Here is a 114,882-nt window from a genome sequence, read left to right as displayed (position 1 = left end):
CGCCGGGACCGTCCGTCGTCGCAGGTCAGGACCTCGGGGACGCGAGCTGGTACAGGCGGGGAAGGCCGGGCGTGCTGCACGGCGACCGCCGGACGGAGGAGGAGCGCAGTGACGGACTCAGGGGACGCGTCCCAGCCCGAGAAGGACCTGGCGACGATCCACACGCTCCCGGACGGAGCGCCGGGGTCGGACGGCCTCACGGCGCGCCAGCGGCTCGTGCTGGACACCATCCGGTCGTCGGTGGAGTCCCGCGGCTACCCGCCAAGCATGCGGGAGATCGGCGAGGCCGTCGGTCTCACCAGCCCGTCCAGCGTCAAGCACCAGCTCATGGCGCTCGAGCGCAAGGGGTACCTCCGCCGCGACCCCAATCGGCCTCGCGCCATCGAGGTCGTGCACGCGGACGACTCGCGCGGCGTCGGCACCTGGACGGCTCCCGACGGCAGCCGCTCCACGTTCCCGGACCAGGGCGACGGCGAGCGACTGCCCGCACCCTCCTACGTCCCGGTCGTCGGCCGGATCGCCGCCGGAGGACCGATCCTCGCGGAGCAGGTGGTCGAGGACGTCTTCCCCCTCCCCCGCCAGCTCGTGGGCGACGGTGACCTCTTCCTGCTCAAGGTGATCGGCGACTCCATGATCGACGCCGCCATCTGCGACGGCGACTGGGTCGTCGTCCGGCGTCAGCCGGTCGCCGAGAACGGCGAGATCGTCGCGGCGATGATCGACGGCGAGGCCACGGTCAAGACCCTCAAGCGCATCGACGGCCACGTGTGGCTCATGCCCCACAACCCGGCGTACTCGCCGATCCCGGGCGACGAGTCGACGATCCTCGGGCGCGTGGTGAGCGTCCTGCGCAGCCTCTGACGTGCTGTCGTCGGGCCGCACCCTGGTCGGGGTGCGGCCCGACGCGCGTCAGAAGCCGAACTGGCGCGCCACCGAACGGACCGCGTCCGCGGAGGCGCGCAGCCCCGCCAGCTCCGCGTCCGACAACGGGACCGGCAACCTCTCGCCGACGCCGTGCGCACCCACGATCGCGGGCACCGACAGGCACACGTCGCTGATGCCGTAGAAGTCGTCGAGCAGCGACGAGACCGGCAGCACGCGCTGCTCGTCCTTCAGGACCGCCTCGATGATCCGGGAGCCGGCCAGGGCGACCGCGTAGTTCGTCGCCCCCTTGCCCTCGATGATGCGGTAGGCGGAGTCGACCACCTCGTGCGCGATCCGCTCACGCACCTCCTCGGTCAGGGGACCCCTGCCGCCCGAGCCCGTCCACTCGAGCAGCGGGACCGAGCCGATGCTCGCCGAACCCCACAGCGGCAGCTCGGTGTCACCGTGCTCACCGGCGATGTACGCGTGCACGTTCTGCACCGCGACCCCGGTGTGCTGCGAGATGAGGTAGCGCAGCCGGGACGAGTCCAGGACCGTGCCGGACCCGAACAGCTGCGACGGGGGCAGGCCGGAGATCTGCAGCGCGGCGTAGGTGACCACGTCGACAGGGTTGGTCACCATCACGTAGACGGCGTCCGGGGCGACCTCCACGAGGGCCGGCAGGACCGCGCGGACCAGCCCGATGGTGGCCTCCGCGAGATCGAGCCGCGACTGGCCGGGCTTCTGCTTGGCTCCGGCCGTGAACATCACGACGTCCGCGTCCGCACAGACCGCGATGTCGTCGGACCCGACGACCTCGGCCATCGGCATGAACTGGATGCCGTGCCCGAGGTCCAGCGCCTCGGCCTCGACCTTCGCCGCGTTGATGTCGTAGAGCGCGACGGACCGGGCTGCACCGCGCAGGAGCGCCGCGTACGCCATGGTCGACCCGACGGCCCCCGCACCGACGATCGCGAGCTTCGACGTGCGTCGGCCGCTGCGGAACGGGGGCAGGCCGACGTCTTCCAGATCCAGGCTCTCGGTCATGACACCCGAGGCTAGTCGGCCGCGGAGAGACGCTGCAGCGCGGAGAGGGCGACCGCGCGGTCCGTCGTGCGCCAGAAGGGAGGGAGCGAGCGCGTCAGGAAGCCGCTGTACCCCGCCGTCGCGAGCCGGGGGTCGAGCACGGCGACCACGCCCCGGTCCTCGCTGGTGCGGATCAGCCGACCCGCGCCCTGTGCGAGGAGCAGGGCGGCGTGCGTGGCGGACACCGCCAGGAAGCCGTTGCCGCCCGCCTTCTCGATGGCGTCGGACCGCGCGGAGCTCACCGGGTCGTCCGGCCGGGGGAACGGGATCCGGTCGATGATCACCAGTCGGCAGGTCGCGCCCGGGACGTCGACGCCCTGCCAGAGCGACAGCGTGCCGAACAGGCACGTCGCCTCGTCGGCGATGAACCGGGACACGAGGGTGGGCAGCTGGTCGTCGCCCTGCGCGAGGATCGGCACGTCGAGCCGCTCGCGCATGGCGGCCGCCACCGCGTTGGCCGCGCGCCGCGACGAGAACAGCCCGAGCGTCCGCCCGCCTGCGGCGGTGATGAGGTCCGCGATCTCGTCGAGCTGCGCGTCGGTCGCCGGCTCACGACCCGGCTTCGGCAGGTGCCGCGCGAGGTAGAGGATCCCCTGCCGCGGGTAGTCGAACGGGCTGCCGACGTCCAGCCCACGCCACGGCACCCCCGCCGGCGCTGTGGGCGTCTCCCCCGCCAGGGAGGTCGGCCCGACGGGTTCGGCGTCGGGCCGGACCTCGAGGCCGACCGCCCGGGCGATCGGGTCGAACGAGCCGCCGAGCTCGAGCGTCGCGGAGGTGAGCACGCCGGAGCGCCCGGCGAGCAGGTTGGTACGGATGAGGCCGTTGACGGCGAGCGGTGCCGCGTAGAGGCGGGTGAGCACGGAGCCGCGCCGGTCCTCGCTGCGGCTGCACCACAGCACGGTGTGCCGGTGGTCCTCGGCGTCGGCCGCCATCCGGTCCGCGACCTCGTACAGCGCGAGCATCGTGGCCTGCGCGACCTTGCGTCCACCCTCCGGGGGCACGTTCGGGCCGGTCTCCGGCTTGAGCACCGTGAGCAGCGCACGGGTCGCGTCGCGCACGCTCGCGACCGCGTCCCGGGCGGCCGGGGGCAACCCGTCGCGGAACCGTGTCTCGGGCAGCCCGACCAGCACGGACGCCAGAGCCTGGCTGGCCGAGTCGAGGTCCGTCGTCGGGACGCCCCCGTGCCGACGCGCGAGCCGGGCGGCGTGCTCGATGGTGGCCACGGACAGCTCGGACGTCGCCTGCGCGGTCACGCGGTCCGTCAGCTCGTGCGCCTCGTCGACGATGACCACCTGGTGGTCCGGCAGCACACCGGGCGACCCGGAGGCGGCGATGCCGAGCATCGCGTGGTTGGTGACGACGACGTCGGCCTCCCGCGACGCCGCCTTCGCCTTCTCCGGGAAGCACTCCGCGAGCATCGGGCACTTGCCGCCCAGGCACTCCAACGACGTGACGGACACCTGCCGCCAGGCACGGTCGGTGACACCCGGCACCAGGTCGTCACGGTCGCCCGTGCCGGTCTCGTCGGCCCACTCGCGCAGCCTCAGGACCTGCTCGCCCAGGCTCTCCGACAGCGTCGACGCCCCCGTCCGCGCCGGGGCGGGGTGCTCGGCCGCGCCGGCGTGCTCCCCCAGGTCGAAGAGCGTCCCCGTGTCGTCGTCGGGATACCCGCCGGCGACCTTGTGCACGCACACGTAGTTGTGCCAGCCCTTGAGCAGGGCGATGGCGGGCGTGCGCGGCAGGTGCGGCTCCAGGGCCTTCGCGACGAGCGGGAGGTCACGCGTGATGATCTGCCGCTGCAGCGCGAGCGTCGCCGTGGAGACGACGACGTGCTCGTTCTCGAGCACCGCGTGCCGCAGCGCGGGCACCAGGTAGCCGAGCGACTTTCCCGTGCCCGTCCCGGCCTGGACGAGCAGGTGCTCGCCCTTGTCGATCGTCTCCGCGACGGCGACGGCCATCTGGTGCTGGCCGTCGCGACGGACCCCGCCGAGCGCCTGGACCGCGACGTCGAGGAGCGTCTCGACGGAGGGGTCGGCGTCTGGCACCGCGTCAGCCTAGTGCGACGCGCAGACGCTCACGGACGAGGCTGTGCAACGGCTTCCAGCTCCGCGGCGAGGCCTGCGTCGACCCGTGCCCGGATCGCCGTGCCGTCCGCCGTGTGCTCCTCGGACTGGATGTCGCCGTGCTCGTGCACGCGGCTCACCAGGTCCCCGCGGTCGTACGGGACGACCAGGTCGACGCTGACGCCGGGCCGCGGCAGCTGGTCGGCGACGAGCGCCTGCAGCTCCTCGATGCCCTCCCCGCTGTGCGCGGAGACGACGATCGAGTGCACCTCGCGCGAGCGCAGGCGGGCGATCGCCTCGGGCGTCGCGAGGTCGGCCTTGTTCAGCACGATGATCTCGGGGACGTCCATGGCGCCGGGGATGTCCGCGAACACGTGCCGGACCGCCGCGATCTGCCCCTCGGGGTCGGGGTGGGACGCGTCCACGACGTGCAGGATCAGGTCCGCGTCCGCGACCTCCTCCAGCGTCGAGCGGAACGCCTCGACCAGCTGGTGCGGCAGCGCGCGGACGAAGCCGACGGTGTCCGCGAGCGTGTAGACGCGGCCGTCGACTGTCTCGGCGCGACGGACGGTCGGGTCGAGCGTCGCGAACAGCGCGTTCTCGACGAGCACCCCCGCGTGCGTCAGCCGGTTGAGCAGCGAGGACTTGCCCGCGTTGGTGTAGCCCGCGATGGCGACCGACGGGATCGCGTGCTTCTTGCGCGACGCGCGCTTCGTCACACGACCCGGCTCCATCGCAGCGATCTCGCGGCGCAGCTTGGCCATGCGGTTGCGGATGCGCCGACGGTCGAGCTCGATCTTGGTCTCACCGGGACCACGCGACCCCATCCCGGCGGCGGCGCCGCCGACCTGGCCACCGGCCTGCCGGGACATCGAGTCGCCCCAGCCGCGCAGGCGCGGGAGCAGGTACTCCAGCTGCGCCAGCTCGACCTGCGCCTTGCCCTCCCGGGACTTGGCGTGCTGGGCGAAGATGTCGAGGATCAGGGCGGTGCGGTCGATGACCTTGACGCGGACGATGTCCTCCAGCGCGCGGCGCTGGGACGGTGCCAGGTCGCCGTCGACGACGACCGTGTCCGCGCCGACCGCGGCGACGAGCGTGGCCAGCTCGGCGGCCTTGCCCGACCCGAGGTACGTGCCCGGGTCCGGCTTCTGGCGTCGCTGGAGCAGGCCGTCGAGCACCTGCGACCCCGCGGTCTCGGCGAGCTGCGCGAGCTCGCGCAGCGAGATCTCGGCGTCGGTCACGGTGCCGGAGCCCCAGACCCCGACGAGGACGACCTTCTCCAGCCGCAGCTGGCGGTACTCGACCTCGGTGACGTCCTCGAGCTCGGTGGACAGCCCCGCGACCCGGCGCAGCGACGTGCGCTCCTCGAGCTCGAGCTGGTCCCCGTCGTACGACGAGTGCACCGTGGCGCCGGCGTGCAGCGTGGCCCCTGCCCTGGCGAGCACACGGGCCACGACATCGTCGGCCACCTCCTGCGCGGAGCGCGTGGGCGGGACGTCCTGCGTCTGGCTGGTGGTGTGCTGCGGGTCGGTCAAGGTGTTCCTCGTCTCGTGGGGTGCCTCCAGGGTCGCACGCGGCGCCGAGACCGCACGAGGTATTTCGCTGCGGGCCGAGCCGGTCGGCGTGGGTATCGTCGGCGCCGTGAGCGAGCAGGACCACTACTTCACGGCGCAGCCGGCCTCCCCCGACGAGCGCCGGCTGCTGCGCGTCCACCTGGCGGGCCGGGACGTCGAGGTCGAGACGGCCGGCGGGATCTTCTCCCCGGACCACGTCGACCTCGGCACCCGGGTGCTGCTCGACCACGTCCCTGCGCCCCCGGCGACCGGGGACCTGCTCGACCTCGGCTGCGGGTGGGGGCCGATCGCGCTCACGCTGGCGCTGGGGTCTCCGGCCGCACGCGTCTGGGCGGTCGACGTCAACGAGCGCGCGCTCGACCTGACCCGGCGCAACGCCGAACGCCTCGGTGTGCCGAACCTGCGCGCCGTGCGGCCCGACGAGGTCCCCGAGGACGTGCACTTCGCGGCGATCTGGTCCAACCCGCCGATCCGCGTCGGGAAGGTCGCGCTGCACGCCATGCTGACGCACTGGCTCGGTCGCCGGGCTCCCGGCGGCGAGGCCCACCTGGTCGTCGGCAAGAACCTCGGCGCCGACTCGTTGCAGCGGTGGATCGCCACCGAGCTCGGCGTCGCCGTGGACCGGACCGCGAGCGCCAAGGGGTTCCGCGTGCTCGCCGTGCACGACCGATGAGCGACTGGCGCGACCTGCGCACCACCACCTGGAGCATGGTCGCTCTCATCTTCATGGTCGCGTTCGAGTCGCTGGCCGTCACGACCGTCATGCCGACGGTGTCCGACGCGCTCGACGGCGCCTCCCTGTACGCGTTCGCGTTCGCGGGTCCGCTCGCGACCGGCGTCGTCGGCATGGTCCTGGCCGGTCCGTGGAGCGACCGCAGCGGACCCCGGACGCCCCTGCTGGTAGCCGTCGGGCTGTTCACGGCAGGCATCCTCGTCGCGGGTGCGGCGCCGTCGATGGAGCTGCTCGTCGCCGGTCGGCTGCTCCAGGGGTTCGGCGGCGGCGCGATGACGGTCGCGCTGTACGTGGTCGTGGCCCGGCTGTACCCGGCGATGATGCACCCGCGGGTGTTCGCGTGGTTCGCGGCCGCGTGGATCATCCCGTCGCTCGTCGGTCCGGCGGGTGCGGGTGCGGTCGCGCAGCACCTCGGCTGGCGATGGGTGTTCCTCGGGGTCGCGCTGCTCGTGGTCCCGACGACGCTCGTGCTGGTCCCGGCGCTGCGCCGGATCGGGCCGCCCGAGGCCGCCGGGGAGGCGGCACCGCGTGGCCGGCTCGCCTGGGCAGCGCTCGCCGCCGCGGCCGTCCTCGGGCTCAACCTCGCCGCGCAGGTCACTCTGCCGTGGTCGGTGCTCGTGGCCGTCGGCACCGGGGTGGTCGCCCTCGTCGCGCTGCGTGCGGTGGTGCCGACGGGCACGATGCGGGCGGCGCGCGGGCTGCCGAGCGTCATCGCGACCCGTGGACTGGTGTCGGGGGCGTTCCTGGGCGCCGAGGTGTACCTGCCGTACCTCCTCACGGAGCGGTACGCGTTCTCGCCGACGACCGCGGGGATCGCGCTGACGTTCGCGGGTGTCGCCTGGGCGGCGACGTCGTGGCTGCAGGGGCGGCTCGGGGACCGGTTGCCGTCCCGCACGGCGGTGGTCGTCGGATCGGCCCTGGTCGTCGTCTCGGTCTCGGGGGTGCTGCTCACCGCAGCGGCCCACCTCCCGCCGGCGGTCGCGATCGCGTCCTGGACGCTGGCCGGTGCCGGGATGGGCCTCGTCTACTCCCGCCTGACCGTCCTCGTGCTCTCCTACTCCGCCCCGGGGACGCAGGGGGTGAACAGCTCGGCCCTCTCGATCGCGGACTCCATCGGCGCTGCTCTCGCCCTGGCGCTCACGGGCCTCGCGTTCGCCGCCGTGGACCGCTCCCCGGACGCCCCGTTCACCGCCGCACTGGCGGTCGCCGCCGTCTTCGCCGTCGGCGCCGCGCTGGTGGGCCCGCGCGTGGGGTCCGGCCGCCGTCAGGCCGAGGACTCGACCGACGACGCCGAGTCGAGCGCGCTGCGCAGCTGAGCGAGCGTCGGCACCCCCGTGGCGCGACGGACGACGTCACCGCGGGCGTCCAGCACGAGGACCGTCGGCGTGACGTCGATGGCGAGCCGCTCGCCGAGCGCCAGGTGGTCGGCGATGTCGAGGTCGGCGTACGCGACGCCGTCCGCCGTCGCCACGGCACGCTCGACGACGTAGCGGGTCGAGCGGCACGGCGCGCAGAACGTGCTCGAGAACTGGACCACGGTCGCGCGCTCGCCGAGCGGCACGCCGAGGTCCGCCGGGTTCAGGCGCACGACCGTCAGCGTCCGGCGACCAGGGCAGCGAGGTCGACGTCGGCGGCGGCCACGAGCACGGCGGGCCCGGCGAGCTCGACGTGCCCGTCCGGCAGGACGCTGACGCGGACCGTGCCACCGGGCACGTCGACCAGCCAGACGTCGGGTGCGCCCGCCCCGGCCCAGGTCCGGACCGCCAGGGCCGCTGCACACGCCCCGGTCCCGCAGGACCGGGTCTCCCCGACGCCCCGCTCGTGCACGCGCATCCGGACGCGACCGACGAGCGACCCGTCGGGCGCCTCGTGCTCGCCCAGCGGGACGACGAGCTCGACGTTGGTGCCGTTCGGCGGCACCGGCGTGACCTCGGGCGCGCGCGTGAGGTCGGCTGCGGTCAGCTCGTCCTCGTCCCCGAGCGCCAGCACCACGTGCGGGTTCCCGACGTCCACGCTCAGCCCGGCGCGAGCGACCTCGAGCCCGGCGACTGCCACCTCGGCGTCGGCGCCGGCGCGCACCGCGTCGGCGCCGCCAGGCAGGTGCCAGGAGCCCATGTCGACGGCGTACCAGGTGTCGTCGCCGATCCCTGCCGGGACCGGGACGCGCCGGACGCGTCGCACCCCGGCACGCGTACCGAGTGCGAGCTCGCCAGCTCCGTCCCAGAGCCCGAGACGCTCGAGGTAGGCCGCGAAGACCCGGACCCCGTTGCCGCACATCTCCGCGACCGAACCGTCCGCGTTGCGGTAGTCCATGAACCAGCGGGCCTCGGGGTCCTCGGCCAGCGCTGCGACCCCCTCGGGCACGTGCTCACCGGCGACGACCCGGATGACGCCGTCGCCGCCGACCCCGGCGCGGCGGTCCGCGAGACCGCGGACCAGGACGGCCGAGAGGTCGACGAGCCCGTCACGGTCGTCGAGCAGCACGAAGTCGTTCTGGGTGCCGTGACCCTTGGTCACGTGCAGCGTCGGGGTGGCCACCACGGTCATGAGCCCAGGCTACGTCGTGGGGCCGGGTCGTCCGTGGCGAGTCCGAGGTCACCGGCGTCGGCGGCGGCGACGAGCGCGAGCGCCCGCTCGACGAGGTCCGGGTCCTGCGCGTCCAGCCAGTGCACCCGTGGGTCCCGGCCGAACCAGCCCATCTGCTTGCGTGCGAGCCGACGGGTCCCGGCGGCGACCGCGGCCCGGGCCTCGTCCTGCGTGAGCTCACCCCGGAACAGGGCGAGTACCTCGGCGTACCCGACAGCTCGCGACGCGGTACGACCGAGCCCGTGCGCGCTGAGGTGCTCGACCTCGGCGACGAGACCCCTCGCCCACATCCGCTCCACACGTTCCGTGATCCGTGCGTCCAGGACGGCCCGGTCGCAGTCCAGGCCGATCTGGACGGCCGGGACCTCGTAGACGTGCTGCGGGAGGCTCGCGGAGTACGGCCGGCCGGTGATCTCGATGACCTCCAGCGCGCGCACGATCCGGCGGGCGTTGCGCGGACCGATCCCGTCGGCGGCCACCGGGTCCGCCGCCGCGAGCTCGGCGTGCAGCGCCCGGGCGCCCTCGGCCTCGACGCGGTCCTCCAGCCTGGCCCGGACCTCGGCGTCGGTGCCGGGGAACTCCATGTGGTCGAGCAGCGCCCGGACGTAGAGGCCGGAGCCGCCGACCGCCACGGACCGGTGGCCGCGACCCTCGATCTCGCGGAACGCCGTCCGGGCGCGTGCCTGGTAGTCGGCCACCGAGGCGTCCTCGTGCACGTCCAGGACGTCCAGGAGGTGGTGCGGGACGCCTTGCCGCTCGTCGGGCGTGAGCTTGGCGGTGCCGATGTCCATGCCGCGGTACAGCTGCATGGCGTCGGCGTTCACCACCTCGCCGCCCAGGGCGTGCGCGAGCGCGAGCCCCAGGTCGGACTTCCCCGTCGCCGTCGGCCCGACGAGAGCGACCACGAGGGCCATCGGAGTCAGTCGAGCGTCGGGCGGGCGGGGTCGGTGTACGCGACCGGTGCCTCGGGCGGCGGCGGGGGCGCGGGGACGGTCAGGACCGCGTCCGGGTACTTCTCCTCGAGTCCGGCGAAGAACCGCAGCGCGCTCGCGATGCCGATGGTCAGGTGCAGGTCGAGCTGCTCGTCGGTGAGCCCGTGCTCGTAGTCGACGGTGTGGTCGGTGTAGACGGCCACCTGCTCGGCCTCGATGCGCACGAAGATCTTCGGCCACACCATCGACTCGGACCAGGCGTTCGCCCCGAGGAGCACGTTGCCGAACTCGGTCGCCGGGACCTGGCGCGCCCACCGGCCACGGACCTGCAGGTACTCCTTCGTCTGGCCCAGCGTGACGAACCAGAACGGGTGACCGTCCCAGCGGCCCACGAGGTCCCCGTCCTTGTCGGTCCCGTAGACCGACCGGCGCGCGTCGAGCCGCTCGGCTATCCGTGCGGTCGTCAGGGGCGGCAGGACGATGGGCTCGTGCTCGGCGGATGACATCGGGACCTCGGCGTGTCGGGGACGGACAGCGAGAGACCCTACCGGGCGTCCCAGACGAGGACCGCGTGGTGCGCTCCGAGGTCGGTCGACTCGGCCAGCAGCCGCGACCGGACCGGGCGGCGACCGGCCGCACCGAGGAGCACCTGCCACGGCGCCCACCCCCGGACCGCCAGGTCACGTGCGAGGTCGGCGTCGTCCTCCGCGAGCCTCGCGCGCGCGTCGGGTCCGGCGTCGACGAGGTCAGCCAGCACGCGCGCGTCGTGCTCGGGTGCTCGGGGATCGTCGGCGAGAGGTCCGTCCGGTCCGTGCCGGCCGCTCCCCGAGCCCACGACGACCAGCCCGGTCGGCTCGTCGTCGACCAGCTCGCGCCCGAGGGACGTCAGCTCCTCGGAGCTCTGCCGCCCGGTCACCTCGACCACCCGCACCCCGCTGCGGCGTCGCGACCGCAGGAGCAGGTGCAGACCGACGGCACTGGGGACCGCCGGGACGTCTCGACCGTCTCCCGGCAGCGTCACCGGATGGTCGGGCCACCACAGGAGATCGTCAGGCACCCCCGCGGCACCGAGGGACGGCCGGACGACCCCGGCGAGCTCGCGCGGGACCGGTCCCGGCGCGACGACGACGACGGTGGCGACCTCGGCAGCGACCACCTCGGCGACCGCCGCGACGGCCGCCGTCCGCAGTCCGCGGAGCAGGTCGGCGTCGCCGGCCGCACCAGGAACGAGGAGCGCTGTCTCCGGGACGAGGGCGGCGACGACGAGCATGCCCCGAACCTACGCCGAGACCGCCGCCACCCGAATGACGGCACCCCCGTGTGGCCGACCGCCGGTACTGTCGTGCGCATGGGGTCGCTCGGGGATCGTGCACGGCGCTGGTGGCAGGGGCGTCCGCGGCCCGCGGCTGCCTCGGACGCAGGCTCCGGGCTCGAGCCCGCGGACGACGAGCTGCACGACCGCGTGGCGGAGCTGCTGGCCCGCGAGCTGGGCATCGCCGAACCGGCTGCGGACCTCCCGTCGGACGTGACACCCGCCCGGATCGCGGCGTGGATGACGAACAACCAGTTCAGCTACTTCGTCGACAACGACGGCGACCTGGGCGGTCTGTGGCGTGGCCGGCTCTTCTACTTCTTCCTGTTCGGGGAGAAGTCGGAGATCCTCCAGGTGCGCGGCCAGTGGCACCGGGAGGTGGCGATCGAGCGGCTCGAGGAGGTGCTCGACGTCTGCAACGAGTGGAACGCGGACCGGATCTGGCCCAAGGCCTACGTCCGCGTCCGGGACAACGGTCGTGTGCACGTCGTCTCCGAGGTGGCGACCGACCTCGAGCACGGCGCCACGGACGCCCAGCTGAGCCAGATGCTCTTCTGCGGCCTGTCCACCGGCAGCATGTTCTTCGACGCGCTCGACGAGCGGTACCCCGACCCGGCAGGAGTGGCACCGTGAGCGGGCCCGGCTGGCTGCTGCGGGTGCTCGGCGGGCTGCCCAAGCCGACCAAGCGACCCACGCCCGACGACGAGCCGCCCGGTCCCCTGACCCGCGAGCGGATCGCGGACTACCTCGTCGCCCGCGGGTACCGCTTCGTGGTCGACGACGACGGCGACCTCACCGGCACCTGGGACGGGAGCCGCTTCTGGTTCCTGCTGCTCGGCGAGCAGCAGGAGATCCTCCAGGTCCGCGGCCGCTGGCACCGGAGCCTGCAGCTCGACCAGCGGGAGGTCGCGTCGCTGGCGGTCAACGACTGGAACCGTGAGCGCATCTGGCCCAAGGCGTACCTGCGCGAGGAGGAGGGCGTGCTCGCCCTCTACAGCGAGGTGTCCGCCGACTTCGAGCCCGGCGTGACCGAGCCGCAGCTCGCGCAGCTGCTGGCGTGCGGGCTGGGCACCGGGGTGCAGATGTTCTCGGCGCTCGAGGCGGTCCTCCCCCGCGACGACGTGCCGCCGCCGGACGTGCCGGACAACTGAGCGGTCAGCGTCGGGCGAACGTCGGCAGTCCGAGGACGACGGGTCCGGCCGGGCCCCCTGTGCCGCAGGCATCGCCCGCGCCACCGTGGCTGTGCTCGTCCTGGCCGCTCTGGCGCCGGTCCCACGCGTCGCCCGCGGCCGTGCGTCGCACGGCGAACGTGCCGCCCGTCAGCGCGGAGTCGGCCACGAGGTGGTATGGCGCGGCGTGCGTGACGGTCACCGACACCAGGTCGCCCGGGCGGGGGACGTCGACGTCCCCGTCGGGCAGGGCGAGGTGCACCAGACGGTTGTCGGCGGCGCGCCCGGTGACGCGGTGCGTCGCGTCGTCCTTGCGACCCTCCGCCTCGGCCACCAGCACCTCCACGGTCCGGCCGACCTGCGCCTGGTTCTCCTCGTGCGCGATGCGGTCCTGCAGGGCGGTGAGCCGCAGGAAGCGCTCCTGGACCACCGCCTTGGGGATCTCGTCGGTGAGGTCGAACGCCGGGGTGCCCGGGCGGGGCGAGTACTGGAACGTGAACGCGGAGGAGAACCGCGAGGCCTCGACGACGCGCAGGGTCTCGGCGAAGTCCTCCTCGGTCTCCCCGGGGAAGCCCACGATGATGTCGGTGGTGATCGCCGCGTCGGGCATCGCGGCCCGCACGCGGTCGAGGATGCCGAGGAACCTGTCCGAGCGGTACGAGCGGCGCATCGCCCGCAGGATGCGGTCGGAGCCCGACTGCAGCGGCATGTGCAGCTGCGGCATGACCGTCGGCGTCTGCGCCATCGCCTCGATGACGTCGTCGGTGAACGCGGCCGGGTGCGGCGACGTGAAGCGCACGCGCTCGAGGCCCTCGATCGCGCCCGTGGCACGCAGGAGCCGGGCGAACGCGCCGCGGTCCCCGAACTCGACGCCGTAGGAGTTCACGTTCTGCCCCAGCAGCGTGACCTCGATCGCGCCCTGGGACACGAGCGCCTCGACCTCCGCGAGGATCTCTCCCGGCCGGCGGTCACGCTCCTTGCCGCGCAGGTGCGGGACGATGCAGAAGGTGCACGTGTTGTTGCAGCCGACGCTGATGGACACCCAGCCCGCGTAGACCGACTCGCGGCGCGTCGGCAGCGTGCTGGGGAAGACCTTGAGCGACTCCTCGATCTCCACCTGTGCCGCGGCGTTGTGGCGGGCGCGCTCCAGCAGGACCGGAAGGACGTCGAGGTTGTGGGTGCCGAACACGACGTCGACCCACGGCGCCCGGTCGACGATGCCCGCGCGGTCCTTCTGCGCGAGGCACCCCCCGACGGCGATCTGCATGCCGGGCCGTGCCCGCTTGGAGGCGGCGAGCCGGCCGAGGTTCCCGTAGAGCTTGTCAGCCGCGTTCTCCCGGACCGCGCACGTGTTGATCACGATGACGTCCGCGTCCTCCGCGGCTGCCTGCACCGGGCTCGCCGCGACGTACCCGGCCTGCTCCAGCATCCCCGCCATGTGCTCGGAGTCGTGCACGTTCATCTGGCACCCGAGGGTCTTGACCAGGTACGTGCGCGCGACGTCGCCACGCTCGGGGGCGAGAGCGTCGGGCAGGGGGGCAGGCAGGGTCGTCGACATCACCGACAAGGGTACGGCTGCACGCCGTGAGCCCCTCACCTGGGGTCTTGCTTGACGGGTACGTTGCCGAACCGTGACCGTCTTCGCTCGCCAGATCGGGCAAACCCACCGTAGGTTCATCCAATGGTGGACACCTCAGCCGCACCGCCCGCCCCGACCGACAAGACGTCCGACGCCCTCGTCGAGCTCCGCGGCGTCGACAAGCACTTCGGAGCGCTGCACGTGCTCCAGAACATCGACCTGACCGTGAACCGCGGCGAGGTCGTCGTCATCATCGGGCCGTCCGGCAGCGGGAAGTCGACGCTCTGCCGCACGATCAACCGGCTGGAGACCATCGACTCGGGCACCATCGTCCTCGACGGCGTGCCGCTGCCGGCCGAGGGCCGCGCGCTCGCCCGCCTGCGGGCCGACGTCGGGATGGTCTTCCAGTCGTTCAACCTCTTCGCGCACAAGACGGTCCTCGAGAACGTCACGCTGGGTCAGATCAAGGCCAAGGGCGTCAAGTCGTCGACGGCCAAGCAGATCGCCCTCGACCTGCTCGACCGCGTCGGCGTCCGGAACCAGGCCGACAAGCTCCCCGCGCAGCTCTCCGGCGGTCAGCAGCAGCGCGTCGCCATCGCCCGCGCCCTCGCGATGCAGCCGAAGATCATGCTCTTCGACGAGCCGACGTCCGCACTGGACCCCGAGATGATCAACGAGGTGCTCGACGTCATGGTCGGTCTCGCCCGTGACGGCATGACGATGATCGTCGTGACCCACGAGATGGGCTTCGCCCGCAAGGCTGCGAACCGCGTGGTGTTCATGGACGGCGGCCAGATCGTCGAGGAAGCCGACCCCGAGACGTTCTTCACCGCACCGAAGAGCGACCGCGCCAAGGACTTCCTGTCGAAGATCCTCACGCACTGAGGCCGCACCCCGCTGGCCACACTCAGACCGAACCGACACTGCACACCACACGAAGGGGACACACGATGCGTAGAGGACGACTGGTACTGGCTCTCGCGGCCGCAGCCACGCTGACGCTCGCCGGCTGTTCGAGCGGCGACGGCGGAGACGACGCCGACGCCGGCTCGACGAGCGAGGCGACGGAGGAGACCGGCGGCGCCGAGGGCACCATCAAGATCGGCATCAAGTTCGACCAGCCCGGCCTGGGCTACCAGGACGGCAGCGAGTACACGGGGTTCGACGTCGACGTCGCGAAGTTCGTGGCCGGCGAGCTCGGCTATGGCGAGGACCAGATCGAGTGGGTCCAGGCGCCGTCCGCCCAGCGCGAGACGCTGCTCCAGAACGGCCAGGTCGACATGATCTTCGCGACCTACTCGATCACCGACAAGCGCAAGGAGGTCGTCTCCTTCGGCGGCCCCTACTTCGTCGCCGGTCAGGACCTCCTGGTCGCCGCGGACGACGACTCGATCAGCGGCCCGGAGGACCTCGAGGGCAAGAACCTCTGCTCCGTCACGGGGTCCACGTCCGCGCAGCGCATCAAGGACGAGTACGCCGCCGGCACCAACCTGCTCGAGCAGCCCGGGTACGCCGAGTGCGTCACCGCACTGACGGCCGGGACGGTCGACGCGGTCACGACGGACGACATCATCCTGGCCGGCCTCGCCGCCGTTCCCGCGAACGAGGGCAAGGTCAAGGTCGTCGGCAACCCGTTCTCCGAGGAGAACTACGGCGTCGGCATCGCCAAGGACAGCGAGAACTGCGAGGCCATCAACGAGGCCATCACCAAGATGATCGACGACGGCACGTGGCAGGAGCTGCTCGACAAGAACGTCGGCGCCTCCGGCTACAAGGCCAACGAGGAGCTCAACCCTCCGACGCCCGACGCCTGCGCCTGACCTGACTCCCGGGGGCTCGCGCCAGCACAGCGCGAGCCCCCGGCTCACCCCCGAGAGCAAGGAGCGTCGGTGGACGACGGCTTTCTCCAGCAGTTCACCTCGCTGTTCAGCGAGTTCGACGTCCTCGCCGCGTTCTGGGTCAACATCCAGCTGACGTTCTACTCAGCGATCCTCGCGCTGATCATCGGCACCCTCTTGGCGACCATGCGGATCTCCCCCGTGCCGAGCCTGCGCTGGGCCGGCTCGACCTACGTCACGCTCCTGCGCAACACCCCGCTGACGATCATCATGGTGTTCTCCGTGCTCGGGCTCTGGGGGCAGCTCGGCATCACGCTCTCCCCCGACTTCACGACGAACTTCTTCCGCCTCGCCGTGCTCGCACTCTCCGTCTACCACGCCGCGTTCGTGTGCGAGGCTCTGCGGTCCGGCGTGAACACGGTTCCCGTGGGCCAGGCCGAGGCGGCCCGCGCGATCGGGCTGTCGTTCTGGCCCGCGGCGCGGCTGATCATCCTGCCGCAGGCGTTCCGTGGCTCCGTCGCCCCGCTCGGCAACGTGCTCATCGCGCTCACCAAGAACTCGACCGTCGCGTCGGCCGCGGGCGTCGCCGAGGCGTCCGGCCTCATGAAGACCATGATCGAGTTCCGCCCCGACGTGATCCTCGCGATCTTCCTCACGTTCGCCCTCGGCTTCGTCATCATCGTCGTGCCCGTCGGCCTGGCGACCACCTCGCTCTCCCGACGACTGGCGGTGGCCCGATGAGCACCCTCTTCGACGTCCCCGGCCCGGTCGCCCGGCGCCGCATGGTGTGGGCCAACATCGGCGCGACCATCGTCGTGATCGGCATCGGCGTGTGGGTGCTCGCGCGCCTCGGCGCCAAGGGCCAGCTCGACCCCGACCTCTGGACGCCGTTCCTCACGGCCAACCCGTGGACCAACTACCTCATCCCAGGCCTGATCGACACCCTGACGGCCGCCGGCATCTCGATCGTCACGGCAGCCGTCTTCGGCTTCGTCTTCGGGCTCGGTCGGCTCTCCGCGTCGAAGGCCGTCCGGTGGATCAGCGGCACGATCGTCGAGTTCTTCCGCGCCGTCCCCGTGCTGCTCATGATGATCTTCTTCTACCTCGGCCTCGGGCAGATGCGCATTCTCGAGCCGTCCGACGTGCCCCTCGTCGCCGTCGTCCTGGGGCTGACGTTCTACAACGGGTCGGTGTTCGCCGAGCTCGTCCGCTCCGGCGTGCACGGCCTGCCGCGCGGGCAACGCGAGGCCGCGCTGGCCGTCGGGCTGCGGGACGGGCAGTCGCTGCGGCTCGTCGAGGTCCCGCAGGCGCTCATCGCGATGCTGCCGGCGATCGCCAGCCAGCTCGTCGTCATCCTCAAGGACACCGCGCTGGGAGTCATCATCACCTACCCCGAGCTGCTGGACGCGGCCCGGCGGTTCGGCTCCGGGAACGGCAACATCCTGCAGGCGCTGGTGGTCGCAGCGCTGATCTTCATCGTCATCAACTACGGGCTGACCCGGTTGGCCGACGCGCTCGCCGGACGCGTCGGCAAGCGCACCGCCGGCAAGCCTCGAGCCGAGGCGCCGAGCCTGGTCGTCGCGACCGGGAACGACTAGTCAGCCGGCGGTCGCGCTCGCGCGCATCTCCCGGACGACCGTCACGGTGATCTCGCCCGGGTACGCCAGGTCGGCCTCGATGTGACGCGCGATCGCGACTGCCAGCTGCGGAAGCGCGTAGTCGTCGACCTCGGACGGCTCCACGATCACGCGGACCTCGCGTCCCGCCGACATGGCCAGCGCACGCCGGACCCCGGCGTGCGCGGCCACGAGCTGCTCGAGCTTGTCGATGCGTTCCACGTACTGCCCGAGCTCCTCGCGGCGCGCCCCGGGCCGTGACGCCGAGATGGCGTCGGCGACCTGCACGAGCACCGCCTCGACGGTCTCCGGTGGCACCTCGTCGTGGTGCGCGGCGATGGCGTTGACGATCGCCGCGGACTCGCCGTGCCGACGCGCAAGGTCCGCGCCGAGCGTCGCGTGCGTGCCGGGCAGCTCAGCGGTCAGGGCCTTGCCGACGTCGTGCAGGAACGCTCCCCGACGGGTGACCTCGACGTCCGCGCCGAGCTCCGCGGCGAGGGCACCGGCGAGCTGTGCGGTCTCCACGAGGTGCTCCAGCACGTTCTGCCCGTACGACGTGCGCAGGCGCAGCCGCCCCAGCGTGCGGACCAGCGTCGGGTGCAGACCGCTCACCCCGGCGCGCTCGGCGGCGTCGTGCCCGGCGGAGTCGGTGCGCTCGTCGGCGCCGGCGAGAGCCTCGGCGTAGGCCTGCTCGATCCGTTGGGGGTGGATCCGACCGTCGGCCATGAGCGCCTCGAGGGCGACCTGCGCGACCTCACGACGCTCGGTGTCGAAGCACGAGAGGACCACCGCGTCAGGCTGGTCGTCGACGAGGACGTTCACGCCGGTCAGCGCCTCGAAGGACCGGATGTTCCGGCCCTCCTTGCCGATGATCCGACCCTTCATCTCGTCCGACGGGAGCGGCAGGACCGTGAGCGGTGACTGCGTGCTCGTCGGGACGGCGAGCCGTTGGACGGCCGTGGTGACGATCCGCCGCGCCCGGGCGTCCGCGGTCCGGCGGGCCTGGGCCTCCGCCCGTCGGACCTGCGCCGCCGCGTCGTTCTGCGCCTGCTCGACGATCCGGCGGGTCAGCTCGGCGCGGGCGTCGTCCGCGGTGAGGCCCGTGACCGACTCGAGCTCGGCGAGGGCCGCCTTCTCCGCAGCCGCTGCCTTCGCTGCTGCCGCGCGCTCCGACTCCTCCAGGACGCGCGCGCTCGCACGGCGCGCCTCGGCGGCCGCCTCGGTCTCGGCGCGCACCCGGCGTTCGAGCTCGTCGACCTCGACCCGGTCCGTCGCGACGGACTGCTCGCGCTCGCTCAGCCGCTTCTCGCGCCGCTCGACGTCCTCGCGCATCGCGCGTGCCGCGTCCTTGATCGAGGCGACGTCGGCCTCCGCGCGGGCGCGCTGCATGCCGGCCTCGCGACGTGCCACCAGGACGAGCACGAGTGCCACGAGGCAGGCGCCGAGCAGCCCGACGATCGTGCCGGTGGCGCCTGCGTCCACAACGTCCTCCTGGTCCGGCCGCCCGTCGCGCAGCGGTTGCGGTGCGCGGGTAGCGGCCATTGTCGCGCACACCGTGCGCCGTTCGGGTACTCGGCCGCCCGAGTCGCGACCGGTGTGTCCCGGGCCGCCCGAAAGGTCGTCGCGGTGCCCCGAACCCGCTCTGGTCACGGCAGCCCGTCGAAACGACACAGCAGCGCATCCGAAGCCGTCAGGTCACAGCAGCGCCCCGGACCGGTCCGGGTCACTGCACGCCGTCGAACCCGTCCAGGTCGCTGTCGTCCGCCGAGCCCTGCGCGGCGAGCTCCTCGCGCACGAGCCTCGCGACGAGGCCCGGTGGGTATCCCCTGCGCCCGAGCGCCGCGAACGTCCGGCGCGAGCGGGTCTGCGGGTCCAGTCCCGAGGTGGAGGCGAGCTTGCGCCGGACCAGCCGCCGTGCGGCCGACTCCTCGTCGTCCTCGTCGACCTGCTCGAGCGCGTCACCGGCGACCTCGTCGTCGATCCCGCGGCGCCGGAGCTCGACGGCGATCGCGCGACGCGAGAGCCCACGCTCTGCGTGCCGCGTCCGGACGACCATCCGGGCGTACTCGGTGTCGTCGATCAGCCCGACCTCGGTGAACCGGTCGAGCACGCGCTCCGCCACGTCGTCGGGAACGTCCTTGCGCGCCATCGCCTCCGCCAGCTGGGCCCGGCTGCGCGGCGAGGAGGTCAGGAGCCGCAGCGCGATCGCGCGCGCCACGGACTCCTGGTCCGGCTCGGCGTCCTGTGCGGCGGCGCCCGTCGAGGGCGGTTCGGTGCCGAACCGCCCTCGACGTCGGGTACCGCTGGTCATCCGACTGCTCAGAAGTCCACGGCCGGCATGACGTCCGCCGGTGCGTCGACCCGCGCTCCGATGCCGAGCTTCTCCTTGATCTTCTTGTCCAGCTCGATGGCCAGGTCCGGGTTGTCCCGCAGGAAGCCACGGGCGTTCTCCTTGCCCTGGCCCAGCTGGTCGCCCTCGTACGTGTACCAGGCACCGGACTTGCGCACGAAGCCGTGCTCCACGCCCATGTCGATCAGGCTGCCCTCGCGGGAGATGCCGACGCCGTAGAGGATGTCGAACTCCGCCTGCTTGAAGGGCGGGGCCATCTTGTTCTTGACGATCTTCACGCGGGTCCGGTTGCCGACGGCCTCCGTGCCCTCCTTGAGCGTCTCGATGCGGCGGATGTCCAGGCGCACCGACGCGTAGAACTTGAGCGCCTTGCCACCCGTGGTGGTCTCGGGCGACCCGAACATCACGCCGATCTTTTCGCGCAGCTGGTTGATGAAGATGGCCGTCGTACCGGACGAGTTGAGCGCGCCGGTGATCTTGCGCAGCGCCTGGGACATGAGCCGGGCCTGGAGGCCGACATGGCTGTCCCCCATCTCGCCCTCGATCTCGGCCTTGGGCACGAGCGCGGCGACCGAGTCGACGACGATGACGTCGATGGCGCCGGAGCGGATCAGCATGTCCATGATCTCGAGCGCCTGCTCACCGGTATCCGGCTGGGAGACGAGGAGCGCGTCGGTGTCGACGCCGAGCTTCTTGGCGTACTCGGGGTCCAGCGCGTGCTCGGCGTCGATGAAGGCGGCGATGCCGCCGGCCTTCTGCGCGTTGGCGACCGCGTGCAGCGCGAGCGTGGTCTTGCCGGAGGACTCCGGGCCGTAGATCTCCACGACCCTGCCGCGCGGCAGCCCGCCGATGCCGAGAGCGACGTCCAGGGCGATGGAGCCGGTGGGGATGACCTCGACCGGCGCGCGGCCGTCGTCCCCGAGCCGCATGATCGACCCCTTGCCGAACTGGCGGTCGATCTGGCTGAGCGCGGCCTCGAGGGCCTTCTCGCGATCCTTCGGTGCGGGCATGTCGACCTCGTCTGTCTCGAGCAGCGTCTGCTGCGGTACGGGGGCTGGTCTTGTTGCGAGCGACGCTATGTCCGACCACCGACATCCCGGCCGCACCGCCCTGGTCCCCGGGATCCGGCAGGTACCGGCAGGGGCTGTGGGCGGGTCGGTCGTGCACCCGCATCCGTCAGCCTAGACGAACAGGTGTTCGATGTCGCCGACACGCCGTCAGCGTGTCGGCATCAGCTCGATCTGCTCCCCCGGCTCCACCACGTGCACCTGCACGGACGGCGCGACCCGTGCGGCGGCGTGCGCGAACGCCGGGCCCGCGCGGTCCATCCAGCCCGGTGGCAGCCGTCGCGACACCGGGGCGTGCAGCGTCCCCCAGTGCACCGGGACGGCGGCGCGCGCGCCCACGACGGCACAGGCGCGCGCGGCCTGCACCGCGTCCATGTGCCCGCCGGACAGCCGCGGACCCCACCCGCCCACGGGGACCAGCGCGAGGTCGATCGGACCGCCCGCGAGCGCCGGGAGGTCCGCCATCGCCGCGAACGGCGCCGTGTCCCCGGCGAACCAGACCCGGAACGACTCCGTCGCGACCACGAACCCGTGCGTCGCGTTCGGTCGGTGCGGCATGGGCCGGTGCACGTGCACGGCGGGGACCAGCCGCAGCCGCACGCCGGAACCCGGGACCTGCCACCACTGCGTGTCCCCGAGGCCGACCGCCGCACCGATGCCGCGGCCGCGCAGCCACCGGGCGTTCGCCGGGGCGCTCAGCACGGGGACGTCGTCGAGCAGGCGCAGCGAGCCGAGCTCGGCGTGGTCGTGGTGCAGGTGGGACAGCAGGACCGCCCGGGCGCCCTGCCAGTCGGCGGGACGAGGGGCAGCACCTCGGCGACGCAGGAGGCCTGCGTGCCGGAGCAGCAGCGGGTCGGTGAGTAGGCGGACGCCGTCGACGTCGAGCACGGTGCTCGCGTGGCCCAGCCAGCGCAGCCGCAGGGTCATGGCCGCAGGCCGGCGGCGTCCGCCCAGCGGACCAGCTGCTCGTGCACCGTCTCGGCGCCCACCAGGATCTCGTCGTCACCGACGGGCTCACGCAGCTCGTCGGCCATCGCCCACCGCGTCGGGTGCAGCAGGAACGCGTGGTTCTGCGCGCCCCCGATGCCGCCGTGGGACCCGACCTGACCCTCGAACGCGTGCACGTGGCCGCGGTCGGTGACGGTCGAGATCAGGAGCAGGTCGCCGGTGTGCGGGAGCCGCGCCGCACGCACCAGGTCGGCGTGCCCGCGCGGGCCGTACGGCAGCAGGGGGTCCTCGCCCTCGGGCTCCGCGCCGTCCTGCTCCAGCAGGACCAGCCCGCGTGGACCGATCGCGACGAGGCCCTGCTCCTCGGTGTCGACCACGACGACCCCGACCCCCGGTCGAGCGGCGAGACCGGTCACGAGCCCGGGCCAGCGCTCCTGGAAGTCCTCGAGCGTCAGTCTCTTCGGCACCTGCGGGAACCAGACGAGGCCCAGGTTCCCGGAGCCGACGGTGACCACGTCGGGCAGGTCGCCTGCGGCGGCGGGCTGCTTGGGGCGACCCTGGTCGGGGCCGAGGACCGTCGACCCGCGGGAGAGGTTCAGCGCGCTGTTCACGAGCGCGTTGAGCAGTCCCCAGTCCTCGCCGGTGTCGCTCTCGACGCCGTCGGCGGCCGGTTCGGCCATGAGAGCGCGCACCGAGTCGAGCAGCGTCTCGCCGCCGAGCTGCTCGTAGGTGGCGCCGAGCGCCTGGCCGTGGTCGGAGACCACGACGATCTCGTAGTCCCGCGGGGCGACCGCGACGACGCGTTCGAGCGTGCCGAGCACGCGGTCGAGGCCCTCGAGCGACCGCAGCGACTCGGGGCGCGTCGGTCCCGCGTGGTGGGCGATCTCGTCGTAGTCCACGAGGTCGACGTAGATGGTGGGGGCACCGCGCAGCAGCGCCTCGGCCACCAGGGAGGTGTTCAGGTCCCGCAGCAGCACGTTGGTGATCCCCCGGAGCACGACGTACCAGCCGGCGCGGGAGATGCGCGGCTGCACGTCGCGGATCCGCTGGCGGTGCGCCTGGTAGAGCTCCTTGAGCATCTCGCCCGCGGACACGCTCACGGCGCGGGCCAGCACGAACGGGCTGGCGAAGAAGCGCACGTACGCCGGACCCGGTCCGAGACCACCGTCGGGCCCCTTGGTCCGCGACCGGCTCATGACCACGAAGCTGGTCGCGGCGTCGCCCGAGAACATGGTCGAGACGGCCGTGCCGCCGCCCGCGAGCAGTCCCTTGCCGGTGGTCAGGCGCTGCTCGACCAGCGCGGCGTCCTCGGGATGGTTGGTCACGACGAGCCGGCCGAGGTCCCGGTCCCACCAGCGGAACGCGGGGATCTGCGACGAGTCGCCGTGCAGCAGTCCCGCCTGGCTCGCGGGCGTCGTCGACGGGATCCGGGCCCACCAGTCCTCGAGCGTGTGGCTGCCCGTGCTGAGCCACCGCTGGATGTTCGGCGCCAGCCCCGCCTCGATGGCCTCGCGGAGGACCGGCCCGGCGACCCCGTCCAGCTGCACGACGAGCATCCCCGCAGGTCGCGGCTCACCTGCCGACGGTGGCCGGACACCCTCACGTCGCGCCTGGCGGCGTGCGCGCCGCACCAGGTCGGAGACCACGTAGTCGCTGTTGCTCGCGCCGATCACCCACCGGCCCACCGCCATGACGATCGCGGTGAGCACGAGGACACCCAGCACGGACCAGAGGTTGTCCGCACCGATGCCGGGGACGAGCGACAGCGCCAGCCACAGCACCGCCACCTGCGCCAGCAGGCCGAGACCGAGGGCGAGCGCGGCGCTCCCCCGACGCGCGAGGAACCGCAGCGGGGCACGCAGCAGCAGGTCACCGGCCGCGACCACGGCGGCGGCGAGCACGATCGCCCCCGGGGTGTCGGCCCGGACGCCGTCGATGAGCGCGACGGCGACCGCGAGGCCGACGGTCGTGGTCAGGAGCGTCAGCACCGCCTCGCCGATGTCCCGCACCGTGGGCAGCCAGGAGGGTGTGCGCAGTCCGCTCGACGAGGTCATCGGTCCTCTTTCCTAGGCCCGCGGTGGCGCGGGGCGGCGGGCATCGGCACCCCAGCGTGCGTTCTCCGGGATCTCGAGCTCGTCGCAGAGGGCGTGCCACACCGTCCGCGGCTCGACGTTGTCGTCCAGCGCCTGCATGGCGGTGCGCTGGTCGAGCCCTCGGAGCACGAGCTCACGGGTGAGCTCCCTGCCGTGCGCGCTGCCGAGGACCTCGTCCACCAGCAGCCAGAACTCTCGTAACCTCACGGACGACAGCCTGCCACCCGCTGGGCGCGCGCGGGTGTGGGTGGGTGCCGACACAATGACCGGGTGGTGCTCGACCGCTTCTCCGACCCGACCAGGACCTGGTTCACGGGTGCGTTCGCCGAGCCCACGGCCGCGCAGCTCGGGGCGTGGACCGCGATCTCGGGAGGTCAGCACGCGCTCGTCGTCGCCCCCACCGGTTCCGGCAAGACGCTCGCCGCCTTCCTGTGGGCCCTCGACGGGCTCCTGACGGGTCAGCGGCCCGACGACCCGGCCGAGCGCTGCCGCGTCGTGTACGTCTCGCCCCTCAAGGCGCTCGCCACGGACGTCGAGCGCAACCTGCGTTCTCCGCTGGTGGGCATCCGGCAGGCGGCGACGCGCCTGGGGCTGGAGCTCCCCGACGTCACGGTGGGCATCCGCACGGGCGACACCCCGCCGAACGAGCGCCGGGCCTTCGCGACGAAGCCGCCCGACATCCTCATCACCACGCCCGAGTCGCTCTACCTGGTCCTCACGTCCGGTGCCCGGGCCGGCCTGGCGGGCGTGCGCACCGTGATCATCGACGAGATCCACGCGGTGGCCGGTACCAAGCGTGGCGCGCACCTGGCCGTGTCGCTCGAACGGCTCGACGCCCTGCTCGACCACCCCGGCGGCCCGGGACCGGCACAGCGCATCGGGCTGTCCGCCACGGTCCGGCCGGTCGACGCGGTCGCGGAGTTCCTGGGCGGCGCGCGGACCCCGGAGGACCGCGGGCGCACCGTCACCGTCGTGCAGCCGCCGTCGACGAAGAAGATCGTCGTCGACGTGGTCGTCCCCGTCCCCGACCTGTCGGACCTGCGGGGCAACGACGTCACGCCCGACGACCTCGACCTGTCGGGTGCGGCGGCCGGCCAGCTGCCCCGGCCGTCGATCTGGCCGCACGTCGAGGAACGCGTCGTCGACCTGGTCGCGGAGCACCGCTCGACGCTCGTGTTCACCAACTCCCGGCGCGGGGCGGAACGCCTCACCGCGCGGATGAACGAGGTCTGGGCGGAGCGCTCGGGCGAGGACGTCCCGGACCCGGCGACGCTGCGTGCGGCCGCGATCCCGGCGCAGTCGGGCACGGCCGTCGGCGTCGACACCCGGCACGCGGCGACCATCCTGGCGCGCGCGCACCACGGCTCGATGAGCCGCGCGGAGCGCACCCGCACCGAGTCGGAGCTCAAGGCGGGGCTGCTGCCGGCCGTGGTGGCCACCAGCTCCCTGGAGCTCGGCATCGACATGGGGGCGATCGACCTCGTGGTGCAGGTCGGGTCGCCGCCGTCGGTCGCCAGCGGGCTGCAGCGCGTCGGCCGCGCCGGTCACCAGGTGGGCGCCGTGTCCCGCGGGATCGTGTTCCCGACGTTCCGGGGCGAGCTGGTGCCCGCGGCGGTGACGGCGCAGCGCATGCGGGACGGCGCGCTGGAGTCGATGCGGGTCCCGCGCAACCCGCTCGACGTCCTCGCGCAGCAGATCGTGGCGATGGTCGCGGTCGAGGACTGGTCGCTCGACGAGCTGTCGGCCGTCGTGCGTCGGGCCTCGCCGTTCTCGGGGCTCGGCGACGCGACGCTGCGCGCGGTGCTCGACATGCTCGCAGGCCGGTACCCGAGCGAGGAGTTCGCGGAGCTGCGACCCCGGATCGTGTGGGACCGGGTGCGCGACGTGCTCAGCGGTCGGCCGGGCGCGCTGCGGCTCGCGGTGACCAGCGGCGGCACCATCCCGGACCGTGGGTTGTTCGGTGTCTTCCTGGCCGGCGGCGCGACGACGAGTGACGTCCCGGTGGACGCGGAGCGCTCGGGCGGGACGGTCCGCGGCGGGAAGCGCGTCGGCGAGCTCGACGAGGAGATGGTCTACGAGTCGCGGGTCGGCGACATGTTCACGCTCGGGTCCAGCACCTGGCGCATCGACGACATCACGCCCGACCGCGTCCTGGTGACACCTGCGCCCGGGGTGCCCGGCCGGCTGCCGTTCTGGAAGGGCGACTCCCCCGGTCGGCCCGCGGAGCTCGGCCAGGCGATGGGCGCCTGGGTGCGGGAGCTCGGCGCCCTGTCCGACGACGACGCCCGCACGCGGGTGGAGGCGGCCGGGTTGGACCCGTGGGCGGCCGACAACCTGCTCACCTACCTGCGCGAGCAGCGCGAGGCGACGGGCGAGCTCCCCACGGACGTCGTGCTCGTGGTCGAGCGGTTCCGGGACGAGCTGGGCGACTGGCGCGTGGTGGTGCACTCCCCGTACGGCGCGCGGGTGCACGCCCCGTGGGCGATCGTGATCGGTGCACGGCTGCGTGAGAAGTACGGCGTCGACGCGGCGACGATGCACTCGGACGACGGGATCGTCCTGCGGCTCCCGGACATGCTCGACGCCGGTGACGGCTCCCTGGTCGACGACCCCTGGGCGGAGTCCACGGACCCGGGGATCGACCTCGCGGACCTGCTGCTCGACCCGGACGAGGTGCTCGACTCGGTCAAGGCGGAGCTGGGGTCGTCGGCGATGTTCGGTGCCCGGTTCCGCGAGGCGGCGAGCCGGGCCCTGCTGCTCCCCCGCCGCCGACCGGACCGCCGTCAGCCGCTCTGGCAGCAGCGCCAGCGGTCCGCACAGCTGCTGTCGGTGGCGTCCGAGTATCCCGACTTCCCGATCCTGCTCGAGGCCGTCCGGGAGTGTCTCCAGGACGACTTCGACACCGAGGCCCTCACCACCCTCATGCGGGACGTCGTCGCTCGCCGGGTCCGCGTCGTCGAGGTCACGACCACCCAGCCGTCCCCCTTCGCCCAGTCGCTGCTGTTCGGCTACACGGCGCAGTTCCTCTACGACGGCGACGCACCGCTGGCCGAGCGTCGTGCCGCTGCCCTGACGCTCGACCCGACCCTGCTCGCCGAGCTGCTCGGCCAGGGCGGCGAGTCCCAGCTGGCCGACCTGCTCGACCCCGAGGCGGTGGTGCGCACCGAGGCGGAGCTCAGTGGTCGCGCGCCCGAGCGGCAGGCCGGCACGCTCGAGCAGCTGGCCGACGCGGTGCGCCGGCACGGTCCGCTCACCACGTCGGAGGCGGCGGAGCGGGTCGCGGCCGGGGTGCGCGACGAGGTCCCCGGCTGGCTGGTCGAGCTCGAGGGTGCGCGTCGTCTGATCCGGGTCCGGCTCGGTGGTGTGGTGCCCGAGCGTGCCGAGCAGTGGGCGGCGATCGAGGACGCCGGACGGCTCCGGGACGCCCTGGGGGTCGCACTACCCGTCGGCGTGCCCGAGGTGTTCACCGAGGTCGTCCCCGATCCCGTGGGCGACCTCCTGCGCCGGTACGCCCGGACGCACGGGCCGTTCACCGCCGCGCAGGCCGCCGCACGCTACGGGTGGGGGGTCGCGGTCGTGACCGAGACGCTGCGGCGGCTGGAGGGCCGTGGCGTGCTGGTGCAGGGTCGGCTGCGGCCGGACGTGCTGGGTGGCACGGGTGACGAGTTCTGCGACGCCGACGTGCTGCGGACGCTGCGCCGCCGGTCGCTCGCCGCGCTGCGCGCCGAGGTGGAACCGGTCGCCCCGCAGGCGCTCGGTGTCTTCCTGCCGCGGTGGCAGGGGGTGCAGCCGGTCGGACGGACGGGACGCAGCTCTGCGACCGGCACCCTGCGCGGGGTCGACGGCGTCGCCCGCGTCGTCGAGCAGCTGGCCGGCGCAGTCATGCCCGCGTCGGCCCTCGAGACCCACGTCCTGCCCGCACGCGTCGTCGACTACACCCCCGCGATGCTCGACGAGCTGACCGCCGCGGGCGAGGTGGTCTGGGCGGGTCACGGCGCGCTGGCCGGCCACGACGGGCTGGTCTCCCTGCACCCGACCGCGGTCGCGGACCTGACTCTCCGACCCGCGGAGGCGGCGCCCGACACCCCGCTGCACGACGCGGTCCTGGAGGCGCTCGGCAGCGGCGGCGCCTGGTTCCTCGGTGCGCTCACGGAACGGGTCCGCCAGCTGCGTCCCGACGACGCCTCTCCGAGCCAGGCGGACCTCGCGAACGCGGTGTGGGACCTCGTGTGGTCTGGCCACGTCACCAACGACGGGCTGGCCCCCCTGCGCGCGTGGCTGGGCAGCGGGAGCACCGCCCACAAGACGCGCGCTGCTGCACCGCGCGGCCGTGCCCTGCGTCCGCGGCTGGGCCTGCGCGCAGCCGTGCAGCTGGCCGGTGACCCGGGGACGCGGTCGAGCGCCCTCGGGGTCACCGGTGCCGCGAGCGGTGGACGGTGGTCGTTGCTGCCCGGCCGCGAGCCCGACCCGACGCTGCGCGCGCACGCGCTGGCCGCCCAGCTCCTCGACCGGCACGGCATCCTGACCCGGGCCGTGGCTCCGGCCGAGGGCATCGGTGCCCGGTTCACCGACGTGTACCGCGTGCTGTCCGCGCTGGAGCAGGGCGGACAGGTGCGACGCGGCTACTTCGTCGAACGCCTCGGCGGCTCCCAGTTCGCGCTGCCCGGCGCCGTCGACCGGCTGCGCGTCGACGCCCAGGTGGTCGAGCGGTCCGCCGACCAGGACGGCCCGACCGACCTCCAGGTGGTCGTCCTCGCCGCGACCGACCCGGCGAACCCCTACGGTGCGTCGCTGCCGTGGCCCGTCGCCGGACCCGACCCGTCGGACGCCGGGGCGGGACGGCACCGGCCCGGCCGGAAGGCAGGCGCGCTGGTGGTGCTCGTCGACGGTGCGCTCGTGCTCTACCTGGAGCGTGGGGGTCGCACCGTGCTGACGTTCACGGCCGACGCGGGGGTCCTCACCGCAGCCGCGGAGGGTCTGGCGACGACCGTGCGGATCCGGCGCAGCGGCCGGCTCACCATCGTGCGCGTCGACGGCGTGGACGTCCTCGACGGCGCGCTGCGCAGCACGCTCGGCACGGCGCTGGTCGCCGCGGGCTTCGCGACGACCCCACGAGGCCTGCGCCTGCGGGACCGGCCGTGACGGCGGACGCCGGTGCCTGAGGGCGACGTCCTGAGGCGCACCGCCAACCGCTTCGAGCTGGCGTTCGCCGGCAAGGTCCTCACCCGGTCGGACCTGCGCTGGCCATCGGCAGCGACGGTCGACCTCGTGGGCCGGACCGTGCTGGAGACCGTCTCCTACGGCAAGCACCTGCTCACCCGGTTCGACGACGGCCGGACGCTGCACACGCACCTGCGGATGGACGGCTACTGGCGGGTCTGGCGGACGGGGACGTCGGCGGCGGCGGGGCGGGCGGCGAACGTGCGCGCGGTGCTGGCGACGGCCGACTGGACTGCGGTCGGGCACCACCTCGGCATGCTCGACGTCGTCCGCACCCGCGACGAGCGCACGCTCGTCGGCCACCTCGGCCCGGACATCCTCGCCGAACCCGTCGACGCGGACGAGATCCTGCGTCGGTGGAAGGCGCGCGGGTCGACGCCGGTCGCGGAGGTGCTGCTCGACCAGACGGTCGTCGCCGGGATCGGCACCCTGTTCGCCGCCGAGTCCCTGTGGGCGGAGCAGCTCTGGCCGTGGACGCCGGCCGACCAGGTCGACGCGTCCCGGCAGCTCGCCGTGGCCCGGCGGCAGATGCGGCGCTCCGTGATCGACGGCCGCTCTCCCGAGCACGTGCACGCTCGGACCCGGCAGCCGTGCCACCGGTGCGGCACCCCGATCGCGGTCGGCCAGGCGCGCAGACCGCCGATGGAGCGGCCGATCTTCTACTGCCCACGCTGCCAGGCTGCTCGCGAGTGACCGCGGGTGAGGGTCCCCGCCGAACCGACGCGGTCGCGGCGGACCTGCCCGCAACGAGCAACGGCCCGCGGACGAGGTGTCCACGGACCGTGCAGGAGGACGAGCGGACATCGCTGTCCGTCGTCACGGGCGCTGGGCAGCGACCCGTCGACCGGGACGGAGGCATCCGTCCGGTCATGCGTGGACGGCCGAGGCCATCCGATCAGCCGATGGCAGCGAGCTCCGACCGCGACCGCGCCCACCCGAAGTCGGCGGCACCGGCCACCGACGCCGCGAGGTCCGCAGGCACCGTGTCGGGGATCAGCAGACCCTCGGCGACAGCAACACGATCACTGACCTCACGCAGGACGAGCGACATCGGGACGTCGAGCGCCTCGCAGATGCTGTTGAGCAGCTCCGACGACGCTTCCTTCTGACCCCGCTCCACCTCGCTCAGGTACCCGAGCGAGACACGGGCTGCCGACGACACCTCACGCAGGGTGCGCCCCTGGCGCTGTCGCGCGTCCCGCAGCACATCGCCGATCTCTCGACGGAGTACAACCATTCGGGCTCCCCCTCTCGCGTCACGTGCCACGTCCGCTCCGGGAGCCGGAGTCCGTCGCGGACCCGGAACCACGGAACTCTTCACCTCGGGACTCTTGACCACGGAACCCGCAGACCCCGGCTGTCCCTTCGCCGGGAGGATTCCACCGTACCTTGCACCGCCGACACGCGAAGGCATGCGTCGTACCGGAGGTCGAGTGCTCATCACGTCGGTTCCAACGATGTGACCCCTCACAGTGTTCCCGGTCGCGAGGCCGTACACCCGCACCCCGCCGGAGATTCACCCTGGCCGGCCCAGAATTTCGACCGCCAGCGCCAGGACGGCCTCCACCGACCGCGCACGGACCAGCCCGCGGTCCCCCGTCAGCCGCAGCGACCGCACGGTCGATCCGTCCGGCGTGGACACCGCGACGTGCACGGTGCCGGGCGGCTTCCCGTCCTGCGGGTCGGGTCCGGCCACGCCCGTCGTCGCGAGCCCGACGTCCGCACCCAGCCGCGCGCGGACGCCGACGGCCATCGCTGCGGCGACGTCGGGGTCGACGGCACCTCGTGCGTCGAGCAGCCCACGGTCCACGTCGAGCAGCGTCCCCTTGAGGTCGGTGGCGTAGGCGACGACCGCACCGCGCAGGACGCTCGACGCGCCTGGCACGTCGACGAGCGCGGCCGAGACGAGCCCGCCGGTCAGCGACTCGGCGACGGCCAGCGACCAGCCGCGAGCCTCGAGCCCCTCCAGGAGGTCCGACGCGAGGGACACGTCACAACCCGGCGGCGGGCGGGCGGCCGGCGGTGCGCCGGATCTGCAGGCCCGTCCGCGCGTAGTCGACGCCGGTCACCACCGTCACCACGAGGGCGGCGCCCATAAGGATCGTCGCAGCGACCGAGACGGCGTCGGGGAGCACGTCGAGCGGGAGCAGGTACAGGCCGATCGCCACCGACTGGAGCACGGTCTTCAGCTTGCCGCCGCGGGAGGCGGGCAGCACCACGTAGCGCAGGAGGAAGAACCGCATCGCGGTGATGCCGAGCTCGCGCACGAGGATGACCACGGTCACCCACCACGGCAGGTCCCCGAGCCACGACAGCAGCACCAGGGCGGTGCCGATGAGCACCTTGTCGGCGATGGGGTCGAGCATCTTCCCGAGGTCGGTGACCTGGCCCGAGCGGCGTGCGAGCCACCCGTCCAAGCGGTCGGTCGCCGCGGCCACGACGAAGAGCGCGGTCGCGACGAGCCGACCGGTCGTGGTGTGCCCGCCGTCGGCGAGGAGAGCCCAGGCGAAGAACGGCACCAGCGCGATGCGCAGCATCGTGAGCACGTTCGCCGGGTTCCAGACGGAGGGTACGGCGTCGATCACCCGGTCAGCCTAGATGCGCGCAGGAGGTGCCTCGTGCAACCGTAGAATCCGCGCGTGACCCAGCACGCCCGCGCCCGCAGACGTTCGCCTGCGGTCCTCGCCCTCGCGATCCTCCTGCTCGTCGTCGTGTACCTCACGGCGACGGTGGTGGCGCTGCGGCCGCGGGCCGAGCCGGGCGCCGCCGCGCCGACCGTCCTGGGCGCGACCGCCACGGCGAGCCCGAGCGCGACGCCGACCCCGACGCCGGTCCCCACCCCGACGCCCGACCCGGACGTGGAGTTCTCGATCGTCGCCGCAGGCGACGTCCTCCCCCACCTGCCGGTGCTCTCGAGCGCGCGGACCGCCGACGGCTACGACTTCCGGTCGCTGTTCGGCCCGCTGGACCCGTGGGTCCAGGGCGCCGACCTCGCGCTGTGCCACCTCGAGGTCCCCGTCGCACCGCCCGGCACCCGGCCCAGCGGGTACCCGCTCTTCGGCACGCCGGCCGCGATCGCGACCGGGCTGCGCGACCAGGGCTGGGACGGCTGCTCGACGGCGTCGAACCACTCCGTCGACCGTGGGTTCGCGGGCGTCACGGCCACGCTCGACGCGCTCGACGCCGTCGGGCTCGGGCACGTCGGGACCGCCCGGAGCGCCGACGAGCAGACGCAGCCGCAGCTCTACACGCTCGACCGCGGCGGCCGGACGGTGACCGTCGCGCACATCGCCGCGACCTACGGGACCAACGGGATGCCGGTCGACGCGGACAAGCCGTGGTCGGTCGACCGCATCGACGTCCCCGCCATGGTGGCGCAGGCGACCGCGGCCCGCGCAGCCGGCGCCGACCTCGTGATCGCGAGCGTCCACTGCTGCGTCGAGTACCGCACGGAACCCTCGCCCCAGCAGCTCGCGGTCGACCAGGAGCTGGCCGACTCCGGGGTGTTCGACCTCGTCATCGGCCACCACGCGCACGTCCCGCAGCCGGTCGTCCACCTCAGTGGTGGACCGGGCGGGGAGGGCATGTGGGTGGCCTACGGGCTCGGCAACCACATCTCCAACCAGGACGGTGCCTGCTGCGCCTCGAGCACCGACTCGGGTCTGCTCCTCTCCGCGCACGTCCGCGCCGCCGGCGCCTTCCCGGCGGAGGGCCGCGCCGCAGGACCCGCACGCGTGACCGGCGTCGAGTGGACACCGATCACCGTCGACCGGCTCGGCGGGCACCGCGTGCACGCCCTCGTCGACATCCCGGCCGGCGCCGGCTCCCTCAGCGGCGGCCAGGTCGCGGACCGGATGGCTCGCACGGCCGCCGCAGCCGGACCGGAGGCACCACAGCGCACCACCCCACTGACGACGACAGGTCCGCCTCCCGTCGTCGTCGCCCGCGTCAGCGGGTGATGTCGCCCGGCTGGGCGCTGCCGTACAGCCAGCCCTGCCCGTAGCGCCAGCCGTTGCGGTGCAGGTACTCGGCCTGCTCCTCGTGCTCGATCCCCTCGGCGATGGTCACCATGGCGAGCTCGCGCGCCAGCGCTCCCAGTGCCCGGGCGACCTTCCCGGCCGTCGGGTCCTCGGGGATGCCGGACGTGAACGACATGTCGAGCTTCACGCCCGCGACGGGCAGGTCCCGCAGGTAGGACAACGGCGACACCCCGGTCCCGAAGTCGTCGAGCAGGATCGGGACGCCCGCCGCGGACAGCTGCGTGAGCTCGTGGCGGATCCGGGTGCCGGACGCGACCAGCGACGACTCGGTGAGCTCGACGACGATCCGGCCTGCGGTGAGCCGGTGCCGGGAGATCTCCGACAGGAGGGTCGTCGCGAACTCCCCGTCCCCCAGCTGGTCGGCGGACACGTTCACCGACACCCACCGGGTCCGGTCGTGGATGGAGGCGACGAACTCGACGACGCGCCGGGCGACCAGCTGACCGAGAGCGACGGACATGCCCGCCTCCTGGATCAGGCTGAGGAACGAGGCGGGCAGCAGCAGCCCACGGTTCGGGTGCTCCCACCGCACGAGCGCCTCGTACCCGACCACGCGGGCGTCGGCCAGGTCGACGATCGGCTGGTAGTGGACCACGAGCTGGTCCTCCGCGATGGCGGCGGCGAGCTCGCGGTGCAGGTCCGACGGCGAGCCCATCGCCATCGACGCGTCGTAGACCTCGGTCCGTCCACGCCCCGCACCCTTGGCCCGGTACAGGGCGGCGTCGGCGGCGGCGAGCAGGCCCGGGGCGCCGCCCTCGATCGAGTCCGGGTCGGCGAGGGCGATCCCGATGCTGGCCGCGACGTTGAGCCGCCGACGAGCCACCCGGACCGGCTCCTGCAGCCCGGCGTGGATGGCGGCGGCGACCTCGAACACGGCGCGCGGGCCGTCGAGGTCCTGCACCACGACCACGAACTCGTCGCCGCCGAGCCGCGCCACCGTGCCACGGCGTGCGGTCGCCGCGCGCAGGACGCCGGCGACGTGCACCAGCACCTCGTCACCGGCGGCGTGGCCGTAGCGGTCGTTGATCTCCTTGAACCCGTCGAGGTCGCAGGCCAGGACCGCGACCCGGTCGACGACGCCGGGCTGCTCCAGCACCGACTGGAGGACCTCCTGGAGCAGGGTGCGGTTGGCCAGCCCGGTCAGCGGGTCGTGCATCGCGCGGTGCGTGAGCATCTCCGCCTGCAGGCGCGACTCCGTCGAGTCGCGCACCTGGACGACGAAGTGGTCCGGCGCACCGGTCGGGGTGCGCACGAGCGCCGCGTCGAGCGCGACCCACACCTGGTGGCCGTCGGCCCGCTGGTAGCGCTTCTCGAGGGAGAACCGGTGCTGGCCGCCACCGAGCAGGTGGTCGACCTCGAGACGCTCCGCGGGTCGGCCTTCCGGGGTGCTGAGGTCCTCCATGCGGTACCCCCGGAGGGCGCCGACGCTGGTGCCCAGCAGCTCGGCGAAGGCGGCGTTGGCCTCGACGATCTGCCACTCGAGGTCGACGAGCGCCATGCCGATCGGCGCGTTCTCCATCGCGACCCGGAACTGCATCTCGCTGCGCGTCAGCGCCGCCTCGACCTCGCGGCGGCCGGTGACGTCCACGAGGGTCGTGAGCACCGCCGCGGCGTCTCCGTCCCCGGCGGGCACCAGCTGGCTCGCCACCTGGACCATGCGCGCCTGGGTGGTGTCGGTCCCGGGCAGCGCGACGCCGACGAGCTCGGAGTCGACTGTCCACCCGGCGCGCGCCACCCCGGAGCGGTGCCCGAGGACCGCTGCCGGGTTCATGGCCAGGCCCATCTCGTTCACGAGCACGACCGGGAGGTCTCCGACGGACCTGCCGACGGACGCCTTCGCGTCGACGCCCAGGATCGCCGCCGCCCGCTCGGAGATGTCGAGCACGCGGCCGGACAGGGACTGGACGAGCACGCCTTCCTTCGTCACGGCCTGCAGCGCGTCGTAGCGGTGGCGGAGCTCACGCGAGAGCTCGAGCAGCTCGTTCGCCCGCCGCACCTGCGCGCGCTGCTTGCCGAGGAGGATGAGGACGGCGACGAGCGACAGGATCGCGACGATGGCGATCCCGGTGCTGACGACCCCCCACGGGTCGGGGAACGCGGCGCTCACCGACCCCCGCCGGACCAGCGTCCGGCGTCGTCCTCCTCGGCGCCGTCGAAGTAGTCGGTCGCCTCCGGCGGTTCGCCCGGCAGGGCGCCGTCCGTGGTCGCGTACCGGTCACCCTCGTCCTCGCCGGGTGCGCCGCGCAGCATCGCGAGGGTGCCCGGCAGGTCGTCCGCCTGCACGAGCACCTCACGGGCCTTCGACCCCTCGGACGGGCCGACAATCTCGCGCGACTCGAGCAGGTCCATGAGGCGACCCGCCTTCGCGAACCCGACCCGGAGCTTGCGCTGCAGCATGGACGTCGACCCGAACTGCGTGGTGACGACGAGCTCCGCGGCCTGCAGCAGCAGGTCGAGGTCGTCGCCGATGTCCTCGTCCACCTGCTTCTTGACCGGCGCCGCGGTCACGTCCTGGCGGTACACCGGCTTGAGCTGCTTCTTGACGTGCTCGACGACGGCGTGGATCTCCGACTCGGACACCCACGCGCCCTGCGTCCGCATCGGCTTGGCGGCACCCATCGGCAGGAACAAGGCGTCACCCTGGCCGATGAGCTTCTCGGCGCCGGGCTGGTCGAGCACGACCCGCGAGTCCGTCAGGGAGCTCGTCGCGAACGCGAGGCGCGACGGCACGTTCGCCTTGATCAGACCCGTGACCACGTCGACGCTCGGGCGCTGGGTCGCCAGGACCAGGTGGATGCCGGCGGCGCGCGCCAGCTGCGTGATGCGTTGGATCGACGCCTCGACGTCACGCGGGGCCACCATCATCAGGTCGGCCAGCTCGTCGACGACCACCAGCAGGTACGGGTAGGTCGCGATCTTGCGCTCCGAGCCCGGCAGCGGCTTGACCTTGCCCGCGCGGACCGCGGTGTTGAAGTCGTCGATGTGCTTGAACCCGAAGTTCGCCAGGTCGTCGTAGCGCGCCTCCATCTCGCGCACCACCCACTCGAGCGCCTCGGCGGCCTTCTTGGGGTTCGTGATGATCGGCGTGATGAGGTGCGGGATGCCTTCGTAGAGCGTGAGCTCGACGCGCTTCGGGTCGACGAGCACCATGCGGACCTCGTCGGGCGTGGCGCGCATGAGGATCGAGACGATCATCGAGTTGACGAAGCTCGACTTGCCCGCGCCGGTCGCGCCGGCGACGAGCAGGTGGGGCATCTTGGCCAGGTTCGCGACGACGTAGCCACCCTCGACGTCCTTGCCGACGCCGATGACCATCGGGTGCTCGGTGCGCTTGGCCGCGCTGGAGCGCAGCACGTCACCGAGCGAGACGGTCTCGCGGTCGGTGTTGGGGATCTCGATGCCGATCGCGGACTTGCCGGGGATCGGCGACAGGATCCGGACGTCCGCGCTGGCCACGGCGTAGGCGATGTTCTTGCTCAGCGCCGTGACGCGCTCGACCTTGACCGACCGGCCGAGCTCGACCTCGTACCGCGTCACCGTCGGACCGCGCGTGAAGCCGGTGACCTGCGCGTCGATCTCGAACGCCTCGAGCACCGAGGTGAGGGACTCGACGACGCGGTCGTTGGCGGCGGACCGCACCTTGTGCGGCGCCCCCTTGGCGAGGGCGTCCTCGGCCGGGAGCGTGTAGAGCACGTCTCCCCCGAGCATCGGCTGCTCGCCGCGCGGGACGGGCGTCGGCTCGGGGGCGCGCAGCGGCGCCTTGGTGCTCACGACGGTCGTCGGCACCGTGTCGGGTGCGGCGTCGCGTGCCGCCTGGGCCTCCGCCTCCGCCTCGGCTGCCGCGACGATGGCGGCACGCTCGAACGCCTCGTCGCCGTCGTACGCGTCGAGCCGCGTGTCGTCGGGCTCGTCGGTCTGGTCGGCGCGCTTGCGTCGTCGGCCGAGGAGCTTGCGCTTGGGCGGCGCCTCGATCTCGGCGACGGCCGTGTGCCCGGCGTTGATGACCAGCGGCGCGTCGTCCTCGACCTCGCCGACCGGCGTCCGGTGGTTCCCGGTGAGCTTGTCGTACACGCCGCGCAGGCGCGGGACGATCTGGTGCACGGGGGTCGCGGTGACCACGAGGACGCCGAAGAACGCGAGCAGGATCAGCAGCGCGACGGCCACCCCCGCGGTCAGCAGGCTGGCCAGCGGGGTGCCGATGAGGAACCCGACGACACCCCCGGCCACGCGCAGCGCCGCCATGTCGTCCGTGCCGGGCAGCCCGGCGCCGATCTGGACGAGACCGCAGACGGCGAGGGTGATGGCGCCGATGCCGATGACGATGCGCCCGTTGGCCTCGACGCGTTCCGGGTGCCGCATGAGCCGCAGGGCGAGCCCGAGCAGCACCAGCGGCACCGCGACGCCGACCTTGCCGAACGTCCCGGCCACGACGTTGTGCACCACGGCGCCGGCGGTGCCCGACAGGTCCCACCACTCGCGCGCGGCGATGACGATCGCGAGACCGAGGAGCGTGAACGCCAGACCGTCGCGACGGTGCGCGGGGTCGAGGTCGCGGGCACCGTGGCCGACGCGACGGGCGGTGCCGCCGACGAGGTGGGCGGTGCCCATGAACATGCCCTTGACGATCCGGACCGGCAGGGCCGGTCGCGGCGGAGGCGGTGCGGGCCTGCGCCCCTGTGGACGGGACGTCCCGCCGGTCTTGCCGGACGCGCGCGACGTCGCCGGCGCACCGGAGCGGGCGCGAGGGGTGGACGTGCGAGTCGCCATGGTCCTCAAACTAGTCGGGGCCACCCGCGACACGTCGACCGTCGGGCGCGTGTCGGGCGTGCGTTCACCCGAGCAGCAGGCCCACACCGAGGGTCGCGACCCCCGCGGCGAGCAGGACCGCCCCGACGCCGAGCAGGAGGACGGCCCGGTTGGGCTCCTGCCGACCGCGTCCCATCGCGGCGAAGAAGAAGCCGGCCGACATGACGATCGCCGCGAGCAGCACGCCTGTCTGCGCGAGCCAGCGCCAGAATCCCGTGAGCGTCGTGGCCTCCCCGAGGACCAGGCAGACGAGGCCGAGCGTCACCAGGACCCCTGCGTGGGCGTGCCCGGCCCGGAAGAAGCTCTTCTGGAAGTCGGTGACCTCCTCCTTGCCGGTGACGACGCGCAGCAGGAACGCGCCGCCGGACTCGATCGCGACCACGGACAGGGCGACGATCCCGGCGGTGACCCGGGCGGCCTCGGTGAGCTCGATCATGGCAGTCCTCCTCGTTTGCGAACAGCGTTATAGAACACTGTACGTAAACTCCCGTCAAGCCCTCTAGACTCGCCCGATGGCCCGTCCCCGCGTGCACGACGACGCCCTCCGCGCCCGCCTGCTCGAGGAGGCGTCGACGATCGTCGCGACCGCCGGAGCGGCCGCGCTGACGGTCCGCGACCTCGCGTCCCGCGCGGGGACGTCGCCCTCGGCCGTGTACTCCCTGTTCGGCAGCCGCGACGACCTCGTCCGGGCCGTCGGCGACGAGGCGTTCGCGCGCTTCGCCGTGCGGCTCGCCGCGGTCCCCCGCACCGCGGACCCCGGTGCGGACCTGCTCGGCCTCGGCCTCGCCTACCGGGAGAACGCCCTCGCCGACCCGCACTTCTACCGCGTGATGTTCAGCGCGACGGGCGCGGGTCTGCAGGACGGGAGCCGCGGACCGGCGACCGCCAGCGCGACGTTCCTGGTCCTGCGCGACGCGGTCGCCCGGGTCCTGGGCGACGGCGTCCCGGCCGAGGAGCCGGCCCTGGGTCTGTGGGCCCTCGTGCACGGGCTCGTCGAGCTCGAGCTCGACGGGCTCCTGCCGGACGGGGGCGAGCAGCGCTACGCGCACGTGCTGCGCACCGCGGGCCAGGGGATCCTCGGCGGCTGACCTGCCGGTGTGGGCGGCTCGTGCCACGGTGGAACCATGTCCGTGAGCCGAATGCAGGTGCTGCGGTACCGAGTGCACGCCCAGGAGCTCGACCGACCGACGAACCAGGACCGGCGCCCCGACGATGCCGCGGTCCTCGACCTCGGCGCACAGGACACCGGACCCGACGGCGCGCTCTGGGCGCTCGCAGTGCGGGGCGTCCCCGTGACCGCGCACCACTGGCCCCAGGAGCTCGCGCTGGCGTGGACAGTTCGCGCCTCCCCGCACGCCTACCGCCGCGCCGACCTGCCGGCGGTCCAGAAGGCACTGCGCCCCTACTCCGAGGCCGACGCGGCCAAGCGCCTGCTGAGCGCCGCGGCGCCGCTGAAGGCTGCCGGGATCCCGGCGCTCGACGCGATGGCGACGGTGGCGACGACGATGCGCGACGTCGTGACCGAGCCGATCGTGAAGGGGGCACTGTCGACCCGGATGACCGCCGAGCTCACGGAGCCGTACATGCGCTGGTGCGCGGCATGCCGGGCCACCCATCTCTACGAGATGCCCTTCCGCATGGGTGCCCTGCACGGCGGCCTCGAGCTGGAGCCGGACACCTCTCCCCCGGTCGTCAGGCGCATCCCCCGCTGGCCCGCCGGCCAGGTGGGGAACCTCGAGCGGCTCTCCGGCGACGGCGACGGCTCGGTGGACCTGCTCCGCAACCTGCTGCACCTCCTCGGCCCCCTCACACCGGCGCAGGCCGCAACGTACCTGGACGGGGCCGTCCGGGACGTGAAGGCCCGCTGGCCGCACGACGCGGTCGACGTCACCGTCGACGGACGACCCGCCAGCATGCTCAAGGGAGACCTCGCCGCACTGCAGGACCCTCCAGCCCGGCCGGTCGTGCGCCTGCTCGGTCCGTACGACCTGTACCTGCAGGGCCGGGACCGGGACGTCCTCGTCCCGGACACGACCCGGCACAAGGCGCTCTGGCCCGTGATCGGCCGACCGGGAGCGGTGCTCGTGGACGGCGAGATCGTCGGCACCTGGCGGCCGCGTGCGAAGGGAAAGCAGCTCGCGCTCGAGCTCGACGAGTGGGTGCCGTGGTCGCGCGGGACGAGGACCGCCGTCAGGGTCGAGCACGAGCGGCTGGCGGAGTTCCGCGGCGTGACGCCGACCTGAGGACGGCAGGCTCCAGCCCGTCGGCCGCGCCGCGCCAGCACGTCGCCCGGAAGTTCCGCACCAGCACCGGGCGACGTTCCGCACGGAAAAGATGTCGGTGGCCGGCCCTACGGTGTCGGTATGCGTCCTCGGTCCTGCGCGGTGCCCACGTGAGCCGCCGCGGCTGGTTCCTCCTGGTCGTCGTCGGAGTCATCTGGGGCGTCCCGTACCTGCTCATCAAGATCGCCGTCACGGACGTCACGCCTGTCATGGTCGTGTTCGTCCGCACCGCGCTCGGCGCCCTCCTGCTCCTGCCGTTCGCCCTGCGCGGGGGTGGGCTGCGGGTGCTCCGCGGCCACTGGCCGGCGGTGCTCGGGTTCGCGGTCCTGGAGATCGTCCTGCCGTGGATCCTGCTGTCGAACGCCGAACGCACGCTGTCCAGCTCGACCACCGGCCTGCTCGTCGCGACGGTGCCGATCGCCGCGGTCGTCCTCGGGCGGCTCGTGGGTGACCGCAAGCCGGTGGCGTTCGTGCGCTGGGTCGGCCTGCTCGTCGGGCTGGGCGGCGTCGCGCTGCTCCTCGGGCCGGGCGCCGCCGGTGGGGACCCGTGGGCCGTCGCCCAGGTGCTGCTCGCCGCGCTCGGTTACGCGGCCGCGCCGATCATCGCGGACCGCAGCCTGCGCGACGTGCCCGCCATCCCCCTAACGGCCACCTGCCTGGGGATCACCGCGCTCGCCTACGCACCCGTCGTCCTGGTGACCGGTCCGCACCCGTGGCCGCCGGTCGATGCGGTGCTGGCCCTCGTCGGCCTCGGTGCGCTGTGCACCGCGCTCGCGTTCGTCCTGTTCTTCCAGCTCATCGTCGAGGTCGGCGCGGCCAGGTCCACCCTCGTCGCCTACCTCAACCCGGTGGTCGCCGTGGCCCTGGGCGCGCTGGTGCTCGACGAGGTCATCACGCTGACCGTGCTCGCAGCGACCGCGCTGATCCTGCTCGGCTCGGCGGCGGCGTCGCGACGCTCCCGCGCCGTGGACGCACTGCACGACGACGCCTCACCCACCGCCGACGAGGCAGCGCGCGTCACCCCCACGTGACGACGGCCCCGCCCTGCCGAGGCAGGACGGGGCCGCGCAGGACGAGCGGATCAGGCCTCGACGACCACCGGGATGATCATCGGGCGGCGGCGCAGACGGTTGGACACCCAGCGCCCCACGACCCGGCGCATGACCTGCTGGAGGACGTGCGCGTCGGAGTTCCCGTTGCGTGCCGACTCCTCGAGAGCAGCGGTCAGCTCGGGGAGGATGTCGTCGAACACGGCATCCTGCTCGGCAAAGCCGCGCGCGTGGATCTGCGGCCCGGCGAGCACCTTGCCGTCGGCCGAGCTGACCACGGCGAAGATCGAGATGAAGCCCTCGTCGCCCAGGATGCGGCGGTCCTTGAGCTCGACCTCGGTGATCTCCCCGACGCTGGAGCCGTCGACGTACACGTACCCGCAGGGCACGGCGCCGACGATCCGCGCACGACCGTCGATCAGGTCGACGACCACACCGTCCTCGGCGAGCACCACGCGGTCGGCCGGGATGCCGGTCTGCACCGCGAGCGCCGCGTTGGCCACGAGGTGCCGGATCTCGCCGTGCACGGGCATGACGTTGCGCGGCTTGAGGATGTTGTAGCAGTAGAGGAGCTCGCCGGCGCTGGCGTGGCCCGAGACGTGCACCTTGGCGTTGCCGGAGTGCACGACACGGGCGCCCAGGCGGGTCAGGCCGTTGATCACGCGGAAGACGGCGTTCTCGTTCCCGGGGATGAGAGACGACGCCATGATCACGGTGTCGCCGGGGCCGACGGAGACCTTGTGGTCGTTGTTGGCGATCCGGGACAGCGCAGCCATCGGCTCACCCTGCGAACCGGTGCACATGAGCACGATCTCGTCGTCGCGCAGGGTGTCGACCTGCTTGAGGTCGATCAGCACACCCTCGGGCACCTTGAGGTAGCCGAGGTCGGCGGCGATGCCCATGTTGCGCACCATCGAGCGGCCGACGAGCGCGACACGGCGCTGGTGCGTGTAGGCGGCGTCCAGCACCTGCTGGACGCGGTGCACGTGCGACGCGAACGACGCGACGATGATCCGCTTGGTGGAGTCCGCGAACACCTGGTCGAGGACCGGGCCGATCCCCCGCTCCTGCGCGACGAACCCGGGCACCTCGGCGTTGGTGGAGTCGACCATGAACAGGTCGACGCCGCGCTCACCGAGCCGCGCGAAGGCCCGCAGGTCGGTGATCCGACCGTCGAGCGGCAGCTGGTCCATCTTGAAGTCGCCCGTGTGCAGCACGGTGCCCGCGGCGGTGTGCACGGCGACGGCGAGCGCGTCGGGGATGGAGTGGTTCACGGCGACGAACTCGCACTCGAACCCGCCGAACGTCGCGGTCTGCCCCTCGCGCACCTCGCGCGTCACGGGCTGGATGCGGTGCTCCTTGAGCTTCGCCTCGATGAACGCGAGCGTCAGCCGGGAGCCGACCAGCGGGATGTTCTTGCGCAGCCGCAGCAGGTACGGGACGGCACCGATGTGGTCCTCGTGACCGTGCGTGAGGATGATCGCCTCGATGTCGTCGAGGCGGTCCTTGATGTACTCGAAGTCCGGGAGGATCAGGTCGACGCCGGGCTGGTGGTCCTCGGGGAACAGGACGCCGCAGTCGATGACGAGCAGGCGTCCGGCGTGCTCGAGGACGGCCATGTTGCGGCCGACCTCTCCGAGCCCACCCAGTGCGACGACGCGCAGGGCGCCGTCGGGGAGTGCCGGGGGCAGGGTGAGCTCGGGATGCGGGTGACTCATGTGGCTCCTGGTGGGATCAGCGCACGACGACGTCGAGCAGCCCGGCGGCCCGCAGGCCGTCACGGATCAGCGCGAGCTCGTCGTCGGTCGCGGGGACGAGCGGGAGGCGCACCGAGCGCTCGGGCAGGATGCCCAGCACCTGGAGCGCGGCCTTCGCGGCGACGGCCTGGAAGCCGGCACCGTTGAGTGCGTCGATCGCGGGGATGATCGATCGGAAGATCTGCAGCGCCGTCGTGTGGTCGCCCGCGTCGAACGCGGCGACGATCTCGGCCAGCTGGCGGCCCGCCACGTGGCCCGAGACGCTGACGATGCCCACGGCACCGTGAGCGAGCAGGGTCAGCAGCGCGCTGTCGTCGCCGCAGTACCAGGCCAGGCCGGTCTGCGCGATCGACTTGGCGGCTGCGTAGGCGTCGCCGCCGGCGTCCTTCATGGCGACGACCCGGTCGTGGCCCGCGAGCGCCGCGATGGTCTCGGGTGCGAACCGCACACCGGTGCGGCCAGGGACGTCGTAGAGCATGACGGGCAGGTCGGTGGCGTCGGCGACCGCCTCGACGTGCCGGCGGACGCCGTCCTGGGACGGGCGCGAGTAGTACGGGCTGACGACGAGCAGTCCGTGGGCTCCGGCCTCGGCCGCCTGCTCCGCCATGCGCACGGCGTGCGCGGTGTCGTTGGACCCGGCACCGGCGACGACCGAGGCCCGGTCGCCCACGGCCTCCACGACGGCCTGGACGAGCTCGGCCTTCTCGGGCGCGTGCGTCGTGGACGCCTCGCCGGTGGTGCCGCTGAGCACCAGTCCGTCGTGGCCGTGCTCCACCAGGTGCTTCGCCAGGTTCACCGCTCCGGCGAGGTCGACCGCGCCGTCCGCCGTCATCGGCGTGACCATCGCGGAGAGCACGGACCCGAACGGGCGGGTGGGCGTGGAGATGCGCGGCATGGGGCCACGGTACCGCCCCGGGCAGGGGCGACGTCCTGTGGTTTCGCCCCTCAGGCGCGCAGGTACGACTCGAACCGGTACCGCGTGCCCCCGGCCGAGGAGACGTGCCAGCCGTGGTCGGGATCGACGCTCGCACGCCTCCAGGTGCCGCGGTCGAGGGCCGGGGCACGCGTGTCGCCGCCGACGTCGAGCGACACGACCGTGAGCTCGACGCGCTGCGCGAGCGGGAGGAACGTCCGGTAGACCTCTCCCCCGCCGATCACCCAGGCGTCGCGGTCCCCGACCAGCCGGAGCGCCTCGTCGATCCCGTGCACGACGAGCGCGCCGGCGGCCTCGAACCCGGGCGTCCGGGTGAGCACGATGTTGTCGCGGCCGGGCAGGGGACGGAACCGCGCGGGCAGCGACGCCCACGTGGCGCGGCCCATGATCACGGGGTGCCCGCGGGTGAGGTCCCGGAAGTGGGCCATGTCCTCGGGGACGTGCCACGGCAGGGTGCCGTCGCGCCCGATGATCCCGGTGGGGGTCTGCCCCCAGACCAGCGCCAGGCTCACACGGCCACCGGCGCCTTGATGGCGGGGTGGTACCGGTAGTCGACCACCTGGACGTCGTCGAACGTGTAGTCGAACAGCGAGTCGGCCTTGTGCAGCTCGAGGGTCGGCGCCGGGTACGGCGTCCGGCTGAGCTGCTCGCGGACCTGGTCGACGTGGTTGTCGTAGATGTGGCAGTCCCCGCCGGTCCACACGAAGTCGCCGACCTCGAGGCCCACCTGCTGGGCGACCATGTGGGTGAGCAGCGCGTACGACGCGATGTTGAACGGCACGCCGAGGAAGAGGTCGGCGGAGCGCTGGTAGAGCTGGCACGAGAGCCGGCCGTCGGCGACGTAGAACTGGAAGAACGCGTGGCACGGCGCGAGCGCCATCGAGGGGATGTCGGCGACGTTCCACGCCGAGACGATGTGCCGGCGCGAGTCGGGGTCCCGACGCAGGTTGGCCAGCAGCTCCGTGATCTGGTCGATGTGGCCGCCGTCGGGGGTCGGCCAGCTGCGCCACTGCACGCCGTACACCGGGCCGAGCTCGCCGTCCGGACCGGCCCACTCGTCCCAGATGGTGACGTTGTTCTCGTGCAGGTAGGCGACGTTCGACTCTCCGCGCAGGAACCACAGCAGCTCGTGCACGATCGAGCGCAGGTGCACGCGCTTCGTCGTGACCAGCGGGAACCCCGCGGACAGGTCGAACCGCATCTGGTGGCCGAACACGCTGCGCGTCCCCGTCCCCGTGCGGTCCGCCTTCGGGGTGCCGGTCTCGAGCACGAGACGCAGGAGGTCCTCGTACGGGGAGGCAGTCTCGGTCATGCGCGCCATCGTAGGTCGCCGCCGACGGCGGGTCCGCGCGCCGACGCGCCGCGGACGACATACTGGCGGGTATGACGCCGCCGTCCCTGCCCCCCACCGTCGCCGCCCACGTCCCCACCGGGGTCCTGATCGACGGGGCATGGCGCCCCGCGAGCACCGGCCGGACGTTCGAGGTCGCCGACCCCGCGACCACCGAGGTGCTCTTCGACGTGGCCGACGGCGGCGAGCAGGACGCGCTCGACGCCCTGACCGCGGCCGACGGGGCGTTTCCGGAGTGGCGCGCGACCGCGCCCCGGGTGCGCGCCGAGCTGCTGCGGGCGGTGTTCGAGACGCTGACCGCGCGGACGGAGGACATCGCCGCGCTGGTGACTGCCGAGGGGGGCAAGCCGCTGGCGGAGTCCCGCGCCGAGGTCGCGTACGGCGCCGACTACGTCCGCTGGTACTCCGAGCAGGCCGTCCGCTTCGAGGGTCTGGCCCGCCGCGCGCCGTCGGGCGCCAACCACCAGCTCGTCCTGCGCCGCCCCGTCGGACCCGCGCTGCTCATCACGCCCTGGAACTTCCCGATCGCGATGATCGCCCGCAAGGTCGCCCCGGCGCTGGCCGCGGGGTGCACGGTCGTCATCAAGCCTGCCCAGCTCACCCCGCTGACCACCGCGTACGTCGCGGAGATCATCCGGGAGGAGCTCGAGGGCCGCGGGCTGCCGACGGGTGTGGTCAACGTGGTGCCGTCGGCGTCGGCGCGCACCGTCTCCGGTCCGCTGCTCGCGGACCCCCGGCTGCGCAAGCTCTCGTTCACCGGCTCGACCGAGGTGGGTGCCGCGCTGCTCAAGGCGTCGGCGGACAACATCCTGCGCACGTCCATGGAGCTGGGCGGGAACGCCCCGTTCCTCGTGTTCGAGGACGCCGACATCCCCGCCGCCGTGCAGGGCGCCGTGCAGGCGAAGATGCGCAACGCGGGCCAGACGTGCGTCGCCGCCAACCGGTTCCTCGTGCACGCGTCCGTCGCCGAGGAGTTCACCGCGGGCCTCACGGAGGCGTTCGACAAGCTCGTCGTGGGGCACGGGGCCGACGAGGGCACGACGGTCGGTCCGCTCATCGAGTCGTCGGCCGTCGACCGCGTCGAGGAGGTCGTCGCGGAGGCCGTCGACGCCGGGGCGCGCGTCCGGATCGGCGGCGACCGGCCCGACCGACCCGGCTACTTCTACGCACCGACGGTCCTCGACCGGGTGTCGGCGGACCTGCGGGTGATCACCGAGGAGACGTTCGGCCCCGTCGCCCCGGTCGTGACGTTCGGCTCGGAGGACGAGGGCGTCGCCCTGGCGAACTCGACCCCGTTCGGGCTGGTGGCCTACGCGTACACGCGGGACATCGCACGCGTGATGCGGCTGGCGGAGTCGGTGGAGACCGGCATGCTCGGCGTGAACCGCGGCATCGTGTCGGACGCGAGCGCCCCGTTCGGCGGCGTGAAGTCCTCGGGGCTGGGCCGCGAGGGCGGCGAGGCCGGCATCGAGGAGTACCTCGACAGCGTGTACGTGTCGATCTAGCGGGCGGCCGCTGTGTCACAGTTGCCCGCGTGACGCAGGACGCCGAGGGACGGGCCGCCATCCGGCAGGCCGTGTCCGTCGCCCTCGCCACCGGTCTGTACGGCGTCTCGTTCGGCGCGCTCGCCGTCGCCGCTGGGCTGACCGTCCCGCAGGCCATGGCGCTCAGCCTCCTGATGTTCTCGGGCGGCTCGCAGTTCGCGTTCATCGGCGTCGTCGGGGCGGGCGGGCTCGCCGGTGCGGCGATCGCGACCGCGGGGCTGCTCGGTGTCCGCAACGGGCTCTACGGTCCGCAGGTCGCACCACTCATCGACTCCCGCGGCTGGCGTCGCCCCCTGGCCGCCCAGCTGACCATCGACGAGTCCACCGCCGTCGCGACCGCGCACAAGGCTCCCCACGCGGCGCAGCTCGGGTTCTGGTGGACCGGCGTCGGCGTGTTCGTGCTCTGGAACCTCTTCACGCTCGTCGGCGCCGTCGCCGGCGACCGCATGGGCGACCCGGCGAAGTACGGGCTCGACGCCGCCGCGGCCGCCGCGTTCCTCGGTCTGGTGTGGCCGCGGATCACCGGCCCGGGCTCCCGCCTCGCGCAGACGGTGGCGGTCGGTGCGGTCGTCGTCGCCCTCGCGCTCACTCCCCTGGTGCCCGCCGGGATCCCGGTGCTGCTGGCCGCGGTGGTCGCGATCGTCGCGGGACTGGTCGCGCGCGAGCCGGAGCCGGCCGCATGAGCACGCTCGGCACCTGGATCGCGCTGCTCGTCGCCAGCGCTGTCGTCTTCACGCTCAAGCTCGCCGGTCACCTGGTGCCCAAGCACTGGCTCGCCGAGCCCCGGGTCGCCCGCACGGCCGCCCTCGTGACGGTCGCCCTGCTGTCCGCCCTGGTCGCGGTGCAGACCGCCACCCGCGGGAACGAGCTCGTGCTCGACGCCCGGTTGCCCGCGCTGGTCGTCGCGGCGATCGCCCTGGCGCTGCGCGCGCCGTTCATCGTCGTCGTCCTGCTCGCCGCGGTGACCGCGGCTGTGCTCCGAGCACTGGGCATGCCGTAGGGCGCGAGGGCACGATCGGGGATACTCGACCGTTGGGTGTCCGAACACCCCCCGCCAGGCGCTGCAGACGCGCGCCCGGCGCCGTCACTTCCCGGAGGACCCCGTGGCCACTCCCGCCCAGCGCAACTCGCTCGGCTCGTTGATCTTCTTCTCCCGCTGGCTCCAGGTCCCCCTGTACCTCGGCCTGATCGTCGCCCAGGCGATCTACGTCTGGCAGTTCATGGTCGAGCTCGGGCACATCTTCTCCGAGGTGTTCTTCCACGGCGGCATGAGCGAGTCCGCCATCATGCTCGCCGTCCTCGGCCTCGTCGACGTCGTGATGATCGCGAACCTGCTGATCATGGTGATCATCGGCGGCTACGAGACGTTCGTGTCCCGGATCAAGCTCGACGACCACCCGGACCAGCCGGAGTGGCTGTCGCACGTCAACGCGAACGTGCTGAAGACCAAGCTGGCCATGTCCATCATCGGCATCTCGTCGATCCACCTGCTGGCCAGCTTCATCCGTGCCGAGTCCATCCTCGAGGAACCGCACGGCAACGCTGTGCTCCTGTGGCAGACCGCGATCCACCTGGCCTTCATCCTCTCCGCCGTCGCGCTCGCGTGGATCGACAAGATCTCGGCCAAGCACCCGCCCAAGGCGGTGCCCGTGGCCGACCCGACGTGGGGACCCGTCACCAACCCGCCCAGGGTCACGGACGACCGCCACGACCCGGTGAACGTCCTCTGATGCCCCTGTTCAGCGAGAACGCCGACGTCTCGGTCCGCCCGGCGATCCGGGGCGACGAGCACGCGATCGCCCGCATCCAGGTCCAGGCGTGGCACCTCTCGCACGCCGAGGTCCTGGGCCAGGGCGCCCTCGACATGCTCGACACGTCGGCGATCGAGGCGCAGTGGGCGTCGGCGGTCTCCTCCCCGCCCGGCGCGGGCTACCGCGTGCTGGTCGCCTGCGACGGGCCCACGGTCGTCGGCGTGGTCTCGGTCGCGCCCGTCCCGACGCCGGAGGACCGGCCGTTCGACGCGCCCGGCGGCGCGATCCTCGCGCTCGAGGTCGAGCCCGCGCACCAGCGCGTCGGCCACGGGTCACGGCTGCTCGCGGCGGCGGTCGACACGCTGCGCGAGGACGGCGCCGACCAGGTGCACACCTGGGTGCTCGACGGCGACGACGCGCGGGCGCAGTTCCTGTCGTCCGCCGGTCTCGGTCCCGACGACGTGATCCGCGAGCTGGTCTCCGGCCGGATGCCCGACGGGTCCACGCGGACCGTCACCGAGCACCGCTGGTCCGCCTCGATCTAGGCGCGGTGCAGCCGGCTGGCCGTCCGCAGCGACTCGCGGGCGCGCCGCCGGTCCCCCGCCGCGTCGTAGGCGAACGCGAGGTGGTACCAGGACCGCCAGTCGTCGGGCTGCGCCTCGGCCCGCTCGCGCGCCGGCTCGAAGGCCTCCCGCGCAGCGGCACGGTCGATCCGCCCGGCGGGTGACCGGGGCAGGTCGTCGACGGGCAGCTCGTCGGCCTCCGCCAGCTCGTCGGCCATCCGCTGGACGTCGATCGCCAGCCGCCACTCGCGCGCGACCAGCCAGATCACCAGCGGCGGCAGGATCCAGAACGCGATCCCCAGGCCGATCCCGACGGGCTCGCCGGTTCGGATGAGGGCGGTCGCGCGCGTGGCGACGAGCCACACGTACAGGCCGAGCAGGCCGGTGAGCGCGACGGCGGCCGCGACGGAGGTCCAGCGCAGGCGGCTCGAGCGGGCGGCCATGGTCACGCCAGGTCGAGCAGGTGCTCGAGCCCGACGGTCAACCCCGGCCGCGCGCCCACCTGCCGCACCGCGAGCAGGACGCCGGGCATGAAGCTGACCCGGTCGAACGAGTCGTGCCGGATGGTCAGCTGCTCACCGGCGTTGCCCAGCAGGATCTCCTCGTGCGCGACGAGACCGCGCAGCCGTACGGAGTGCACCCGCACCCCGTCGACGTCGGCCCCGCGGGCGCCGTCGAGAGACTGGGTCGTGGCGTCCGGCAGCGGCCCGAGAGCGGCAGCAGCGCGTGCCGCTGCGATCGCGGAGGCCGTGTGCCGTGCGGTGCCCGACGGCGCGTCGACCTTGTCGGGGTGGTGCAGCTCGATGACCTCGACGGACTCGAACCAGCGGGCCGCCCGTGCCGCGAACGCCATGGCCAGCACGGCGCCGAGCGCGAAGTTCGGGGCGACCAGGACGCCGACGCCGGGCCGGTCCGCCAGGTGGTCGCGCACGCGGGCCAGCGAGTCGTCGTCCCAGCCGGTCGTGCCGACGACCAGGTGGACCCCGGCGTCGACCAGGGCGTGCACGTTGCCCTCGGTGGCTGACGGGACCGTGAAGTCGACCGCGACCTGCGCACCGGCGTCCACGACCGCCGACAGGTCCGCGTCGGCATCGACCGCGGCGACCAGCTCCAGGTCAGGCGCCTCCTGCACGGCGCGGACGACCGTCGACCCCATGCGTCCCGCCGCACCCAGCACGGCCACCCTGATGCGCTCGCTCACGAGGAGAAACCCTAACGTCAGGCGGCGACCCCGAGCGCCGCCTCGATGCCCGCCGCCAGGCGTCGCAGCTCCACGTGGCTGAGCCCGGTGAAGCGCTCCACCTCCCGGGGCGGGTAGCCGGCGCGCAGGTACCACTGCAGGACCGCGAGCACGTCGTGCGGCCGCACGGGACCCGGCCCGACCGCGTCCCGGACGAAGGCCGAGAACCGGACGGCTGCCAGGAACGCCTCCGGGGTGATCCCGAGCGTCTCGACGAACTCCCGGTGCAGGACGCCGACCGCGAGGTCGGCGTGCCGAGCCAGGTCGGACGCCCGCACCAGACCGCGCTGCTGGAGCACGTTGCGCAGCACCGGGGTGAGCGCCTCCAGCGGCGACCCGACGGGCGCGGGCACGGCGTGCGCCGCAAGGGCGGCACCGAGCGTCGCGGCCGCGTCCGCGTCCCGCCCCTGCTCCAGCGCGGTCGCGCACTCCTCCTCCACCCCGGCACCGAGCACCGCGGACACCGCGACGGGCTCGTGGGCGCCCGCGTGCACCCCCGTCCGCGCGAGGGCCACCGGGTCGAGCTGGGCGCCGAGGCGGACCGACGGTCCGTGCTGCTCCCGGACGAACGCCCGGTCGGCGAGACCGCGGACCCCGCTGCCGTCCGGGGTCCGCACGAGGCTCAGCGGGTCGATGTGCACCCCGGCGGTACCGACGGTCACGGTCACGAGCCCGTGCCCGTCGGGCAGCAGCACCTCCCGCTCGACGGCGCCGGCGGGCAGCCGCACCACCCACAGGTGCTCGACGATCCCGTGCGCGCTCGGCGGAGGCGGGTAGCGGTGGTAGACGACCTGGTCGAGGGCCATGCCCCATCATCGCGCGCGGGTGCCCTCGCCGGGAGCGCATCGGGGGTGCGCCGTCACGCAGGCCTCATCCCGGCACCCGTGCGAGCCGATGCACCAGGGGTGACTCCCCCGCGTCCCGGTCCCGTGGCCCAGGCCGGGTGCGCAGCTCTCGTCGTCGGGTGCGTCGTCGCGTTCGGCGTCCTCGCCATCGTCACCCGGGAGGCCGAGCTCTCCGCCGAATGGGGGCTGCGGCCCGGGATGCCGCGTGCCTTCTGGTGGTACGTGTGGCGCTGGCCCTGGGAGATGGTCGGGTGGCTCGTGCTCGTGTGGGCTGCCACCCGACGGCTCGCCGCCGCCGGGTCCCGGCTGGTGCACGCGCCGCTCGCCGTCGGCGCCGTGCTCGTCGTCGTCTCCGCAGCCTCGGCGCTCCTGGACGGCCCCCGCTTCGGGTGGGCCGGTCCCGTCGGCATCGTCGACGGCGGCGTGCCCGCCTTCTCCCCGTCGTGGTGGTGGGGCGTCGCCGGCCCGTTCGTCGTGGGCGGCGGGCTGCTGGCCGCCTGGTGGCTCGCGCGATGCGGTGCCCGCCCGTCGCCGGCACCCGCGCTGCGAGCGCTCCTGGAGGCCGGCGCGCTCGTCGCCATCCCGCTGCTGAGCCTCGCGTTCGGGGCGGTCGCGCTGACGGCGTCCGCACTCGGGCTCGAGTTCGCCCTGGTCGAGACGGGTGTGCCGTTCGTCCTGGTGGTGCTGGCGGCGCTGGCAGCGTCCGGCGGCGGTCGCACGAGCACCGTCGCGGTCCTGCTCGGGCTGCTGCTGCTGGTGAACCTGTCACTGGTGTGGCGCCCCGCGGCGTACCTGACGATCTTCGCGGCCGGCTGCGCTCTCGTGCTCGTGCCCACGGCTCGCGGGATCGAGTGGCTCACCGCACCGCGACGCCCGATCGCGGCGCCGGGACCACCGTCGGTCGGCGGGCGGTCCGACACCGACGACCGGGTGCGGGCGTGACACCGGCTCCGCCGCCCGGCTGAGCGCCCGCCGCCACCGTCAGGCCCCCGCGGCAGGCGCCTCAGACGAACCGCCACAGGTGGTCGGCCGTCCCGTTGTCGTCCCACACGAGAGCCTGGGCGCCCTGCGTCGTGGACATGGAGTCCACGCCCAGCACCCGCCCTGTCGCGCTCTGGAGGCGGAAGTACCCGTCGGACCCGTACCGCAGCCGCCATCGCTGGGTGGCCGCGCCCGTGTCCGTGGTCGAGACAGCCCGTCCCCCGTTGCCCGTGCCGTCCACCGCGAGCACCTTGCCGGTGTGCTGGTTGCGCAGCCGCAGCAGCCCGTCGCTGCCGAGGGTCGCCGACCACAGGTGGTCCGCCGTGCCGGTGTCGACCCACTGCACGACGAGCGCGCCGTCGGCCGTCGACATGCCCGACACCCCGAGCACGAGGCCGCTGTTGCGGTTCTGCAGGCGCCGCGCCCCGGTCGGCACGACCCGCCAGCGGTTGTCGGTGCTCCCGTCGTCGCCCGTCATGACGGCCTGCGCCCCCTGCGCGGTCGCATTCCCCTGCATGCCCAGGACCCGTGACGTGTGCACGTTGCGGACGCGGTGGGTCCCGTCGCCGGCATCCACCAGCACCCAGCGATGGTCGGCCGTACCCGTGTCGCCCCACTGCAGGACGCGAGCACCGTCCGCGGTCGACATGTTCTCGACGCCGAGCACCTTGCCGCTGTGCACGTTGCGGAGCTTGAGCGCGGTGCCGTCGGGTACGAGCGACCAGTCGTGGTCGGCGGTCCCGTTGTCGGCCCACTGCAGCGCGAGGCCGCCGTCGGCCGTGGACATGTTCGAGATGCCGAGCACCAGGCCGCTGGCGACGTTGACCAGGCGGTACGGTCCCGACGTCCCCGCGGCACCGCCACCCTGCCCACCGGTGCGCCAGTAGACGGTGTAGTTGTGGCCGTGCGCGTCGTAGAACGGGCCGAGACCGACGTCCTGACCGTCGGCCCGCGCGGTGAACGCCAACGAGGAGGTGCCGGTGCGGGTGACGGATGCGACGTCGAGCGCCGGCGGCCCGGACAGCGTGCGGTCGCCGTAGTTGCCCGAGAGCACGACGGGGCCGTAGAAGACCGCACCCGTGCCGGCGTCGTCGTTCGTCGGCTCGACGCGCACACTCATCGGCAGCCGGACCGCGAGCGTGTCGCCGGCCGCCCAGGTGCGGGTCACGGCCGCGTACGTCCCGACCGCCGGGGCTGCCAGCGGCGAACCGTTCACGGCCAACGAGGCGCCGGCCGCCCACGACGGGATGCGCACGCGCACGGTCCAGGAGCCCGACGGGCTGCCGCCGATCGTGAGGGTCGTCGTGTCCCCCACCGGGTACGACGTGGTCTGGGTGACCGTGATGCCGCGAGCCGTCCACGAGAGGGTGGACGGCATGAACAGGTTGACCGTGAGCGTGGTGCCCTCGGAGAAGTAGATCGAGTCCATCAGCTTGGTGCTCGTCTCGATCCCGGTGCCCTGGCAGCACCAGAACGTCGTGTACGGCGTGGAGAAGGTGCCGCCGCCCCAGGCCGGGCCGGAGGACACGCCGCGGCGCCCGCCGGGACGCAGCGGCGTGAAGTAGGAGAACCCACCGAGGGAGTCCGACGGGTTCTGCGCCCCCAGCAGGTGGTTGAGCAGCGCCCGCTCGTAGAAGTCGAAGTAGCGGGTGTCGTCGGGCTCGAGGGACCACAGCTCGCGAGTCAGCTTGAGCATGTTGTACGTGTTGCACTGCTCGCACGTGTCGTTGTCGAGGTAGGTCGAGATCGCGTTCGCCGGACGGAAGTGCTCGGCCTCGCTGTTCCCACCGATCGCGTACGTGTGTGCGCCGACGGTGATCGCCCACGCGTTGCGGGCGATGTCCCGGTAGCGCGTCGTGCCGGTGGACTTGTACTCGCGCGCCGCGCCCACCCACTTGGGTACCTGCGTGTTGGCGTGCAGCCCGTTGAGCTGGTCACGGTTGGACGCGAGCGGGTCGAACACGGACGCGTGGTCGAAGCGCTGCGCCACGGCGAGCCAGCGCGGGTCGTCGGTCATGAGGTACAGGTCGGCGAAGACGGCGTTCATGCCGCCGAACTCCACCCGGAGGGTGACCTGCATCTGGGACTGCGAGAGCCGGGCGGTCCGGGTGTCGACCCAGCCGGCGAAGCGCAGCAGGACGTCCCGTGCCTGCGTGCTGCCGAGCAGCCGCCAGACGTCGAGCAGCCCGGCGAGCGTCTTGTGGATCGCGTAGTACGGGACGTTCCCGTTGCCCGTCCCCGTCTCGGCGACGGAGAACTCGGACTCCGGGAAACCGGCCAGGTATCCCGTGGCGAACCCGGCGGCGCCGTTGTTGGCCTGGCACGTGGCGAGCGCGGCCACCATCGCCGTGGCCTTGTCCCGGCACGTCGTGTCGCCCAGCACGGCCCAGGCCTGCGCCCAGGCGGTGAGGAAGTGGCCCTGGCTGTGGCTGCGGAACGGGAAGGTCGGGGCCTCCCAGCCGCCGAGCGGCTGGGCGTTCTGCGTCGAGAGCCGGTGGTTGGCGCGGAAGGTGTACAGCAGGCGGTCGACGTCGACGCTCCGCAGGTACGCGAGCGTGCGGTCCTGGTTCTGCGTCCAGCGGCTCGCCGCCAGGCGCACCTGGCCGAGCTCGAACGGCCGGGCGCGGGTGCCGATCTCGGCACGGGCCTGGGCCAGCTCGGCGGCGTACGACCGGACCGTCGGCCCCAGCTGCGGGCCGGCCGCGACAGCCAGGCCCGCCACGCCCGCCAGCTGCAGGAGCCGGCGGCGGGAGAGCGACGTGGTCGGGCGGGGCGACTCGGGTCGTCCAGGCTCCTGGTTCATGCTGACCTCTCCGTCGAGGTGATGTTAGCGCTCACAAACTCGGTACCGGAGTGACGCTAGGTGCTCTGCCGCCGCGCGTACACGGGCGTGGACGAACCGAAACGCTTCGCATTCTGCAGGGTGTCGCCCCAACGTCGACGGCCCGTGACGGATGCGCACCCCGCCGCGTCCGGCAGCCCCCGAGGGTGACCGTCCCGCGGCCGGTGCGCCCGCACGGCGTGCCAGCCGTGCGGAGGCTCGCGTCGAGGCCACCGTCACCCGCGGGCGCGAGGGACAGCGGCGGGCCGGCGGTCAGTCCCCGAACGGGCCGACGCGGACGACCGAGCGCGGGCGTGACGCCAGCTCGCCGGCGAGGTCCTGCACGTCCTGCACGGTGACGGCACGGATCAGGTCGAGCGACTCGTCGATGCTCAGCAGCGAGCCGTGCACCAGCTCGGACTTGCCGAGCCGGCTCATGCGCGACCCGGAGTCCTCCATGCCGAGCACCAGTCCCCCGGCGAGCTGTCCCATCGACCGCTCGAGCTCGGCCTGCGTGATCGGCGCGTCGGCCATCCGCTCCCACTCCGCGACCATCAGCGCCACGACCTCGTCGACCTTGCCCGGTGTGCAGCCCGCGTAGAGGCCGAAGACGCCGGTGTCGGCGTGCCCGGAGGCGAACGAGTACGTGGAGTACGCCAGACCGCGGCGCTCGCGGATCTCCTGGAACAGTCGCGACGACATGCCCCCGCCGAGCACCGCGTTCAGGACCGACAGCGTGAACCGCTTCGGGTCCGTCGCGGTGAGCGAGGTGCCACCGATGATGACGTTCGCCTGCTCGGTGTGGCGGCGGATGGTCAGCTCGACACCGGCCGCGGGGATCCCGCCCTGCCCGGCCTGCACGGCGACGTCGGTCGGCACGCGGCGGCCGTGGGGCTCCGCGCCGACGTCCAGCGGCCAGCCGCCCGTGGTGAGCGCCTCGCTGACCTGGGCGCACAGCACGTCGTGGTCGACGCCACCGGCGGCCGTGACGACGAGCGTCGACGGCCGGTAGTGCTCGCGGTAGTGCTCCCACACGGCGTCGCGCGGGACCGCGCGGATGGTGTCGGGGGTGCCGCCGATGGGCCGGCCCAGCGCGTGAGCGCCCAGGACGGCGGAGGCGAACTGTTCGTGGACGACGTCGCTGGGGTCGTCGTCGTTCATCGCGAGCTCTTCGAGGATCACACCGCGCTCGGTCTCGAGCTCGTCGGTGTCGAGGCGCGCGGAGGTGACCATGTCCGCGATGACGTCGACCGCCATCGGGAGGTCCGAGTCGAGCACCCGTGCGTAGTAGCAGGTGTGCTCCTTGCCGGTGGCGGCGTTGGCCTCACCACCGACGGCGTCGAACGCCTCCGCGATGTCCATCGCGGTGCGGCGCGCGGTGCCCTTGAACAGCAGGTGCTCGAGGAAGTGCGTCGAGCCGTGGTGGCCGTCGGACTCGTCGCGCGAGCCGACGCCGACCCACGCGCCCACGGTCGCCGAACGCAGGCCCGGCATGTGCTCCGTGAGCACCCGGACCCCGCCGGGCAGGACGGAACGACGCACGATGGCGTCACCGTCCTGCCCGACGGACTGCTCGGCCCCGGGCTGACCCGGGCGGACGAGCGGGAGGTCCAAGGGCATCGTCAGGCGTCGACCGGCTCGGTCGTGCCCTCGACCGAGGAAGCCGACGCGTCGCCCTCGGTTCCCTCCTCGATCACTGCGTGCAGCGACAGCTTGCCGCGCGGGTCGATCTCGCCGATCTCGACCTGGACCTTCTGGCCGACGGCCAGGACGTCCTCGACGTTCTCGACACGACGACCACCGACGAGCTTGCGGATCTGCGAGATGTGCAGCAGACCGTCCTTGCCCGGCGACAGGGAGATGAACGCACCGAACGTCGTGGTCTTGACGACCGTGCCGACGAAGCGCTCCCCGATCTCGGGCATGTGCGGGTTGGCGATCGCGTTGATCGCCGCACGCGCGGCCTCCGCCGACGGACCGTCGACGGCGCCGATGTAGACCGTGCCGTCGTCCTCGATGGAGATGTCGGCGCCGGTCTCCTCCTGGATCTGGTTGATCATCTTGCCCTTCGGCCCGATGACCTCGCCGATCTTGTCGACCGGCACCTTCACGGAGATGACGCGAGGAGCGAACGGGCTCATCTCGTCGGGCACGTCGATCGCCTCGGCGATGACGTCGAGGATCGCCAGGCGAGCCTCCTTGGCCTGCGTTAGCGCGCCGGCCAGGACCGAGGCGGGGATGCCCTCGAGCTTGGTGTCGAGCTGGATGGCCGTGACGAACTCGCGGGTGCCGGCGACCTTGAAGTCCATGTCACCGAACGCGTCCTCGGCGCCCAGGATGTCGGTGAGGGCCGCGTATCGGGTCTCACCGTTCACCGTGTCGGACACGAGGCCCATCGCGATGCCCGCGACCGGCGCACGCAGCGGCACACCGGCGTTGAGGAGCGACAGGGTGGACGCGCAGACCGAGCCCATCGAGGTCGAGCCGTTGGAGCTCAGCGCCTCGGAGACCTGGCGGATGGCGTACGGGAACTCCTCGCGGCTGGGCAGGACCGGCATGAGCGCGCGCTCGGCGAGCGCCCCGTGGCCGATCTCGCGACGCTTCGGCGAACCGACGCGACCCGTCTCACCCGTGGAGTAGGGCGGGAAGTTGTAGTTGTGCATGTAGCGCTTGCGCGTCTCCGGGGAGAGCGTGTCGAGCTGCTGCTCCATGCGGAGCATGTTCAGCGTGGTGACACCCAGGATCTGGGTCTCGCCGCGCTCGAAGATCGCCGAGCCGTGCACGCGGGGCAGCACCTCGACCTCGGCCGAGAGCGTGCGGATGTCCCGCAGGCCACGGCCGTCGATGCGGAAGCCGTCCGTGAGGATGCGCTGGCGGATGAGCTTCTTCTGCACCGCGCGGTAAGCGGCCGACAGCTCCTTCTCACGACCCTCGAACTGCGCGGAGAGCTGCGCGACGACCTCGGCCTTGATCTCGTCCAGGCGGTTCTCGCGGGTCTGCTTGTCGCCGATGCTCAGCGCCTCGTTCAGGGACGCGTTCGACGCACCGTCGACCGCGGCGTACGTGTCGTCCTGGTAGTCGGGGAACGTCGGGAACGCCTGCGTCTCCTTGGCGGCCTTCGACGCCAGCTCCTGCTGGGCCTGGACGAGCACCTTGATGAACGGCTTGGCCGCCTCGATGCCCTGGGAGACGATCTCCTCCGTGGGGGCGGTGCCACCCTCGAACTTGATGATGTTCCAGGACTTCTCGGGCGCCTCGGCCTCGATCATCGCGATCGCGACATCATCACCGACGACGCGGCCGGCGACGACCATGTCGAACGTGGCGCGCTCGCGCTCGGAGTACCGCGGGAACGCGACCCACTGGCCCTCGACGAGCGCGACGCGCACACCGGCGACGGGGCCGGAGAACGGCAGGCCCGACAGCTGCGTCGAGATCGACGCCGCGTTGATCGCGAGGGTGTCGTACGAGTCGTCCGGGTGGATCGACAGGACGGTGATGACGACCTGGACCTCGTTGCGCAGGCCCTTGACGAACAGGGGACGCAGCGGGCGGTCGATCAGGCGGCACGCGAGGATGGCCTCGGTGCTCGGCCGACCCTCACGGCGGAAGAACGAGCCGGGGATCTTGCCGGCCGCGTACGACCGCTCCTCGACGTCGATCGTCAGCGGGAAGAAGTCGAACTGCTCCTTCGGGTGCTTGCCTGCCGTCGTGGCGGCGAGCAGCGTCGTCTCGCCGTCGAGGTAGGCGACGGCGGCACCGGCGGCCTGCTTGGCGATGCGGCCGGTCTCGAAGCGGACGGTGCGGGTGCCGAAGCGACCGTTGTCGATCACTGCCTCGGCGAACTGGATCTCGGGACCCTCCACGGGTGCCCTCCTCTTTCTTGAAGGCGCCGGCCGTCCGCGAGCGATCTTCGATCGAGGCCACCGGACTCCCCTCGCGGAGCTTCCGGAAACCACTACCGAGGACCGAACCGAGCGGACCGACGCGGTGTGGTGGTGCGGTGGTGCTGGACGTGCGTACTGGAAGGCCGTGACGCCAGACCAGCCCGGACCCTGGGCGGGTCCGGGCTGGTCGGAGGCGTTATCGGCGCAGGCCGAGCCGCTCGATGATGCTGCGGTAGCGGTTGATGTCGACCTTCTGCAGGTAACCGAGAAGGCGGCGACGCTGACCGACGAGCAGCAGCAGACCGCGGCGGCTGTGGTGGTCGTGCTTGTGGGTCTTGAGGTGCTCCGTGAGGTCCTTGATGCGCTGCGTGAGCATCGCGATCTGGACCTCGGGGGAACCGGTGTCACCCTCGTGGGTGGCGTACTCGGTCATGATGGACTGCTTGACGGCACTTTCGAGCGGCACGGTTCTCCAGGTTGTCTCGTTGCGCGGTGCGCCGGGGCATGTCCACCCGGGCTCTCTCTGTCCGCGGCCGTTCGTACGGCGCCCATAGACTATCAGGCTGCGGGGACGCCTCCGGCACCAGGCTGCGCGCCGAGGATCCCCCGCACCTGCGCGACGTCCTCGTGCATCCGCGCCACGAGGTCGTCGATCGACTCGAACCGCAGCGTCGGCCGCAGCCGTTCGACCAGCTCGAGCACCACGACCTCGTCGTACAGGTCGAGGTCGGTGCGGTCCAGCACGTACGCCTCCACGCGACGCTCGACGCCGTCGAAGGTCGGGTTGGTGCCGATGGAGACCGCCGCCGGCAGCACGTCGTCAGCACTGCCGGGGTCGCCCGCACTCACGGACGTGCGCCGCAGCCAGCCCGCGTACACGCCGTCGGCGGGGACCATGCCGGTCGCGTCGGGTCCGAGGTTGGCCGTCGGGAAGCCGAGGTCGCGACCCCGCGCGTCCCCGTGCACCACGACGCCGCGCAGTCGGTGCGGCCGGCCCAGCACCCGGGCAGCCTGGACGACGTCACCGGCCTCCAGGAGCTCGCGCACCCATGTCGAGGACCAGCGTCGCCGCAGCGGGTCCGCCACCCGGTCCTCGGCGCTGCCCGGGTCGGCGGACGCGGCGGGCGTCACGTCGTCGATCACCTCGACCTCGAACCCGTGCTCACGGCCGAGCGCGACCATCGTCGACAGGTCGCCGGAGTTGTTCCAGCCGAACCGCACGTCCCGTCCCACGACCACCGTGCACGCGTGCAGGACGTCGACCAGGTACCGCCGGACGAACTCCTCGGGCGTCTGCCGGGCGAACTCCAGGGTGTACTCCAGCAGCAGCACCGCGTCGAGACCCGTCTGCTCCAGGAGCTCGAGGCGGTCTACGTCACCGGTGAGCAGCGGCGGCGCGGTGTCCGGCCGGTGCACCTGCTGAGGGTGCGGGCTGAACGTCACCGCGACCGCCTGCGCTCCCACGGACGCGGCATCGGCGCACATCCGGCGCAGCACGCCGACGTGACCGCGGTGGACGCCGTCGAAGTTGCCGATCGTGACCACCGACGGACCGAAGTCCGCGGGCACGTCGGACAGCTCCCTCCAGACCTGCACACCTGCTCCTCGTCGTCCGTGCCCCGCGCGCGATCGAGGGCTCGACGGACAAGCCTGCCATCCCGCCCACCCGGCGCACGCCATCGAGGCGCGCGCCGGGTGGCCGTCAGGCCGCGACGACTAGCTGCGAGGGTGTCCCGGGAGCGTGATCGTGAGCTTCGCGGGGTTGGTGGCCGTCGTCCCGGCCGGGTTCTTGAAGACCGCCCGGTACTCCGTGCCGACGCTCAGCACGCTGGCCTTGAACGTGAGCGTCGTGCTCTTCGCGCCCGGCACCGTGACCCACGGGCTGCCGAACCAGCGCACCTGCCACGTGACCGACGGAGCCGGGTACCCGGTCGCGGCCGCGGTGAACGTCACGGTCTTCCCGAGCGCCGCACGGACCGGCTGCGGGTGCTTGGTGACGACCGGGGCCGACTTCGCGACCTTCAACGTCGCCACCGCCGTCGTCGCCGACCCTGCCGCGTTGGTGAACACCGCCCGGTACCGGGCATCGGCCGTGACCACGACGTCCAGGGTCGTCGCCGTGGCGCCGACGATGTCGCGCCACGGGCCGGCCTGCTGGACCTGCCACTGGACGGTCGGCGTGGGCGTGCCCGACGCCGCCGCGGTGAACGACGCCGTCGACCCGAGGGCCGCCGTCACCGACGCGGGCTGTGCCGTGATGGCCGGGGCCACCTGCACCGGCGCACCGGCACCCAGGTCGGCGACGAACGACGCCACCCAGGACATCGACGAGTTCCAGTTGATCGTGATCTCGTTGGACGCCCAGGAGGAGATGACGTCGAGGTAGCACATGGCCGGTGCGCAGCCCTCGGTGAACGTCGACTGCATCGTCGGGTCCCACGTGCCGGTCATCGAGTTCGGGCCGCCCGCGAGCGAACCCGGCGGCGGCTCGGGCAGGCCCGGGTCGAGGGAGTTGGCGAACCAGCGGCTGTGCTGCTGGTGCGAGGCCACCTCGCCCCACCCGGTCACGTAGGACTGGTTGAGGCCGTTGCGGCCCAGCAGGTAGTCCATGCCCTCGAGCACCGCGCGGCTGTACGTCGCGTCACCGGTGAGGTCGTAGGCCACGCCGAGGACGACCAGGTTGTTGGTCACCGAGGAGCTGGAGCCCCAGTCGTAGGCGCCGGAGTCGGGCGAGTAGACGGAGCCCCACGGGTGCGCCGCCTGGCTGGCGACGTACTCGTCCGCGCCGGCGACGACGGACGCCTTGACCTCGTCGAGGCCGGGCAGGTCGTTCGGCACCGTGGCCAGGTCGATCCGGCCGAGCGCCGCGACGCTGCCCCAGTTGAACCCGCCGGCCGTGAACACGTCCGCCGTGTGCTGCGGGCTGGTGAGGACGTACTGCTCGAAGGCGTCCTCCCCGGTGGTCAGGAACAGCTCCGCAGCCGCCCAGTAGAACTCGTCCGTGACGACGGAGTCGTCGTACGGGCCACCACCGTCGGCGCCCGCCGCGGCGGGTGCGTAGACGGCCGGGTGCTCGAGCGCGGCGGCCCAGGTCGACCGCGCCGTCGCCAGCAGGGAGTCGGCGAACGCGGCGTCGTACTCGCGGAACAGGCGGGCACCCTGCGCGGCCACCGCGGCGACGTTGAGGGTCGCAGCCGTGGACGGACGGTGGAGCGAGCGCACCTGCGGGTCGTCCGCAGGAGCCAGCGGCAGGCCCGTCCAGCCCTCGTCGTGGATCTTGTGGTGCACCATCCCGGCGTACTCGCCGGAGGGCGCGATCATCTTCTGCATCCACTCGAGCTCCCAGCGCGCCTCGTCCAGCACGTCGGGCACGTCGTTGCCGTGCTCGGGCAGGTCGAGGGTGCCGTCGCCGAGCGCCCCCGGCGTCGCCGTCCACGCGGTCAGGGTGCGCTCGTAGGTGCCGAGCAGCTGCGCCACCGAGATGCCGCCGTTGACGACGTACTTGCCGTGGTCGCCGGCGTCGTACCAGCCGCCCGAGACGTCGAGCGTGTAGTCGCAGGTCCAGCCGTCGTAGTAGTCACGCGGACCGATGCACGGCACCTCGGTGTCGCCCTGGTTGGGGGCGACCCCGACGTGCCCGGCCACGCGGGCGTACTCCTCGCCGACGATCGCGCCGTCGATCGGCGTACCGGAGCGGGCCAGGTAGAAGTAGTCGAGCGCGTCCTGGCGGAGCTGCTGGTACAGGTCCGCGTCGATGTCGAACGGCCGGCTCGTCTCGCCGTCGGCGACGAGCGTGAACCCGGCACCGGTGGTGGTGACGTCCGAGAAGTCGATGACGTGCACGTCCAGGCCGGTCGACGCGTCGGCACCCTCGGGAGCGGTGGTCCCGGTCGCCACGACGGCGTCGGCCGCGTCGTGCAGCTCCCACGGCAGCGCCTCGGTCGCGTCCGTCACGAGCGTGGCGCGCTTCGGGCCCTCGGGCACGTACCCCACCTGGTTGACGCGCACGCGCGGCCCGGTCTCGGGCTCGTACGGCGGCGGCGGGCTCGCGGTGGTCCGCAGCGACACGTCCGTGATGCAGAACTCGTACGCGACCGACTTGCCCAGGTGGAAGGCCAGCTGGCCTGGCGCCGTGCCGTCGGCCGGGAACGTGAGGTTCGCCGTGAACGGGTACGTGTAGGTCGTCAGCTCACTGGTCAGCGGCACGGACGCCTGCTCGAACGTGGTCCGGTACGCCCCACCGCCTTCGCCGACGATGACGCGCACCGGGGTCTCCGGTGTCGCGCTGGCCGTGAACGTCAGGACGTAGTTCTGCCCCTCCTCGACCGGGATCCCCGTGAACGCCAGGCCTGCGTCCCAGGGGTTGCTCTGCCCCCCGGGCAGGGCGGTGCAGACGCCCCCGTCGGTGAACACCGGGTCCGACCCGCCGTACAGGCCCCACGGCCCCAGCGACTCGGCGAACGAGGTGTGCGGCAGGAGCTCGACGTCGGAGGACAGCGACACGTCGTCGAGGCAGAAGGTCCACGCGTCAGGGCTGAAGCCGCCGAGCTGGAACGCGATCTGGCCCTCGGGCTCGTCGGGCGTGGCGGTCGCGGGGTAGCTGTCGGCCGCGGTGAACTCGTAGGAGAACTCCGTGAGCTCCGACGTCAGCGCCGGGCTCTGGTCGACCACGGTGCCGTACGGCGCACCGTTCTGGCCGACGAGCGCGCGGACGGTGACGTCCGTCGTCGCCGATGCCGAGAACGCGAGCGTGTACGTCGACCCCTGCTCGACCTCGACACCGTTGAGCAGCACGCCGACCCCGTACTGCGCCGAGCCGGCGGGCACGTCGACGCAGAAGGCGCCGCCGCTGGTGTCGATCGCCCCCTCGTGGCCGTACGCGACCCACGCTCCGGGGCCGTCGGTGAACGACTCCTCCGGGACGTCGGCGACGGCCGGTGCGACGCCCACGAGCAGGAGTGCGGCTGTAGCGGTCAAGGCGGCGCCTGCGCGCCAGGTGCGACGAGAAACCACGGTGTCTCCCTAGATAGGAGCGCTCCCACGACCCTGGGGCGCTGTGACGCTCCGCGCAGAGTACCCGTGGAACCGGACATATCGGAAGAGTCTCGAAACGATTCGTCCGGACGGGGGACGGATGCCCACGCGCTCAGGCGGGCGAGAACACCAGAGCGGGCCGGACCTTGCCGCCGCGCTCCTCGAGCAGCGCGACGAGCCGACCCTCCCTGTCGATTCCCGCCACGGTCGCCGCCGGCGCGCCCTCGACGACGCCGATCGACTGCCCGTAGGACAGGGCCCTGGCCTCGTCGGCCGAGAGCTCCCGCACCGGGAACGTGGCGCGGGCGGAGTCGGCCAGCGACACCACGCCGATCGGCTCGTCCGCCGGCAGGGCACCGAGGTCGTCCAGCGACCTGGCGACGTCGAGCCCGTAGCCCCCGACCCGCGTGCGCCGCAACGCCGTCAGGTGGCCGCCGACGCCGAGCCCCGCCCCCAGGTCGCGGGCGAGGGCGCGCACGTAGGTCCCCGACGAGACGACCACCGTCACGTCGACGTCGAGCACCGGCGACCCCTCCTCGGTCCGCGCCGGACGCACCTCGTGCACGTCGAACCGACCGACCGTGACGGGGCGCGCCGCCAGCTCGACGTCCTCGCCCGCCCGGACGCGCGCGTACGCACGCTGGCCGTCGACCTTGATGGCCGAGACGGCGCTCGGCACCTGCTGGATCGCGCCCGTCAGGGCGGCTGCGCCCGCGACGACGTCCGCGGACGTCACGCCGGAGGCGTCGACGGTGGCGAGGGTCTCCCCCTCGGCGTCGTCCGTGGTCGTTGCGACACCGAGCCGGATGGTGGCGGTGTACTCCTTGTCGGCGCCGACGATGTAGGTCAGCAGCCTCGTCGCCCGACCGATGCCGACGACGAGGACGCCGGTGGCCATCGGGTCGAGCGTGCCCGCGTGCCCGACCTTGCGCGTGCTCGCCAGGCGCCGCATGCGCGCCACGACGTCATGGCTGGTCCAGCCGGCGGGCTTGTCGACGACGACGACCCCGTCCGCGGCCGTCGGGCGCCTGGGGCCGTGCTCGTTCGACGACCCCGCGGCGCGCGTCACGCGGTGCGCCGCTCGGCGATGCCGTCCTCCACGCACTGCACGAGCGCGTCGAGACCGCTGTCCTCGCCGCGGTGCGCCGGTGCGTCGACCGCGAGGAGCACGTTGATGAGCATCCCCTGCGCGACGAACCTGCGGGCGGTCTCGTCGTCGGCGCCGGACCGCTCCCGGAACAGACGGAACGCCTCCCCCAGCGTGTGCCGGGCGACCCGACCGACCTCGTCGTCGGCGCCCGCGATGAACCCGTGCATGACCAGGCGCAGCAGGTCGCGGTCCGCCAGGAGGCTGACGTACGCGTCGCCCATCGCGTGCCCCGCGTCGGGGCCTGCCGGAACCGCCTCGAGCGTCGCGAGGATCTGCGCGCTGGCCTCGGAGTACGTCTCGAGGAAGAGCTCGCGCTTCGTCCCGAAGAGTCGGACGACGTAGGGCTGCGACACCCCGGCCGCACGGGCGACCTCGTCGGTGCTGGCCGCGTACCCGCGTTCCGCGAACACCGTGCGGGCGGCGACGAGGATCTCGGCACGCCGCTGGGTGCCGGACATGCGCTGGGCCGGCTTCCGCGCCGTCCAGTCGACGGGCTGCTCCTGAGACATGGTTGACATGTTATCAGCCGATGCCTACGGTCTGCTCTTGTTAGTAATCAATCAATGCCAACTAGGAGACTCCCGTGACCGTCACGATGCCGGCACCCGCCGAGCTACCCGTCGCGCCACCTGCGGTCCGTCGGCGCCGGGGCACCGCCGTCGCGCTCATCGCCGCGTCCGTCCCCATGTTCATGGCCACGCTCGACAACCTCGTCATGACGACCGCGCTGCCCGTCCTGCGCACCGAGCTCTCCGCCACGCTCGAGCAGCTCCAGTGGATGGTGAACGCCTACACGCTGAGCTTCGCGACCCTGATGATCGCCGCCGCGACCCTCGGCGACCGGTGGGGACGCCGCCGGGTGTTCGTCGCCGGCATCGTCGTGTTCGCGCTCGCGTCGATCGCGTCCGCCCTGGCCACGAGCGCGGAGCTGCTCATCGCCGCCCGAGCCGTCCAGGGCGTCGGCGCCGCGGCGATCATGCCGCTGTCCCTCACCCTCCTCGCCGGGGCGGTGCCCGCCGCTCGTCGGGCGATGGCGATCGGGATCTGGGGCGGTGTCTCCGGGCTCGGCGTCGCGCTCGGGCCCGTCATCGGTGGTGCGGTGGTCGACGGCATCTCCTGGGAGGCGATCTTCTGGATCAACGTCCCCGTCGCCGTCGTCGCCATCCCCTTGGTGTTCTGGGCGCTGCCCGAGTCGCACGGTCGGCGCCAGCCGCTCGACCTCGCCGGACTGGTCCTGGCCGGTGCGGGCATCCTCTCGCTGACCTGGGCGATCATCCGGGGCAACGACGACGGCTGGGGCTCGGTCACCGTCGTCGGCGGGATGGTGCTCGGCGCCCTCCTGCTCGGCGCGTTCCTGCTCCGCGAGTCACGCACCGACCACCCCCTGATCCCGCTGCGCCTGTTCCGCGTGCGCTCGTTCGCGGTGGCCAACGGCAGCGCGCTGGTGTTCTCGTTCGGCGTCTTCGGCCTCGTCTTCCTGCTCGCCCAGTACCTGCAGATCGGGATGGGCTACACGCCTCTGGAGGCCGGGCTCCGCACGCTGCCGTGGACCGCCGCACCGATGATCTTCGCGCCGATCGCCGGGATGCTCGCCCCCCGCGTGGGTGTCCGTCCGCTGCTCGCGGCGGGCCTGGCCCTGCAGGCCGCCGGCCTGGCGTGGATGGGTCTCGTCGTCGCCAGCGACACCCTGGTCTACGCCGACCTCGTGCCCGGGCTCGCCCTGGCGGGCATCGGCATGGGCCTGACCTTCGCGCCGAGCGCGACCGCGGTGCTCTTCGACATGGCGCCCGACGACCACGGCACCGCCAGCTCCGTGAACTCGACGATCCGTGAGGTCGGCGGCGCACTGGGCGTCGCGGCCCTGGTCGCGGTGTTCACCGCGTCGGACGGCACCCTGACACCCGACGGCTACGTCGCGGGCCTGCAGCCGGCCGCCCTGGTGGCCTCGGTCGTCGTGGCACTCGGGGCCGTGATGGTGCTGGTGTGGATGCCGCGCGAGACCGGACGCCTACGGGTCTGACGACCAGCACCGACAACACGGCGGCGCCCCCGTTCCCGGGGGCGCCGCCGTCTGCATGCGTCAGTCGTCCGTCTCGTCCTCGTCGGCCTTCTTGTACGGGTCCGCGTCCCCCGCGAAGCTCGCCTGGGCGGCCAGCGCGGCGACCTCGCGGTCCCGCCGGGCGGCCTCGAGCAGCGCGGCGTCCAGCTGCGCGGACGTGTCCGGCAGCGCGTCGAGGTGGAAGTCGAGCGACGGGGTCAGCCGGATCCCGGTCTGCTTGCCGACCTCGGACCGGATGATGCCCTTCGCGCTCTCCAGCGCGGCGGCGGTGTCGGTGCGCGCGGCGTCGTCGCCGAGGACCGTGTAGAAGACGTCGGCGTGCTGGAGGTCACCCGTGACGCGGACGTCGGTGACCGTCACGAACCCGAGACGCGGGTCCTTGATGCGGGTGTCGAGCATCTGCGCGACGACCTGCTGGATGCGCTCGGACAGCTTGCGGGCGCGGGCGGTGTCCGCCATCGGGACGATCCCTTCTTCTCGTGAGAGACCGCGGGGCGGGCGAGGAGTGCTCCTCGCCCGCCCCGCGGGCGTTGATCACCGGGGTCAGGCGCGAGGCTTCTCGCGCATCTCCCAGGTCTCGATGGTGTCGCCGGTCTCGACGTCGTTGAACGAGCCGAGGCCGATGCCGCACTCGAAGCCCTCGCGGACCTCGGTGGCGTCGTCCTTGAACCGCTTGAGCGACTCGATCGTCAGGTTGTCGCCGATGATCTTGCCGCCACGCGAGACGCGCGCCTTCGTGTTCCGTCGGATGAGACCCGACCGCACGATCGACCCGGCGATGTTGCCGAACTTCGACGAGCGGAAGACCTCGCGCACCTCGGCGGAACCGAGCTGCACCTCCTCGTACTCCGGCTTGAGCATGCCCTTGAGGGCCGCCTCGACGTCGTCGATCGCCTGGTAGATGACCGAGTAGAAGCGCACGTCGACGCCCTCGCGGTCAGCCAGCTCCTCGACGCGCTCCGCGTACTTGACGTTGAAGCCGATGATGATCGCCGAGTCGACCGTCGCCAGGTTGACGTCGTTCTGCGTGATGGCACCCACCCCACGGTGGATGACCCGCAGCTCGACCTCCTCGCCCACGTCGATCTTGAGCAGCGCGTCCTCGAGCGCCTCGACGGCACCCGACACGTCGCCCTTGAGGACCAGGTTGAGGGTCTCGACCTTGCCCTGCTGGAGCGCCTGCGTGAAGTCCTCGAGGCTGATGCGCTTGCGACGCTTCGCCAGGAGTGCGGCACGCTCGGCCGCCTCGCGCTTCTCGCCGATCTGACGCGCGGTGCGGTCGTCCGGAGCCACGATGAACGTGTCGCCGGCGCGGGGCACCGAGGTCAGACCGAGGACCTGGACCGGACGCGACGGACCGGCCACCGTGACCGGCTCGCCATGCTCGTCGAACATCGCACGGACGCGGCCGTAGGCCGTGCCGGCGACGATCGAGTCGCCGACCTCGAGCGTGCCCGACTGGACCAGGACGGTTGCCACGGCACCGCGCCCCTTGTCGAGGTTCGCCTCGATGGCGACGCCTCGCGCGTCCTTGTCGGCGTTCGCCCGCAGGTCGAGGGCTGCGTCCGCCGTGAGGAGGACCGCCTCGAGCAGCTGGTCGATGCCCGTGAGCGACTTCGCGGAGACGTCGACGAACATCGTGTCGCCGCCGTACTCCTCGGCCACCAGGTTGTACTCGGTGAGCTGCTGGCGGACCTTGGCGGGGTTGGCCCCCTCCTTGTCCACCTTGTTGACCGCGACCACGATCGGCACACCGGCCGCCTGGGCGTGGTTGAGCGCCTCGATGGTCTGGGGCATCACGCCGTCGTCCGCCGCGACCACGAGGATCGCGATGTCGGTCACCTGCGCACCACGGGCACGCATGGCGGTGAACGCCTCGTGGCCCGGGGTGTCGATGAACGTGACGGCACGGTCGGTGCCCTCGTGCGTGGTGTGCACCTGGTAGGCACCGATGTGCTGCGTGATCCCGCCGGCCTCGCCCGCGACGACGTCCGTCTGACGGATGGCGTCGAGGAGCTTGGTCTTTCCGTGGTCGACGTGACCCATGACGGTGACGACCGGGGGCCGCGCCGTCAGGTCGTCGTCGCCCTCGGCCTCGAGCTCGGCGTCCAGGTCGATGTCGAAGGCCCCGAGCAGCTCGCGGTCCTCCTCCTCGGCCGAGACCATCTCGATCTGGTAGCCGAGCTCCTCGGCGAGCGTGCCGAACGTGTCCTCGTCCAGCGACTGGGTCGCCGTGGCCATCTCACCGAGGTGGAACAGCACGGTGACCAGCGCGGCCGGGTTGGCGTCGATCTTGTCGGCGAAGTCGTTCAGCGACGAGCCGTGGCGCAGGCGGACGACGGTCTTGCCGTTGCCGCGAGGGACCTGCACGCCACCCAGCGAGGGGGCCTGCATCTGCTCGAACTCTTGACGCTTCGCACGCTTCGACTTGCGGCCACGGACGGGACGACCGCCCGCGCGACCGAACGCACCCTGCGTGCTGCCGCGACCGGCACCACCGGGACGACCGCCGCCACCACCGGGACGACCGGCGAAACCGCCACCGCCACCGGGAGCGCCACCGGGCGCACCGCCACCGCCGCCGGGACGCCCGGCGTAACCGCCGCGCGCACCGCCACCGGCACCACCGGGACCGCCACGGCCACCGGGACCGGCCGGGCGCTCGCCCGGACGACCGACGCCGCTGGAGGTCTTGCCCGGCATCATGCCGGGGTTGGGGCGGGGACCGCCCGGACGAGGACCGCCGGGACGGGGACCGCCCGGACGCTCGCCGGCCGAGGCCGCCGGAGCACCCTCGGCAGCGGCAGGACGACGGTCACGGTCACCCGGACGCGGCATGCCCTGCGAGGGCGCGAACGGGTTGTTGCCCGGACGCGGCGGGCGGGGACCGCCGCCACCGGGACGCTCGCCCTGGCGGGGCATGCCCTGGGACGGAGCAAAGGGGTTGTTGCCCGGACGGGCGGCAGGCGGGGCCTGGCGCGGGCCGGGACGCACGCCCGGGCTGGCCGGGGCCGCGGCAGCGGGAGCCTGCGCGGGGGCCGGAGCCGGACGCGCGGGAGCCGGACGTGCCGGAGCAGGGGCAGCCGGGGCTGCGGGGGCAGCCGGGGCGGGAGCCGCAGCGGCAGGCGCGGGGCGGGGAGCCTCGACCGGTGCCGCGGGGGCGGGTGCTGTGGGGGCGGCAGCGGCCGGGGCGGGCGCCGGGCGGGCCGGTGCCTTCGGGGCGGGTGCTGCTGCGGGGGCGGAACCTCCGCCACCGACCGGGTAGGTGTCCCGCAGCTTGCGGACGACCGGCGGTTCGATGGTCGAGGATGCCGAGCGAACGAACTCACCGAACTCGTTCAGCTTGGTCATGATGGTCTTGCTGTCGACCCCGAGCTCTTTGGCGAGCTCGTAGACGCGGACCTTGGCCACATCTCTCCTGTCTCGGTCCGCCCGGACAGGGTCGGACCGTCGTTAGTGCTGGGTACTCATCGCTGGGTACTCATCGGTGCGTGCTCATCGGGCAGCCATCGGCTTCCAACCCGCTTTCCGTATCGACGATCGGCCTCGCCGCCGGGAACTACCCGACGACGTCCTGCTCCTGCTGCTCGAGGTGGCGGTGGACCGCGTCCGTGCCGGGCTGCCCTGCAACTCGCAGGGCGCGCCCGAACGCACGCCGGCGTTCGGCCTTCTCGAGACATCCAGGATCGGGGTGCAGCCATGCCCCCCTGCCCGGCATCCGGCGAGCGACGTCCACGACGAGTTCGACTGAACCCTCGGTGACAGCGACCACCCTCAGCAGGGCTGACCTCGGGCCGGTGGCTCGGCACCCCACGCACGTGCGGAGCGGACCCATGCCAGAGACGTGTTGCTGCTGTTGAGCTGTCTGTGGGATCCGCCGGCTCGACGGGAGGAGCCGGACATCCGGCCCAGCCGCAGCAAGTCTACCGCGCCGCGGCTCCGGCGGCGTCACACGTGAGGTCACTCACTGCCGTCCGCTGCACCATGGGCACCGTCGGCGCCGTCGGCGCCGTGCGGCAGGCTCTCTCCCGGCACCTCGGCGTCGGACCGGATGTCGATGCGCCACCCCGTCAGCTTCGCGGCCAGGCGGGCGTTCTGCCCCTCCTTGCCGATGGCGAGCGACAGCTGGTAGTCCGGCACGATCACGCGGGCCGCACGCGCCACGGGGTCGACGACCGTCACGGAGAGCACCCGGGCGGGCGAGAGGGCGTGGGCGATCATCTCCGCCGGGTCGTCGGCGTGGTCGACGATGTCGATCTTCTCGCCGTGCAGCTCGGCCATGACGGCGCGCACCCGGCCACCCATCGGGCCGATGCAGGCGCCCTTGGCGTTGACGCCGGCCACGGTCGCGCGGACGGACATCTTGGTGCGGTGACCGGCCTCACGCGCCATCGCGGTGATCTCCACGGTCCCGTCGGCGACCTCGGGGACCTCGAGCTCGAACAGCTTGCGCACGAGGTTCGGGTGGGTCCGCGACAGGGTGACCTGCGGGCCGCGCTGACCCCGGGCGACCTCCAGGACGTAGCCGCGGATCCGGTCGCCGTGCACGTACTCCTCGCCCGGGACCTGCTCGTGCGCGGGCAGGACCGCCTCGGTGCCGCCGACGTCGATGAGCACCGTCCGCGGGTCACGCCCCTGCTGGATGACTCCGCCGAGGACCTCACCCTCCTTGCCGCGGAACGCGCCGAGCACCTGGTCGTCCTCGGCGTCCCGCAGGCGCTGCACGATGACCTGGCGGGCGGTCGCGGTCGCGATGCGGCCGAACCCGTCCGGGGTGTCGTCGAACTCGGGCCCGTCGGGACCGGGCGGCGGCGCGATGCCCTCGTCGTCGGGCTCCACCACCGGTGCGGCCTCGCGCGCCCACACGGTCACGTGCCCGGTCTTGCGGTCCACCTCGACCCGGGCCCGCGTCTGCGCGCCCGGCGTGCGGTGGTAGGCGGACAACAGCGCCTGCTCGATCGCGGAGACCAGCACGTCGAGGCTGATCTCCCGTTCGCGCTCGAGCAGCCGCAGCGTCTGCATGTCGATGTCCATCTCAGCTCTCCTTGCCGGCAGCGGCGTCGGGGCCGGCCATCTCGTCTGGGTCCACGTCGTCCACAGGGCCGATGCCCGACAGGTCCACCTCGACGTGCGCGTGGCGCACGTCCGACAGGGGCACGCGCACGGGCGCGCCCACCACCGGCTTGCGGCCCTTGAGCCCGGGCGTCACGGGCACGACGACGATCGAGTCGTCGGAGCGGTCCACCTCCGTCAGGCGGCCGGCGAGCGTGCCACCGTCCGACAGGGTCACCGTGACCAGGTGCCCGACCGCGTGCGTGAAGTGGCGACGCTCCGTCAGGGCGCGGTCGACACCGGGGCTCATCACGTCCAGGGTGTACTCGCCGACGATGATGTCGGCGGCGTCGAGGGCGTCGGAGACCGCTCGGGTGGCCTCGGCGACACGGTCGAGATCCAGACCGTCCTCGTCGTCCTCCGTGACGTCGAGGACCACCTCGACGACGGACCGCGAGCCCGCCTTGCGCACCGTGACGTCCTCGAGCAGGAGCCCGGTGGCTTCGACGGCGGGCTCCACGACGCGCCGGACCCCGTCAGCATGTGCTGGGTGTGCTGGCGCGACCATGTCAGCCTCCTGTCGGTCCAGCGGGTCGTCGGCGAGCGACGTTGCGACCCTGTGATGTTGTGGGACCACAGTAACGAGTCCGCGCGTGCCCGACGGCCGCGGCCCCGCGGCATGGCAGGATCACCGGCGATGAGCGTGGACGAGAACCCTGCAGACCACCGGGATCACGCGCGCCCGGGGCGGGTCCTCGTGCGCGCGCTCGCCGCCGCAGTGACGGTTCTCACGCTCGCCGCCTGCGGGCTCCGGGTGGAGACGCCGCCTCCGGTCGAGCCCAGCCCCGACGCCGTCGAGCAGGTCCGGGCGCGGACGGTCGCCGACTCGCTCGCCCTCTCTGCCGCGGCGAGCGCTGCCACGCTCCTCCCCGACGGTGCCGTCGAGCCGGTCGCCCCCGTGCTCGCCGACGTCACCGGGTTCTCCGACCAGCACGCGGATCAGCTCGGCGGGGTGTACGTCTCCGGGCTGCCGGCACCGACCGGCTCCCCCACCGCCACCAGCACGCCGCCGACGTCGTCGGTGGCCGAGGTCCTGGAGGAGCTCGCGGAGGCGACGCGCACGGCACTGACCGATGCCGACGCCGTGACTGACGGGCCGCTCGCGCGCTTGCTCGCCTCCGTCGCGACCTCCCGTGGCGAGCTGGCGACCCGGCTCGCGCAGGCCACCGGCGCCGAGGTGCCGTCGCTCGTCCAGGACGAGCCCGCCGCACCGACCGACCCGACACCCAGCCCCGACAGCACCGCACCCCCTGGCGACGCGTTGTCCACCGCTGAGGTCGGGGTGCTCGCGCTCGTGCACGACGAGGCCGGCTACGGGTTCGAGGTCATCGCCGCCAAGAGCTCCGCCGAGCGGCGCGCGACGGCCGCGTCCACCGCAGCCTCGCACCGTGTCCGCAGCGAGGACTGGGCGGCTGCCGCCGGGATCGACGGGTCCGCGCAGGATCCTCGCCGCGCGGCCTACACGCTGCCTGCAGGACTCGATGACCCGACCGTCGCGACCGCCCTCGGGCGCACGCTCGAGACGGCCGTCGCCGACGCCTACGCGAACGCCGTCGCGCAGGCGGGCGCCGGTAGCCGGGCGACGCTGATCGAGGGCCTGCGCCGGGCCACCCTCGACGCCGCCGTCTGGGGTGCCACCCCGGTCCCCTTCCCGGGCCTGCCGGAGCGGGCACAGCAACCGACGGGCTGACCCGCTCCTCGGCGAACGTCCGAGCATCCGGTCGTCGGGGCGACCGGATGCTCGGACGTCGTGGCGAGGGTCAGGACGTGAGCAGGGCCGCGACCAGGGCGGAGACTCGATCAACCGCCTCCGCGACCGGGACCTGCTCGGTGGTGCCGCCGACCCGCGGACGGACCTCGACGACGCCCTCGGCCAGCCCGCGGCCGACGACGACCACCAGCGGGACGCCCAGCAGCTCGGCGTCGGCGAACTTCACGCCGGGCGACACCTTGCCCGGACGGTCGTCGTAGAGGACCTCGACACCGCGCGACGAGAGCTCGGTGGCGATCGCCTCGGCGGCCTCGAAGACCGCCGGGTCCTTGCCGGTGGCGACGACGTGGACGTGCGCCGGTGCCACGTGCGCCGGCCAGGCGAGCCCGCGCTCGTCGTTGTTGGCCTCGGCGAGCGCGGCGAGCACGCGGGTGACACCGATGCCGTACGAGCCCATCGTCACCACCTGTGCCTTGCCGTTCTGGTCCAGCACCGTCAGGCCGAGCGCCTGGGCGTACTTGCGCCCGAGCGCGAAGATGTGGCCGATCTCGATGCCGCGGGCGAGCTCGAGCGGGCCGGAACCGTCCGGAGCCGGGTCGCCCGCGCGCACCTCGGCGGCCTCGACGGTGCCGTCGGCGGTGAAGTCGCGGCCGGCGACGAGGTCGAACACGTGCTTGCCGTGCTCGTTGGCGCCGGTGATCCACCGGGTGCCCGACACGACCCGCGGGTCGAGCAGGTACCGGATGGCGGTGCGCTCCTCCCCGTCCGCGACCGGCACGTTCGGGCCGAGGACGTCGGGTCCGAGGTAGCCGCGCACGAGCTCCGGGTGCGGGGCGAAGTCGGCGTCGCCGGCGGCCTCGACCTCCGCCGGTGCGACGGAGGCCTCGAGGCGCTTGAGGTCCACCTCGCGGTCCCCGGGCAGGCCGACGACGAGCAGCTCGCGCTCGCCGCTGGGGTGCACGAGGGCGAGGACGACGTTCTTGAGCGTGTCGGCGGCGGTCCACGGGCGGTCCGGGCGCGCGAACCGCTCGTTGGCGACGGCGACCAGGGTGTCGATGGTCGGCGTGTCCGGGGTGTCCTCCACGTGGGCCGCGGGGGCGTCGTCGAACGGGATCGCGTCGGGCACGACGGTGGTGACCGCCTCGACGTTCGCCGCGTAGCCGCCCGGCGAGCGCACGAACGTGTCCTCGCCGATCGCCGTCGGCGTGAGGAACTCCTCGGAGCGCGAGCCGCCCATGGCGCCCGACGTCGCGGCCACGACGACGTACTCCAGCCCGAGACGGTCGAAGATGCGCTGGTACGCGTCGCGCTGCGCCTGGTAGGAGGCTTCGAGCCCGGCGTCGTCGACGTCGAACGAGTAGGCGTCCTTCATGATGAACTCGCGTCCGCGGATGAGGCCCGCGCGCGGACGCGCCTCGTCGCGGTACTTCGTCTGGATCTGGTAGAGCGCGAGCGGCAGGTCCTTGTACGACGAGTACAGGTCCTTGACCAACAGCGTGAACATCTCCTCGTGCGTCGGCGCGAGCAGGTAGTCACCGCCCTTGCGGTCCTTGAGCCGGAAGATGTTCGGCCCGTACTCGGTCCAGCGACCCGTCGCCTCGTACGGCTCCTTGGGCAGCAGCGCCGGGAAGTGGACCTCCTGCGCACCGGCCGCGGCCATCTCCTCGCGGACGACCTGCTCGACCTTGGCGAGCACCCGCAGGCCGAGCGGCAGCCAGGTGTAGATGCCGGGGGCGGCGCGGCGGATGTAGCCCGCGCGCACGAGCAGACGGTGGCTGGCGACCTCGGCGTCGACCGGGTCCTCCCGCAGCGTGCGGAAGAAGAGCTGGGACAGGCGGATGAGCATGGACGGAGCCTAGTTGCCCGTGCTCCTTCAGCCGTACGCGATTCCGTGCGGTTGGATGGTGCTCGTGCCGGAGCTGCCCGAGGTCGAGGCGCTCGCGCAGTTCCTGCGCGGGCGGACGGTCGACCACGCCGTGACCGAGGTGTCGATCGGTGCCATCAGCGCACTGAAGACGTTCCGGCCGCCGCCCGACGCGCTCGTCGGCGGCACCGTCGTCGACGCGCAGCGGCACGGCAAGTGGCTGGACCTCATGGTGGCGACGCCGACGGGTGAGCCGCTGCACCTGATCTGGCACCTGTCGCGCGCCGGGTGGGTGCGCTGGTCCGAGCAGCTCTCGACCAACCCCGTGCGGCCCGGCAAGTCACCGCTCGCGCTGCGGGTGCGCTTCGACGACGGGTCCGGGTTCGACCTCACCGAGGCGGGGACGCGCAAGCGGCTCGCGGTGCACGTCGTCGAGGAACCGTCCGACGTCCCCCAGATCGCGTCGCTGGGGGTGGAGCCGCTGTCCGACGAGTTCACCGAGGACCGCCTGGCGGAGCTGCTCGCGTCGCGGAACCAGCAGGTCAAGGGCCTGCTGCGTGACCAGGGGACGATCGCCGGGATCGGCAACGCGTACTCGGACGAGATCCTGCTCGCCGCCCGGATGAGCCCGTTCGCGATGACGAAGTCCTTCGACCGCGACCGCACCCGCGTGCTGTGGGAGGCGATCCGCGAGGTCCTGACCGGGGCTGTGGGGTCCGCGTCGGGCAAGCCGGCCGCCGAGCTCAAGGACGCCAAGCGTCGCGGCATGAAGGTCCACGGCCGGACCGGTCAGCCGTGCCCGGGGTGGGACGACGTGCCGTGCGGAGACACGGTGCACGAGGTGTCGTTCGCGGACTCGTCGCTGCAGTACTGCCCGACCTGTCAGACCGGCGGCAAGCCGCTCGCGGACCGGCGGATGTCCCGGCTGCTGCGCTGACCCGTCAGAACAGCACGGTGGCGTACGTGCCGACCTGGCGGAACCCCACCGCGCGGTACGCCGCGAGCGCCCGCTCGTTGTAGCTGTTCACGTAGAGCGACACCAGCGGCGCGACCTCACCGCGGGCGATCTGCACCACGGCGGCCATCCCGGCCTCCGACAGGCGCTCGCCGCGCCGGTCCGGCGCCACCCAGACGCCCTGGACCTGCGCCACTCCCCCGGCGACCGCACCGAGCTCGGCCTTGAACACGACGTCCCCGGGGAGCCGGGGGTCGACGTCGTCCGGGCGGTCGATGCGCACGAACGAGCGCCCCTGCGAGATCAGACCGTGCACCCTCGTCTCGTACGGTCCCCCCGGGCCACTGACGGGTGAGTAGCCGACCTCCTCGGTGAACATCCGGACGCAGGCCGGGAGCACGATGTCGAACTCCTCCGGCCGGGACCGGCGGACGCGGGCGTCGGCCGTGATCAGCGGTGCGTGCTCGATCACCATCGACGGCTGGTCCTCGCGTACCTCCCGGGCGGCCGGCCAGAAGTAGCGGAGCCTCCCCCACAGTCCGAGCACCGCCTCGGCGGGTCCGACGATGGACGAGCAGCGCCGACCCTGCCCGCGGGCGAGCCCCGCGAAGGCGTCGAGCGCGCGGCCCACCACGTGGGGGTCGTCCACGGGGGCGACCGGGACCATGTTCGCCCCGGCGTAGCAGACGGCGAGGAGCTCGCCGCCCTCCTCGTAGCCCCACAGGGTTCCGCCCGCGGCGCGCAGGGTCCGGCCGACGGCCTGTTCGAGCCGGGCGGTCGCGAGGACGGAGCCGACGGCGTCCCGTGCGCAGACGGCGAGGGCTGCGGTGAGGTCGACGTCCCCGAGGACACGACCTCCCGCCCGACCGTCGAGCAGAGCAGCGCGGCGTTGCACCATGGGTAGATCCTGCACCACGGGCGTCCGGTTCACCCCATGTCCGACACGCTGATCGAGTGAACGCTGGGCGGCAGCACCTGTCAGCCGACGGTGACGACCGGCGAGCCGTCGCCGGACTCGACGGGGTCCATGCTCTCGGCGAGACGCATGGCCTCCTCGATGAGGGTCTCCACGATGAGGGCCTCGGGGACGGTCTTGATGACCTCGCCCCGCACGAAGATCTGGCCCTTGCCGTTGCCGGACGCGACGCCCAGGTCGGCCTCGCGGGCCTCACCGGGACCGTTCACGACGCAGCCCATGACGGCGACGCGCAGCGGCACCTCCATGCCCTCGAGCCCGGCCGTGACGCGCTCGGCGAGCGAGTAGACGTCGACCTGGGCGCGACCGCACGACGGGCAGGACACGATCTCGAGCTTGCGGGGGCGCAGGTTGAGGGACTGCAGGATCTGGATCCCGACCTTGACCTCCTCGACCGGCGGCGCGGACAGGGACACGCGGATGGTGTCGCCGATGCCCTTGCTCAGCAGGGCGCCGAACGCGGTCGCGGACTTGATCGTGCCCTGGAACGCGGGCCCGGCCTCGGTCACGCCGAGGTGCAGGGGCCAGTCGCCGCGCTCGGAGAGCAGCTCGTAGGCGCGGACCATGATGACGGGGTCGTTGTGCTTGACCGAGATCTTGAAGTCGCGGAAGCCGTGCTCCTCGAACAGCGACGCCTCCCACACGGCGGACTCGACGAGCGCCTCCGGGGTGGCCTTGCCGTACTTGGCGAGCAGGCGCGGGTCGAGCGAGCCGGCGTTGACGCCGATCCGGATCGACGTGCCCGCGTCGGTGGCCGCGCGGGCGATCTCCTTGACCTGGTCGTCGAACTTGCGGATGTTGCCCGGGTTCACGCGGACCGCGGCGCAGCCGGCGTCGATCGCGGCGAAGACGTACTTCGGCTGGAAGTGGATGTCCGCGATCACGGGGATCTGCGACTTGTGCGCGATGGCGGGGAGCGCCTCGGCGTCGTCCTGCGTCGGGACGGCCACCCGGACGATGTCGCAACCGGCCGCGGTCAGCTCGGCGATCTGCTGCAGCGTCGAGTTGATGTCAGTGGTCTGCGTGGTGCACATCGACTGGACGCTCACGGGGGCGTCTCCGCCGACGTCGATCTTGCCGACCTTGATCTTGCGGGTCTTGCGCCGGGGTGCCAGGACCAAGGGGGGCGCCTCCGGCATGCCGAGGCTGATCGGGATGCTCACCCGTTCATCATCGCACCCGGGAGGTGGCGCGCCCGCCCGCGAGGGCCGGTGTGCACGAGATCACCCCAGGGCCCCCACGCGTCAGGACGGCTCAGATCTGCACCGGGTTCACGATGTCGGCGTAGATGAGCAGCAGCCCGACCGCGCCGAGCAGGACGAAGACGGAGTAGGCGAGCGGGACCAGCTTGGCCGAGTCGAACGGACCGGGCCGAGGCAGCCCCCGCACGCGCGCGACCTGCCGCTTGCCGCCCTCCCACAGGGCGGCGGCCACGTGCCCGCCGTCGAGCGGTGGGAGCGGGATCAGGTTGAAGACGAACAGGGCGATGTTCAGCGCGGCGAGCATCTGCAGGAGGGCGGCTGCCTTGAGCTGCCACTCGATGCCGTCGACCGAGGCGATCTCCCCCGCGAACCGGCCGACGCCGACGACCCCGATGATGCTGTTCGCGTCTCGCACCGTGCCGTTCACCTGCGACTCGACCAGGTCACCGACGCGGGCGGGTAGCGTGGCGACGACCTTGATCGTCTGCCACGTCGTGTTGGCCACCTCGCGGGGCACACTCACCAGGGACTGTCGGACCAGCTCTCGCGACGGCGTGATGCCGAGGAAGCCGACGGGCTCGGTCACGGGGTCGCCGCTGCTGTCGAGGACCGGGTTGTTCGCCTCGTCGTACACGGGACGGTCCGCGACGATGGGGGTGATCGTGAGGTCCACCAGCTCCCCGTCGCGCTCCACGACGATGGGGACCGCCTGGGCGTCGGAACCGCGGATCAGGCCGGAGAGCTGGTCCCAGGACGTGATCTCGGTGCCGTCGTAGGACACGACCGTGTCACCGGGCTCGATGCCGGCCGCTGCGGCCGGTGCGGCGTCGTCGGCCGGGGTGCACTCGCGCGACTGGTCGGCGCCGACCGGGATCACGCAGGTGGACACGCTCGTGAGGTTCGTCGTGTACGTCGGCAGACCGATCCCGACCAGCACGATCGCCATGAGGAAGACCGCGATGAGGAGGTTCATCACCGGCCCACCGAGCATCACGACCAGCTTCTTGGGCGTCGACAGGTGGTAGAAGGCGCGGGCGTCCTCGCCCGGCCGGATCTCCTCGGCGCTGGCCTCACGGGCGTCGCGCGCGAGCCGGCCGAGCCAGGTGCGCGCCGGCGGGTTGCCGACAGCGGCGTCGGGCGGGTACATGCCGACGAGCCGCACGTAGCCGCCGAGCGGGATCGCCTTCAGGCCGTACTCCGTCTCGCCCTTGGTGCGCGACCAGAGCGTCGGACCGAAGCCCACCATGTAGTGGCTCACCCGGACACCGAAGCGCTTGGCGGGCACCATGTGACCGATCTCGTGCAGCCCGATGGACAGCAGCAGCACCACGACCACGATCAGTAAACCGACCAGGTACTCCATCGACCCCTCCGTCAGCAGCCCGCGCGCACGCGCGAGTGCGGGGCCGCGGTCGACCCTCGCGGGGACATCCTCTCCCCTCTCGCTGGGAACCCCCTGGACGCGCGCCCGGGTCACCCGGACGGTCGCATCCGAGGGCGGCGCCACCCGTCGGCGGATTTCGTCGTGGGATCCTTTCCCGAGCACGAGATCGGCACTACGGTCCCCCTATGACCACCGTTTCCACCCCCGTGCCTCCGCTGGAGCAGCGCCGCGTCCTGCACACGTCGATCCCCGGACCGCGGTCGGTCGCCCTCGCCGAGCGGCGTGCGGCGACGGTCGCGGCCGGCGTCTCGTCGACGCTGCCGGTCTACGTGAGCCGGGCGGCGGGCGCGGTGATCGAGGACGTCGACGGGAACGTGCTGATCGACCTGGGCTCCGGCATCGCGGTCACGTCCGTCGGGGCGAGCGCCCCGGAGGTGACCGCGGCGGTCGCCGCCCAGGCAGCGGACTTCACGCACACCTGCTTCATGATCAGCCCCTACGAGGAGTACGTCGCGGTGTGCGAGGCGCTCGCGCGGATCACCCCCGGCACCCACGACAAGCGCTCCGTCCTGGTGAACTCCGGCGCGGAGGCCGTCGAGAACGCCGTGAAGATCGCGCGCCGCGCCACCGGCCGGCCGGCGGTCCTCGTGCTCGACCACGCGTACCACGGGCGTACCAACCTCACGATGGCGATGACGGCGCGCGCCATGCCCTACAAGACGGGCTTCGGGCCGTTCGCCGGCGAGGTCTACCGCGTGCCCGCGTCCTACCCGCTGCGCGACCCCGCGGGGATGACCGGCAGGCAGGCGGCGCTCCGGGCCATCGGCGTGGCCGAGCGCCAGGTCGGCGCCGACCAGGTGGCCGCACTCGTCGTCGAACCGGTCCTCGGCGAAGGGGGCTTCGTCGTCCCGGCGCCCGGGTTCCTGTCCACCCTCGCCGCGTGGGCGGCCGACCACGGCATCGTGCTCGTCGCCGACGAGGTGCAGACCGGGTTCGCGCGGACGGGCGCGATGTTCGCGATGGAGCACGAGGACGTCGTCCCCGACCTCGTCGCCATGGCGAAGGGCATCGCGGGCGGACTGCCCCTCGGTGCCGTCACCGGGCGGGCCGAGCTGCTCGACGCCGTGCACGCGGGCGGGTTGGGCGGCACGTTCGGCGGCAACCCGCTGGCGTGCGCAGCGGCCCTGGCGGCGCTCGAGATCTACGAGCGCGACGACCTGGCGGCAGCCGCGCGTGCGATCGAGGCGGCCGTCGTCCCCCGGCTGACGGCGCTCCGCGACGAGGTCCCGGCGCTGGCCGACGTGCGCGGCCGCGGCGCGATGCTCGCCGTCGAGCTGGTCCGGCCCGGGACGCTCGAGCCCGACAAGGCCGCCGCCCAGCAGGTCGCGGCGGCGTGCGCGGCGCAGGGAGTCCTGGTGCTCACGTGCGGCACCTGGGGCAACGTCCTGCGGCTGCTCCCCCCGCTGGTGATCGGGCACGACCTCCTCGACGAGGCCCTGACGGTGCTCGAGGACGCGCTCCGCGCTCTCTAGGCCGGGGCGCGCTCCTCCAGGCCCCACGGCGAGCCGTAGCCCTCCGGGGTCGGTGCCGCGAGAAGCTCGAGGAACGGCACGGCGTCGAACGCCTCCGGGCCGAGCACCCCTGCGCCGGACCACGTGCCCGCGGCGAGGAGCTCGAGGGCCACCACCGGGTTGACGGCGGTCTGCCACACGACGCACTGCGCGCCGTACTCCGCCATCGACCACGCGTTGTCGACCAGGTGGTACAGGTACACCTCGCGCGGAGAGCCGTCGACGCCCGTGCCCGTCACCAGCAGCCCGGCACACGTGGACCCGGTCATGCGCGGGCCGATGGTCGCCGGGTCGGGCAGCGACGCGGCGACCACGTCGCGCGGGCTCACCTGGACGCCACGGACCGTCACCGGCTCCGTCCGGTCGAGCCCCAGGCGGTGCAGCGTCCGGAGCACCCCGATGAACTCCTCGCCGAGCCCGTACTTGAACGTCACCTTCCGGGCGTCGACCCAGCGGGGCATGAGGAGGACCTCCTCGTGCTCCACGTGCACGCACTCGACGTCCCCGATCGGGTCGGGGAAGCGGAAGACCTCCGGCTCGTGGAACGGCGCGACCGTGAACCAGCCGTCCTCGAGCCCGGCACCGGCCTCCGCACGGTCCGCCGACCAGATCACCGGCGGGTTGAGGCACTCCTCGATCGTCGTCCAGATGGAGAACGACGGCGCGAAGATCGGCTCACCGTCGTCGCCGACCACCTCGAGGTTGGCACCGTCACGCACCCCCAGCTCGTCGATCGCGGAGAACAGGTGGTCGGCGGCGTAGCGCGCGAACACGTCCGACAGGCCGGGTTCCACGCCGATGCCGACCAGGGCCAGCTGCCCGTCCGCCTGCCACCCGGCAGCCTGCGCGAACTGCTCGTCGCCCAGCTTCACGCCCGGGAGCTCGTACGGTCGCTCCGGGTGCGCGTGGGACAGCGACATCGCCATGTCGAGGTAGTGCGCCCCGGCGGCCCGCACCCCCTCGAAGATCGGCAGCACGAACCGCGGGTCGACGGCGTTGAGCACATGGGTCGCGCCGTGCTCGCGCACCAGCGCCTCGACCGCTGCCGCGCTCGAGGCGTCGACCACTGCCGCCGCGAACCGGCCGCCCACCACGTCGTGCGCACTCGCCGCCTCGACGGTCCGCTGCGAGCGGCTCTGGTCCACGTCGGCCACGACGAGCCGCTCGAAGAACCGCCGCCGGGCCGCGATCCGGGCCACCGCGTCGCCCACCCCGCCACTTCCGACCACCAGGATCCGCACGAGACCAGCCTCCGAACTCACCGTGCCCGTTGCCGCTTGCTCCGGGCGTAGCCGAGCACCTGGACCAGGACCACGATCGCGAGGGCCAGGACGAACATGAACGAGCTGATCACGTTGGCCTGCGGCGGGATGCCGCGGGTCGCCGAGACGTAGACGAACTTGGGGAACGTCGAGTACGAGCCGGACGTGAAGTTGGTGACGATGAAGTCGTCGAAGCTCAGGCTGAACGCCAGCAGCGCCGCGGCCGCGATCCCCGGGACGAGCAGCGGGAACGTCACCCGCCAGAACGCCTGCCACGGCGAGGCGTACAGGTCGGCCGCCGCCTCCTCGATCGCCGGGTCCAGGCTGGCGACACGCGCCTTGACGGTCACGACGACGAAGCTGATGCAGAACAGCACGTGGGCGGCGACGACCGTCCCGAAGCCGAGCGGGACGTGCAGCGTGAGGAACTGCGCGAGCAGGGCGGCGCCGAGCACCACCTCGGGCGTCGACATCGGCAGGAAGATCAGCAGGTTCGTCAGTGCACGGCCGCGGAACCGGAACCGGACCAGCGCGATCGCCACCAGCGTGCCGAGCGCGGTCGCGACGAGGGTCGAGACGATCCCGACCTGCAGGGAGTTGCCGAACGCCTCGCACACCTGGGGCACACCGCAGGGGTTCTGCCAGTTCTCCAGCGTGAAGCCGCGCCAGACGAGGTTGGTCTTGCCGGCGTCGTTGAACGAGAACACCACGGTGTACGCGACGGGCACGAGCAGGTAGACGAACGCGAGCGCGGCGAAGACCGGGACGATCAGGTCCCCGAGCCGCCGGCGTCGCCGACGCGGGGTGCGCGCCCGTGCCGTGGCGGTGGTGGACTCCCCGGTCCGGTCGAGCACGGCCGTCACGGTGCCCACCCGTTCGCACGACTGCGGGCGACCCCGCCCCCCGGCGCGCTCACAGCAGGTCCTCCGTCCCGGACCGGCGGACGTACGCACCGACCAGGAGCAGGATCGCGACCATGAGGACGACCGACAGCGCGGCGGCCGTCGGGTAGTCGAGCACCTTGAAGAACCGGGCGTCGATGACCTGCCCGACCATGGTCGTGTTCGTGTTGTTGCCCAGCAGCGACGCGTTCACGTAGTCACCGGCGGCCGGGATGAACACGAGCAGCGTGCCGGCGACGACCCCCGGCATGGACAGCGGCCAGGTGATCGTACGGAACGTCGTCGTCGGCGATGCGTACAGGTCCGCACCCGCCTCCAGGAGCCGGGAGTCCAGCCGCCCGAGGGCCGCGAAGATGGGAAGCACCATGAACGGCAGGAAGTTGTAGGTCAGGCCGCTGACCACGGCGAACGGGGTGGCCGTGAGGCGGGCGTCCGGAGGCAGCAGGTGCAGGAAGTGCAGGGCGGTCACGACGAAGGCGTCGTCCGCGAGGATCTGCTTCCACGCGATGGTGCGCAGGATGAAGCTGGTGAAGAACGGCGCGACGACGAGCACGAGCAGCAGACCCTGGAGCAGGGGGCGCCCCCGGGCACGCACCGCGATCACGTACGCGATCGGGTAGCCGATCACCAGGGCGGCGACGGTGGCCAGGAGCGCGAACCAGAACGAGCGTAGGACGGCCGGCCAGAACTGGGTGAGCGCGTCGACGTAGTTCTGCCAGTGGAACGCGGGCTGGAACTGCCCCACGTCGCCGCCCGGGACAGGGACGTAGAGGGACGTCGCCAGTAGCGCACCGACGGGAACCACGAAGAACAGCACCAGGTAGACCAGACCCGGCCCGAGGAGCACGAGGTGCGCTCGCCGCGCCCGGCGCAACGGCGGTGCGGCGACCGCGGACGCGGTGCTGTCCCCGAGCGCAGCGGTGATGCTCACGGGGTCCTCACAGCTCGTCGTCCAGGTCGACCGTGCCGTCGTCGCGGGCCTGCGCACCGTCGAGGCCGAAGGTGAAGTCGACCGCCCACGCCAGCCCCACCGACGTCCCGACCGGGACGGTGGCCCCGCCCAGCAGGTTCTGCGCGAAGACGCCGAACGTGCCGAGGCCGGGAACCTCCACCTGGTACTGCGTGCTCACACCCAGGAACGAGACGTCGGTGACGATCCCCGGCCCGAGCACGTTCTCGTCGTGGCCCGGCGCCTGGTCCCCCACGAGCAGCCGCATCTTCTCCGGCCGCGCCCCGACGAGCACCGCGCCGGTCTGGCGCACCGCGCGCGCCGCCGGGACGAGCACCCGGGTCCCGCGGACGTCGACGCCGAGCAGGCCGCGCTTCAGCAGCCGGTCGGTGACCGTGCCGGGGACGAGGTTGGACTGCCCGAGGAAGTTCGCGACGAACGCGGTCTGCGGCAGCTCGTACAGCTCCGCCGGGGAGCCCAGCTGCTCGATCCGGCCGTGGTTCATCACCGCGACCGTGTCGGCCATCGTCATGGCCTCCTCCTGGTCGTGCGTCACGTGCACGAACGTCAGGCCCACCTCGGTCTGGATGCGCTTGAGCTCGAGCTGCATCTGGCGACGGAGCTTGAGGTCCAGTGCGCCCAGCGGCTCGTCCAGGAGCAGGAGCGCCGGCCGGTTGACCAGGGCCCGGGCGAGCGCGACGCGCTGCTGCTGACCGCCCGAGAGCTGGGCAGGCTTGCGGTCGGCCAGGTGACCGAGCTCGACCAGGTCGAGGCCGTCAGCCACCCGCCGGGCGACGTCGCGAGCGCCCGACCGCTTCAGACCGAACGCCACGTTCTGGCCGACCGTCAGGTGCGGGAACAGCGCGTAGCTCTGGAACACGGTGTTCACCGGGCGCTGGTGCGCACGGGTGCCCGTGACGTCCTGCCCGCCCAGCCGGATGGTCCCCGCGGTCGGTTGCTCCAGGCCGGCGACCATCCGCAGGGTCGTCGTCTTGCCGCACCCGGACGGACCGAGGAGCGCGAAGAACGACCCCGAGGGGATCGTCAGCGCGAGGTCGTCCACCGCCACGAACTGCCCGAACGCCTTGGTCACGCCCTCGAGCTCGAGCGCGGCACCGCCCGGTCGGGCGGCGGTCGGCGACGGGCTCGTCGCGGCGGCGCTCGTCATGCGCCGATGACGGTGAGGAACTCGCCGTTGTAGCGCGCCTCCTGGTCGGGGGTCAGCGTCCGGAACACGCTCACGTTCGACAGGATCTCCGGCGTCGGGAAGATCATCGGGTCCTCGGCGAGCTCCGGGTCGATGGCGACCATGGCCTCCTGGGCGCCCTCCACCGGGGTGATGTAGTTGACCCACGCAGCCACCTGCGCGGCGACCTCGGGGTCGTAGTAGTAGTTCATGAGCTCTTCGGCGTTCCGCAGGTACGGCGAACCGACCGGCACCAGCATGTTGTCGCTCCAGAGGGTCCCGCCGGCTTCCGGGATGGCGAACTCGAACCGGCCGTCCGCCTCGTAGTTGAGGGACGTGATGTCCCCCGACCAGCCGATGACCGCGATCGCGTCACCCGAGGCGAGGTCCTGCGTGTACGCGTTGCCGCGGACCTGGCGGATGTGGCCCGACTCGATCTTCCGCTTCAGGAGCTCCAGCGCGTCGTAGAAGTCGTCGTCGCTCCAGTTGCTCGACGGGTCGACACCCTGCGAGAGCATGATCAGCCCGATGGTGTCGCGCATCTCGGAGAGCACCTCGACCCGACCGGCCAGGTCCGGGTCCCACAGGTCCTCGAGCGAGTGCAGGCCACGGGGGACCTTCTCCTTGTCCCACGCCAGCCCCGCGAACCCGGACTGCCAGGTCAGCGAGTGCGTGCGGCCGTAGTCGAAGTCCACGTGCTCCAGGCCCGGGAGGATGTTCTCGGCGTTCGGCATGCGCGACTTGTGCAGCTTCTGGGCGTACCCGAGGCGGATCAGCCGCGCGGCCATCCAGTCGGTGAGCGTGACCACGTCGTAGCCGATGTCCTGGCCGTTCTTCAGCTGCCCGGAGATCTTGCCGTAGAACGTGTCGTTGTCGTCGATGTCCTCGGCGTAGGTGGCCGAGAGGCCCGACTGCGCCTCGAACGCCTCGAGCGACGGGTAGCTCGTCCCCTCCTCGTCCTGGTCGAGATACTGCGTCCAGTTGGCCCAGCGCACGAGCTTCTTGCTGCTGGACAGGTCTTCCGCAGGCGCAGGGACGGCCGACGGTGCACCCGTCCCGCACGCGGCGAGCAGGGCTCCGACGCCGGCGGTGCCCAGGGCACCGGCCAGGAACGAGCGTCGCGACAGGGCTCCTCGGTGCGATGCCTGGGCGACGAGCGCGCGGACCCGAGGGTCCGCGGGAAGGGGGCGACGATGGGGGCTCATGGGGCTCCTAGGGTGCCGTTAGGCGCCGCCATGCACGGCGGCGCCCGTGGATCTTCGCAAACGGGCGGCGCTCCAGCAAGGAATCCGTCGCATCAGCACCCGTCCGCAACGAAAATACTGCACCGGCGGGCGCCCGACTCCCGGATCCGTCGCCTCACGCGTCAAAGGCAGACATCACGTGCTTGACGCGGGTGTAGTCCTCGAACCCGTACATCGACAGGTCCTTGCCGTAGCCGGAGTGCTTGAAACCGCCGTGCGGCATCTCCGCCACGAACGGGATGTGGGTGTTGATCCACACCACCCCGAAGTCCAGTGCGCGAGACACCCGCAGCGCCCGGCCGTGGTTCTGCGTCCACACCGAGCTCGACAAGCCGTAGCGCACACCGTTCGCCAGGGTGATGGCCTCGTCCTCGTCGGTGAACGTCTGCACCGTGATGACCGGCCCGAAGATCTCGTCCTGCACCGCCTCGTCGTCCTGCTTCAACCCCGACACGACGGTCGCCTCGACGAAGTACCCGACGTCGCCCACGCGGTGCCCGCCCGCCACGATCGACGCGTGGTCCGGGAGCCGGTCGAGGAAGCCGGTGACCCGGTCGAGCTGCAGCGCGTTGTTCACGGGACCGAACGCGACGTCCGGGTCGCTGGGCACGCCCGTGCGCTGCCCCCGGGCGGCCTCCGCGAGAGCCGCGACGAAGTCGTCGTGCACCGACGCGTGCACGAGCACGCGGGTCGCCGCCGTGCAGTCCTGCCCCGCGTTGTAGTAACCGGCACCCGCGATGCCCTCGGCGGCGGCGGCGAGGTCGGCGTCGGCGAACACGATGACCGGTGCCTTGCCGCCGAGCTCGAGGTGGACACGCTTGACGTTCGCCGCGGCCGCTGCGGCCACCTGCGACCCGGCTCGCACCGAGCCGGTGATGGCCACCATGTCGGGGCGCTGGTGGGAGACGAGGGCGCGGCCCGTGTCGCGGTCGCCGCAGACGATGTTCAGCACCCCCGGCGGCAGGACCTCGTTGGCGACCTGACCGAGCAGCAGCGTCGAGGCCGGTGTCGTGTCCGACGGCTTGAGGACGATCGTGTTGCCGGCCGCGAGCGCCGGGGCGACCTTCCAGATCGCCATCATCAGCGGGTAGTTCCAGGGCGTCACCTGACCGACGACCCCGACGGGCTCACGCCGCACCCAGGACGTGTGACCCGCCATGTACTCCCCCGCGCTCAACCCGTCGAGCACGCGGGCGGCGCCGGCGAAGAAGCGCAGCTGGTCGACGCAGGGCGGCACCTCGTCGGTCGCCGTCAGGTGCAGGGGCTTGCCGGTGTTGCGGGACTCGACGGCGACGAACTCGTCGGCACGCTGCTCGATCGCGTCGGCGAGGCGCAGCAGCGCGAGCTGGCGTTCCGCCGGCGTCGTCCGGCCCCACGTGGTGAACGCGTCGGACGCGGCGCTGTACGCGTCGTCGACGTCCTGCGTGCCGGACAGGGGCGCACGCGCGTACTCCTGACCCGTGGACGGGTCGACCACCGACGTGGTGCGACCGTCCGCGGCAGGTCGCTGGGCGCCCCCGATCACGTTGCGCAGCTCGATCAGGTCGGTGGTCTGGCTCACGGGTGCTCTCCTCACAGTCGGTGCGCCGCACGCTACGCCGCAACGCGTCCGCACGGGAGCCCCCGATGGCCCATTCGGCCGAGCGGACCACCGTGGACGCCGGAATCAGAAGTTCCCACGGCATGTCACGACGAAATCCTTCGCTCGCGGCGCGCGCGTCTCTTGCATTGAGGCTCGCCGCGCACCACCATCGGCTGGTGGGCACACGCAGACCAGCACCGGGGCACCCGGCACTCGACGACGTCTCCAAGGCCATCGTCGAACAGCTCCAGGAGGACGGCCGGCGGCCGTACGCCACCATCGGCAAGGCGATCGGGCTGTCCGAGGCCGCGGTGCGCCAGCGCGTCCAGCGCCTCACCGACTCCGGCGTCATGCAGATCGTCGCGGTGACCGACCCGCTGCAGGTCGGCTTCTCCCGCCAGGCGATGATCGGCCTGAAGTGCGAGGGCGACCTGTCCCTCGTCGCGGACGCGCTCGCGGGGATGACCGAGGTCGACTACGTCGTGATCACCGCGGGCGGCTTCGACCTGCTGTGCGAGGTCGTCTGCGAGGACGACGACCACCTGCTCGAGGTGCTCAACCAGAAGATCCGCACGCTCCCCGGGGTGCGGACCACCGAGACGTTCGTCTACCTGAAGCTGCGCAAGCAGCTCTACAACTGGGGGACCAGATGAGTGAGGCAGCCACGACAAGGGCGGGGACGAGTCGTTCCGACGCGGCGAGGGCGCACCTCTGGGGGCACTTCACGAGGCAGAGCGCGTGGGACGACGGCGTCCCGACGATCGTGCGCGGTCAGGGTCACCACATCTGGGACGACCAGGGTCGGCAGTACATCGACGGACTCTCCGGGCTGTTCGTGGTGCAGGCCGGGCACGGCCGCACCGAGCTGGCGGAGGCGGGACGCGCCCAGGCCGAGAAGCTCGCGTTCTTCCCGCTGTGGTCCTATGCGCACCCGCAGGCGATCGACCTCGCGGAGCGCCTGGCGACCTACGCGCCGGGAGACCTCAACCACGTCTTCTTCACCACCGGTGGCGGCGAGGCCGTCGAGACCGCCTGGAAGCTGGCGAAGAACTACTTCAAGCTCACCGGCAAGCCGAACAAGTACAAGGTGATCTCACGGTCGATCGCGTACCACGGCACCACGCACGGGGCGCTGTCGATCACGGGCCTGCCGACGCTCAAGGCGCAGTTCGAGCCCTTGGTACCCGGCGCGCACAAGGTCCCGAACACCAACGAGTACCGGGCGCCCGACCACCTGCGGGACGACCCGAAGGCGTTCGGCCGGTGGGCTGCGGACCGCATCGGCGACGCCATCGAGATGGAGGGCCCGGACACCGTCGCGGCCGTGTTCCTGGAGCCTGTGCAGAACGCCGGCGGCTGCTTCCCGCCGCCCCCGGGGTACTTCGAGCGGGTCCGGGAGATCTGCGACCAGTACGACGTGCTGCTGGTCTCCGACGAGGTCATCTGCGCGTTCGGCCGGATCGGCTCGATCTTCGCGTGCGACGACTTCGGGTACGTCCCGGACATGATCACGTGCGCGAAGGGCATGACCTCGGGGTACTCCCCCATCGGCGCCCTGATCGCCTCCGACCGGCTGTACGAGCCGTTCTCGAAGGGCAACGCGTCGTTCTCGCACGGCTACACGTTCGGCGGTCACCCCGTCTCCGCGGCCGTCGCCAACGCGAACCTCGACGTGTTCGAGCGCGAGGGCATCACGACGCACGTCAAGGAGTCGGCGCCTGCGTTCCGCCGCACCCTCGAGAGCCTGCTCGACCTGCCGATCGTCGGTGACGTGCGCGGCGAGGGCTTCTTCTACGGGATCGAGCTGGTCAAGGACAAGGTCACCCGGGAGACGTTCGACGACGACGAGAGCGAACGGCTGCTGCGCGGGTTCCTGTCCGGTGCCCTGTTCGACGCCGGCCTGTACTGCCGCGCCGACGACCGGGGCGACCCGGTCATCCAGCTCGCCCCGCCGCTGACCTGCGGGCAGGCAGAGTTCGACGAGATCACGGGCATCCTGCGCAGCGTGCTCACCGACGCCTGGGCGCGTCTGTGACGGGACGGCCGCTCTGGTCCGACCAGGTCGAGGAGCGCACCCCGCACGATCCGCTCGACGGGGACGCGCAGGCGGACGTCGTCATCGTCGGCGCCGGCCTCACCGGGCTGTGGACCGCGTACTACCTGCTCGAGGCGGACCCGTCGCTCGACGTGCTCCTGGTCGAGGCGCACGTCGCCGGCTTCGGTGCGAGCGGACGCAACGGTGGCTGGTGCTCCGCCCTCCTGCCGGTCTCCGCCGACGAGCTGGCCCGCCGGCACGGTGGCGACGCCGCGACCGCGATGCGCGCCGCGATGCGGGACACGGTCGTCGAGGTCGGCGGGGTGGCCGCGGCGGAGCTGATCGACTGCGGGTTCACCTTCGGAGGCTCCGTCACGGTCGCCCGCAACCGCCCGCAGCTCGAACGCGTGGCCGACGCCGTCGCCGCCGACGCCCGGTGGGGCGACGAGTCGCACCTGCTCGACGCCGACGGGGTCGCCGAGCACGTCCGCGTGGCCGGTGCCGTCGGCGGCTCGTTCACCCCCGACTGCGCCCGGGTCCACCCCGCCCGGCTGGTCCGCGGGCTGCTGGACGTCGTCCTGTCGCGCGGCACCCGGCTGGCCGAGGGGACGCGCGCGCTGCGCCTCTCACCGCGCGCGGTCGTCACCGACCACGGCATCGTCCGCGCCCGCTGGGTGGTCCGTGCGACGGAGGCCTGGAGTGCGCACCTGCCCGGATCGGGCCGCGACGTCGCGCCCGTGTACTCGCACATGATCGCCACCGAACCGCTGCCGCCCGAGGTCTGGGCGCAGATCGGCCTGTCCCGCGGGCAGACCTTCACCGACGCGCGGCACCTCGTCGTCTACGGCCAGCGCACCACGGACGACCGCCTCGCCTTCGGCGGTCGGGGCGCGCCGTACCACCTGGGATCCGCCATCCGACCTGCGTACGACCAGGTCGACGCGACCGCTGCGCACCTCGTGCACGAGCTCGTCGACCTGTTCCCCGTGCTCGAACGGGCAGAGATCACGCACCACTGGGGCGGCCCGCTCGGGGTGCCGCGCGACTGGCACCCGTCCGTCGGGCTGGACCCCGCGACCGGGATCGCGTGGGCGGGCGGCTACGTCGGCGACGGCGTCGCGCTGACCAACCTCGCGGGCCGGACGCTCGCGGACGTGATCACCGGCGCCGACAGCGCCCTGGTCCGGCTGCCATGGGTCGACCACCGCTCCCCCGCCTGGGAGCCGGAGCCGATCCGCTGGGCCGGGATCACGGCGACCCGGCGAGCGACCGCGTGGGCCGACCGCACGGAGGCCCGCACCGGTCATCCCAGCCGCATGGGCGGCCTGCTGAGCCAGGTCCTCGGGCACTGAGGCGTCAGGCGCGCCGTCAGGGAGCGCCGTCAGGGAGCGCCGTCAGGCGCGCGCCAGGATCTCCTGGGCGCGAGCGCGGGCCCAGACCTCGGCGGCCAGGACGGCGTCGAGCGTGAGGGCGTCCGGCGCGGTGCCGTCGTGCTCCCCGAGCACCCGCTCCACGGTCGTGACGATGTCCAGGAACCCGATCCGGCCCGCCAGGAACGCGTCGACACACTCCTCGTTCGCCGCGTTGTAGACCGCCGGGTGGGTCGCGGACGTCGCGACCGCCGACCGGGCAAGCCGCACAGCGGCGAACACGCCCTCGTCGAGGGGCTCGAACGTCCAGGCCGTGGCCTGCGCCCAGTCGCACGGCGGCGCGACCTGCGGGACCCGGTCCGGCCAGGACAGCCCCAGCGCGATCGGGAGCCGCATGTCCGGCGGTGACGCCTGCGCCAAGGTGGAGCCGTCGACGAACTCCACCATCGAGTGCACCACCGACTGCGGGTGGACCACCACGGTGATGTCCGCGACGGGCACGTCGAACAGCAGGTGCGCCTCGATGAGCTCCAGGCCCTTGTTCATCAGCGTCGCGGAGTTGATGGTCACCACCGGGCCCATCGACCACGTCGGGTGCGCGAGCGCCTGCTGCGGGGTGACCGTCGTGACGTCGTCGTGGGACCAGCCGCGGAACGGCCCCCCGGACGCGGTGAGGATCAGCCGCCGGACCTCCGCGTGGGTGCCACCGCGCAGCGCCTGCGCGATCGCCGAGTGCTCGGAGTCGACCGGCACGATCTGGTCGGGGCGCTGCCGCGCCGCGTGGACCAGCCGCCCCCCGACGACGAGCGACTCCTTGTTGGCCAGCGCGAGCGTGGAACCGGCCCGCAGCGCGGCGAGCGTCGGACCCAGCCCGACCGAGCCCGTGACGCCGTTGAGCACGACGTCGGCGCCGCGACCAGCCAGGTCCGTCGACGCCTCCGGGCCGACGAGCACCTCGACCCCGGGCAGGGCATCGCGCACCGCGCTCCCGGCGCGAGGGTCGGCAACCGCGACGGTCGTCACACCCAGCGTCCGGGCCTGCCGTGCAAGCAGGTCGACGTCCCCGCCACCCGCGGACAGGCCCGTCACGGTGAACCGGTCGGGGTTGCGGGTGATGACGTCGACGGCCTGCGTACCGATGGAGCCGGTGGACCCGAGGAGGACGACGCTGCGCTGTGTCACGGTGCCATCCTCGTACATCCGGCGGGCTGCCCGGCTCGCGCAGCCCGGCTCACTCGACGCCGAGGAGCACCTCGACCGCGCGGGCCAGGAACGCGTCGACCGGGCCCTCGGCGTACGCGTTGTGACCCGTGCGACGGCGGAACGTCGCGGACCGGACCTCCGCAGCCGACAGCGGCGTGCCCTTGTCGAAGTACGCGACCAGGCGCTGGCACAGGTCGTCGACGTCGGCCGGCTCGTAGCCCTGCTGACGCCCGTCGGGCGGAGCGAACCGGTCCCCGTCGGGACGGCCCAGACGGCCGTACAGCGTCCGGGCCTGCTCGCTCAGGTGATCCATCCAGCCCTGCTGGCCGCGCGTCGCGATGTACTCCGAACGGGCGCGGGCCACGAACGCGGCCTCCAACCGGTCCAGCGCGGCGTCGACCGCCGCCGTCACGTACCCGCCCCGCACCATGTCGAACGCGACGCCACGGACGTCCTTGCTGGCCAGCCCCGAGGCCGGACCCTGCTCGTAGACGGCCCGTGCGTGGGCGAAGAAGTCGTCGACCTCGTCCGGGTCGTAGCCCTGCTTGAAGCCCGAGACGGTCCGGAACATCCCGTCGCTCACTCGTCCTCCTCCGCTGCCAGCTGTCCACAGGCGCCGTCGATCTCGCTGCCCCGGGTGTCCCGGATCGTCGTCGGGATCCCGTGCGCACGCAAGCGTGCCACGAACTCCTGCTCGACCCGGGGATCGCTCGCGGTCCACTTCGAGCCGGGCGTCGGGTTCAGCGGGATCGGGTTGCAGTGCACCCAGCCGCGACCGCGGGCGTTGAGCTTCTCGCCCAGGAGGTCCGCCCGCCAGGCGTGGTCGTTGATGTCCCGGATGAGCGCGTACTCGATGGAGACGCGCCGGCCGGTGACCTCGAAGTAGCGGTGCGCGGAGTCGAGCGCCTCGTCGACGCTCCACCGGGTGTTCACCGGCACCAGCTCGCTGCGCAGCTCGTCGTCCGGCGCGTGCAGCGACAGGGCGAGCGTCACCGGGATGCCCTCCTTCGCGAGGCGGTCCATCGCCGGCACCATCCCGACGGTCGAGACCGTGACGTTCCGCGCCGACATGCCGAGACCGTCGGGCGCCGGTGCCACCAGGCGCCGGACCGTCTCCATCACGGACTTGTAGTTGGCGAGCGGCTCACCCATGCCCATGAACACCACGTTGCTCAGCCGGGTCGGCCCGCCGGGCACCTCGCCGTCGGCCAGCGAGCGCGCCGCCGCACGGACCTGCTCGACGATCTCCGCGGTGGACAGGTTCCGCGTCAGGCCGAGCTGGCCCGTCGCGCAGAACGAGCACGCGAGCCCGCACCCCGCCTGGCTGGAGACACAGAGCGTCGTGCGGTTGGCGTACCGCATGAGGACGGACTCGACCTTGGCGCCGTCGAACAGGTGCCACAGCGTCTTGACCGTCGTGCCCTTGTCCGCCGTCTGCGTGCGGTGCGCCGTCAGCAGCTGCGGGAACAGGCCTTCGACCAGCTTGTCGCGGGTCGCTTTCGGCAGGTCCGTCATCAGCGCCGGGTCGTTGGTCAGGTGCGTGAAGTAGTGCGTCGCCAGCTGCTTGGCGCGGAACGGCTTCTCGCCGAGCTCGGTGACGGCGTCGATCCGCTGCTCGGGCGTGAGGTCGACGAAGTGCTTGGGCGGCTTGCCTCGCGGTCCCCGGCTGGGCGAGGACAGGTCGAGGCGCACGGGTGTACCGGTCATGGCCAGGTACCCCCTCTCGGACTAGGAAGGGTCAGGCGGGCTGGAACACGGTGAGGACCACGTACACGGCGGGGGCGGTCAGGACGAGCGAGTCGAGACGGTCCAGGAGGCCGCCGTGGCCCGGCACCAGCCGGCCCATGTCCTTGAGCTCGAGGTCGCGCTTGAGCATCGACTCGGCAAGGTCCCCGAGCGTCGCGGTCACGACCGTGGCCAGGCCGAGGATCACGCCGACCAGCGGCTCCCCGTCGAACGCGAGCTGCACCCCGACGACGCCCACGACGCACGCCAGGATCATCGAGCCCGCCAGACCCTCCCAGGTCTTCTTCGGGCTCACCGACGGGGCGAGCGGGTGCCGGCCGAGCAGGACGCCCACCGTGTACCCGCCGACGTCGCTGGCGACGCACAGGAGGATGAAGAGCATCACGCGAGAAGCTCCGTCGGGCTCCGCGAGCATGAGCATCACGAACCCGCCGAGGAACGGCAGGTACGCCGCCGCGAACGCACCCGCGGTCGCGTCCCGCAGGGCCGGCTGGCCGCTCCCGTCGAGCACGCGCCAGACGACGACACCGCCGACGGTCAGCATGAACGCGACGAACAGCGCCTCCGGACCCGCCGTGTACGCGGACACCAGGATGCCGATCGCGCCGACCAGCAGCGGGAGCAGGGGCAGGTGGATGTTGCGGCGTGTGAACGCCTGCGCCAGCTCCCAGAGCCCCGCGCTCACCGCCAGGACGGCGACGACCGCGAACGCCTCCTTGCGGATGAACAGCGACGCGACCACCAAGACGAGCATGGCGACGCCGACCACGATCGCGACCGGGAGGTCACGACCGGGGCGGGGGGTCCGGGTGGCGGCGATGGCTGTCTGGCTCATCAGACCTCGAGGAGCTCGTTCTCCTTGGACGCGAGCAGGTGGTCGATGAGGTCCACGTGCTTCTTCGTCAAGGACTCGAGCTCCTTCTCCGCACGACCGACCTCGTCCTCGCCGGCCTCACCGTCCTTGACGATGCGGTCCAGCTCCTCCTTGGCGCGCCGCCGGACGTTGCGCACCGAGACCCGGGCGTCCTCCGCCTTCGACTTGGCGAGCTTGACGAAGTCCTTGCGGCGCTCCTGCGTGAGCGCGGGCAGCACGATCCGGATCACGTTGCCGTCGTTGGTCGGGTTCACGCCCAGGTCGGAGTCGCGCAGCGCCTTCTCGATCGCGGCGGTCGACGACTTGTCGAACGGCGAGACGAGGATCGTGCGCGCCTCGGTGACGTTGAACGACGCCAGCTGCTGCAGCGGCGTGGGGCTGCCGTAGTAGTCGACGAACACCTTGGAGAACATCGCCGCGTTCGCCCGACCGGTACGGATCGTCGAGAAGTCCTCCTTGGCGACCTCGACGGCCTTGTCCATCTTCTCTTCAGCCTCGAAGAGGGTCTCGTCGATCACCGGAGCTCCTTCGTGTCGTCAATTCGATGCCGTGCGTTCGTGCAGCGTGTCAGCACTGTCAGCTGGCCGTGATCAGCGTGCCGATCTTCTCACCCCGGAGTGCCCGCGTGACGTTGCCGGCCTCCTCGAGCCCGAAGACACGCATCCGCACGTCGTTGTCGCGGCACAGGCTGAGCGCCGAGCCGTCCATGACACCCAGGTCGTTCACCAACGCGTCGGTGTACGTCAGGTGGTCCAGCTTCACCGCGTCCGGGTTCGTCCGCGGGTCCGCGGAGTACACGCCGTCGACGCCGTTCTTGCCCATGAGGACCTCGTGGCAGTGCGTCTCGAGGGCGCGCTGCACGCTCACGGTGTCCGTCGAGAAGTACGGCATGCCCGCACCCGCACCGAAGATGACGACGCGGCCCTTCTCCAGGTGCCGGATGGCCCGCAGCGGGATGTACGGCTCGGCCACCTGGCCCATCGCGATCGCCGTCTGCACGCGCGTGCTCACCCCGGCCTGCTCGAGGAAGTCCTGGAGCGCCAGGCAGTTCATGACCGTGCCGAGCATGCCCATGTAGTCGGCGCGCGCACGGTCCAGACCACGCTGCGAGAGCTCGGCACCCCGGAAGAAGTTGCCACCGCCGACGACGATCGCCACCTGCACACCCGCGCGGACCGCCACGGCGATCTCGGCAGCGACGCGCTGCACGACGTCCGCCGCGAGGCCCACGTCACCGCCACCGAACGTCTCGCCGGACAGCTTGAGCAGGACGCGTCGGTCCGGCACCGCTCCGCGGGTCGACTCGGGGTCCAGGGTCACGGTGCCTCCACGAGAGTTGGAACGGGATGGTGCGACGGTGGCCCCGACCCCGCAGGGCCGGGGCCACCGTCGATCACCTGAGGTCAGGCTCCCACGCGGTAACGGACGAAGCCCGTCAGCGTGCCGCCGGCCTCGGAGAGAACCTGCGCGACCGTCTTCTTGTTGTCCTTGGCGAATGCCTGCTCGAGCAGGACGTTCTCCTTGAAGAAGCCGTTGAGGCGGCCCTCGATGATCTTCGGCAGCGCAGCCTCGGGCTTGCCCTCGTTGCGGGCCGTCTCCTCGGCGATGTGGCGCTCGTTCGCGACGACGTCGGCCGAGACCTCCTCGCGCGTGAGGTACGTGGGCGAGAACGCCGCGATGTGCGTCGCGATGTCCCGGGCCACGCCGGCACCGGCCGCGTCGGTCGCGACGAGCACGCCGACCTGCGGGGGCAGGTCCTTGCTCACCTTGTGCAGGTAGACCTCGACGTGCTCGCCGGCCACGCGGGCCAGGCGGCGCACGACGACGCGCTCACCCAGGGTGGCGGCGGTCTCGTCGACGATCGTCTGGACGCTGGTGCCGTCGACCTCGGTGGCCAGCAGCGCGTCCGCGTCACGGGCCGGGGAGTCGACCGCGGCCGCGAGGACGCGGGCCGCCAGCGCGACGAAGTTCGGGCTCTTCGCGACGAAGTCCGTCTCCGAGTTGACCTCGACGAGCACGCCCGTCTGGCCCTCGCCGTCGGCCGTCGGGCCGACGTGCGCGGCGACGAGGCCGTCCGAGGCCGAGCGGCCCTCGCGCTTGCCGACGCCCTTGAGGCCCTTGACGCGGATGAGCTCGAGCGCCTTGTCGGTGTCGCCCTCGGCCTCCTCGAGCGCCTTCTTGACGTCCATCATTCCGGCACCGGTCTTCTCGCGCAGCGCCTTGATGTCTGCGAGCGAGTAGTTCGCCATCAGTCGTGTCCGTTCCTCGTGTGTCGTGACGGTGGTGCGGACCTCAACGGTCCGGTGACGTGCCGCGGTGCCGGCAGCCCCGTCGAGCGGGCCGCCGGCACCGGCAGGATCACTTGGAGTCGGCGTCGCCCTCGGCGGCAGCCTCGTCGGCGGCCGGCTCGGCAGCCTCGGTCGCAACCTCGGCCTCGACAGCCTCGGCCTGGACCTCGGCGACGTCCTCGGTCACAGCCTCGGCGACGACCTCGTCGGTCAGCGCCTCGGCGACGACCTCGTCGGCCACGGGGTCGGCGACGACCTCGGCAGCAGCAGTCTCCTCGGCGATCTCGGTCGTGGCCTCGGCGACGGCCTCGGTCGCGTCAGCGGCGACCGCGGTGCTCGCCAGGTCGGCCTCGGCGCCGGCGAGCAGCTCGCGCTCCCACTCGGCCAGCGGCTCGGCGTCGGCCGGGGCGCCCTCGGCGGCCGCGGTGCGACCCGAGTGGCGCTTCAGCAGACCGTCGGCAGCGGCGTCCGCGATGACGCGGGTCAGCAGCTGGACGGCGCGGATCGCGTCGTCGTTGCCCGGGATCGGGTAGTCGACGACGTCCGGGTCGCAGTTGGTGTCCAGGATCGCGACGACGGGGATGCCGAGCTTGCGCGCCTCGTTGACGGCGAGGTGCTCCTTGTTCGTGTCGACGATCCACACGGCCGAGGGGACCTTGGCCATGTCACGGATGCCACCGAGCGTCTTGGCCAGCTTGTCCTTCTCGCGGCGCAGGACGAGCAGCTCCTTCTTCGTGAGGTTCGAGCCCGCCACGTCGTCGAAGTCGATCTGCTCGAGCTCCTTGAGGCGCTGGAGACGCTTGTGCACCGTGCTGAAGTTGGTGAGCATGCCACCGAGCCAGCGCTGGTTGACGTACGGCATGCCGACGCGGGCGGCCTGGTCCGCGACCGGCTCCTGCGCCTGCTTCTTGGTGCCGACGAAGAGGATGGTGCCGCCGTGCGCGACGGTCTGGCTGACGAAGTCGTAGGCGTTGTCGATGTACGACAGCGACTGCTGCAGGTCGACGATGTAGATGCCGTTGCGCTCGGTGAAGATGAAGCGCTTCATCTTGGGGTTCCAGCGGCGGGTCTGGTGCCCGAAGTGGACACCGCTCTCGAGCAGCTGGCGCATGGTCACGACGGCCATGGCACGTCCTTCCGGCGCGCACCGTACGGTGCACGCGTCAAGGCGGACCCGTCTGGGGGCCCGCATCTCGGTTGTCGGCTCCGACCTTCAGGCCAGCGCCCCTGGTGCCATGTCGTCGTCCGCTCCGGCACCTGCCACGTGGGCAGACACTCGGACCGCTGCGGAGATCGACCCCGTCCTGGCCCTGGTCGGCGGTGAGGCCGAAGGTCCGGGGATCGGGTGGATGACACGCGAAGTCGACCGGTACGGACCGGTCGCACCCGAAGTCTAGCCGATCACGGAGGCTGCTCCCGACCGGGCTCCTGACCGCAGCCCGCGCTCCCGCACCGCGAGCCGACCACAGCCCGCCTGGCCGGCGACGCCATCCACAGACCTGGCCCGCCCGTCCCCGCGCACCACCGTCACCGCGAACCATCGCGCCATGAACCGACGACTCCCCACCGCCCGCCTCACTGCCGCGCTCGGGAGCGGGACGCTGCTGCTCGGCCTCATGGTCGCCGCCGCCTCGGCGGGCACCGCGGGCCCACCGGGCTCCCCGCCGCAGGCCGGCACCTACCGCCTCCCGCTCGACGGGGCCGCCGACGTGGTCCGCGCCTTCGAGCCACCGCCCGTGCGCTGGGCCGCGGGCCACCGCGGAGTCGACCTGAGAGCGAGCCTCGGCGCCGCAGTCGTCTCCCCCGTCTCCGGGGTCGTCACCTTCGCGGGGACCGTGGGCGGTCGACCGGTGGTGACGGTGACCGACGCCGAGGGGCGCCGCTCGAGCGTCGAACCGCTGGTGCCTGCCGTCGACGTGGGCCGGCTCATCCCTGCGGGGACGCGACTCGGCACGATCGTCGCCGAGGGTTCGCACTGCGCGCCGGGCACGTGCCTGCACTGGGGTGTGCGCGTGGGTGACGACTACGTCGACCCGCTCGGCCTGCTCCCCGGAGCGGGACCGGTCGTCCTGCTCCCGCTCGACCCCGGCAGGTAGGCAGGTCGCGTGAGACGTCGACCCGCGGCCCGGACGGCGCCGACGCGGGCGTCGGTCAGGCGCGCTCGGCCTCGACGAGGCGGGTGCGGAGCCGGACCATCGCGGCCGTGTGCATCTGGGAGATGCGCGACTCGGTGACGCCGAGGACGCGACCGATCTCGGCGAGCGTCATGCCCTCGTAGTAGTAGAGGACCACGACGATGCGCTCACGCTCACCGAGACACTCGATCGCGCGGGCCAGGAGGAACTTCGTCTCGGCCGCCTCGATGGAGCTGGCGGGGTCGAGGGTCCGCTCGTCGCCGAGGGTGTCACCGAGCGACACGCCGCCGGGGCGGTCGTCGCCGCCGCCGAGGAGCTCGTCGAGTGCCGCGACGTTCACCGTCGAGAGCTGGGAGTAGATGGCGCGCAGGTCCTCGACCGGCATCGCGAGGTGCTGGGCGACCTCGTCCTCGGTCGGCGTGCGGTGCAGCTTGGCCTCGAGCTCGGCGTACGCGCGGTCGACGGAGCGGGCCTTCGTACGGACCGAGCGCGGGACCCAGTCCATCGCGCGCAGCTCGTCGATGATGGCTCCGCGGATGCGGGACGAGGCGTAGGACTCGAACTTGACCGAGCGGTCCGTCTGGTACTTCTCGATGGCGTCGATGAGACCGAACATGCCGTAGGAGACCAGGTCGGCCTGCTCGACGGTGCTGGGCAGGCGCATCCCGACGCGGCCGGCGACCGCCGACACGAGCGGTGCGTAGTGCAGGATCAGGCCCTCGCGGGCACGGGCCGACGGCGCAGCCTTGTAGTCCTCCCACAGGGCGTCGACCTCCTCGACGGAACGCGTCGGCGCCACCGGGGTCCGGGGGGCAGGCACACCGCGCGTGATCGGGACGGAGGCGGGCGCGAGCAGGTCCACGTCGGCCGACCGCGGCTGCGGGATGACGCCCTCGGGCGCCGTGCTGGTCAGTCGCGTGTGCACCGGGAAGGCGGTGTCCAGCTGCGTCGTCATCGTCGACTCCATTGTCTTCGTCATGCTCGGGGCTGCGCCTGCTGGAACGCCGGGCAGAGCTGCTCGGCGGAAGAAAGGGGGTGATATGCGCGATTGGTGTTCTTCGACAATCCGCGCGTGCCGCTCGGGCGAACCGAGAAAGCGGGCCGCAGGAGCGCCCGATCAGGCGTCCCCGTCGCGATCTCGTTGGTGTTCATGTGAGTACGGTGACCTGAAACACAGCAGGTAACAAGGAGCACTTTCACCTGCCCGGCCTAACCGTGGGCGAATCCCGGCACAATGTCCGATTCTTCGACGAACAATGGCCCGATTGCGCGAGTTTTTCACCCGGGGAACTCCTCACCCCCTCTCATCCACGATCGCTTCCGGCGCGCCTTCTGGACAGCGACCCGACGTCATGGTTCGTCGGTCCTCAGGACGACCCAGCCGTCCCCCCGGCGGGCCGCCCACCCGTCGAGCTCCAGGAGACCCACTGCGCCTCGTGCCTCGGCGACGGTGACGCCCGCGAGGCTCGCCACCCGGTCGAGGTCGGTGGGCACGCGACGGGCGAGAGCGTCGAGGACCCGCTGCGACACCGGATCGAGAACGTCGCGACGCCGTGCGGCACGCTCGTCCGCCGAGCTGGCCGCGTCGGCCACCGCGACGACGCCGGAGCCGATGACCCCGGCGAGCTCACGCACCTCAGCCGCGTCCGTGACGCACACCGCGACCCCCTCGCGCAGCAGCCGGTGACACCCTGCGGACGCCATCGACGTCACTGGTCCCGGCACGGCGCCGACGGGTCGGAGGAGACGAGCGGCATGGTGCGCGGTGCTCATGGCCCCCGACCGCCACGCCGCCTCGACCACGACCGTGGCCCGACCGGCTGCCGCGATGAGCCTGTTCCGCTGCAGGAACCGGCTCCTGGTCGGCAGACTGCCCGGCGGCACCTCGGACAGGAGCGCTCCGCCCGCCCCCACGACCGCGTCGAGCAGCCGTGCGTTGCCCGCCGGATAGGCCCGGTCGACACCACCCGCGAGGACCACGAGGGTGCGTCCGCCCCGCGCGACGGCGCCACGGTGCGCCGCCGCGTCGATGCCGTACGCACCGCCGGAGACCACGCACAACCCGTCCGCCGTGAGTCCGTCGGCGAGGTCGAACGCGACACGCTCCCCGTACGAGGTCGCAGCGCGCGACCCGACGACCGCTGCCGACAGCGTGAGCGCCGCCCCGAGGTCCGGCTCACCACGGACCCACACGCAGAACGGCGCCGCGGTCCCGAGATCGTCGAGGGCTGACGGCCAGCGCGGGTCACCCGGCACCAGCAGCGTCCCCCTGAGCCGGTCCAGGCGCTCGAGATCCCGGCCCGGGTCGCACTCCGGCAACCGAACGGCCCATCGTGCGAGCGCCTTGGCCACCCGCCTCCGGTCGGCGTCGGCGAGAGCGCCGAACCGGTCCTCGACCCGGGCGAGGTCGGGACCGTGCCGATGCGCTGCGCGAACCCAGTCGAGAGCGTCCACGGCACCGAGCAGACCCACGAGGGTCCCGGCGACGACGTCCCCGGGCTCGACCAACGCGCTCCACGTCGCGCGCGCAGACACGTCCGCCTGGTCGCCGCTCATGCGCCGTGCCCGCGGGTACGCAGCAGGAGGGCGTGACCCACGTCGGCGCGACTGGGTGCGACCCGTCCGGCCAGGTCCGCCACGGTCCACGCGACGCGCAGCACCCGGTCGACCCCGCGCAGGCTCAGGGTGCCGCGATCGACCGCGCGGTCCAGGTCCGTGACCAGGGCGCGGTCGGGGCCGAGCCGCTCCCGCAGCCAGCTGCCCGGGACGTCGCCGTTCGTGCGCCACGGTGTCCCGGCGAGCCGGAGCGCCTGCGCTGCACGCGCGTCGAGCACCCGCCCGGCGACGACGGCCGAGGACTCCCCCGCACCTGCTCCCGCCCGGGCGGGGTGGAGCTCGACCTGCAGGTCCACCCGGTCGAGCAACGGGCCCGACAGCTTCCCGAAGTACCGGCGACGCTGCTCGCTGCGACACGTGCACGCGAGCCCTTTGCCGACCGCCAGTCCGCACGGGCACGGGTTGGCCGCGAGGACGAGCTGGAAGCGCGCCGGGTAGCGCGCGGTGCCGGCAGCGCGGTGGAGCACGAGCTCGCCGTGCTCCAGCGGCTGCCGCAGGGTCTGCAGCACCGCGGTCGAGAACTCCGGCGCCTCGTCGAGGAACAGGACACCGCGGTGCGCGCGTGAGGCCGCCCCGGGGCGTGGGACTCCCGATCCCCCGCCGACGACGCTCGCCGGCGTCGCGGTGTGGTGCGGGTCCTCGAAGGGCGGTCGACGCAGCAGACCGTCGCCCGGGTCGAAGGCACCCGCCACCGAGTGCACCGCCGTGACCTCGACGGCGTCGGCCTCCGACAGGTCCGGCAGCAACCCGGGCAGGCGGGCCGCGAGCATCGTCTTGCCGGTCCCCGGTGGGCCGACCATCAGCAGGTGGTGCCCGCCCGCCGCGGCGACCTCGAGGCACGCCCGAGCGTCGTCCTGCCCGACGACGTCCGCGAGGTCCAGCGCGGACCGGCCGGCGTGCCGCGGCACCGCCTCCGGGGACACCGGCGCCACCTCCGGCACCTCGACGGTCGCACCGTAGGTTGCCGCGACCTCCGCCAGGCTCGTCGCGCCGACGACCCGCGCGCCGGGCACCAGACGCGCCTCTGCCGCGTTCGCCTCCGCGACGACCACCCGGCACCAGCCCGCGGCGACGGCGGCCGCGACCGCGGGCAGCACACCGCGCACGGGACGCAGCCGACCGTCGAGCCCGAGCTCGCCGAGGTGGACCACTCCCCGCGGCGCGGTCGGGTCGATGGCCTCCGCACCCGCCAGCGTGGCCACGGCGATCGCGAGGTCGAAGCCCGAGCCCGACTTCGGGAGTGTGGCGGGCGAGAGGTTCACGGTGATGCGCCGGTTCGGCCACGCGAGACCCGACGACGTGACGGCCGCTCGGACCCTGTCGCGGGACTCTGCCAACGAAGCGTCGGGCAGCCCGACGAGGGTGAACGCGGGCAACGACGGTGCGAGGTGCGCCTCCACCTCGACCACGTGCCCGGTCAGCCCGACGAGGGCGACGCCCAGCGTCCGACCGAGGACCACCTAGACCACCCCGACGAGGTGGTCGACCTGGGCCGCACCCCGCGGGGGCAGCAGCACGGCGATCACGTCGATCCGCACCGACACCGGGTGCACGTCGTGCGCGGCGAGCCACTGCGCCGCGAGCCGTCGCACGCGGGCGAGCTTGCGGGCGGTCACAGCCTCGGCGGGGTGCCCGTACGCGGTCGACCGCCGTGTCTTGACCTCGACGACGACCAGCTCGTGGCCGTCGAGCGCCACGAGGTCGAGCTCACCGTCCCGGGTCCGCCAGTTCCGGTCCAGCACGTCCCATCCACGGGCCCGGACATGGGCTTCCGCCACGTCCTCCCCGTACCGCCCCACTGCGTCCTTCGCGCGCACCGGACCACCTCCGCGCAGGACGCTGCCAGCGCGGGCAGGTCAGAAGCGGCGCGGTGCCCGATCCCGTGGACGCGGGCACGTCGCGGCGGTCTGTGGGCGGCTCGGCGCGAGCCGCGTGGTGGAACTCCGACGGGCTGCGTGGCCACGCTGACGTGGGTCCGGCGCGGCGGCGAACCGCCGAACCCGACCCCAGGCCGACGTCAGCGGGCGAAGCCCGCGCTGCCGCCCAGGTCGAGCTCGGCCTTCGCCAGCTCCTCGACGTTCACGTCCTTGAACGTGACGACGCGCACCGACTTCACGAACCGGGCCGAGCGGTAGACGTCCCACACCCAGGCGTCGGCGAGCGTCAGCTCGAAGTAGACCTCGCCGGCCGCTGAACGAACTTGCAGGTCCACCTGGTTGGCGAGATAGAAGCGCCGCTCGGTCTCCACGACGTAGGAGAAGAGCCCCACGACGTCGCGGTACTCGCGGTACAGCGCGAGCTCCATGTCGGTCTCGTAGTTCTCCAGGTCCTCCGCGCTCACCGGGACATCATCCCCCATGCGTGCAGCCAGGGCCGCGCGACGCCACGGGAGCGGACCGTCAGACCAGTTCGTCACTCCCGGCAGCCTGCCCGAGGAACGCCTCGTCCACGAGCAGCCGCTCGTCGATCGTCAGCTCCGAGTCGCCCGTCGTCCCCGGAAGCCGCCACGAGCGCCGGTGCAGCACGCTCGGCCCGAGCTCGCGCAGCGCCGCCATGTGCTCGGCGGACGCGTAGCCCTTGTTCTCGTCCCAGCGGTACGCGGGGTGCTCGGCGGCCAGGGCGACCATCATCGCGTCCCGCTCGCACTTGGCGAGCACGCTCGCCGCCGCGACGGACGCGCACGTCCGGTCGGCCTTCACGCGCATGTGCACGCGTGGTGCGGGGAGCGCCGGCTCCTCGTCGAGCGTGAAGAGGTCGGCCTGGGCGGGGCGGCTGAGCCAGTCGTGCGAGCCGTCCAGGAGCACGACGTCGACGGTCCCGACGGTCGCCGTGACGGTCGCCAGCGCACGCGTCCCCGCGAGCCGCAGGGCTGCGATGATGCCGATCTCGTCGATCTCTGCGGCGCTCGCATGACCGACCGCCCGGGCGAGCCCCCAGCGACCGAGTGCGGGCAGCAACCGGGTCCGAGCGGCGGGCGCGAGGAGCTTGGAGTCCGCGACGCCCTTCGGAGCCGACCTGGTCGTCACGTCGACGACGACGACGCCCACGCTCACCGGGCCGGCGAGCGAGCCGCGACCGACCTCGTCCATGCCCGCGAGGAGCCGCGCGCCGTCGCGCAGGAGCACGCGTTCGTGGCGCAGGTGCGGCGCGACCCTCGGGGTGGTCGCCCTCGGTGCGTCGAGCAGGGTCACGGCTGGTCGGGCACGTCCGCGAACGTGCTGGTCGGGTTGCGCAGGAGCCCCATGCGCTCGATGGGCCACACCGTCACGAAGGCCATGCCGACGACGTTGTCGACGGGGACCGATCCTCCGCCGGCGTTGCCCTGGTTGTAGCGGGAGTCCGACGAGTGCGACCGGTTGTCGCCCATGACCCAGATGCTGTTCGGCGGCACGGTGACGTCGAACGCGATGTCGCTGGGCTGCACGCCCGCCGCCAGGTAGGGCTCGTCGAGCGGCTCGCCGTTGACCACCACGGGCCCACCGACCTCGGCGGAGACGTGGTCGCCGGGCAGCCCGATGAGACGCTTGACCAGGTGCTCGTTGGCGTCGGCCGGGTAGAGCCCGATGAACGTCAGCGCGGAGTTGATCGCACCCCGGACCGGGCCCGGGTCGGGGGCCGTGTCGGACGGCAGCCAGCCACCGGGGTCCTTGAAGACGACGATGTCACCGCGACGCAGGTCGAACGGGCCCGGCGTGAGCTTGCTCACGAGGATCCGGTCGTGCTCGATGAGCGTGTCGTGCATCGACTGGCTGGGGATGAAGAACGCCTGCACCAGGAACGTCTTGACCAGCAGCGACAGGACGATCGCGCTGACGAGGATGATCGCCGTCTCGCGCAGCAGGGATCCCGCGCCGCTCGGCCGACGGGCCGCGGCGTGGCGACGCGTCGACGAGTGCGGGGACTGCCCGTCGTCAGGCACCGTCACGTCCGGCATCCGGGGTCCGGTCGCGGCTGCTTCGGGTGACTCCCGGCTCGGCCACGACGTCGGTGACGAGCCTTCGTCGAGGTCGCGGGGAGGTCGGTCGATCACCCGCACACTCTCGCACGCGCCGGGCCCGGACGCGCACACGACCAGCCTCCGAGATCGCGCGTCGTGACCGGGTCATCGTGGTCGTGACGCGTCGTCGGCCCTCGCTGCGCCCTGACCAGGGGGTGGACACCCGGGCACGCCGACGGGCGGCCACCGACATCGGTGACCGCCCGTCAGGACGCGCGGGCGAGAAGGCTCAGGCCTTCTTCGCGGCGGGGGTGAACTCGCGCTTCTCCTTGATCTTGGCCTTCTTGCCACGGAGCTTGCGCAGGTAGTACAGCTTCGCGCGGCGCACGTCGCCGCGCGTCACGACCTCGATCGACTCCAGGCTCGGGGAGTGCACGGGGAACGTGCGCTCGACGCCGACCTGGAAGCTGACCTTGCGAACGGTGAACGTCTCACGGACGCCGTCACCCTGGCGGGCGATGACGACACCCTGGAACGCCTGGATGCGGGAGCGGTTGCCCTCGACGACCTTGACGTTGACCTTGAGCGTGTCGCCGGCGCGGAACTCCGGGATGTCGGAGCGCAGCGATGCTGCGTCCACCTGATCGAGCGTGTGCATGTGATGTCACTTCCCCGCCCTGCCACAGGTCAGGAACGTCGTCGAGGGCGTCTCGGCCGCCCCGTGCAGGGCAGGACCGGCGTCCTTGGTCTGATGGTCCGGTGCGTCCGGGCTAGTCCCCGGGTGGTCGTGATCCGTCTCCCCTGTGGCAGAGACGCGGCCTGCGCGCACCAACGGGCAAGTCTGCCACACCGGCCGCACCCACGGTAAATCGCGTGCTGGATCTCACGCTCGCGCGAGACGTCCGTCCACGGGATGCCAGCCGAGCGTCGCCAGGAGCGCGAGGTCGTGCTTGTCGAGCTCGTCCACGGGCAGCGCCTCGACGAGGTCCGGCCGACGCGCGGCCGTCCGCTCGAGCGCGGTGTCCCGGCGCCACCGGGCGATCCGCGCGTGGTGCCCGGACAGGAGCACGCCGGGGACCTCCAGCCCTGCCCAGGCGGGCGGCTTGGTGTACACGGGGTACTCCAGCAGCCCGGCCGCCCCGTGGGACTCCTCGACCAGCGACTCGGGGTTGCCGACGACACCGGGCAGCAGGCGCGCGACGGCCTCGACGACGACGAGCGCGGCCACCTCACCGCCGTTGAGCACGTAGTCGCCGAGGGAGAGCTCGGTGACGCGTCCCCGGGCGCGGTAGTGCTCGGCGACGCGGGCGTCGATGCCCTCGTACCGCCCGCACGCCAGCACCAGGTGGCTCTCGCCGGCCAGGGCCTCCGCGGTGCGCTGCGTGAACGGCTCCCCCGACGGCGTCGGCACCAGGAGATGGGCGTCGTCGTCGAGCAGCTCGTCCAGGGCGGTCCCCCACACGTCGGGCCGCATGACCATGCCCGCGCCCCCGCCGAACGGGGTGTCGTCGACCGTGCGGTGCCGGTCCGTCGTCCAGTCGCGCAGGTCGTGGACCCGCAGGTCGAGCAGACCGCTCGTGCGGGCCTTGCCGACGAGCGAGAGCTCGAGCGGGGCCAGGTACTCGGGGAAGATCGAGACGACGTCGATGCGCACGTCAGTCGTCGTCTCCGACGGTCTCCTCGGACACGACCAGGTTGGCGGCGTCGGACGCCAGCAGCCCACCGGGCGGGTCCAGCACCACGCGGCCACCCGCGACGTCGACCACCGGGACGATGACCTTCACGAACGGGACCAGGGTGCGCGCGCCGTCAGGCTCCCGCAGGACGAGCATGTCGTGCGCCGGCAGGTGCTCCAGGCCGACGATCTCGCCGAGCACCCGCCCGTCCACGTGCTCCGCGCGCAGCCCGGCGAGCTCGTGCGGGTACCAGGCGTCGTCCTCCTCGGAGCTGTCCTCCTCGACCACGAGCTCGGTACCGCGCATCGCCTCGGCGGTCGTCCGGTCGGTGATCTGCGCGAACGTCACGTACCAGCGGTCCTGCTGGGTCCGCGTGCTCACCACGGTGAGCGGTCCACGGGCTGCCGGCTCGGTCGCCAGCACCGCGCCGACACCGAACCGCTCCGCCGGGTTGTCGGTGCGCAGGTCGAGCGCCACCTCTCCGCGCAGGCCGTGGGCACGGCCGATCCGCGCGACGGTCAGCTGCATGGTGGTCCTCACGATCGAAGTGGGCAGTCATGGCGAAGGCCCGGTCCCCAGGCTAGGGGACCGGGCCTCGCGCGATGGTTCAGCGCCGGTCGACGTCCACGACGTCGACGCGGACGGCGCCGTCCGTCGAGAGCGCACCGACGACGGTGCGCAGCGCACGAGCCGTGCGACCGCCACGACCGATGACTCGGCCGAGGTCGTCGGGGTGCACGCGCACCTCGAGCAGGTCGCCACGGCGCAGCGTCGACGCGTTCACGCGGACGTCGTCCGGGTGGTCGACGATGCCACGCACCAGGTGCTCGAGAGCGTCGGCGAGCATCAGGCCTGCTCGTCCTCGGCGGGAGCCTCGGCAGCGGCGGCCTTCTTCGCGGCAGCCTTCTCGGACGCCGTGGCCTTGGCCTTCTCGGCGTCGAGCGCGACGGCGTCGATGGCTGCCTTCGGGTCGACCTTGTCGGCCTTGGTGCGCAGCGTGCCCTCCTGGCCGGGGAGGTTCTTGAACTTCTGCCAGTCACCCGTGATCTTGAGGAGCACGGCGACCTGCTCGGTCGGCTGCGCGCCGACGCCGAGCCAGTACTGCGCACGCTCGGAGTCGACCTCGATGAACGACGGCTCCTCGGTGGGGTGGTACTTGCCGATCTCCTCGATCACGCGGCCGTCGCGCTTGGTGCGCGAGTCGGCGACGACGATGCGGTAGTACGGAGCGCGGATCTTGCCGAGACGCTTGAGGCGGATCTTGGTGGCCACGGTGTGGTCTTCTCCTGATGTCTGCTGTGGGTGACCTCTCCGCGCATTGCCCGTGGGGTGGGCGCGCCGGGGAGGTCGGGGACACGACGAACGCAGGTAGAGGGGCTGCAGACGCCGGGTACAGCCGACCATTGTGCCAGACAGGGGCTGCCACTCCCAACCACGACTCCCAACCACGACTCCCCCCGACATCACCCTCCCGCGGACCTCGGCGCGGCGACCGGTTCGCCCGCGCTCGTCCGACATGCCCGCAGGCTCGCGAAAAGACGGTGCTGAGGACCGCGTCCCACCGGCTAGAGTCCCGCTCCTGCACATCCCATCAACTCCTCGGGAGACCGTTGTGAGCATCACGTCTCTCGAGACGCACACCGCCGAGACCAGCGGTGTCCGCGTGCTGTGGGCCGACCTGCCCATCGACCCGACCATGACGGTCTGGTTCGGCGTCGGGCACCAGGACATGTCGCCGGCCACCGCGGGCATCACCCACCTCGTCGAGCACCTCGTGATGCGCCGGCTGGGCCACGTCGCCATCCCGCACAACGCCGAGTCGGGCATGGTCTCGACGCAGTTCTACGCGACCGGGACGCCCACCCGTCTCGTCGACTTCGTCGAGCGCGTCTGCGAGGCCGTCACCTGGGTCCGCACCGTGACGGACGAGGACCTCGTGCTCGAACGCCGAACGATCCTGGCAGAGGTCGGGCTCGCATCCCTGTACGCCGGGGCAGACGCGTTCTCGCTCCGCTATGGGCTGCGTGGCATGGGCCTCGGCGCCGTCTCGCACACGAGGCTCCTCGACTGGACCGCGGCGGAGGTCCGTGCCGTGGCTCAGGAGTGGTTCCACGCGGGCAACGCGATGGTGGTCAGCACCACGCCGCCGCCCGTCGCGCTCACGCTGACGCTGCCCGCCGGGCCCGCGCCCGTGCGGGCCCGGCACCCGGAGACGCTGCTGCCGGGGCCGTCGTGGACCCGGGCCCCGGGTGAGCACGTCGTGCTCTCCGGGACCATGTCGGACTCGGCGCCCGAGGGCTTCCGGAGCCTCGCGATCTCCGTGCTTCACGACGTGCTCCGCGGCGAGCTCCGCACGACGCTCGGCCACGTCTACTCCGTCGAGGTGATGGCGTTCAGCCTCGACCCCGAGCACGACCTCTGGACCGTGGTGCTCGATCCCCCGCCCGAGTCGGTGTGCGACGTCGTCGCCGCGGCGTGCGGCGTGCTCGAGCGCCTCGCCACCACCGGCCCCACGGGCGAGGAGCTCGAGCGCACCCGCGCCGGGCTGCTCGAAGAGATCGAGCTGGGCGCGGGACGGGCGGGCTGGTTCGACTCCTACGCGTCCCGGAGCGTCCGAGGGATCACGGCGCCGTCCTTGGCGGAGGAGCTCGAGCTCCTGGCGTCGGCGACTCCTGCGGACCTGCGCGGCCCCGTCGGCGATCTCCGTGACTCGCTGCTGGTCATGTTCCCCGCCGACCACGACCCGCACGAGACCGCGCTCACGAGCCTCGGGAACGCGGGCGCGCGGGAGATCGACATCTTCGCTCCGTCGACGCCGCCCACCGACGGCCGCGGCCGATCCTTCCGGGGCCGGTTCTTCTCCCGCGCCCGCGGGCTCGTGTTCACGCTGCACGACGACCGCATCGTGCTCTCGTCCCCGGTCGACACCCTGACCGTGCCGCTCGCCGATGTCGTGCTGGTCGGGACGGACAGGGACGGGGACGTGGAGCTGGTGACCGGTCGCGGCGCCCACCTCGTCGTCGCGCCGTCGTTGTTCCGCGGGTTCCGCAAGCCCTTCGAGGCGATCCTCGGACGTATCCCGTCGACCGCTACGCGCTACGACAAGCAGCGCGTGATGGTCAGCGCCGACGAGCCGGTGACCACCGCCATCACGTCGTGACCGGGCGACCCCGCAGCACCACCGCGCGGGGTCGTCCGAGCACGGCCACGTCATCGCGCGGGTCGGCACCGTAGACGACGACGTCAGCACTCTCTCCCTCGGCGATGCCCGGGGCGCCGAGCCACGTGCGCGTGCGCCAGCTGGCGGCGGCCACGACGTCGCGGGTGGGGATCCCGGCGCGGACCAGCTCCGCGGCCTCGTCGGCGATCTTGCCGTGCCCGATGGTCCCGCCGGCGTCGGTGCCGACGAGCACGGGCACCCCCGCGTCGTGCAGGTCACGGACGAGCGTGTACCGGTGCGCGTGCAGCGCGCGCATCCGGGCTGCGAACACCGGGTAGCGCGAGGCCTGCGCGGCGATCGCCTCGAACTGCGCGATCTGGAGCAGCGTCGCCGTGACCGGGATCCCGGCTGCGGCGATCCGGTCGATGTGGTCCGCCGACGCACCGGTGGCGTGCTCCAGGCAGTCGATGCCGGCGTCGAGGAGCGCGTCGAGCGACTCCGTCGCGAAGGTGTGCGCGGTGACCCGGGCGCCTGCCGCATGGGCCGCGGCGACCGCCTCGGCCAGGACGTCCGCGGGCCACAGCGGGCGCAGGTCGCCCTCGGCGCCGAGGTCGCGGTCGATCCAGTCCGCGACGAGCTTGACCCAGCCGTCTCCGCGGGCCGCCTCCTCGCGCACGGCGTCGGGAAGCTGGTCGACGGACGTGAGCTCGCGCCCGTAGTGCCGCAGGTACCGCTTGGGGCGGGCGAGGTGCCGGCCCGCGCGGATCAGGCGGGGCAGGTCGTCACGGTCGTGCACCCACCCGGTGTCCGCCGGCGACCCCGCGTCCCGGACGAGCAGCACCCCGGAGTCGCGGTCGGCGAGCGCCTGCTTCTCGGCGGTGCCGTCGTCGACCGGGCCGTCCGACGCCAGGCCGATGTGGCAGTGCACGTCGACGAGCCCGGGCAGGACCCAGCCCTCCAGCACTGTGTCCTGCGCGTCCCTCGCGGACGAGGGACGCTCGAACGTGATCCGGCCGCCGACGACCCACACCTCGCCGACCTCCCGCTCGTCGTCGAGGACGACGGTGCCACGCAGGTGCAGGGCCACGAGCGGTCAGCGTCCGCCGAGGAAGCGGTCCAGACCGGCGGGGAGCTCGATCTCGGTCGGCGACGTGGGCTCAGCCTGGGGGGCGATGCCGAACGCCGAGCCCTGCGGCGCGGCCGGCTTGCTCGTGATGCCGCGCTCCTGCTCCGCACGCCTCGCCGGGTTGCCGGACTTGCCCTTGACCTTGCGCACCGGCGCCGCCGTGCGTCCGCGCGACTTCTTGCCACCCATGCCGGGCAGGTTGCCCATGCCCGGAGGCATGCCGGGCACGCCGCCACCCTTGGCCATCTGGCGCATCATCTTCTGCGCACCGTCGAACCGCTCCAGCAGCTGGTTGACGTCGCTCGGCTTGGTGCCGGAGCCCGCAGCGATGCGCGAGCGGCGCGACCCGTTGATGATCTTCGGCGTGCGGCGCTCCGCGGGGGTCATCGAGCGGATGATCGCCTCGATGCGGTCCACCTCGCGTTCGTCGAAGTTGTCGAGCGCCTCCCGCATCTGCCCCATGCCGGGCAGCATGCCCATCATCTTCTTCAGCGGTCCCGCGTTGCGCAGCTGCTGCATCTGCGTCAGGAAGTCCTCGAGCGTGAGGTCCTTGCCGGACTGCAGCTTGTCGACCATCTCCTCGGCCTGGCCGGCGTCGAACGCCTTCTCGGCCTGCTCGATGAGCGTGAGGATGTCCCCCATGTCGAGGATCCGCGACGCCATGCGGTCGGGGTGGAACACCTCGAACTCGGTGAGCTTCTCGCCGGTGGACGCGTACATGATCGGCTTGCCGGTCACGCTGGCGACCGACAGGGCGGCACCACCGCGGGCGTCGCCGTCGAGCTTGGACAGCACCACGCCGGTGAACCCGACGCCGTCCGCGAACGCCTGCGCGGTCGTGACCGCGTCCTGGCCGATCATCGCGTCGATGACGAAGAGGATCTCGTCGGGGTCGAGCGCGTCGCGGATGTCGGACGCCTGCTGCATCAGCTCGGCGTCGACACCGAGGCGGCCGGCCGTGTCGACGATGAGGACGTCGTGCAGCTTCGACTTCGCCGTGGCCAGGCCCTCGCGCGCGACGGCGACCGGGTCCGCACCGAACGGCAGGAGGTCCTCGCTGCCCTGGTTGCCGGGGTGCGGGGCGAACACCGGCACGCCCGCACGCTCCCCCACCACCTGCAGCTGCGTGACGGCGTTCGGGCGCTGGAGGTCCGCCGCGACGAGCAGCGGCGTGTGGCCCTGACCCTTGAGGTGCAGCGCGAGCTTGCCGGCGAGCGTCGTCTTGCCCGCACCCTGCAGGCCCGCGAGCAGGATGACGGTCGGCGGGTTCTTCGCGAGGTTGAGCGTGCGCGTCTGGCCACCGAGGATGGCGACGAGCTCCTCGTTGACGATCTTGACGACCTGTTGCGCCGGGTTCAGCGCGCCGGACACCTCGACGGACAGCGCGCGCTCGCGCACCGCACCGGTGAACGAACGGACGACCGGGACGGCGACGTCGGCGTCCAGCAGCGCCCGGCGGATCTCGCGCACCGTGGCGTCGATGTCCGCCTCGGACAGTCGGCCCTTGGTGCGCAGGTTCTTGAAGGTCGACGTCAGACGGTCGGACAGGGTGGCGAACACCTGGCGGTCCTCACACTTCGGGGTTTCACGGACGTCCTAGGGTACCTGCCAGCTCCCGGGTGGCCCGTGCCGTCAGGTCGTCGACGAGGGTGGCGCGCCACGTGCTCCAGGCCTGCGGACCCGCCGCGCCGG

105 protein-coding genes (1 of these 105 cut by a window edge) are annotated in these 114,882 nt (G+C 72.6%); 30 read left to right on the top strand and 75 right to left on the bottom strand.

All coding sequences use genetic code 11. From position 1 onward, the window contains the following. Positions 1-108 precede the first annotated feature (108 nt). Positions 109-861, top strand: coding sequence for a transcriptional repressor LexA (lexA, locus tag ASF78_RS15925; RefSeq protein WP_056591514.1), 753 nt, complete (start codon positions 109-111; stop codon positions 859-861). A 48-nt stretch (positions 862-909) separates the two neighbouring features. Here lexA and ASF78_RS15920 read toward each other — a convergent pair whose 3' ends face one another. Genes ASF78_RS15920 through hflX form a run of 3 tightly spaced genes read right to left on the bottom strand, consistent with a single transcriptional unit; the run spans position 910 to position 5,548 of the window. Further along, a complete protein-coding gene (locus ASF78_RS15920) occupies positions 910-1,911 on the bottom strand; it encodes an L-lactate dehydrogenase (protein ID WP_056591511.1) in 1,002 nt (333 codons plus the stop codon). Positions 1,912-1,922: 11 nt separating this feature from the next. Next, positions 1,923-3,995 (bottom strand): ATP-dependent DNA helicase, encoded by a 2,073-nt coding sequence (locus ASF78_RS15915; RefSeq protein ID WP_056591507.1) that lies wholly within the window; start codon positions 3,993-3,995, stop codon positions 1,923-1,925. A gap of 29 nt (positions 3,996-4,024) precedes the next feature. Continuing rightward, complete coding sequence (gene hflX, locus ASF78_RS15910) at positions 4,025-5,548, bottom strand: GTPase HflX (RefSeq protein ID WP_056591505.1); 1,524 nt, start codon at positions 5,546-5,548, stop codon at positions 4,025-4,027. Positions 5,549-5,654: 106 nt separating this feature from the next. Between hflX and ASF78_RS15905 the strand changes: the two genes are divergently transcribed. Then, positions 5,655-6,260: a class I SAM-dependent methyltransferase gene (locus tag ASF78_RS15905; RefSeq protein ID WP_056591783.1), complete on the top strand. Its 606-nt coding sequence runs from the start codon at positions 5,655-5,657 to the stop codon at positions 6,258-6,260. Further along, positions 6,257-7,636, top strand: a complete 1,380-nt coding sequence (locus ASF78_RS15900; protein ID WP_056591502.1) for an MFS transporter — start codon at positions 6,257-6,259, stop codon at positions 7,634-7,636. Before ASF78_RS15905 ends, ASF78_RS15900 begins: the two co-directional genes overlap by 4 nt. Here ASF78_RS15900 and ASF78_RS15895 read toward each other — a convergent pair. From ASF78_RS15895 to ASF78_RS15875, 5 genes are read right to left on the bottom strand one after another with little or no spacing between them, the layout of a single operon-like run. Then, positions 7,585-7,908 (bottom strand): thioredoxin family protein, encoded by a 324-nt coding sequence (locus ASF78_RS15895; protein ID WP_235518627.1) that lies wholly within the window; start codon positions 7,906-7,908, stop codon positions 7,585-7,587. The genes ASF78_RS15900 and ASF78_RS15895 overlap by 52 nt on opposite strands. 5 nt (positions 7,909-7,913) lie before the next feature. Next, complete coding sequence (gene dapF / locus ASF78_RS15890; protein ID WP_056591498.1) at positions 7,914-8,867, bottom strand: diaminopimelate epimerase; 954 nt, start codon at positions 8,865-8,867, stop codon at positions 7,914-7,916. After that, positions 8,864-9,820, bottom strand: a complete 957-nt coding sequence (gene miaA, locus ASF78_RS15885) for a tRNA (adenosine(37)-N6)-dimethylallyltransferase MiaA (protein ID WP_056591493.1) — start codon at positions 9,818-9,820, stop codon at positions 8,864-8,866. The genes dapF and miaA overlap by 4 nt, the downstream gene beginning before the upstream one ends. 5 nt (positions 9,821-9,825) lie before the next feature. Beyond that, a complete protein-coding gene (locus tag ASF78_RS15880) occupies positions 9,826-10,344 on the bottom strand; it encodes a YbjN domain-containing protein (protein ID WP_082495123.1) in 519 nt (172 codons plus the stop codon). A gap of 38 nt (positions 10,345-10,382) precedes the next feature. Then, positions 10,383-11,108: a hypothetical protein gene (locus ASF78_RS15875; protein ID WP_056591490.1), complete on the bottom strand. Its 726-nt coding sequence runs from the start codon at positions 11,106-11,108 to the stop codon at positions 10,383-10,385. Positions 11,109-11,186: 78 nt separating this feature from the next. Here ASF78_RS15875 and ASF78_RS15870 point away from each other — a divergent pair, with 78 nt between their 5' ends. Together ASF78_RS15870 and ASF78_RS15865 are read left to right on the top strand one after the other, a co-directional pair. Then, positions 11,187-11,783, top strand: coding sequence for a YbjN domain-containing protein (locus ASF78_RS15870; protein WP_056591487.1), 597 nt, complete (start codon positions 11,187-11,189; stop codon positions 11,781-11,783). Beyond that, positions 11,780-12,301, top strand: a complete 522-nt coding sequence (locus ASF78_RS15865) for a YbjN domain-containing protein (RefSeq protein ID WP_056591484.1) — start codon at positions 11,780-11,782, stop codon at positions 12,299-12,301. Before ASF78_RS15870 ends, ASF78_RS15865 begins: the two co-directional genes overlap by 4 nt. A 4-nt stretch (positions 12,302-12,305) precedes the next feature. Here the strand turns inward: ASF78_RS15865 and miaB are convergent, their stop codons facing one another. After that, the gene (miaB, locus tag ASF78_RS15860; protein ID WP_056591481.1) at positions 12,306-13,877 is read right to left on the bottom strand and encodes a tRNA (N6-isopentenyl adenosine(37)-C2)-methylthiotransferase MiaB; all 1,572 of its coding nucleotides are present in this window, start codon (positions 13,875-13,877) and stop codon (positions 12,306-12,308) included. A 123-nt stretch (positions 13,878-14,000) separates the two neighbouring features. Between miaB and ASF78_RS15855 the strand changes: the two genes are divergently transcribed. The 4 genes from ASF78_RS15855 to ASF78_RS15840 all read left to right on the top strand — a co-directional run bounded on the left by ASF78_RS15855 (position 14,001) and on the right by ASF78_RS15840 (position 17,334). Continuing rightward, positions 14,001-14,783 carry an amino acid ABC transporter ATP-binding protein gene (locus ASF78_RS15855; protein ID WP_056591477.1) on the top strand — a complete coding sequence of 261 codons (783 nt, stop codon included), beginning with the start codon at positions 14,001-14,003 and terminating at the stop codon, positions 14,781-14,783. A gap of 65 nt (positions 14,784-14,848) precedes the next feature. Further along, positions 14,849-15,718, top strand: coding sequence for a glutamate ABC transporter substrate-binding protein (locus ASF78_RS15850; protein ID WP_056591475.1), 870 nt, complete (start codon positions 14,849-14,851; stop codon positions 15,716-15,718). Between the two features lie 69 nt (positions 15,719-15,787). Continuing rightward, positions 15,788-16,477 carry an amino acid ABC transporter permease gene (locus ASF78_RS15845; protein WP_056591472.1) on the top strand — a complete coding sequence of 230 codons (690 nt, stop codon included), beginning with the start codon at positions 15,788-15,790 and terminating at the stop codon, positions 16,475-16,477. Further along, complete coding sequence (locus tag ASF78_RS15840; protein ID WP_056591469.1) at positions 16,474-17,334, top strand: amino acid ABC transporter permease; 861 nt, start codon at positions 16,474-16,476, stop codon at positions 17,332-17,334. The genes ASF78_RS15845 and ASF78_RS15840 overlap by 4 nt, the downstream gene beginning before the upstream one ends. Here the strand turns inward: ASF78_RS15840 and rny are convergent, their stop codons facing one another. The 6 genes from rny to ASF78_RS15810 form a co-directional block, all read right to left on the bottom strand. Continuing rightward, positions 17,335-18,834 (bottom strand): ribonuclease Y, encoded by a 1,500-nt coding sequence (gene rny / locus ASF78_RS15835; protein WP_056591467.1) that lies wholly within the window; start codon positions 18,832-18,834, stop codon positions 17,335-17,337. Between the two features lie 241 nt (positions 18,835-19,075). Next, positions 19,076-19,663 carry a regulatory protein RecX gene (locus ASF78_RS15830; protein ID WP_056591464.1) on the bottom strand — a complete coding sequence of 196 codons (588 nt, stop codon included), beginning with the start codon at positions 19,661-19,663 and terminating at the stop codon, positions 19,076-19,078. An 8-nt stretch (positions 19,664-19,671) separates the two neighbouring features. Beyond that, positions 19,672-20,712: a recombinase RecA gene (recA, locus tag ASF78_RS15825; protein WP_056591462.1), complete on the bottom strand. Its 1,041-nt coding sequence runs from the start codon at positions 20,710-20,712 to the stop codon at positions 19,672-19,674. A 207-nt stretch (positions 20,713-20,919) separates the two neighbouring features. Then, on the bottom strand, positions 20,920-21,696 hold the full coding sequence (locus ASF78_RS15820) for an MBL fold metallo-hydrolase (protein ID WP_056591459.1): 777 nt from the start codon (positions 21,694-21,696) through the stop codon (positions 20,920-20,922). Beyond that, on the bottom strand, positions 21,693-23,771 hold the full coding sequence (locus ASF78_RS15815) for an alkaline phosphatase family protein (RefSeq protein ID WP_056591456.1): 2,079 nt from the start codon (positions 23,769-23,771) through the stop codon (positions 21,693-21,695). The genes ASF78_RS15820 and ASF78_RS15815 overlap by 4 nt, the downstream gene beginning before the upstream one ends. A 12-nt stretch (positions 23,772-23,783) precedes the next feature. Continuing rightward, positions 23,784-24,017, bottom strand: coding sequence for a DUF3046 domain-containing protein (locus ASF78_RS15810; protein ID WP_056021080.1), 234 nt, complete (start codon positions 24,015-24,017; stop codon positions 23,784-23,786). A gap of 63 nt (positions 24,018-24,080) precedes the next feature. On the opposite strand from ASF78_RS15810, the gene ASF78_RS15805 reads away from it, so the two are divergent. After that, positions 24,081-28,952 carry an ATP-dependent helicase gene (locus tag ASF78_RS15805; RefSeq protein WP_056591453.1) on the top strand — a complete coding sequence of 1,624 codons (4,872 nt, stop codon included), beginning with the start codon at positions 24,081-24,083 and terminating at the stop codon, positions 28,950-28,952. Between the two features lie 12 nt (positions 28,953-28,964). Then, positions 28,965-29,723: a DNA-formamidopyrimidine glycosylase family protein gene (locus ASF78_RS15800; RefSeq protein WP_056591450.1), complete on the top strand. Its 759-nt coding sequence runs from the start codon at positions 28,965-28,967 to the stop codon at positions 29,721-29,723. 202 nt (positions 29,724-29,925) lie between these two features. On the opposite strand, the gene ASF78_RS15795 is transcribed toward ASF78_RS15800, so the two are convergent. The 3 genes from ASF78_RS15795 to pgsA form a co-directional block, all read right to left on the bottom strand. Continuing rightward, positions 29,926-30,267, bottom strand: a complete 342-nt coding sequence (locus tag ASF78_RS15795; protein ID WP_056591447.1) for a helix-turn-helix domain-containing protein — start codon at positions 30,265-30,267, stop codon at positions 29,926-29,928. Positions 30,268-30,546: 279 nt separating this feature from the next. Beyond that, positions 30,547-31,020: a CinA family protein gene (locus tag ASF78_RS15790; protein ID WP_056591444.1), complete on the bottom strand. Its 474-nt coding sequence runs from the start codon at positions 31,018-31,020 to the stop codon at positions 30,547-30,549. 1 nt (position 31,021) lies between these two features. Beyond that, on the bottom strand, positions 31,022-31,615 hold the full coding sequence (gene pgsA / locus ASF78_RS15785; RefSeq protein WP_056591442.1) for a CDP-diacylglycerol--glycerol-3-phosphate 3-phosphatidyltransferase: 594 nt from the start codon (positions 31,613-31,615) through the stop codon (positions 31,022-31,024). A 54-nt stretch (positions 31,616-31,669) separates the two neighbouring features. Here pgsA and ASF78_RS15780 point away from each other — a divergent pair, with 54 nt between their 5' ends. Further along, positions 31,670-32,989: a CapA family protein gene (locus ASF78_RS15780; protein WP_056591440.1), complete on the top strand. Its 1,320-nt coding sequence runs from the start codon at positions 31,670-31,672 to the stop codon at positions 32,987-32,989. Here the strand turns inward: ASF78_RS15780 and ASF78_RS15775 are convergent. The 3 genes from ASF78_RS15775 to ASF78_RS15765 all read right to left on the bottom strand — a co-directional run bounded on the left by ASF78_RS15775 (position 32,979) and on the right by ASF78_RS15765 (position 38,312). After that, a complete protein-coding gene (locus ASF78_RS15775) occupies positions 32,979-35,177 on the bottom strand; it encodes a bifunctional diguanylate cyclase/phosphodiesterase (RefSeq protein ID WP_056591438.1) in 2,199 nt (732 codons plus the stop codon). The two genes, ASF78_RS15780 and ASF78_RS15775, sit on opposite strands and share 11 nt — an antisense overlap. Further along, the gene (locus ASF78_RS15770; protein WP_082495121.1) at positions 35,174-37,837 is read right to left on the bottom strand and encodes a DNA translocase FtsK; all 2,664 of its coding nucleotides are present in this window, start codon (positions 37,835-37,837) and stop codon (positions 35,174-35,176) included. Before ASF78_RS15770 ends, ASF78_RS15775 begins: the two co-directional genes overlap by 4 nt. A 64-nt stretch (positions 37,838-37,901) precedes the next feature. Continuing rightward, positions 37,902-38,312: a hypothetical protein gene (locus tag ASF78_RS15765; protein ID WP_056591436.1), complete on the bottom strand. Its 411-nt coding sequence runs from the start codon at positions 38,310-38,312 to the stop codon at positions 37,902-37,904. Positions 38,313-38,388: 76 nt separating this feature from the next. On the opposite strand from ASF78_RS15765, the gene ASF78_RS15760 reads away from it, so the two are divergent. The 3 genes from ASF78_RS15760 (at position 38,389) to ASF78_RS15750 (ending at position 41,189) form a co-directional block, all read left to right on the top strand. Then, a complete protein-coding gene (locus ASF78_RS15760) occupies positions 38,389-38,964 on the top strand; it encodes a TetR/AcrR family transcriptional regulator (protein WP_056591434.1) in 576 nt (191 codons plus the stop codon). A 36-nt stretch (positions 38,965-39,000) separates the two neighbouring features. Then, positions 39,001-40,119, top strand: coding sequence for a winged helix DNA-binding domain-containing protein (locus ASF78_RS15755; RefSeq protein WP_056591432.1), 1,119 nt, complete (start codon positions 39,001-39,003; stop codon positions 40,117-40,119). A gap of 149 nt (positions 40,120-40,268) precedes the next feature. Continuing rightward, positions 40,269-41,189, top strand: a complete 921-nt coding sequence (locus tag ASF78_RS15750; protein ID WP_056591430.1) for a DMT family transporter — start codon at positions 40,269-40,271, stop codon at positions 41,187-41,189. Between the two features lie 50 nt (positions 41,190-41,239). Here the strand turns inward: ASF78_RS15750 and ASF78_RS15745 are convergent, their stop codons facing one another. The 4 genes from ASF78_RS15745 to ASF78_RS15730 are packed head-to-tail and all read right to left on the bottom strand — an operon-like array spanning position 41,240 to position 45,210. Then, positions 41,240-42,925 (bottom strand): ribonuclease J, encoded by a 1,686-nt coding sequence (locus tag ASF78_RS15745; RefSeq protein WP_056591428.1) that lies wholly within the window; start codon positions 42,923-42,925, stop codon positions 41,240-41,242. Positions 42,926-42,941: 16 nt separating this feature from the next. After that, positions 42,942-43,859 (bottom strand): 4-hydroxy-tetrahydrodipicolinate synthase, encoded by a 918-nt coding sequence (dapA, locus tag ASF78_RS15740; RefSeq protein ID WP_056591426.1) that lies wholly within the window; start codon positions 43,857-43,859, stop codon positions 42,942-42,944. A gap of 50 nt (positions 43,860-43,909) precedes the next feature. Next, positions 43,910-44,410, bottom strand: coding sequence for a dihydrofolate reductase (locus ASF78_RS15735; RefSeq protein ID WP_056591424.1), 501 nt, complete (start codon positions 44,408-44,410; stop codon positions 43,910-43,912). Next, the gene (locus tag ASF78_RS15730) at positions 44,407-45,210 is read right to left on the bottom strand and encodes a thymidylate synthase (RefSeq protein ID WP_056591422.1); all 804 of its coding nucleotides are present in this window, start codon (positions 45,208-45,210) and stop codon (positions 44,407-44,409) included. Before ASF78_RS15730 ends, ASF78_RS15735 begins: the two co-directional genes overlap by 4 nt. 71 nt (positions 45,211-45,281) lie before the next feature. Between ASF78_RS15730 and ASF78_RS15725 the strand changes: the two genes are divergently transcribed. From ASF78_RS15725 to ASF78_RS15705, 5 genes are all read left to right on the top strand, one after another. Beyond that, positions 45,282-46,754: an NAD-dependent succinate-semialdehyde dehydrogenase gene (locus ASF78_RS15725; RefSeq protein WP_056591420.1), complete on the top strand. Its 1,473-nt coding sequence runs from the start codon at positions 45,282-45,284 to the stop codon at positions 46,752-46,754. A gap of 29 nt (positions 46,755-46,783) precedes the next feature. After that, a complete protein-coding gene (locus tag ASF78_RS15720) occupies positions 46,784-47,476 on the top strand; it encodes an AzlC family ABC transporter permease (protein ID WP_056591417.1) in 693 nt (230 codons plus the stop codon). After that, positions 47,473-47,793 carry an AzlD domain-containing protein gene (locus ASF78_RS15715; protein WP_056591414.1) on the top strand — a complete coding sequence of 107 codons (321 nt, stop codon included), beginning with the start codon at positions 47,473-47,475 and terminating at the stop codon, positions 47,791-47,793. The genes ASF78_RS15720 and ASF78_RS15715 overlap by 4 nt, the downstream gene beginning before the upstream one ends. 103 nt (positions 47,794-47,896) lie before the next feature. Beyond that, on the top strand, positions 47,897-48,523 hold the full coding sequence (locus tag ASF78_RS15710; protein WP_082495120.1) for a TIGR00645 family protein: 627 nt from the start codon (positions 47,897-47,899) through the stop codon (positions 48,521-48,523). Beyond that, a complete protein-coding gene (locus ASF78_RS15705) occupies positions 48,523-49,089 on the top strand; it encodes a GNAT family N-acetyltransferase (RefSeq protein WP_056591411.1) in 567 nt (188 codons plus the stop codon). The genes ASF78_RS15710 and ASF78_RS15705 overlap by 1 nt, the downstream gene beginning before the upstream one ends. Here ASF78_RS15705 and ASF78_RS15700 read toward each other — a convergent pair. The 3 genes from ASF78_RS15700 to ASF78_RS15690 are packed head-to-tail and all read right to left on the bottom strand — an operon-like array spanning position 49,086 to position 51,153. Next, the gene (locus ASF78_RS15700; protein ID WP_056591409.1) at positions 49,086-49,550 is read right to left on the bottom strand and encodes a hypothetical protein; all 465 of its coding nucleotides are present in this window, start codon (positions 49,548-49,550) and stop codon (positions 49,086-49,088) included. The genes ASF78_RS15705 and ASF78_RS15700 overlap by 4 nt on opposite strands. Before the next feature lie 2 nt (positions 49,551-49,552). Next, positions 49,553-50,308, bottom strand: a complete 756-nt coding sequence (gene dapB, locus ASF78_RS15695; protein WP_082495119.1) for a 4-hydroxy-tetrahydrodipicolinate reductase — start codon at positions 50,306-50,308, stop codon at positions 49,553-49,555. A 17-nt stretch (positions 50,309-50,325) separates the two neighbouring features. Continuing rightward, complete coding sequence (locus ASF78_RS15690; RefSeq protein ID WP_056591406.1) at positions 50,326-51,153, bottom strand: hypothetical protein; 828 nt, start codon at positions 51,151-51,153, stop codon at positions 50,326-50,328. Between the two features lie 99 nt (positions 51,154-51,252). Between ASF78_RS15690 and ASF78_RS15685 the strand changes: the two genes are divergently transcribed. Continuing rightward, positions 51,253-52,134: a hypothetical protein gene (locus ASF78_RS15685; RefSeq protein WP_156374194.1), complete on the top strand. Its 882-nt coding sequence runs from the start codon at positions 51,253-51,255 to the stop codon at positions 52,132-52,134. A 61-nt stretch (positions 52,135-52,195) separates the two neighbouring features. Here ASF78_RS15685 and ASF78_RS15680 read toward each other — a convergent pair whose 3' ends face one another. The 8 genes from ASF78_RS15680 to ASF78_RS15645 form a co-directional block, all read right to left on the bottom strand. Further along, positions 52,196-54,976: a beta-L-arabinofuranosidase domain-containing protein gene (locus tag ASF78_RS15680; protein ID WP_056591398.1), complete on the bottom strand. Its 2,781-nt coding sequence runs from the start codon at positions 54,974-54,976 to the stop codon at positions 52,196-52,198. A gap of 291 nt (positions 54,977-55,267) precedes the next feature. Then, positions 55,268-56,614 (bottom strand): pitrilysin family protein, encoded by a 1,347-nt coding sequence (locus ASF78_RS15675; protein WP_056591397.1) that lies wholly within the window; start codon positions 56,612-56,614, stop codon positions 55,268-55,270. 2 nt (positions 56,615-56,616) lie between these two features. Beyond that, positions 56,617-58,860 (bottom strand): polyribonucleotide nucleotidyltransferase, encoded by a 2,244-nt coding sequence (locus ASF78_RS15670; protein WP_056591394.1) that lies wholly within the window; start codon positions 58,858-58,860, stop codon positions 56,617-56,619. Positions 58,861-59,077: 217 nt separating this feature from the next. Continuing rightward, positions 59,078-59,347 carry a 30S ribosomal protein S15 gene (gene rpsO, locus ASF78_RS15665; RefSeq protein ID WP_028049909.1) on the bottom strand — a complete coding sequence of 90 codons (270 nt, stop codon included), beginning with the start codon at positions 59,345-59,347 and terminating at the stop codon, positions 59,078-59,080. A gap of 92 nt (positions 59,348-59,439) precedes the next feature. Beyond that, positions 59,440-60,477 (bottom strand): bifunctional riboflavin kinase/FAD synthetase, encoded by a 1,038-nt coding sequence (locus ASF78_RS15660; RefSeq protein WP_056591390.1) that lies wholly within the window; start codon positions 60,475-60,477, stop codon positions 59,440-59,442. Positions 60,478-60,597: 120 nt separating this feature from the next. Further along, complete coding sequence (locus ASF78_RS15655) at positions 60,598-63,858, bottom strand: glycoside hydrolase family 9 protein (RefSeq protein WP_235518625.1); 3,261 nt, start codon at positions 63,856-63,858, stop codon at positions 60,598-60,600. Positions 63,859-64,027: 169 nt separating this feature from the next. Further along, on the bottom strand, positions 64,028-64,984 hold the full coding sequence (gene truB, locus ASF78_RS15650) for a tRNA pseudouridine(55) synthase TruB (protein WP_056591384.1): 957 nt from the start codon (positions 64,982-64,984) through the stop codon (positions 64,028-64,030). Next, positions 64,981-65,574, bottom strand: a complete 594-nt coding sequence (locus ASF78_RS15645) for a TetR/AcrR family transcriptional regulator (protein WP_235518624.1) — start codon at positions 65,572-65,574, stop codon at positions 64,981-64,983. Before ASF78_RS15645 ends, truB begins: the two co-directional genes overlap by 4 nt. A 74-nt stretch (positions 65,575-65,648) precedes the next feature. Here ASF78_RS15645 and ASF78_RS15640 point away from each other — a divergent pair, with 74 nt between their 5' ends. Next, positions 65,649-67,085, top strand: coding sequence for an MFS transporter (locus ASF78_RS15640; protein ID WP_235518623.1), 1,437 nt, complete (start codon positions 65,649-65,651; stop codon positions 67,083-67,085). 60 nt (positions 67,086-67,145) lie between these two features. Here ASF78_RS15640 and rbfA read toward each other — a convergent pair whose 3' ends face one another. The 5 genes from rbfA to rimP all read right to left on the bottom strand — a co-directional run bounded on the left by rbfA (position 67,146) and on the right by rimP (position 72,744). Continuing rightward, positions 67,146-67,583: a 30S ribosome-binding factor RbfA gene (gene rbfA / locus ASF78_RS15635; RefSeq protein ID WP_056591382.1), complete on the bottom strand. Its 438-nt coding sequence runs from the start codon at positions 67,581-67,583 to the stop codon at positions 67,146-67,148. Positions 67,584-67,667: 84 nt separating this feature from the next. After that, positions 67,668-70,535: a translation initiation factor IF-2 gene (gene infB, locus ASF78_RS15630; protein WP_056591380.1), complete on the bottom strand. Its 2,868-nt coding sequence runs from the start codon at positions 70,533-70,535 to the stop codon at positions 67,668-67,670. A 148-nt stretch (positions 70,536-70,683) separates the two neighbouring features. Continuing rightward, the gene (locus ASF78_RS15625; RefSeq protein ID WP_056591377.1) at positions 70,684-70,959 is read right to left on the bottom strand and encodes a YlxR family protein; all 276 of its coding nucleotides are present in this window, start codon (positions 70,957-70,959) and stop codon (positions 70,684-70,686) included. A gap of 125 nt (positions 70,960-71,084) precedes the next feature. After that, positions 71,085-72,158: a transcription termination factor NusA gene (gene nusA, locus ASF78_RS15620; protein ID WP_056591373.1), complete on the bottom strand. Its 1,074-nt coding sequence runs from the start codon at positions 72,156-72,158 to the stop codon at positions 71,085-71,087. A gap of 1 nt (position 72,159) precedes the next feature. Further along, the gene (gene rimP, locus ASF78_RS15615) at positions 72,160-72,744 is read right to left on the bottom strand and encodes a ribosome maturation factor RimP (protein ID WP_056591371.1); all 585 of its coding nucleotides are present in this window, start codon (positions 72,742-72,744) and stop codon (positions 72,160-72,162) included. A 129-nt stretch (positions 72,745-72,873) separates the two neighbouring features. On the opposite strand from rimP, the gene ASF78_RS15610 reads away from it, so the two are divergent. Continuing rightward, on the top strand, positions 72,874-73,926 hold the full coding sequence (locus ASF78_RS15610) for a DUF4439 domain-containing protein (RefSeq protein WP_056591368.1): 1,053 nt from the start codon (positions 72,874-72,876) through the stop codon (positions 73,924-73,926). Between the two features lie 70 nt (positions 73,927-73,996). On the opposite strand, the gene ASF78_RS15605 is transcribed toward ASF78_RS15610, so the two are convergent. Continuing rightward, positions 73,997-75,793 (bottom strand): proline--tRNA ligase, encoded by a 1,797-nt coding sequence (locus tag ASF78_RS15605; RefSeq protein WP_056591365.1) that lies wholly within the window; start codon positions 75,791-75,793, stop codon positions 73,997-73,999. Between the two features lie 64 nt (positions 75,794-75,857). Between ASF78_RS15605 and ASF78_RS15600 the strand changes: the two genes are divergently transcribed. Further along, on the top strand, positions 75,858-76,748 hold the full coding sequence (locus ASF78_RS15600; protein ID WP_056591767.1) for an Fpg/Nei family DNA glycosylase: 891 nt from the start codon (positions 75,858-75,860) through the stop codon (positions 76,746-76,748). A gap of 4 nt (positions 76,749-76,752) precedes the next feature. Here the strand turns inward: ASF78_RS15600 and ASF78_RS15595 are convergent, their stop codons facing one another. The 3 genes from ASF78_RS15595 to ASF78_RS15585 form a co-directional block, all read right to left on the bottom strand. Then, positions 76,753-77,664 (bottom strand): DUF4081 domain-containing GNAT family N-acetyltransferase, encoded by a 912-nt coding sequence (locus ASF78_RS15595; RefSeq protein ID WP_056591362.1) that lies wholly within the window; start codon positions 77,662-77,664, stop codon positions 76,753-76,755. A gap of 80 nt (positions 77,665-77,744) precedes the next feature. Then, positions 77,745-78,905 carry a flavodoxin-dependent (E)-4-hydroxy-3-methylbut-2-enyl-diphosphate synthase gene (gene ispG, locus ASF78_RS15590; protein WP_056591359.1) on the bottom strand — a complete coding sequence of 387 codons (1,161 nt, stop codon included), beginning with the start codon at positions 78,903-78,905 and terminating at the stop codon, positions 77,745-77,747. A gap of 91 nt (positions 78,906-78,996) precedes the next feature. Beyond that, positions 78,997-80,307, bottom strand: a complete 1,311-nt coding sequence (locus ASF78_RS15585; RefSeq protein WP_056591357.1) for an RIP metalloprotease — start codon at positions 80,305-80,307, stop codon at positions 78,997-78,999. 206 nt (positions 80,308-80,513) lie between these two features. Between ASF78_RS15585 and gabT the strand changes: the two genes are divergently transcribed. Beyond that, positions 80,514-81,860 (top strand): 4-aminobutyrate--2-oxoglutarate transaminase, encoded by a 1,347-nt coding sequence (gabT, locus tag ASF78_RS15580; RefSeq protein WP_056591354.1) that lies wholly within the window; start codon positions 80,514-80,516, stop codon positions 81,858-81,860. Here gabT and ASF78_RS15575 read toward each other — a convergent pair. The 6 genes from ASF78_RS15575 to ASF78_RS15550 all read right to left on the bottom strand — a co-directional run bounded on the left by ASF78_RS15575 (position 81,857) and on the right by ASF78_RS15550 (position 89,003). Continuing rightward, positions 81,857-83,140, bottom strand: a complete 1,284-nt coding sequence (locus tag ASF78_RS15575; protein ID WP_056591351.1) for a saccharopine dehydrogenase family protein — start codon at positions 83,138-83,140, stop codon at positions 81,857-81,859. The genes gabT and ASF78_RS15575 overlap by 4 nt on opposite strands. 17 nt (positions 83,141-83,157) lie before the next feature. Further along, entirely contained in the window at positions 83,158-83,934 is a 777-nt protein-coding gene (locus tag ASF78_RS15570; protein WP_056591765.1) for an ABC transporter permease, read from the bottom strand. A 139-nt stretch (positions 83,935-84,073) separates the two neighbouring features. Next, positions 84,074-84,994, bottom strand: a complete 921-nt coding sequence (locus ASF78_RS15565) for an ABC transporter permease (RefSeq protein ID WP_200940633.1) — start codon at positions 84,992-84,994, stop codon at positions 84,074-84,076. Between the two features lie 7 nt (positions 84,995-85,001). Then, the gene (locus ASF78_RS15560) at positions 85,002-86,180 is read right to left on the bottom strand and encodes an ABC transporter ATP-binding protein (RefSeq protein WP_056591348.1); all 1,179 of its coding nucleotides are present in this window, start codon (positions 86,178-86,180) and stop codon (positions 85,002-85,004) included. Further along, the gene (locus ASF78_RS15555) at positions 86,177-87,403 is read right to left on the bottom strand and encodes a PotD/PotF family extracellular solute-binding protein (protein ID WP_056591346.1); all 1,227 of its coding nucleotides are present in this window, start codon (positions 87,401-87,403) and stop codon (positions 86,177-86,179) included. Before ASF78_RS15555 ends, ASF78_RS15560 begins: the two co-directional genes overlap by 4 nt. 154 nt (positions 87,404-87,557) lie before the next feature. Continuing rightward, a complete protein-coding gene (locus ASF78_RS15550) occupies positions 87,558-89,003 on the bottom strand; it encodes a gamma-aminobutyraldehyde dehydrogenase (protein ID WP_056591343.1) in 1,446 nt (481 codons plus the stop codon). Between the two features lie 197 nt (positions 89,004-89,200). Here ASF78_RS15550 and ASF78_RS15545 point away from each other — a divergent pair, with 197 nt between their 5' ends. From ASF78_RS15545 to ASF78_RS15535, 3 genes are read left to right on the top strand one after another with little or no spacing between them, the layout of a single operon-like run. Then, entirely contained in the window at positions 89,201-89,677 is a 477-nt protein-coding gene (locus ASF78_RS15545; RefSeq protein WP_235518622.1) for an Lrp/AsnC family transcriptional regulator, read from the top strand. Further along, positions 89,674-91,059, top strand: a complete 1,386-nt coding sequence (locus ASF78_RS15540; RefSeq protein ID WP_056591341.1) for an aspartate aminotransferase family protein — start codon at positions 89,674-89,676, stop codon at positions 91,057-91,059. Before ASF78_RS15545 ends, ASF78_RS15540 begins: the two co-directional genes overlap by 4 nt. Beyond that, positions 91,056-92,411 (top strand): FAD-binding oxidoreductase, encoded by a 1,356-nt coding sequence (locus tag ASF78_RS15535; protein ID WP_156374192.1) that lies wholly within the window; start codon positions 91,056-91,058, stop codon positions 92,409-92,411. Before ASF78_RS15540 ends, ASF78_RS15535 begins: the two co-directional genes overlap by 4 nt. A gap of 42 nt (positions 92,412-92,453) precedes the next feature. On the opposite strand, the gene dxr is transcribed toward ASF78_RS15535, so the two are convergent. From dxr to rpsB, 8 genes are all read right to left on the bottom strand, one after another. Further along, positions 92,454-93,611: a 1-deoxy-D-xylulose-5-phosphate reductoisomerase gene (dxr, locus tag ASF78_RS15530; protein ID WP_235518621.1), complete on the bottom strand. Its 1,158-nt coding sequence runs from the start codon at positions 93,609-93,611 to the stop codon at positions 92,454-92,456. Between the two features lie 49 nt (positions 93,612-93,660). Further along, positions 93,661-94,215, bottom strand: coding sequence for a DivIVA domain-containing protein (locus ASF78_RS15525; RefSeq protein ID WP_056591332.1), 555 nt, complete (start codon positions 94,213-94,215; stop codon positions 93,661-93,663). Continuing rightward, the gene (rlmN, locus tag ASF78_RS15520) at positions 94,212-95,339 is read right to left on the bottom strand and encodes a 23S rRNA (adenine(2503)-C(2))-methyltransferase RlmN (protein ID WP_056591330.1); all 1,128 of its coding nucleotides are present in this window, start codon (positions 95,337-95,339) and stop codon (positions 94,212-94,214) included. Before rlmN ends, ASF78_RS15525 begins: the two co-directional genes overlap by 4 nt. 31 nt (positions 95,340-95,370) lie before the next feature. Beyond that, positions 95,371-96,213, bottom strand: coding sequence for a phosphatidate cytidylyltransferase (locus tag ASF78_RS15515; RefSeq protein WP_056591327.1), 843 nt, complete (start codon positions 96,211-96,213; stop codon positions 95,371-95,373). After that, positions 96,213-96,770 (bottom strand): ribosome recycling factor, encoded by a 558-nt coding sequence (gene frr / locus ASF78_RS15510; RefSeq protein WP_056093138.1) that lies wholly within the window; start codon positions 96,768-96,770, stop codon positions 96,213-96,215. The genes ASF78_RS15515 and frr overlap by 1 nt, the downstream gene beginning before the upstream one ends. 58 nt (positions 96,771-96,828) lie before the next feature. After that, entirely contained in the window at positions 96,829-97,572 is a 744-nt protein-coding gene (pyrH, locus tag ASF78_RS15505; RefSeq protein ID WP_055922247.1) for a UMP kinase, read from the bottom strand. A gap of 83 nt (positions 97,573-97,655) precedes the next feature. After that, positions 97,656-98,501: a translation elongation factor Ts gene (gene tsf / locus ASF78_RS15500; protein ID WP_056591325.1), complete on the bottom strand. Its 846-nt coding sequence runs from the start codon at positions 98,499-98,501 to the stop codon at positions 97,656-97,658. Positions 98,502-98,610: 109 nt separating this feature from the next. Continuing rightward, positions 98,611-99,666: a 30S ribosomal protein S2 gene (gene rpsB / locus ASF78_RS15495; protein WP_056591323.1), complete on the bottom strand. Its 1,056-nt coding sequence runs from the start codon at positions 99,664-99,666 to the stop codon at positions 98,611-98,613. 421 nt (positions 99,667-100,087) lie between these two features. Between rpsB and ASF78_RS15490 the strand changes: the two genes are divergently transcribed. Further along, the gene (locus ASF78_RS15490; RefSeq protein ID WP_056591320.1) at positions 100,088-100,636 is read left to right on the top strand and encodes a M23 family metallopeptidase; all 549 of its coding nucleotides are present in this window, start codon (positions 100,088-100,090) and stop codon (positions 100,634-100,636) included. Positions 100,637-100,691: 55 nt separating this feature from the next. On the opposite strand, the gene whiG is transcribed toward ASF78_RS15490, so the two are convergent. The 13 genes from whiG to rpsP all read right to left on the bottom strand — a co-directional run bounded on the left by whiG (position 100,692) and on the right by rpsP (position 110,176). Then, positions 100,692-101,561 carry an RNA polymerase sigma factor WhiG gene (gene whiG, locus ASF78_RS15485; protein WP_369816341.1) on the bottom strand — a complete coding sequence of 290 codons (870 nt, stop codon included), beginning with the start codon at positions 101,559-101,561 and terminating at the stop codon, positions 100,692-100,694. 89 nt (positions 101,562-101,650) lie between these two features. Further along, positions 101,651-101,827, bottom strand: coding sequence for a hypothetical protein (locus tag ASF78_RS22455; protein WP_156374191.1), 177 nt, complete (start codon positions 101,825-101,827; stop codon positions 101,651-101,653). A gap of 198 nt (positions 101,828-102,025) precedes the next feature. Beyond that, positions 102,026-103,231 (bottom strand): DNA-processing protein DprA, encoded by a 1,206-nt coding sequence (dprA, locus tag ASF78_RS15480; protein ID WP_056591319.1) that lies wholly within the window; start codon positions 103,229-103,231, stop codon positions 102,026-102,028. Further along, positions 103,228-104,751, bottom strand: a complete 1,524-nt coding sequence (locus ASF78_RS15475) for a YifB family Mg chelatase-like AAA ATPase (protein ID WP_056591318.1) — start codon at positions 104,749-104,751, stop codon at positions 103,228-103,230. The genes dprA and ASF78_RS15475 overlap by 4 nt, the downstream gene beginning before the upstream one ends. Continuing rightward, the gene (locus ASF78_RS15470) at positions 104,752-105,108 is read right to left on the bottom strand and encodes a YraN family protein (RefSeq protein WP_056591317.1); all 357 of its coding nucleotides are present in this window, start codon (positions 105,106-105,108) and stop codon (positions 104,752-104,754) included. A 200-nt stretch (positions 105,109-105,308) separates the two neighbouring features. Then, a complete protein-coding gene (locus tag ASF78_RS15465; protein ID WP_055922267.1) occupies positions 105,309-105,632 on the bottom strand; it encodes a DUF2469 domain-containing protein in 324 nt (107 codons plus the stop codon). Positions 105,633-105,690: 58 nt separating this feature from the next. Next, on the bottom strand, positions 105,691-106,482 hold the full coding sequence (locus tag ASF78_RS15460; protein WP_056591316.1) for a ribonuclease HII: 792 nt from the start codon (positions 106,480-106,482) through the stop codon (positions 105,691-105,693). Continuing rightward, positions 106,479-107,225, bottom strand: coding sequence for a signal peptidase I (gene lepB, locus ASF78_RS15455; RefSeq protein ID WP_082495132.1), 747 nt, complete (start codon positions 107,223-107,225; stop codon positions 106,479-106,481). Before lepB ends, ASF78_RS15460 begins: the two co-directional genes overlap by 4 nt. A 292-nt stretch (positions 107,226-107,517) precedes the next feature. Beyond that, complete coding sequence (rplS, locus tag ASF78_RS15450) at positions 107,518-107,886, bottom strand: 50S ribosomal protein L19 (RefSeq protein ID WP_056591315.1); 369 nt, start codon at positions 107,884-107,886, stop codon at positions 107,518-107,520. 225 nt (positions 107,887-108,111) lie between these two features. After that, positions 108,112-108,882: a tRNA (guanosine(37)-N1)-methyltransferase TrmD gene (trmD, locus tag ASF78_RS15445; protein WP_056591313.1), complete on the bottom strand. Its 771-nt coding sequence runs from the start codon at positions 108,880-108,882 to the stop codon at positions 108,112-108,114. Position 108,883: 1 nt separating this feature from the next. Beyond that, complete coding sequence (gene rimM / locus ASF78_RS15440; protein ID WP_056591309.1) at positions 108,884-109,432, bottom strand: ribosome maturation factor RimM; 549 nt, start codon at positions 109,430-109,432, stop codon at positions 108,884-108,886. Positions 109,433-109,511: 79 nt separating this feature from the next. Continuing rightward, positions 109,512-109,751 carry an RNA-binding protein gene (locus ASF78_RS15435; protein ID WP_055922281.1) on the bottom strand — a complete coding sequence of 80 codons (240 nt, stop codon included), beginning with the start codon at positions 109,749-109,751 and terminating at the stop codon, positions 109,512-109,514. Continuing rightward, on the bottom strand, positions 109,751-110,176 hold the full coding sequence (gene rpsP, locus ASF78_RS15430) for a 30S ribosomal protein S16 (protein ID WP_056591307.1): 426 nt from the start codon (positions 110,174-110,176) through the stop codon (positions 109,751-109,753). The genes ASF78_RS15435 and rpsP overlap by 1 nt, the downstream gene beginning before the upstream one ends. Positions 110,177-110,516: 340 nt before the next feature. Between rpsP and ASF78_RS15425 the strand changes: the two genes are divergently transcribed. Further along, on the top strand, positions 110,517-112,064 hold the full coding sequence (locus ASF78_RS15425) for a pitrilysin family protein (RefSeq protein WP_056591305.1): 1,548 nt from the start codon (positions 110,517-110,519) through the stop codon (positions 112,062-112,064). Here the strand turns inward: ASF78_RS15425 and ASF78_RS15420 are convergent. The 3 genes in view from ASF78_RS15420 to ASF78_RS15410 are tightly spaced (at most 25 nt apart) and all read right to left on the bottom strand, a layout consistent with a single transcriptional unit that may run on beyond the window. Beyond that, positions 112,054-113,151 carry an amidohydrolase family protein gene (locus ASF78_RS15420; protein ID WP_056591301.1) on the bottom strand — a complete coding sequence of 366 codons (1,098 nt, stop codon included), beginning with the start codon at positions 113,149-113,151 and terminating at the stop codon, positions 112,054-112,056. The genes ASF78_RS15425 and ASF78_RS15420 overlap by 11 nt on opposite strands. A 6-nt stretch (positions 113,152-113,157) precedes the next feature. Beyond that, a complete protein-coding gene (gene ffh / locus ASF78_RS15415; RefSeq protein ID WP_056591297.1) occupies positions 113,158-114,750 on the bottom strand; it encodes a signal recognition particle protein in 1,593 nt (530 codons plus the stop codon). Between the two features lie 25 nt (positions 114,751-114,775). Then, a protein-coding gene (locus ASF78_RS15410) for a [protein-PII] uridylyltransferase (RefSeq protein WP_056591294.1) crosses the window boundary here: on the bottom strand, positions 114,776-114,882 show its end. It continues 1,690 nt past the right edge of the window; the window shows 107 of its 1,797 coding nt (coding positions 1,691-1,797); its start codon lies off the right edge, out of view — the gene reads right to left on this strand; its stop codon occupies positions 114,776-114,778.

It is taken from the genome of Cellulomonas sp. Leaf334 (assembly GCF_001424195.1).
In the GTDB taxonomy this organism is placed as follows: Bacteria; Actinomycetota; Actinomycetes; order Actinomycetales; family Cellulomonadaceae; genus Cellulomonas.
Note: the sequence above shows the minus strand (reverse complement) of the source record. Positions and strands in the feature narration are given on the sequence as shown.

Bases quoted from the DNA above. Each gene is read 5' to 3' on its own strand.
- ASF78_RS15435 (WP_055922281.1), bottom strand. From the start codon at position 109,751: ATGCTCGCCGACGCTCTCGAGCACCTGGTGCGTGGCATCGTCGACCAC.
- rpsB (WP_056591323.1), bottom strand. From the start codon at position 99,666: ATGGCCGTCGTGACCATGCGCCAGCTGCTCGAGAGCGGTGTCCACTTC.
- ASF78_RS15900 (WP_056591502.1), top strand. From the start codon at position 6,257: ATGAGCGACTGGCGCGACCTGCGCACCACCACCTGGAGCATGGTCGCT.
- ASF78_RS15770 (WP_082495121.1), bottom strand. From the start codon at position 37,837: ATGGCGACTCGCACGTCCACCCCTCGCGCCCGCTCCGGTGCGCCGGCG.
- ASF78_RS15745 (WP_056591428.1), bottom strand. From the start codon at position 42,925: ATGAGTCACCCGCATCCCGAGCTCACCCTGCCCCCGGCACTCCCCGAC.
- ASF78_RS15595 (WP_056591362.1), bottom strand. From the start codon at position 77,664: ATGGTGCAACGCCGCGCTGCTCTGCTCGACGGTCGGGCGGGAGGTCGT.
- ASF78_RS15515 (WP_056591327.1), bottom strand. From the start codon at position 96,213: ATGAGCCAGACAGCCATCGCCGCCACCCGGACCCCCCGCCCCGGTCGT.
- ASF78_RS15715 (WP_056591414.1), top strand. From the start codon at position 47,473: ATGAGCACGCTCGGCACCTGGATCGCGCTGCTCGTCGCCAGCGCTGTC.
- nusA (WP_056591373.1), bottom strand. From the start codon at position 72,158: ATGGACATCGACATGCAGACGCTGCGGCTGCTCGAGCGCGAACGGGAG.
- rimP (WP_056591371.1), bottom strand. From the start codon at position 72,744: ATGGTCGCGCCAGCACACCCAGCACATGCTGACGGGGTCCGGCGCGTC.
- ASF78_RS15680 (WP_056591398.1), bottom strand. From the start codon at position 54,976: ATGAACCAGGAGCCTGGACGACCCGAGTCGCCCCGCCCGACCACGTCG.
- lepB (WP_082495132.1), bottom strand. From the start codon at position 107,225: ATGCCGGACGTGACGGTGCCTGACGACGGGCAGTCCCCGCACTCGTCG.
- ASF78_RS15540 (WP_056591341.1), top strand. From the start codon at position 89,674: ATGAGTGAGGCAGCCACGACAAGGGCGGGGACGAGTCGTTCCGACGCG.
- ASF78_RS15675 (WP_056591397.1), bottom strand. From the start codon at position 56,614: ATGCCCTTGGACCTCCCGCTCGTCCGCCCGGGTCAGCCCGGGGCCGAG.
- ASF78_RS15880 (WP_082495123.1), bottom strand. From the start codon at position 10,344: ATGTCATCCGCCGAGCACGAGCCCATCGTCCTGCCGCCCCTGACGACC.
- ASF78_RS15560 (WP_056591348.1), bottom strand. From the start codon at position 86,180: ATGACGAGCGCCGCCGCGACGAGCCCGTCGCCGACCGCCGCCCGACCG.
- tsf (WP_056591325.1), bottom strand. From the start codon at position 98,501: ATGGCGAACTACTCGCTCGCAGACATCAAGGCGCTGCGCGAGAAGACC.
- ASF78_RS22455 (WP_156374191.1), bottom strand. From the start codon at position 101,827: ATGAACACCAACGAGATCGCGACGGGGACGCCTGATCGGGCGCTCCTG.
- ASF78_RS15490 (WP_056591320.1), top strand. From the start codon at position 100,088: ATGAACCGACGACTCCCCACCGCCCGCCTCACTGCCGCGCTCGGGAGC.
- ASF78_RS15700 (WP_056591409.1), bottom strand. From the start codon at position 49,550: ATGGCCGCCCGCTCGAGCCGCCTGCGCTGGACCTCCGTCGCGGCCGCC.
- ASF78_RS15625 (WP_056591377.1), bottom strand. From the start codon at position 70,959: ATGGGTCCGCTCCGCACGTGCGTGGGGTGCCGAGCCACCGGCCCGAGG.
- ASF78_RS15555 (WP_056591346.1), bottom strand. From the start codon at position 87,403: ATGAGCCCCCATCGTCGCCCCCTTCCCGCGGACCCTCGGGTCCGCGCG.
- ASF78_RS15850 (WP_056591475.1), top strand. From the start codon at position 14,849: ATGCGTAGAGGACGACTGGTACTGGCTCTCGCGGCCGCAGCCACGCTG.
- ASF78_RS15755 (WP_056591432.1), top strand. From the start codon at position 39,001: ATGTCCGTGAGCCGAATGCAGGTGCTGCGGTACCGAGTGCACGCCCAG.
- ASF78_RS15920 (WP_056591511.1), bottom strand. From the start codon at position 1,911: ATGACCGAGAGCCTGGATCTGGAAGACGTCGGCCTGCCCCCGTTCCGC.
- dprA (WP_056591319.1), bottom strand. From the start codon at position 103,231: ATGAGCGGCGACCAGGCGGACGTGTCTGCGCGCGCGACGTGGAGCGCG.
- miaB (WP_056591481.1), bottom strand. From the start codon at position 13,877: ATGTCGACGACCCTGCCTGCCCCCCTGCCCGACGCTCTCGCCCCCGAG.
- ASF78_RS15870 (WP_056591487.1), top strand. From the start codon at position 11,187: ATGGGGTCGCTCGGGGATCGTGCACGGCGCTGGTGGCAGGGGCGTCCG.
- ASF78_RS15585 (WP_056591357.1), bottom strand. From the start codon at position 80,307: ATGGAGTACCTGGTCGGTTTACTGATCGTGGTCGTGGTGCTGCTGCTG.
- ASF78_RS15815 (WP_056591456.1), bottom strand. From the start codon at position 23,771: ATGACCTCGTCGAGCGGACTGCGCACACCCTCCTGGCTGCCCACGGTG.
- rplS (WP_056591315.1), bottom strand. From the start codon at position 107,886: ATGCACACGCTCGATCAGGTGGACGCAGCATCGCTGCGCTCCGACATC.
- ASF78_RS15610 (WP_056591368.1), top strand. From the start codon at position 72,874: ATGAGCGTGGACGAGAACCCTGCAGACCACCGGGATCACGCGCGCCCG.
- ASF78_RS15730 (WP_056591422.1), bottom strand. From the start codon at position 45,210: ATGACCGAGACTGCCTCCCCGTACGAGGACCTCCTGCGTCTCGTGCTC.
- ASF78_RS15605 (WP_056591365.1), bottom strand. From the start codon at position 75,793: ATGCTCATCCGCCTGTCCCAGCTCTTCTTCCGCACGCTGCGGGAGGAC.
- ASF78_RS15795 (WP_056591447.1), bottom strand. From the start codon at position 30,267: ATGGTTGTACTCCGTCGAGAGATCGGCGATGTGCTGCGGGACGCGCGA.
- ASF78_RS15875 (WP_056591490.1), bottom strand. From the start codon at position 11,108: ATGCTCGTCGTCGCCGCCCTCGTCCCGGAGACAGCGCTCCTCGTTCCT.
- rbfA (WP_056591382.1), bottom strand. From the start codon at position 67,583: ATGGCGGACACCGCCCGCGCCCGCAAGCTGTCCGAGCGCATCCAGCAG.
- miaA (WP_056591493.1), bottom strand. From the start codon at position 9,820: ATGGCCCTCGTGGTCGCTCTCGTCGGGCCGACGGCGACGGGGAAGTCC.
- rlmN (WP_056591330.1), bottom strand. From the start codon at position 95,339: ATGACCGGTACACCCGTGCGCCTCGACCTGTCCTCGCCCAGCCGGGGA.
- ASF78_RS15855 (WP_056591477.1), top strand. From the start codon at position 14,001: ATGGTGGACACCTCAGCCGCACCGCCCGCCCCGACCGACAAGACGTCC.
- ASF78_RS15830 (WP_056591464.1), bottom strand. From the start codon at position 19,663: ATGACCAGCGGTACCCGACGTCGAGGGCGGTTCGGCACCGAACCGCCC.
- ASF78_RS15820 (WP_056591459.1), bottom strand. From the start codon at position 21,696: ATGACCCTGCGGCTGCGCTGGCTGGGCCACGCGAGCACCGTGCTCGAC.
- ASF78_RS15840 (WP_056591469.1), top strand. From the start codon at position 16,474: ATGAGCACCCTCTTCGACGTCCCCGGCCCGGTCGCCCGGCGCCGCATG.
- ASF78_RS15760 (WP_056591434.1), top strand. From the start codon at position 38,389: ATGGCCCGTCCCCGCGTGCACGACGACGCCCTCCGCGCCCGCCTGCTC.
- gabT (WP_056591354.1), top strand. From the start codon at position 80,514: ATGACCACCGTTTCCACCCCCGTGCCTCCGCTGGAGCAGCGCCGCGTC.
- ASF78_RS15645 (WP_235518624.1), bottom strand. From the start codon at position 65,574: ATGTCTCAGGAGCAGCCCGTCGACTGGACGGCGCGGAAGCCGGCCCAG.
- rimM (WP_056591309.1), bottom strand. From the start codon at position 109,432: ATGCAGCTGACCGTCGCGCGGATCGGCCGTGCCCACGGCCTGCGCGGA.
- recA (WP_056591462.1), bottom strand. From the start codon at position 20,712: ATGCCCGCACCGAAGGATCGCGAGAAGGCCCTCGAGGCCGCGCTCAGC.
- ASF78_RS15690 (WP_056591406.1), bottom strand. From the start codon at position 51,153: ATGGCCCTCGACCAGGTCGTCTACCACCGCTACCCGCCTCCGCCGAGC.
- ASF78_RS15765 (WP_056591436.1), bottom strand. From the start codon at position 38,312: ATGATCGAGCTCACCGAGGCCGCCCGGGTCACCGCCGGGATCGTCGCC.
- ASF78_RS15705 (WP_056591411.1), top strand. From the start codon at position 48,523: ATGCCCCTGTTCAGCGAGAACGCCGACGTCTCGGTCCGCCCGGCGATC.
- dapF (WP_056591498.1), bottom strand. From the start codon at position 8,867: ATGACCGTGGTGGCCACCCCGACGCTGCACGTGACCAAGGGTCACGGC.
- dapA (WP_056591426.1), bottom strand. From the start codon at position 43,859: ATGCCGCGCATCTCCACGCCCACCCGCCCGTTCGGGTCCGTGCTCTCC.
- ASF78_RS15725 (WP_056591420.1), top strand. From the start codon at position 45,282: ATGACGCCGCCGTCCCTGCCCCCCACCGTCGCCGCCCACGTCCCCACC.